Origin of the sequence: Alteromonas sp. V450 (genome assembly GCF_001885075.1) — a bacterium.
GTDB lineage: Bacteria > Pseudomonadota > Gammaproteobacteria > Enterobacterales > Alteromonadaceae > Alteromonas.
The window spans coordinates 1-115343 of sequence record NZ_MODU01000004.1; the positions used below are offsets into that span (position 1 = coordinate 1).

Below are 115343 nucleotides of genomic sequence, written 5' to 3' on the forward strand. Positions count from 1 at the left end.
GGTGTTACGCTCCAGTTACCCACATCGTCTGCGGTGGTGGTTAAATCTGGGGTGCCGTCGCCATCAATATCAACCTCGACCACGGCATTGGCCTCAGCCGTACCGGTGATCACCGTGCCGTTGCCTGCATCGATTGTCGGCGCAGCAGGGGCAGTGGTGTCGATGACCACAGTGCCATTCGCGGTACTGCTATTTCCTTCAAGATCGGTGGCTGTCACTATGGTGCTATAACTGTCTTCCGCTAATGCATCCACGGTATCATCAGCCAGTGTCCAGGTACCGTTGCCTCAGCCGTACCGGTGATCACGGTGCCGTTGCCTGCATCAATAGTCGGTGCGTCAGGTGCAGTCAAGTCGATAACACCATTACTATCTTGTGCGCTCGCAGTATTGCCAGCATTGTCCGTTGCGCTAACAACGACCGTGAAAGGCCCCTCACTTAACTCGACCGGAACTGTCGTGTTAAAATCCCCGTTCTCGTCAACGTCGATATCGAAGTTTTGTGTGTTGTTTTGGCTATCCGTAACGGTAATAGATATGGTTGTTCCGGCAGCAAGATCGGTGGTTCCAGATATTTGTGGTGTGGGGTCGTTAGTTATTTCTTGTGGCTGGAGCGATATGACGGGCGGTGTAGTATCTACAATGCCGCCGTTGTCCACAACCGTTGCAGTATTTCCAGCCTCATCAGTAATTTCGACGGTAACCTGGTAGCTGCCTTCATTTAATGGCTCACCTACATCAACGCTGAAATTTCCGTTTTCATCGGCATTAGTAATAATCGTTTGTTGCTCACCTTGACTATCAATGATCGTGATAACGATATCATCGGTTGTCGATGCATCAGTTGTTCCCGATATAGTGGGGGTATTATCGTTCCCCTCGGCTTGAGGAGTAAGTGTCACTGTGGGCGGTGTGACATCAAGTTCTATTGTGGCGTCAGTTGTGGTGCTATTACCTGTGTCATCAGTAACGGTAACTTCAACATCGATGTCTCCCTCTTGAATACTATCCGGTATATCGACATTAAACTCACCGTTCTCGTCAGTGGTGTCGACTATTGTTACAGTGTTACCTTCATTATCAGTAATAACGACAACTATTTCTGCATTCGGTGCATCAGAGCTACCGCCAATACCTTCGCTTCCATTTGTCGGAGAGCCTGTCTCGATAACTATACTCGGGCCTGATGTGTCAATTACCGCGTTGATTGACGTGGTGCCAACATTTCCTGCTGCGTCCGTAACAGTAGCACTAACCGTAAAATCGCCTTCTGCGAGCGGTTCGGGCGTTTCAACACTAAACGTTCCGTCTTCTTGTACCAGTACATTAACCGACTGCACGACGCCATTACTGTCTGTAATTTCAAGCGTAACCGTGGTGTTAGGTAGGGCGTCGGTAGTACCTTCTATCAAAGGCGTATCATCATTGCTTGAGCCAATTGGTGATATTTCAATAACAGGAGAGGTTTGGTCGATTTCACCTGTCACGGTTACTGTTGCGCTTTCTCCCGTGGGGGTTGTTACTGACACAACGACTGAGAAGTCACCCTCATTGAGTTCGGTAGGCACTGTTTCGCTAAAGTTACCCGTTTCGTCCACAATAGTAGTAAATGTTTGTTCATTCCCTTCACTGTCTGTCACAGTGATAAGCACATTACTCCCTGCTGGCGCATCGGTTTCACCTGAAATCTCGGGTGTGGCATCGTTAGTTGGCGAGGTAACGTCAACGTTCAGTACAGGGCTACTCGGATCAAAAATGCCGTTTGCCTGTGTTTCTGCTGTATTACCTGCACTATCGGAAACCGATGCAAGAACGCTAAACTCGCCTTGTGTAACAGCATTTGGGACATCAATAGAAAACGTTCCGTCGGCTAATACTGTCGTTGTTATAGTTTGATCAGCGCCTGAACTATCTGTCACGATAATCGTTATCTCACTGCCAGGTGCAGCGTCTGTAGTACCAGAGATGTTAGGGGTTGAATCACCATTATTTCCAGGATCATTTATCGAAATAGTGGGGGCTTGTGTATCTACTTCACCCTGCGCCGTTGCAGTAGCAGTGTTGCCTATCTGATTTGTAACGCTAGCTAAAACGGTAAATTCACCATCAGACAACTCAACCTGTGTGTCTGCTGAATAGCTACCATCTACTTGCACAGTAGCTTCAATCACTTGGGTATTACCATTACTGTCCGTAATCGTAAGAGATACAACGCTTCCTGGCTCGGCATCAGTAGTGCCTGAGATGGTGGGCGTAGTGTCGTTACCCAATGCTATTGAATCGATTGTGATCGTAGGTGGCGTGACATTGATAATACCAGCGCTTTCAGCAGTAGCTGTATTGCCAACTTCGTCTGTTACGCTTGCATTGACGATAAAATCGCCTTCAACAAGTGATTCAGGTACAGTTGCTGAATAAGTACCATCATCTTGAACCGTCGTGGTGACAGTCTGTGTATTTCCTTCGCTGTCTGTAATGACAAGGGTAACTGTCGTACCAGCAGTGGCGTCCGTTGTGCCAGTGATTGTCGGCGTCGTGTCAGATAGTGTGCCTATCGTATCTATGGTAATCAACGGCGCCGTTGTGTCAATTTCACCTGTTGTTGAATTATCTGCAGTGTTACCTGTAGGCTCTGTCACAGTGACGTCAACGGTAAACGCCCCGTCGGAGAGGGCTTCTAGAACGTCGGCGCTGAATGTATTATCTGCGGTAACAGACGTGGTTAATGTTTGTACGTTGCCCTCGCTGTCGGTAATCGTTAAAGTTACCGTGCTTCCTGGAATTGCTGATGTAGTGCCGGTGACCGTCGGCGTTGGGTCGCTTGTGAGGCCTATGGGGTCTAACACAATGGTAATGTCTTGCGCTTGTTCACCTGTCCCGTTTACATTGTTGGGCTCAAGTTCATTATTGTCAGTTGCGTTTGGAGCGAATTGAAACCCAACGGGATTTACGTCTTCGTTAATACGGCCAACGCGGACAAAGTTGCTTCCGCCCTCTGTGCCTGCACCGCCATCAAGACCTGCCGCAGTAGCCTCTAACGATTCTAAAATATCCTCTTCACCTTCAAGAAGGTCAAGAAAATCGGTGTTGCTTTCTGATTGGTCTGGTTGTGTTTCAAGCGTGGCTGCGAGTGCTTCTAAGCTTTCGTCGAACACTGCAAATTCGTCGTCTGAATTACTGTCAGTGAAATCGAGTTGAAGCGGGAATGTCGTATTGGTGTTAGCAGGAAGAATTCGCAATTGACCGTCTACACTAACAGTGACCTGAGTACCCGTTTCGGTGCTGATTACATCGCCTTCGTAGACAACCACACCAACGGTTAACGCTATTGTTTCGCCCGACTCAAAACGCGTTAATGACGCTTGGCCTTCGATTGCTGTGATAATTACTTCTGCCATAAATCCTCGCAATACGCTAAAAAAATAAACTTCTCTTAAGAAGCGTAGCAAAGGATTCGGTATTCGTTACCGGACCATAGTACGGGGGCGCGTTAACCTTTGGTCTAAGCATTATTTTTCTGTCTAGGTGGTTACCCCTAAATTCTTAATATTTAGTCGAAATCTGCATCTGACAATTTGCACTACGCGTATAGTTGTCTACCCTTTTCATAAAACAGAGTTGTCAGAATTAAGCGCAACCTACAAAAGAGAACCGTGTATGAAGTCAATTACATCAGGCGTGTCTTGGCTCGCTATAGCAGCAGCCACAACAGCATTTACGCAGGGCAACGTGAACGCTGCTGAAGCGAATTTGGAAGACTATGTTCGCAAAGTCGTAAACGAGAACCCTGAAGTACAGGCAAGCTGGCATCAACTTCAGGTTGCGATGTCTGATGTGGACATTGCACGTGGCGGATTCAAACCACAGATAGACGTTGTAGCGTCTAGCGCTTATTCAGACAGGAACTATGGGCTAGACCGAGAATTCATGGGGCACACTGGCGAACTGCAGCTTACTCAAATGCTTTACGATGGCTTTTTGACAAGCAGCGAAGTCAAACGATTTAAGCAAGCGCAGGTTGTTCGATTTTTCGAATTGATGGGGGAAGTTGAGCAGAAATCTCTTGAAACGTCGCTTGCGTTCATGGATGTGAAAATGTTCAGAGAACTCTTGGCGTTGGCCGAAGAAAATCTGCTAACTCACGTCGACGTGTTCAAACAGATAGAAGAGAGCGTTGAAGCCGGTGTAGGGCGAAGAGCCGACCTTGAACAAATAAGTGGCCGTCTCTCTTTGGCTGAATCTAATGTATTGACCGAGCTATCTAATTTACACGATGTAACTGCACGATTTTTACGTTTAGTTGGTGAAAAGCCTGCTGAGTCTCTAGCGTCTGTCTCTATCAGTTCCGCTTTTGTCGATGCTACGGTGACAGATTTACAAACACTCATGACTAACGCTTATGGTTCTAACCCCCAGTTTAATGCCGCAATATATAATATTGACGCGCAGCGCTACGCAGTTGACAGCGCAAAGAGCCTATACCATCCGCGTGTCAACCTAACCGCAAGTTATGGTGCACAAACACGTGACCAAGCGGCACTCAATAACACTATTACTGAGGCGAGTGTGGGCGTAAATGTTACCTACAACCTCTACAATGGTGGCGCTGATCGTGCGGCAATACGCCAGGCACTCTCTCAAGTCGATTTAGCAAAAGATCTTAGAGACAAGGCGTGTATAGATATGCGTCAAACTGTCCAGATTGCCTACAACGATATTATTAACATCACGGCCCAATTACCTTCTTTGAATGCACATCGTTTATCTTCAGATCGCGTAAAATCCGCTTACATGGACCAGTTTACTATTGGAGAACGGTCGCTGTTAGACCTTCTCGACTCAGAAAATGAATACTATGAGTCGAGCCGCGCTTATTTAGAAGCACAGTACACGCTAGAAAAAGCACGAGTCAGACTATTAGCTGCTTCGGGAAATTTAGCACAAACACTTGGTATAACGAAGGACGGCGTGCCGGATATCCTAGATATGGCTGAAGAGCAAATATCGTTTGACCCTAACTATGTTTGCCCTGCAGTTAAAACTAATTTTGACGACGACGCGAACATACTAAAGCGTGATTCGGACAAAGACGGGGTAGTCGACATCTGGGACGACTGCGTAGATTCATCGCCCGGTGCTAACGTCGATGATTACGGCTGCGAAGCAAAGGAGCCAGAAGTTAGTGCAGCAGATTTTACTATTGATAATGCAGACATTGTCGAGTCGTTCACGGTAAATATTGAGTTTAGCAAGGGCTCGTCCCGCGTTATGCCTGAGTATAATGACGAACTGCAAAAGATTGTGGACGCACTACAAAAAAATAGCGAACTTGGTGTCATTATCCACGGCCATGCGTCGTTAGACGGTGACGAAGGATTTAATCAACGCCTGTCAGAACGAAGAGCAAAGTCTGTCGCTTCCAGACTTATCCAAATGTCAGACATTAAACCGCGTAGGATCACGGCAATAGGCTATGGTGAGAGCCGACCTTTGGTGAACGAAGAATCTGAGCAGGCCAATAAAAGAAATCGTCGAATAGAGGCCTCAATAATTAAACTAGATTCTGCTCCTTAAACCTAGGAAGGCCTCAATGACGGATAAGAAGGTCGTACAAGATGTTTCGTGTCTAGAGCAGAAAGGTGGTGTGTTGATGGATTGTTTGATGACAATTTGTCGCGCACACCACATGAATGTTTCTCGCGCAAATTTGATAAGTGGACTGCCGCTGGATAAGGGTAAACTGACACCCGCGGGCTTTGAACGTGCAGCGAAAAGGGCTGGGCTTACCAGCAGAACAGTTCGAAGAACATTGGAACAAATCAATACGGCGTTGCTGCCTGCTGTGCTTATTCTAGAGGATGAGCGCGCCTGTGTTGTTCACGCTATAACAGACTCAAGCGCGTCAGTGTCTTACCCTGAACTCGACAGTGCAGCTGTTACTGTTCCATTCGAAGAAATTGATAAAAGCTACACCGGCTACGTTATATTTGCGCGACCCGAAATGCACGCAAGCGATAATAAGTCAGGTATAGATAAATCATCAGTGGGACATTGGTTGTGGTCAACAATAAAAACCGCGAAAAGCCTTTACCGCGACGTAATTTTTGCGTCTGTTTTTATTAGTTTACTATCCATAGCACTTCCCCTTTTTGTCATGAATGTTTACGACAGAGTGGTGCCAAATGCTGCACTTGAAACGTTGTGGGCGCTAGCTATCGGCGTGTTATTAGTATTAACCGCAGACTTTTCACTTCGCATGCTAAGGCAGTATTTTGTTGAACTGGCGGCAAGCCGTTTAGACGTTACGTTGTCCGCGAAAATACTTGAAAAAGTGTTAGCCATTCGTTTAGAAAACAAACCCGCAAACAGTGGATCATTCATAAACAGTCTTCAGTCATTTGAAAGTATTCGGCAGTTTTTTGGTTCAGTAACGCTTGTTGCGCTTGTTGATTTGCCCTTTGGGCTAGTGTTCGTTTTCATCATTGCGATGATCGATATTTACCTTGCCATTCCTTTGCTTTTAGGTGCAACGGTTCTATTTTTATATGCGCTTAAAGCGCAGCGTGTTATGCGCCAATTGTCAGAAGAGTCTATGGTCATAGGCGCGCGTAAAAGCAGTCTCATCACTGAATGTATTACGTCGCTTGAGGATGTGAAAGCATTTGGTTATCAAAGTCAAAAGCAAGGAGAGTGGGAAAAACAAACCATTTTTTTGGCGAAGGTTAACGCTAAATTACGCATTGTATCAATGTCTGTTAGTAATGCTGCTTTATGGGTGCAGCAATCTGTTGGCGTAGTAATCATATTAACGGGAGTCTACCTCATTATTGAGGGTTTCATTACTCAAGGAGGCCTGATAGCCGCGTATCTTCTTTCAAGTCGAGCAATGGGACCGGTATCGCAGGCAGCATCATTGCTTGCTCAGTACCATCAAGCGGAAACGGCCAAGGATACGTTGGATGAAATCATGGCGCTACCCAGTGAACAGAGCGGAAATACGCAGTTTAACAGCTCGTCAATACTGAAAGGGGATATCGAAGCAAAACAACTGTGCTTTAGATACCCAGATGAAAACACATTAGCGCTTAAAGACCTTAATTTATCAATCAGGCAGGGCGAGCATGTCGCTATTTTAGGAAGAAATGGATGCGGTAAGTCGACATTGAATAAATTACTGCTCGGCTTCTATCGCCCAGAGTCTGGCCAGATAATGATTGACGGTATTGATTTACAACAATATGCCCCGGCAGTCTTACGTACCCATTTTGGGTATGTCCCTCAGGAGGTTAGCCTTTTTAATGGATCGTTGAGAGATAATATCTCAGCAAACGACAGCAGCGTTGATGATACTAGATTGTGGGAGGTTATTGTTCAGTGTGGCCTGGCAGATATTGTTAACGGAAACCCAAGCGGCGTTGAACAGAGTGTTGGTGAAAGAGGGTGTTTGTTATCGGGAGGGCAACGTCAAGCAGTGGCTCTTGCCAGAGCGATTTACCATGACCCTTCAATTTACTTGATGGATGAGCCTACATCGGCAATGGATTCTGCAAATGAGGCGAAGCTTAAGGAAACAATTAAGCGAGCGGTCGCTGGTAAAACCCTAATTCTAAACACGCATCGAACCACGCTACTTGACTTGGTAAAACGTGTGATTGTCATAGAAAACGGCCGCATTATTGCTGACGGTAGAAAAGAAGATGTACTTGTCCAATTTAAACAACCTGGTAACGCACTTAAGAGGGCACCATGAATCGCGTAGGTAATGGTGAAAAAAAAGATTGGTTACAGCGCCTGCTTAGAGGTTGGTTGGCTCCGCCTCCCGGTCAAGACTGGGTTGTCGAAGCGGAATGGGCGCGTATTATGCAAACACCTGCGAGAGCGAGAGTGTTGTTATATACCATTCTGATAGTGCTTTTTGTTTTGCTGGTGTGGTCCTATTTTGCAGAAATTGACGAAGTTGCCAAAGGTGATGGAAAAGTCATTCCGTCTCAGCAGCTACAAGTACTCCAGTCGTATGATGGCGGAATAGTGCAGGACATCTTAGTTAAGGAAGGTCAAGCGGTAAAGGCTGGACAAGTATTACTTAAAGTCGACCCTACCCGCTACCTGTCTAGTCTTGAAGAGAATACAACACAGTTTGCAGCCTTAGCCGCAAAAGTACAGCGCCTAACCGCGTTAACGCAAGGCAGTGCTCTGCGGTTTAATCGAGATCTTAAAAAGCAAGCGCCGACAATCATTGAAAACGAGCGGAAGCTTTATAACTCCAATCTTGCAGAACTGGATGAAATCGCCGCGGGATCTGACAGTCGAATTTTGCAGCGTAGACAAGATGTCGAAGAATTAAAAGCAAGTCTGGCTCAATATGAGGATGTGTTAGATTTGTCAAAAAAAGAGCTGGCTGTTACCAAGCCACTTCTCGCATCCGGTGCAGTCTCGGAAATAGAAATCCTCCGGCTTGAGCGTCAAATTGTTGAGTTAGCGGGAAATATTAAAAAAGCAAAGGTCGCCATACAGCGAGGGCTAAATGCCATCGAAGAAGAGGTAATAAAAAAGGAAGAAAACAGGCTGAAGCTCGTTAATAGATGGAACCAAGAACTTACCGAAGCGACAGGGGAAATGGCTACACTTCAACAGTCGCAAACAAGTCTAGAGGATGTGGTATCGCAAGCTGATCTCAAATCACCAATAAACGGAACAGTGCAACGCTTACTTATCAACACTGTCGGGGGCGTCATTACGCCAGGCAGTGCGGTTGTCGAATTAGTACCGCAAGACGACCAGTTGATTGTAGAAGCAAAAATTTCGCCCAAAGACATTGCATTTATTCGAGAAGGACAGCCGGCCATCCTTAAGTTTAGTGCTTATGACTTTACCATATATGGTGGTATGTCAGCCGCAGTGAAGCATATCAGCGCTGATGCTATTACCAATGATAAAGACGAAACCTATTATCTGGTTCGCCTTGAAACAAGAAAAACAATCGCTAATGAGGAGCTAGATATTCTTCCAGGAATGATTGTTCAAGTGGATATATTAACTGGAAAGAAAACGGTTCTAAACTATATTCTTTCGCCCTTGTTCAATGTCACTGCCTCTGCGCTAAGGGAACGCTAATGAACCATTTTATCACGGATATGGGAGCGGGCAATGCGCTAACACAGCTGTCATGGACATTGTGCAATAACATTGATGCAATTGACTGCGACAGTAACGACTGTATATGGATAGTGGCATCGGATGACCGTTGGAGGCAATATGTCACTGACGCGAAAAAGAAAACCGATAATATCATATTACTCACTTATAAGTACGATAGGAAAGAGATGCAAACGGCGCTAATGCTTGGCATAAGGGCTTATTGCCATGTGTTGGGTACGCCGGCTTTATTTTCCTCAGTTACACGCGTTATTCAGGCAGGTGGCATATGGCTACCAAATGAATTGCTTTCTGTAACAACTACAAATATTGCAGTAAAGCTCGGTACGAAGGACTTGGTACCGCAAATATCGTCTTTAACTAACCGTGAGAAAGATGTGTTATCGGGCATATTAAATGGTATGAGCAACAAAGAGATTGCCAGAAAGTACGGCATCACCGAGCGTACCGTTAAAGAGTATGTCGGCACGCTCCTGCAAAAATTCAAAGCCAAAGATCGTATAGGGTTGTTACTAGGTGTAGGTGAATTTAGTCACTTGAAGAATGTCCTATGACCTGCATGTTAGCGACAACGCCATCAATTCCAAGTTCGACAAACAACTCTTGATGATTTGACTGCTTTACACCATCTGCATAAACACTGATACCAAATGTGTGAGCAAGCGAACAGAAGCCACGAATAAAAGCGTGGTTTGCAGGGTTATAGTCTATGTCAGTCATAAATGCTGAGTCGATTTTCACGTAGTTTAACCCCATCTCTTGAACATTCAAAAGCTGAGAAAATGATTCGCCAACGCGTTTTAGTCCGATTTCACAGTGCTTTGCTTTTAACGTGGTGCAGAACAAGTTAAATTCTTGCGGGAAACGGGTAGCCGTCGATTCTCTTACCTCAAAACAGAGCTGCTTTGCTGCCTGTGGGTTAGTTCCTATTAAGTAATACAGCTGGGCTAAAACTTCCTGATTGAGAATAAACTGTTCAGAACACAAAAAAGCGTATTTAGCGTCTGTTTGTTCTCGTTCTAAATTTTCTATGAGATGACTTATGGTTGTAAGCTCTAATTGTGGCAGCAAACCTAAATATCGTGCCCAATGTGTATAATATCCGCTCTTGCGCAGCTCTCCATCAATGTTTACCGCTGCCCAACTTTGATAGTGAACGAGGGCGTTATTGATATCGAGAACGGGAAAGTTTAATGTTTCCACGTCTTGCTCGTCGATAATTCGCTGTAGCTCCTTCTCCCAACGTCGCTGTTCAACTAACGATATAAACTCACGTAGCGATGTTTCCATGAACGGCTCTTCCATGTTGTTCATCTCAGCTTCGTCAATCATCGCATCAGCGCGCATAAGTGTATCTGAAAATGAATCGGTTGAGCGCAGCTTAACAACAGACTGGTAAACGTTCGGATCACCCGGTGAGCTGAAAGCGCTTAAGCATGCTCCGTGAATAGCTTCAGAAATTGATATTGCGTCGTGGGTTTCAGTCAAAAGAATGGCAAATTCGTTTTTCTGCATTCGTGCGATACGGCTGTCAGTAAAATGGTGATGATGTAACGCGAGACATTCGTTAATTTCTCCGACAAAGTCACGAATGCGCTTTTTGCGAATAGCTGCAGGTGAGCGAAGGAATCCCTCACCTTCAGTAAATCTAACAAAGAAGAGACAGTTAACTCCCTCGGTATCTCTAAATGCAAGTTGCCCTTTTAATATTGATATAAAGTAGTCTCGATTAGCCACACCTGACTCGTCGTCAAACTGTGTTTTATAACGCATAAGGTCAAGGCGCGTGTTTTCTTCAAGCATTATCTTTTGGGACTGACGCGCTAAGAAGTTCATTGCTTTTACAACTCTTTTTAGCTCTAGCGTCCTGGGCTCGGGCAGTTGAACAAACTTCATTTCTCTGAATGATTCAGCTTGCCCAACAACGGCATCTAAGGGTGTTAAAATGAGACGAAGTGCCCATGCGCCGGTTAATCCAGCAAATATTCCAACTAGAGACAAACCAAATATAAGGCGATTGGTTGCTCGCCACATAGAGGCGACGGCGAAACTGGTGTCGGTCTCAACATAAACCGTACCATACAAACCCCATCCCTCACTTACCTGTGCAACCCCTTGTTCTACTGAAGGTGAAAAGTTATCTGCAAACCATTTTGGCGTATTTTCATCAAGCTGAACTTCATGCGAGTGCTCTGATATCGTTTCACCGTTGGCATCTTTTAAAACAATGGAAGCATAATGGCCTATATCAAACTGAGACATAATAAAAAGATCAAGCGAAACGGGGTCTTTTTCAAGGCCACTCAACGTCAGTGCAAGCATGCTCGCATTGTCGAGATTTTTTGAATAAAGCTGCTCTTCTACATATTGCTTTGTGGTAATACCGTGTATGGTCACGCTGCCTGCAATGGCAACAAGAACGACGACTACAATGGCTAGCCATAATTCTCTTGTTATAGACATAAACCTCTAAGACCTTCTGCTAATCCCCTCTTGCTTCATGCGCTCTATTACATCACGCCACCTTGATAACCTACTGGTTGAGCTAGACACTTGTGCCGTTTTACCGGGTTGCCAAATACCTGAGTCATTAAAACTAAACACCGGGATCAAGTCTGTTCTTTGTGAACCGGGCAACACGTTTGACACTAGGCTGTCTAACACAAGAGGATCCGATGAAGGGGAGTCATAGTATCCTAAAACCATGTGTGCTTGTGTGACACGACTCCTTCCAATTTTCGCCTTCACGTAGATTAGTCGAAGTTTAGCGCTATCAATACCTAAGTGTAGCAGAGAGACGTATTTTGCAATGGCATAATCTTCACAATCTCCGCGTGAATTGCCAATTAATTCTGACGGCGTTGCCCAGTAATCTTTCTCTTTGAATACAACATCGTCTGTCGCATATTGGATATGTTCTGCGAAAAATGCATTAACCCCCAAAAGTTGGTCTTTAACACTTTTGTTTTTTAGTTCGAGCAGTGTCGTCTCCAAGGCCGCTACGTGGGAAGCTCTTTGTGCACCGTAATGTTTTTCCACCTCTTGTTCGAGCAGCGGGAATTCAATGGAAAGGTGTTCTTTAATTTGTTGTCCTGCAAATAAAAGTGCAGCAAGGGCAAAGCACTGTGAAACAAACAGTGAGAACGTCATGATTTGATTATTATTTTTAAACAAAATTGACTTTCAGGCTACAACGATTAACACAATTGAAGAGTATTAGATGTAATACATACATATAAAAAGAACATGGCATGATAACGGATCCAACCTAGCTTGTCTTAGGAAGACCATGTGATAGCGACACTAGATGAATCGCAGTGCTACTTCTTCACTACGAAATCATTTTCTTGAATGTTGGCAATGACGGCAGTATTCGTATTAATAACAGTCGATGACTTGCCATATGCTTCAGCTACAACAAAAGTACCTGGGTAAAGTGTGTATTGTAAATACGAAATACCTTTGCTATCGACGATCTCTTTTGCTTGGTAAAGATATAGCTCATCTTTTTCTGATATGCCATTGTCTTTACCTAAAGAAATTGAAATAGTGTTTTGTGCAACTTGAAGCACTCTGCCAGTGACCGGTTGACAGTCGATAATTTCTTTTATGTCTTCAATGGCTGAAAGCATGACACCGTCAGCGGCTTGCCCAAATGATGAACGCCAAAAGTGCGATGAAAATTCGTCAACATTGTCAAATTTGCTATAAGGCCACTCCGCCATAGCATCATAGTGTTTAGATAGTAATAATCCCCCATTGATCCCATCGTAAACATCAATACTTAATCCAAAGGCGCGATAAGCTTCATCGTTTTTCCATGGGGTAAAAAGTGACTTTTCTTTTCTTTCAATGCTCAGGTCGTTTATCGCACCTAAAAGAACAAACTGTGTGTTACTGCGCTCAGAGAGGCTTCGAATATTTTGCGCCTTCGCAATATCGTTAAAGTGCGCGGTGTGCGGGGTAACGTAGGTTATTCGTAAATTATCCGAGGCTCCGTTTAACAGTTTTGAGAAACGTTCTGTTACCGCTTCATCTAATCGTGGGATATTGCCTTCAGTGAGCTGTCGTCTGTTTCGAATAATAAATCGAGTCGTGGAAAAGTGTTTTTCATCACCTTGCGCAGCGCAGACTTGTCCTTTGGGAAAGATGTCCGCACGAACAGTCACGGTGATTATCTCTCCATTATACACTTCATCAACGAGTTCTAATTGTTTAACCTCTCCGGTCGCTCTTATTGTTATTTCCTCGTTTTTAAGCAAACCATTGGTAAGCTGTTGAACGCTGTTAACGGAAGCTCCAGCAAAAAGCATTGCTTGTTTCAGCGCTTCTTGCGTTGCCTTTCGTTTAGCTGAGCCCTTATCTCCATCTTTCACTACTGCCTGCCCTTTAGCTTCATACCAATCAGCATTGGCCTGTTCAACTAAAATGAACGGAAGACAAATTAAGAGCGTTATCAACGTGGATAGTTTGGATAGAACCAATTGGCAAAATGTGTTCACAATAAACCTCAAACTGAAATGCTAAAGTTCAAAAATAGTAATCCGTCAAAAAAACGTTAAATTGTTAACTAGACACAGGTCTCATAGTGCCGAGTAGGCTATCAGGCTAAAGTTATGCTAAAACGATGCCAATCTTAAGCCTCCAATTTTAAGCCTACAGCGCAGTAACTATACTTGGCACTATGTTGCGTTACTATAAATGCGTGTAATTCACGCTTGTGAAATAATAGAAAGGTGGCATGCTTTTCGCTTCGATGCAGATATAAGAAAAGCAGTGTCAAGAATCATACATCATCGCGAGATGACTAGGCTTGCACTATCGACAAATAGCAACCTCTTTTGCGGAGAACGATACGATGTCGTGGATTACAATTTTAAAGCCAAAATCGATTTTTGCAGCTTGTCTACTAGGAGGCGGGCTCGTCTTGCCAGGATGTGGGATTGTTGATAAACACGTAGAGTGGGAAACTGTTGAACCAGAAACCTATCCTGTATTAAAAGCCATTGGCTATGCGCCCATCAATGCGCAAACGGGTGATACTGAAAGTATGAAGCTTATTATGGCGATGAAAGCATCCAAGTTAGATGCGTATCGTGAATTAACCGAACAGGTCTATGGTCAGCAGATAGCAGGGAGCCAGTCGGTATCGAACCTTGTAATGAATAGTGAGACTATGAAATCATCAGTGGAAGGTGTTATCAGGGGAGCAAAAGTCGTTAAAACCTATCCCGTTGGTGATGACACTTACGTTACCGAGCTTACGCTTGACATGAAGAAGGTTCATGACATCTATCTGACAACGGTTAAGCCTAGAAAAGTGAAGTCAGTTAAATACTATTAGTAAAAAGGGCGAGAGGAATAGTGTGTGCGGCGTGCGCAAAAATATGACGTTAAGCGCTAACGCCAGAGCCAAGCTTACCGCCTTTTGGTTTACCCTTTTTATCGTAGGTCAGCGATTCTTTTGCACGTACTTCCATCATTAAATTGCGAAGATGCGAAAGACGCAGTTGCCCCTGTTCTACCGCTTTTTGATTCACCTGTGTTCTGTATTTACAATCATCCAAAAGCTGTTTCGCTTTGTTGACAAGGTTCTCTTCTTCGGGTGGGAGAACACCACTGCCTACCATTTTATTTTCGATTGCCGTGTCCAACGCCTGAATAGACTCGAGTAGTGATTTTTTTTCATCTAACAATTGCATAAGCGCTTCAGCATTACGAGAACTAATAAGCTGTAACTCTTTTTCTAACACAGTGTTCAAAGCGCTAAGCAGTTCAACCTGCTTGTTGAGTTGAACGGCCAGACTGTCAGATTCATATTCAGACACGATGTAACCTTACATGGTTGCTATGATTTACTACCAAAAACCTCAGCTTCAAGCTTGGCAATTTTGTTTGCAAGCACTTCTGGGTTGACCTTATATTCACCACTTTGAATGGCTTTTTTAATACGGTCAACTTTTTCCTGATTAACAGGCGCTTCAGACCCTTTTTTCTGAACCTGGTTAAGCTGCTGTGCAGATTGCGTTAATGAAACAGAGTCCTGACGCGCAGGCGTCGCGACTTGGGACGCTTGTAAAGTTGCAGACTGTTGTTGGGATTGTTGTGACTGGTTTTGTTGCGCCACTTTCCCCGTGTCTATAGGGTTTTTAGGTAACCCATTGTTTACATTATTAATTGCCATGTTTATTCCTCACTACCTTTTTGCCTCTATTTAGTTATCGGCCTTTTCACTAATTTCTTTAGTAAGATTAGTATAAAAGAGGTAGATTTTTTAGACCGCCTTTACAAGTGTATCACGACTTCTTCGGGACTGGCGACTCTTGCGATAATTGCTTTCTGACTGCTGGCGTTTAACACCTTTACATTGTCGCCAATTACACCGTCTTGCTGTGCGATCCCAGCCGTTTTTACCTCCATTCCAGAGACTTCCGCTGTAATGGTTATTCTATCGCCTTTACATACAAAACATAGCATGTTTGCTTGAATTGCTTGCCCGTTGGCTACCCGTCTTTTAATTCTTGCTCCGATCAGATCGTCTACCTCAGAGTAGGCAGTATGACGAAGACGGCGAATATCAACATTTGCAACAGTCAAGTTTGAAGCGGTGAGAACCGTACCTGGACTAAGTGCTCCATGAGTAATAACGATTTCTTTCGTTTTCGTCACCTGGCCGCTTGTAAAAAGATACCAGTCATTGTTACCGCAACTTACTCTCACAGATACATAAGACTGGCGCAAAGATTCTTCTGAGGCATGATATTCATACCCACTAGGACACCGTGGGATTTTTATCCTATCGTCTATCTTCACAATTTCAACGTCAATGCTAGTATCCGCATCGACATTTAAAAGCACATTCTTTAAATATTGCTCTGCCCCTTTCTCTATCTGTTCATGAAGAGTTGGCCCGGCAATAGAGGTTAAAGAAATCAAGCTAAGACAAATGAGCGTTAAGTATTTGATACTTTTTAGACCTATGTGTGTGTATTTACGTTTCATCATGACTTTTCGTATCCAGTTTACAAGTTCTTGACTATGCTTGTTGATGCAATTAGCGATAAATGGCTGTGTTCGCTTTAGATTTAAAGCACAAGTGTCATTTTTCTGTCGTTTGACCTGCAAAAATTTAGTGATATTGTCTATGGTTATTCATAGAGGCAATGTTCATGCCCAGTATTTTTTAGAGGTGACTTATGTCGGGTATTTTAGATTCAGTTAATCAGCGAACGCAGCTTGTGGGGCAAAATCGCCTGGAGCTATTGCTTTTCAGACTGAATGGCCGTCAACGTTTCGGTATTAACGTTTTTAAGGTAAGAGAAGTACTCCAGTGTCCCCCTCTCACCGCGATGCCAAAATTAAACCCGCTGGTGCGCGGCGTAGCACATATTCGAGGCCAGACAATTTCTGTTATTGACCTGAGTATGGCAACACGCGGTCGAAAAATCGAAGACCTTTCCAACGCCTTTATTGTTATCGCTGAATATAATCGTTCAGTGCAAGGTTTCTTAGTGGGCGCCGTCGAACGTATAATTAACACTAATTGGGATGCAATAATGCCTCCGCCTCAAGGTACTGGCCGAGCCAGTTACCTGACTGCGGTTACCGAAGTTGAAAATGAACTGATTGAGATCCTTGATGTTGAGAAAATCTTGAACGAAATTTCCCCTCTTAATGCAGAGGTGAGTTCCGATGTAGCCGAGAGCCTTACCACCGAAGGGCAGGAAAACAAGATTATTTTTATCGCCGACGACTCTGCTGTGGCGCGTAATCAAGTTAAAAAAGCATTGACCTCTTTAGGGCTTGAAATTGAACTTGCCAAAAATGGTCTTGAGGCCCTGAATCGCTTAAAGGCTATTGCTGAAGAGTACGGTGGTGACGTAACCAATAGAGTAGGGGTGTTAGTTTCGGACATTGAAATGCCAGAAATGGATGGTTATACCCTAACCGCCGAAATCAAAAATAGTCCCGAACTTCAGAAGCTTCATGTGGTGTTGCATACGTCGCTTAGCGGTGTTTTCAACCAAGCAATGGTTCAGAAAGTAGGGGCCGATGATTTCATCGCAAAATTTCATCCCGATGAACTCGCGACTGCCGTACAAAAATGGCTGATGACAGATTGTGAATAACGGAGAATAACAGGAGTGACTAACAAAGATGTTTCGTCAGAGAGTTATCTGCTATTTAGAACGTTTCTTGAAAAACAATGTGGAATCGTTTTAGGTGAAAACAAGCAGTACCTAGTGCGTAGTAGGCTCGCGTCGCTTCTTTATAAGCACAAATATGGCTCTGCCGATGAACTCATTAGTGTTGTCGTAAAAGGAATTGATAGGAACCTTCTTCAAGATGTTATCGATGCAATGACAACGAACGAAACGTTGTGGTTTAGAGATAATTATCCCTTCGATTTATTAATCAAAGATTTATTGCCCAAACTGGCGAATACAAATCAAAAGATCCGTATATGGAGTGCTGCCTGCTCATCAGGACAGGAACCGTACTCTATTGCCATGTCTGTTTTAGAGTTTCAACGACAGCGGCCCGGCGCGTTAAAAGCCGGAGTGGAAATTATTGCTACAGACTTGTCGTCTGAAATGTTGTCAAAGTGTGAGCAAGGCGTCTACGATGAGCTTTCGCTGTCGAGAGGGTTGTCTGTTCAACGGCGGCAAACCTTCTTCGAAGTTCATGAGAGTGGGCAAATGCAGGTACGATCAGAGGTTCGCCGAATGGTATCTTTTAGAAGTTTGAATTTGCTAGGCAGCTATGGCGGGCTCGGGCGTTTTGACATCGTGTTTTGTCGAAACGTTTTAATTTACTTCTCTGCTGACGTTAAACAAAGAATACTGCAACAAATTGCCGGGCAGCTACTGCCACAGGGCGTGCTCTTTCTTGGCGCTTCCGAATCCATTAGTGCTGCAAGTGACACATATACGATGGTTAAATGTCACCCGGGTTTGTACTATCAAAAAAAATAGCTAAATTAGTCGCTTGAATTTATTGGTTTTTTAAGCGATTCCCCTTTTTTCTTTCCTTCCTCTATGCCGTCAAAAATACATTGTGGCATCTGCTTTGCAAACCAATTCGTCAACTGCCTTAACCCGGCAAATTTACACTCAACAGTGAACCTGTCAGGTTAGTTTAGGGCAAACGAAAAAATGTAAGCGGGAGTTATGTTATGGCTATCAATTTAGACAAATTAGTAGGCTTTCACGAATCAGCACTGAAGATACGTACTGAGCGTATGGAGGTGATTGCGGGCAACTTAGCGAATGCAAATACTCCCGGTTACAAAGCAAAGGACATTGATTTTAATCGAGCAATGCAGTCAGCAATGCAAGCGTCGTCTGGTTCAGCATCTCACCAAGCATCAAATGGTTTGGTCAGGACCAGTGAACGCCACATGAGCGGCAATATTAGTTCAGTGGCGGCAAATTTTGACATGCAGTATCGCGTACCTACGCAACCCGATACGGGAGATGGCAACACCGTAGAGGTACAGTCGGAAAGAAATCGTTTTCTAGACAATGGTTTGCGGTATCAAGCGAGCTTGGAATTTCTCAATGGCAAAATTAAAGGTATGAAAAAAGCACTTAGCTCAGGAGGCCAGTAGTCATGAGTTTATTTAACGTGATGCAAATTTCGAGCACAGGTATGGAGGCGGAAAATGTTCGCCTAAACACAACAGCGAGTAACATTGCAAACGCCAATTCTGTAAGCAGTAGTTATGATGAAACGTATCGAGCTCGCCATCCTGTATTTGCCACAGCGTTACAGCAAGCAATGCATGACCAGTCTAAAGGCACTGGGGTTGAAGTGAAAGGTATTGTCGAAAGTGATGCTCCGCTACAAGTAGAGTATTCGCCCAATAATCCATTGGCCGATGAAAACGGCTACATTTACAAACCTAACGTCAATATTGTTGAAGAGATGGCGAATATGATGTCGGCGTCAAAGGCCTACGAGACCAACGTACAAGTTGCGGATACGACTAAGCGCATCTTCCGTCGTGTACTTCAACTTGGTCAAGGTCAGTAACCTAAAGCAAGGTTAATGTGAGGATAAAACAGTGAACACAGTTAACAATACCGGCTTGACTAACGATATGTACTGGCAGGAAGAAAAAGTCAAAGTTGCGGATGGAACAGAACAGCAGCTTAGCCAAGAAGATTTCTTTGCCATGTTGACAGAACAGTTAGCTAATCAAGACCCGACAGCCCCGGTTGATAACGACCAAATGGTAGCGCAGATGACATCGTTCACGATGGCCGATGGTATATCTCAACTAAATGAGAAGTTTGAATCGTTCGCGGCTTCGATGACGTCAAATCAAGCGCTGCAGGCGTCTAGCCTTATAGGGCAAGATGTTCTTGTGCAAGGAAACGTCGCGTATATGGCGAATGAGGGAGACGGCATTTCAGGTGTTGTTATAAACGAAGAAACTGTACAGAACATGACGATCACCATACAAAACGAACTGGGTGAAGTGGTTAAAACCATTGATGCAGGCACGCAAGCGCCTGGCAATATACAGTTTGAATGGGACGGCCTGGACAAAAATGGCGACCCAATTAGCGCGGGCAACTTTGTCGTTACCGCCACGGGAGATGTTGGTGGTGAAGGATTTCAAATGACGACGGCTGTACACAGGCACATTGGTAGTGTCAGTTTATCAAGCAGCAATCAAGGTATTATTTTAAATTTAGATGGTAATGTCAGCATTAGTCTAGATGACGTTATACAAATAGGTAGCTAGTAGGAGAGAACATATGTCTTTTAACATTGCTTTGAGTGGCGTAGCGGCAGCGCAGAAAGATCTAGACGTAACCGCAAACAACATAGCTAACGTAAACACTGTAGGTTTCAAAGAGTCAAGAGCTGAATTTGGCGATGTATATGCTGCTTCGCTGTTAGCTGGAAGTCGAACAAAAGTTGGGGACGGTGTACTAACGCAGGAAGTTGCACAGCAGTTTTCTCAGGGTAGTCTTCAATTTACTAACAGTTCCCTTGACTTGGCTATTACAGGAACTGGTTATTTTGCGTTGTCATCAGATTTGTCCTCGAATGACTTTACCTACACTAGAGCGGGTCAGTTTAAACTAAACGATGATAATTTCATTGTGAACAGCAGTGGCGATAACTTAATGGGTTTTCCCGTTAATGACGATGGCACCAGTTCTTCAACCGCTTTAAGTACAACAATACCTACGCGTGTACCTGATTCGTCAGGCTCGCCTAAAAGCACAGAGACCGTTGATATCAAAATGAACCTCCCTGCCGGCGGTGAATATAAGACGGTAGCGAATTTTGACCCCACTGACCAGGACACTTATAATGCAGCAACATCGGTCACCATCTACGACTCGTTAGGCGAAAGCCATGTTATGACTTATTATTTCGTACGCGATGATGCCGACATTACCAATAACCCAAATGATTGGCGTTTATTTACAGCAGTTGACGATACCCTTGTTGATATCACCGGCGGTGGCTCACCTGCTGGACCGGCTACATCGGGTGGCCCTGTATCAAGTGCCCTTCTGCAGTTTGATTCATCTGGTGACTTTATAAACCAAGATCCTCCTACTATTACCACCGAACAACTTGGCGTGGCAGGTGCGAATGCGTTGAATAACGGTTCTGACGGTACGCAGACAATCACAATCGATTTTAACCTTAACCCAGCGCTACAGACGTTAAATGAGCCGACGCAATATGCCTCTGGTTTTGAGGTAACGTCGCTTGAACAGGATGGACTAGCAGTAGGCCGTCTTACTGGTATCGACATTGACAGCGATGGCCTTATCAGAGCAAGTTTCTCTAACGGTACTTCTGAGCCAATTTCAAGGGTAGCGTTAGTAAGGTTTGCCAATGATCAAGGCTTAACGCAAGTGAGCAATACAAAGTGGAAAGAGAGTATTGCTTCAGGTGAAGCACTGGCGGGCGAAGCAACCACAGGGACTTATGGTGAAATAAACTCATCGGCCTTAGAGCAAGCGAACGTGAATTTGACTACAGAGCTTATCGATATGATCATCGCTCAGCGTAATTTCCAGGCTAACTCGCGGGCGTTGGAAGTGAATAACTCGCTAAACCAGACCATCTTGAACATCCGATAATAGTTAATCTTGCTAAGGCGGCAAAAATTAGTCGCCTAGCAACATATAGTGCTTTATCTTCGTTAAAGGTCACCGCTCGGTGGCCTTTTAATTTTATAAAATTCAGCGTGTTAACCCTTCAATTAAAACATTCCTCATAATTTCCAAAGATTGGCATCACCTTTGCAAAAATCTGTTTAAGGTTTAAACAGAGTCAAAAGTCAGTCATGGATAAACTTCTCTACATTGCCGCAAGTGGTGCCTCGCAGGATCTATTAGGAACGGGCATACGTGCAAATAATTTAGCGAATGCTCAAACAACCGGATTCAGAGCCCAACTAGAGCAAGCGCGCTCTATGCCTGCATATGGAGAAGGTCTACCAACGCGCGTATTTTCAATGACTGAAAGTCCATCTAATAACTACGAGTCTGGCCCGTTAATTAAAACTGATAGAGATCTAGACGTTGCCATTCAGGGTGATGGTTGGTTCGCTGTTTTGGATGAAAATGGTCAGGAAGCGTACTCAAGAGATGGAAATTTTAAGCTTGGAGACGACGGTATTTTGACAGACATCCACGACCGTGTAGTGCTTGGTGATAACGGCCCCATCTTTTTGCCTGTTCCGCTGGATAACCTGAATATTGCGGCAGATGGCACGTTATCGATGCGACAGCTAGGAGCACCAGCAAACGTAATAGATGATGTAGGTCGGCTAAAACTTGTCAGTCCAAATTACGCGGATATGGAAAGAGGTAATGATGGTTTATTTCGCATGGAAGATGGAAGTATTGCCCCAGCAAACGCCAATGTGAAAGTGATGTCTGGAATGCTTGAAGGGTCCAACGTAAATGCGGTTGAAGAAATGGTGGACATGATCAGTTTGCAACGACACTACGAACTTCAGGTAAAAGTCATGAAACAAGCGGAAGAATTAGACTCTCGCGGCAATATGTTGCTGCGTATTTTGTAATCGTAATTTTGTTCTCGTTGCGAGAAGCGCAACGTCGGAGGTTAACATGCATCCTGCACTGTGGATAAGTAAAACTGGACTTGATGCCGCTCAAACTGATGTGGCAGTTGTTTCAAACAATTTGGCAAATGCGTCAACGGTCGGATTTAAAAAAGATCGTGCTGTATTTGAAGATCTTTTGTACCAAAATATCAACCAGCCCGGTGGACGTTCGTCGGCGGATACTGAATTGCCGTCGGGGCTTATGTTGGGATCAGGCTCTAAGGTGGTGGCAACCCAGAAAGCACATACCCAAGGTAACCTTCTGGCTACTGACAATGCGTTAGATATGAGTATCCAAGGGCGAGGGTATTTTGAAATATTGCAGCCTGACGGCACTATTGCGTATACGCGAAATGGGCAATTTTCTCTCAATGATCAAGGCCAAATTGTTACATCTGGCGCAGGGTTTCTGCTGCAACCAGAAGTAGCAATTCCGGAAGATGCTCAACAGATCACGATTTCTCAAGATGGCGAAATAAGTGTGAGTATTCGAGGTCAAGCAGAGCCTCAGGTTTTGGGGCAATTAAACATATCTGACTTCGTCAACCCAACTGGGCTGCAGCCCACGGGGCAAAACTTGTTCGTTGAGACGGCATCAAGTGGTGCCCCCATACAAGGTGTTCCAGGCTTACAAGGCTTGGGATACATTTCTCAGGGAACGCTTGAAACCTCTAATGTGAACGTGACAGAAGAGCTGGTTAATTTGATTGAAAGCCAGCGTCTTTATGAGATGAACTCTAAAGTCATTTCATCTGTTGATCAGATGCTTGGTCAGGTAATACAGCAGCTTTAATAGGTAACACTATGCGTATCTTATCTCTATTAGCAGCCTTCACTATTGCGGGATGTGCAAGTACTCAGGAACCTCCCGTACAGGCAAATGATCCTTCGTTTGCGCCGGTCGTGCCTGACTATCCTAGAGAAAGTGTAGTTGAAGATGGCTCACTCTTTCGTCCTTACATGGCCAATAGCCTTTATTCGGACGTTACGGCACGTCGTGTGGGTGACATTATTACGGTGACTTTGAGTGAAAATACGCAGGCAAGTAAATCTGCCGATACCAGTACCGCCAAAGACACCAACGTGAACCTTAATCCCATCACAGGTTTAGCAGGTCAAGCCATTAACATCGGCGGTGAATCTGTCCAGCTTGGACTAAGTGCTTCACGTGATTTTAGCGGCGATGCAGCGGCAAATCAGAGCAATAGCTTAATAGGCGCAATCTCTGTCACCGTCGTCGATGTATTACCAAACAATAATCTAGTCATACGCGGCGAAAAGTGGCTTACGCTGAACCAAGGCGATGAATACATCCGTCTAACGGGTATTATTCGCCCCGCGGACATTAGCCCTGAGAACGAAATTGTTTCTACGAAGGTTGCCAACGCTCGAATTCAATACTCAGGCACCGGAACGTTTGCCAGGGCTCAAGAAAAAGGCTGGCTAACTAAGTTTTTCGATTCCTCATGGTGGCCTCTTTAGATGTTGGTAGGAGAATAGATATGCGGTTAGCTTCAGTTGTTTTTATAGCATTTTGCGTTGTTTTTGCGCCGTCTGGTTTTGCGCAACGAATAAAAGATGTAGCAAGTATCCAGGGTGTTAGAAGCAATCAATTGGTGGGATATGGCTTGGTAGTAGGTCTTCCCGGCACGGGAGAGCAAAGCCCTTTCACAGAGCAAAGCTTTAGAACAATGCTCACCAACTTCGGTATAAGCCTGGATGCAAATACAAAACCTAAAATTAAAAACGTGGCAGCAGTTGCCGTTCACGCCGAGTTACCGGCTTTTGCAAAACCTGGGCAGACAATTGATATCACGGTGTCTTCTGTAGGTGAGGCGTCAAGCTTACAAGGCGGCACACTGTTACAAACCTTTTTACGTGGCGTTGATGGCAAAGTGTATGCCGTAGCCCAGGGTAGTTTGGTGGTAAGCGGCTTTGGCGCACAAGGCGGCGATGGATCGCGAATTGTCGTTAACACGCCCACCGTGGGCAGAATTCCAAATGGCGCTATGGTAGAACAATCGGTACCAAGTGGCTTCGCAAATGGTGACGCTTTGACACTGAATTTGCACTACCCTGATTTTTCTACAGCGAAAGCCCTTGCCGACACGATAAACGAACGCTTGGGGGCGCAGCCGGAAAACGGTTACGTCATTGCAAAGCCAATCGACGCAGCATCGGTTCGTGTATCCGCGCCACGAGACGTAGGTCAGCGGGTAGGTTTCCTTGCTACACTGGAAAATTTTGAATTTACACCTGCTGACGCGCCTGCTCGTGTGGTCATAAATAGTCGCACCGGCACAATCGTCATAGGGAGTGATGTGCGTTTATTACCAGCTGCTATTACACATGGCGGTTTAACGGTAACAATCTCAGAAAACCAACAAGTTTCTCAGCCAAATGCGTTTGGTGAAGGGCAAACTGCGGTGACAACGCAGTCTATCGTAGATGTGGATTTAGCCGACAGTCGCATGTTTAAGTTTGAGCCCGGCGTTACGCTTGATCAATTGGTCAGAGCGGTTAACGAAGTTGGCGCGGCGCCAGGTGATTTAATGGCGATATTAGAAGCATTGCGTCAGGCCGGAGCCTTACGCGGTGAGCTAGTGATTATCTAATGGACCATATCTTATGGAATCGCTAAGCACTAAAAATCAACTCGACATGGCCCGCAATGTTCATGATATGGGCAGTATAAATAAAATGCGTGAAGCTATTGCTTCGGGTGACGAATCTGTATTGGAGGAAGCAGCCCAGCAATTTGAAGCAATTTTTGTACAAATGATGTTGAAATCAATGCGCAAGGCGCAAGACGCTCTTGCAGATGAGAATAGCCCATTTAATTCCCAACAAGTCAAATTCTATCGAGATATGCATGACCAACAGCTAGCGACAGATTTGACTGCGAAAGGCGGACTCGGATTAGCAGATATTATCGTCAAGCAATTAGGCCAAACGGAAAATAGCTACACGCCGGCTTCGGTTATTAGAAGTGACGGCAATCTCTCGTCACTTAACCGCAGCAGAGTTGAAAACGTAACAGACATTCAAAACAAAATGCTTTCATCACAATCGATGGGAAGCCAAAGCGCCCACAAAGATTCCATGTTTGAAAGTCCGGAACAATTTATAGATACCCTGTTTCCGATTGCTGAAAAAGTTGCGGCAAAGTATGGGATGGATCCGAAGGCTATTGTTTCCCAAGCTGCCGTTGAAACGGGATGGGGAAAATTTGTTATCCATTCGTCTGATGGCAACAGCTCACATAACCTATTCGGTATCAAGGCAAACAAAGGGTGGGAAGGGAAGCAGGCGATTGTCGATACACTAGAATTCAACAACGATATTCCTCAAAAACAGAAAGCTGCGTTTCGTGTTTATGAGTCGTTAGAAGATGCTATGGATGATTATGGGAAGTTTATCACTTCGCAACCTCGATATGCCCGAGCTGTTGCGCATGCAGCAGACGCTAATAGATACACACAAGCGTTACAGGAAGCTGGTTACGCAACCGATCCCGCCTACGCCAAAAAAATAATGTCTGTTTACCACAGCGACCGCTTAAATGCGTTGACGCCATAGTTCTGGAGATGCACTGATGACCGTTGATTTATTTTCCTTAGCCACGGGTGGTGTTAATGCAAGCAGTAAGTTACTGCAAACAACGAGTAACAACATTGCTAATGTAAATACGCCTGGTTATGTTCGTGAGCGCACAGAATTGATGGACTCTGCGCAATTCGGTGTAAAAATTGGAGACACAGACCGAATCTTGAGCGTTTTCGCCCAAAACCAGTTAAGAAGAGATGTGACGAAAGTAGGTGAGCTCGAGGCATTTTCATCGAAAACGCTCGTCATTGATAATTTATTAGCGAGTGAAGCAAACTCAATCTCAAAAAGCCTCAGTGAATACTTTTCTGCAATACAGACGGCTACAGACGACCCGACAAATCTGGCATCGCGGGAACAGGTATTGGGTAAGGCCAATACTCTGCTTACGCGGGTGCGTAGTATTTCTGATTTCATGATTGAAAAAGAAGATGAACTTAACCTCGAGTTTACCAGTCTTGCTAATAAAGCAAACTCGTTAATTTCAAGTATTGGTGAATTGAATGAAAACATTGTTTCAGTCAACGGAAGCGGTGGAAGGGAAGTACCCACTAGCCTTTTAAATGAGCGGGACAGAGCGATAGAAGAACTCGCCGAAATAATGGATATTAACGTTACTGAAATAGACAGTAAAAATGGTGCGGTGAGGGTTAATCTGGTTTCTGGTCAGTCTCTGGTGTTAGAAAACGGAGACTTTAATCTTGTCGACGTTAGTTCTAACCCTGACACGCAAGCAAAGAGTCTTACGCTTGATACTAATTTTAATAGCAGTATTAAGGGAGATGCCAGTATACCCGTTTCTGAGGGAGAATTAGGTGGGGCATTGGGCGGACTGTTCAGGTATCGAAATGAAGTTTTAGGTCCTACAATGCGCGATGTAGGGCAAATTATGGTCGCATTTGCTGATGCGGTTAACTCACAAAATAAGCTGGGCATGGATTTAGACGGTCAGCTAGGTGGAAACTTGTTTGATATCCCTAGTTTTCAAGGAATAGCGTTTGAAGGCACGACAGGTGACTATCGGGTTACTGCACAGTTAACCGAAGGGAAAGGTAAAGAACTGACGGATGCTGATTACAAAATCGAAGTGACAGCGGTTACCGCAGGTGTACCTAGTCAAGTTGAAGTTACCCTGTTAAATGCAGATGGCTCGCCCCAAAAAGATGGTTCTGGAAACGACTTGGTGTTTTCGGGTATTGCAGTGACAGGTGGCTTCAATGAGCTACCTGGCGGAATAGAGATTGAATTTTCTGGTACCGATCCTTACACAGTAGGTAATGAGTTTTTAGTTCAGCCTACTAAAACAGTCGCGTCTGAAATCTCATTTAATACTAATCGCCCTGAGGACCTAGCCTTTGCAAACCCCGTGCGTGCTGGCGCAAACAATACAAACTTAGGAAGTGCTAACGTTATTGATGTAACCGTAAGTAACACTACCGTAGGGGCAGGCGCTGATCGGTCTGCATTCGATGGTGCCGGTGGAATTGATAACGCAGCGCCGGCGCAAATTGTTTTTACCTCTGCAGATACCTATGAAGTACTGGATGGTACGGGCACAACAATTGCGACGGTAACGGGAACAACGAATTTAAACAATTTAATAGATCAAGCAAAATCAAGCGGAACGTGGCCAGCGGCGTTTGCTGGGCTTTCAGATTATCCCGGCTTTGATTTGAGTTTGGATGGTGTGCCAAGAGCAGGAGATAGCTTTTCTATAGGCTATAATACAGATGGATTTAACGATAACAGTAATGCGTTAAACTTAGCGGGCTTACAAAGTGAAAATCTTGTACAAGTGAGCAGCCAAGCAAGTAATGCACCGAGAACATTACAAGATGCCTACGCATCGATGGTCGGGCGTATTGGTGAGGATGCATCGATGGCCAATATTTCTCTAGCGTCTGCTGAGGCGATGAAGGTTCAATCGCAAACATGGTTTGAGTCGGTATCGGGTGTCAGTCTGGATGAAGAAGCGGCAAATCTTATTAAGTATCAACAAAGCTATGCGGCTGCGGCAAGGATCCTCTCAACCGCTCAAGAGCTTTTTAATACAATATTACAGTCTGCAAGATAGGTGAATAATGCGTATTTCAACGAATCAAATTTATGATCAAAATTTACGCTCTATTATGCAAAATCAGAGCAGTTTGGCGAAAACGCAAGAGCAGCTTTCAACGGGAAAGCGTCTGACTTCGCCGAGTGATGATCCGGTTGGAGCCGCAAAGGTATTGCGTATTACAGAAGAGCTTGACGCTCTGACGCAGTTTCAAAGAAACAATGATTTGGTTACGGGTGGACTAGAGCAACAAGAGGCAGTTCTTACTAACATTACGGATTCTATTAACCGAGCGAGAACCCTAGTGGTGCAATCAGGTAATGGTATCATGTCTGACCCAGATAAACGTGCAATTGGCGCCGAACTCGAGCAAATTAAGCTTGAAATTTTTGACCTTATGAATACGCAGGATGCCGACGGTAATTATCTTTACGCCGGTTATCAATCTGGTAATCAAGCATTTGAATATAACCCTGCGTCGTCGGGCAACGCAATTACGTTTGCCGGTGATCCTGGTGTGAATTTTATACAGCTTTCAAATAGCGCAAAAATTCAATCTACCAGCAATGGTTATGAAGTATTTGAGAATGTTCTTTCAAGATTTAAGTTTTCGATTGATGCAGTGACTGGCGCAAATATAGAAAGTGCTTTGGTAGAGCAGCAAGGCACGTTTGATAATTTCTATAGGCAAAATTACGATACAGCAAACGCGTTAAATAATAACTTTAGCATTAATTTTTTAGCTTCTGGTCAGGCGGAGTTAGTTAACCAAAACAGTGGGGCGGTGATAGACACAGTAGAATATAGTTCAGGTCAACCGTTTACTATTAAAGGCATGGAATTTAACGTGTCTGCTGTGCCTGGTGACAGTATAGATTTGTCACTAAATGCACCAGAGAAAAAAAGCATGGCGCAGGCGATCCATGAAATTCAAACGCTCTTGATGAGTGATACTATCAGTGATGGGGCATTGGAAGAGTCTATTGCGGATACGCTGGTTAGCTTAGATAATGGCCTAGAAAAAATCTCCCTCGAGCGTGCTTCTATTGGTAGTAGGCTAAACATCGCTGAAAGTACTTATGAAAGTAACCTCGATATCGAGATAGCCGCAAAAACTGCTCGCTCGGCAATTCAAGATGTGGACTATGCTGAAGCGTCAACTGAATTCGCCAAGCAAGAGACCGCGCTTAGTGCTGCTCTCGCGACGTTTCCTCAAGTGTCTAATTTAACGCTATTTAATTTCATATAAGTAGGAAAGCCCGCAAACTATCCACCTACTTTCACTTTAGCCAAATAGACCCTTGATTGATTGTCTATGTGGCTAGAGTAATACGAGATGTAAAGTGTCTTATCGATAACCACCATGCCAGGGTAGCTTGTATCACCCCCGCTAGGTAGCGTGAGGCAGTGTGTAAGTGAACGTGTGTCGCTGTTAAATGTCCAAATTGCAGTGGAAAATGTTCTACGCTGCCAGTCAACGTCTCTACCGGCAACGAAATAAATAGTGTTTCGATAGTGAACGGCAGCAGGACCACCAATATAAAGACCTAGGTCACACCATTCCCACTTCGTATATGGGGGACGAGAGAAGCCGTATTGCGCGCTAAACGAGTCAGCGTCGCGTCGTAAAAAAACGTGCGCTCGATCGCAGTCGTCAAATAAAATCGCACTTTCGTTAGGGTAACCTTTGCCCGATTTTTCAAGACTAAACACGTTTCGCTTAGCGCAGTGCATAGCGCGAGAAGGGTGCCCGCTATACAGATTCACCGCATTAGCGGCTCTGCTGTAGGCAAGCCCATAAGCTTTTGATTTGCTGAACGCTATGTTCCACAGCCACCATCCATGTTGTCCAAACTTATTGCCACTTGACCATGACATCCCGGTTGTTGTGAAAAAGCTCAGCATGGTTGTAGTGATAGCGCTATTTTTATCTTTGTGTTTTGCATAGCACGTTAATATTAAGCGCGTTCCGTCAAAACTCAACTTCGGATCTCTCAAATCGGTGTTGGCCAACTTAAAGTGATGTTTGCTGACAACCTTGAATGAATCAATTTGAATGGCTAACACAGTAATTTGTCCATCATGGCTATGATGATTTTGTGCATTTCGATAACAACAAAGTACCGTATTACCACTTTCGTCGAATGGGTTGATGTGTAAATCCGTAAACGCTGCATGGGGAGAAGGCGGTGAAATGCGGGCTACTTTAATCAAATCAAATTCATTCGACATGAACAATTCCTTCTTAAAAATCTGTTGTTTAGCACGTGCATAGCGCCCTTTCAGCGGCAATATATTACCGCTGAACGGCAAAATTAGTAAATTTTTCTAAAGGGTTTTCACATCTAGTCGATAAAGAATCTGAGAGAGCCAGTTCATCAATTACCCCTCAGGAGTTGATGGCTATTAAAACAAAATGCCGGAAAGCCCGGCAGCCAGCGCACGCTGGACTGAGAGTGTAGGAGAGACTTTATGTCTATGTTCGTTAATACCAATGTATCCTCATTGAATGCCCAGCGTCAGCTTTTTGATGTTAGTAGTTCATTGAGCACGTCTTTCGAGCGTTTGTCGTCAGGCTTCCGTATCAACAGCGCAGCTGATGATGCAGCAGGTTTGCAGATCACCGACCGTATGACGTCACAAATTCAAGGCCTTAACCAAGCGGTTCGTAACGCAAATGATGCGATCTCACTATCGCAGACGGCGGAAGGGGCATTATCAGAAACAACAACAGCGCTTCAACGTATTCGTACCCTTGCAGTACAATCACAAAATGGCATTAACAGCGATGCTGACCGTGTTGCACTGCAAAAAGAAGTGTCTGCGTTACGCACAGAAATATCACGTATTTCTACAACTACCCAGTTTGCTGGTGTTGATATCTTGTCAGGTTCGTTTTCTGCGAAGTTCTTGGTAGGTGCTAATGCCGGACAGACCATATCAGTGAACCTTTCTTCTCCAGCGCTTACAAGGGCGGGCGTTAACGGCTTCAGTGCTACAGGTCTTAACATCACAGGTACTGACGTTGACGTGCTTACCAGTGAAAACGCTTCAGGCTTATTGGCGAAAGTTGACAGCGCTATTTCAGCAATCGGTGGTCTTCGTGCAGATTTAGGTGCGCTTCAGAACCGCTTCCAGTCGACTATCCGTAACCTTAGTAATATCTCGGAAAATGTGTCTGCGGCACGTTCTCAAATCAAAGACACTGACTTTGCGACAGAGACGGCAAACTTGACGCGTAACCAGATTATCCAGCAGGCAAGCACCACAGTGTTGTCTCAGGCCAATCAGCGTCCGCAGGCTGCCCTGCAGCTTCTAGGGTAAGCGATAAATAACGTTGGGGGCCAGGAGGTAGTGCTCGTTCCCTTCATAAACTAATAAAGCCGATGCACACATGCATCGGCTTTTTTATTCTCATTTCTTATGGTTCAACACACTCCTGCTTTGGCAAGCTGCTCACCACAAGCTATCCAGCCTTTATAAAAGTCTCATTTTTCAATTAGTTTTAAGCACAACAAAATTAGTTGAAAAAAAACTAAAGTATTTTTCGAGTTGTGACGATAACTATTACAAAGGGGATGCATAGTTAAATAAATCTCTTTAACCCTTAAAAGATACGTTTTAATGATACTTTTGAGCTGGTTTGTTGAGACTTATTTGTTTTCATTCTTTTTAATTGTCGTTCTATATCAATGCTTTGATGTTTTTAAAGATGATTTAAAAAAACTTCTAAAGTATTTGTTGAATAGGGACGATAAATAGATAGTTAAGTTTGTGAAAGGGCTGCTGACCGGCGAGACTGAAGCCAGGAGGTAGTGAGAGGTTTGAGGTCTGGAACATCAAACCCACCGACCAGCAAAGAGAAGATACTTCTCTTCGTAACAAGCTTTATCGGTAGTGTGCCGATAAAGCGTCGGAAAAACCGACGTTTTATCCAAAGCACAGGCTATGCCAAAAATTTAAAAACTACAGCGTAAATAACAAAAATAATAGCGCTTTACTCGAAACTGTTAGGAGAGACCCATGAGTCTATTTGTAAATACCAATGTGTCATCGCTGAATGCACAACGTCAATTGTTCAACACTGGCAACAACCTGAGCACTGCGTTCGAAAGACTGTCGTCAGGCTTTCGAATCAACAGCGCGGCTGATGATGCTGCAGGTCTTCAGATTACCGACCGTATGACTTCTCAGATTCAAGGGTTGAATCAAGCGGTACGTAACGCGAATGACGGCATTTCGTTAGCGCAAACCGCTGAAGGTGCAATGGCAGAGACCACAACTGCATTGCAGCGAATCAGAACACTGGCGATTCAATCCCAAAATGGTATAAATACCGAATCAGACAGAGCCGCGCTGCAAAAAGAAGTGTCTGCGCTTCGTACAGAGATTTCACGGATTTCTACCACGTCACAGTTTGGTGGTGTTGATATTCTCACAGGTGATTTCTCGGCAAAGTTTTTGGTTGGTGCAAACGCGGGACAGACTATCTCAGTAAACTTGTCGTCTCAGGCGCTGGCGCGAGCAGGTGTTGATGGATTTAGCGCGACGGGCTTAGGCATCATTTCCGATGACGTGCTAACTGAAGCGGGCGCATCAAGACTACTAACTGCAGTGGACAGTGCAATTTCGGCAATTGGTGGGCTACGCGCTGACCTGGGGGCACTACAAAACCGCTTCCAATCTACAATTCGTAATTTGAGTAATATTTCCGAAAACGTATCTGCGGCAAGATCACGCATCAAAGATGCCGACTTTGCCACTGAAACGGCAGAATTAAGCCGAAACCAGATTCTGCAGCAGGCAAGTACGACCGTGTTAGCACAGGCTAACCAGCGTCCACAGGCTGCATTATCACTATTAGGTTAACGTTTGAATTAGGTAAGACGCTTTATTGGGAAGGAGTTGAGAGGCCATCCCCACCTAAGTGAAGGCGGCCATTAAAGGCCGCCTCACGAAGAAAGCGTCGACTAACAGGACTGAGAGTGTAGAAGTGTTGGTTGAGAGGCCAGTTTATCCTACTAAACCCTGCCAGCCGACAGAAACTGAATTTGCTCAATCTCCTAACATGAGCAAATTGGCCGAGAACTTATTGTCTCGGCCTTTTTTTTATATTTACCGAAACATCCCGCCAATTTCAAACGATGGTGAGCAACGCCATTGTTCGATAATTCTTAAGCACTTGCCGTGCCAATTCTGTTCTACGTACAGATTGACAATCTATATTCGTAATTCCTTTTACTGTGTCGCCTAGCTATTTCTTTGGCAAAGTTTACTCCGTCTGCGCGTTCGTTTTCAGTATCAATTGAAATTTTATCAAAAATTACATTTTTTAAATTTCATATATATCAATAGCTTGCAATTTTTTTGAAAGTTTTTTTAAAAAAATGACAAAAAAAACTAAAGAACCTAAAGACTTTGCCGATACCTATTGTTGAGGGGTAATTTAATTTACTTTTACATGAGGTGTCGGCAGGAGTAGTGACCCAGCTGATATGAACTGGAAGGATTTAATGATAGCAGAATAGCCATTGAATCCCTAGGAGGTAATCTATGTCTTTATTTGTAAATACTAACGTGTCGTCGATCAGTGCACAGCGTCAACTCTTTGACGTAAATGATCGTCTGAATACATCGTTTGAAAGGCTTTCATCGGGGTTCCGCATCAACAGTGCTTCGGACGACGCTGCAGGTCTTCAAATTTCTGATCGATTAACGTCTCAGGTCCAAGGCTTAAACCAGGCCGTTCGTAATGCTAATGATGCAATTTCTCTTGCGCAGACCGCTGAAGGGGCACTTGGAGAAGTGACCACAAGCTTACAGCGTATTCGTCAGTTAGCGGTACAATCTCAAAATGGCATCAACTCTACATCGGATAGAAATGCGTTACAAAAAGAAGTGTCGGCGCTGCGCACCGAAATTTCTCGAATTGCCACTACTACGCAGTTTGGTAATGTAAATATTCTTGACGGCAAATTTTCTGCGAGCTTTCTTGTTGGCGCAAACGCAGGCCAAACGATATCTGTAAATTTATCATCTACAAACCTAGGCTCAATAAATGGTTTTAGTGCCACTGGCCTTAATATTACTGATAACAGTGTTGCTACTGCTTCTGGCGCCTCTGCGCTATTAACAGACGTAGATGCGGCGATATCAGGTATAGGCGCTGTTCGTGCTGACCTTGGTGCACTTCAAAATCGTTTTCAGTCGACAATTCGAAACCTAAGTAACATCAGTGAGAACTTGTCTGCAGCGCGCTCTCAAATTCGAGATACTGATTTTGCTGCTGAGACTGCCGAGCTTACGAGAAACCAGATTCTTCAGCAAGCATCTGTATCTGTTCTTAGTCAGGCAAATCAGCGTCCTCAAACAGCATTATCTTTGCTTGGATAGGCTATACTAGTAATAGTAGGCTTGAATGTAATGGATCGGGCGCTTACTTTTTGGTGAGGCCCGTTTTGTTGTTTCAGCGGGGAGGTATTAAGTGGATATTCAAGATACCAAAGTTGGCCAGGCATTTGCTTCACCAATCACAATTTCTACTAGCGTACAGAATCAAGTAAAATTAGATAGTTCTGTCAAAACCAATGACTCTGGAAGCCAGGCTGAGAGTAACGCTAGACAGGCAAACACAGCGTTATCGAGTGATAGCGCAGAAAAAGCTAGGCAAGATAAGTTAAATATATCTCAAGGTTCTGTCGATAACGCCGATAAGAATGCTGAAGAGAGGAAAGGCATTGCATTGGATGATGCAGTGGCGAAAGTTGATTCATTCTTGAAAGCTCAGAATCGCGATTTGGCCTTCACTATTGATGAAAATACAAATCGCTCTGTAGTCACTGTGAAAGACGCGACGTCTGGCGACGTTATTCGGCAAATACCTTCCGAAGAGGTGCTGAAACTTGCCGAGCGGATTCAGGAACTCCAACAGGATGTAGGAGACAGTGTAGGAGTGTTTATCAACAATCAGGTTTAGAGTGAGGTGAGAGTATGACAATTCAGTCTTTAGGTGTTGGATCAGGCTTAGCCCTTGATGATCTTGTTCAGCAGTTGCTTTCGGCTGAACGTCAACCAAAAGAAAACCGTCTCAATGAAAAGGAAGAACGCATTGAGGCTGAAATTTCAGGACTGGGTCAAATAAAGTCAAAGCTTTCTAATTTTAAGGACGCTGTTGATAAGTTGCGTAGTGACAATGATATCAATGGCCGAGAGCCCACGATTAAAAACCCCTCTGAAGATAACGACGTACTTTCGGCGGACGCATCGAATTCGGCGCTTCGCGGAAGTTATGAGGTTGTTGTAGAACAGCTCTCTAAAGGCAGTAGGATAACCACCGATGAAGGTGCGTTTACGGCCAGCAGTGATGCGGTGCTAACCAGCGGAACTGGCTCCCTTAGCTTTGATGTTGGAACGGGAGAAAGTTTCACCGTAAACATTACCGCCGGCACTACGTTAACGCAACTGAGAGAAGCGATAAACAATGCTGAAGACAACTTCGGTGTAACCGCTAATATTATCGATACAGGCACAGGGGCAGGTCCTCGACTGGTCTTTTTATCCAGCGAAACAGGGGATGGGAACGACCTAGTCATTACAAATGACTCGGGAACGCCAGAGCTAGACCGTTTGGCAACCACAGGTGGTACAAATAACATCAGCGCGGCAAACATTGAAAGTGCGCAAGATGCTGTTGCCTACATCGATGGCATTAAAGTTCAAAGCGCAACGAATGAGTTTGAAAACACCATTCAAAACGTTAGTTTTGAAGTAAATGAAGTTTCTCCGAAAGATTCCGCAGGCGATTTTCTTGCCACAAAGCTTAATATCGGTTTTGACAAAGACGGGTTAGATAAGAAAATTCGAGATTTTGTTGATAATTACAACTCGTTAATTGACGAGATAAAGCAGCTAACTCGATACGGTGAATCTGAGCTAGAAGACGATGGCGCGCTGGCCGGCGACTCTATGCTTCGAGGGATCCAAAATGGTCTTGCCTCTATTGTTGGTAGCAATGTAAATAGTTCTGCTCTAGGTGGCCTATTCCAAATTGGTATTGAAGTGGATAGTGACGGAAAACTGGAGATTGGCACCACCGATTTTGGTTTAGGAACAGGGGAAGATCGTCTCGAAGATGCACTTGAAGATAACTTCGATGAAATAGCCAAACTTTTTACCGATGAAGAGCAAGGCATCGCTACGCGTTTATACGACTTCTCAAAGGAATACACGTCGTTTTCTGGGCTGATAAGTTTACGTGAGCGTGCAGCCAAAGATAACAGAGATGAACTGTTTGATGAACGCGAAACGTTGGAACTTCGAATGCTTAATTATGAGCAAATACTGCGTGACAAATATCTGAATTTAGACCAGACAGTTGCACAGCTTAATCAAACAGGTTCGGCGCTACTCGCGTCTTTATAAGCAACATAGAGTTGGAGTATTTATGTCACTTAAAGGTATTAATGCATATCGCAAGGGTAATTTAAAGCAAGACGTAGCGAATGCAGATCCTCACAAATTAACCTTGATGCTTTTGCAGGGGGCTTTGGACAGGATTGCCTACGCAAAGGGTGCGATGGAAAGAAAAGAATTTGATGTTAAAGCCGACTTCATTTCAAAAGCGAGTGCGATAATTATGCACTTGCGTGACACATTAGACATCGACGTTGGTGGTGAAGTTGCTGAAAATATGTTTGCGTTATACAACTATATGATTGAACGTTTGAGCGATGCGCATATTAATAATAACTTGAATATACTGGATGAAGTGTCTAGCCTGTTAACACCAATTCGAGATGCTTGGGTTCAAATTCCTGAAGACGCCAAACAGGAAGCCTTTGAAGCTAAACGTCAAAAACGACAAGCTGTGTGACTGATATCGACCTAAACCACCCTTACACTCCAACTGCGCTGCGCGAACTCAACGACAAAATTGCGTCGCAGTTGGATGAATCATCTTCCTCTGATTTCTCACAATTACTCGAATTGGTTAACGAACGAGATAGCCTGATAAATTCCCATTTAGCTTCACTGAATGATGAAGATAAACAAGCGTTTGCAAAACATGAGATAGGCGTCAATAATAAGTTAAAGGAGCTGGCGCAAAGTTTGCTTGGGTCTTCAAAGGATGAAGTTACGCGGCTTGTTCGTGGCAAAGCTGCGGTTAAAAAATACAAGTAAGCTTGTTGGGCATAATTAAGCGGTGTGCTCTATTCAGCTATCCAACCGGTAGATAGGGATACGCGCTAACTGCCGTGTGATAAAAACTAGAACTTAGTGAGAGCCTCTAACATGGCAGATTTCAATGAAAAGTCTATTCTAATTACTGGAGGGACTGGCTCCTTCGGTAATCAATTTGTTCGCTATCTACTCGATAATTACTCCCCAAGAAAAATCATCATTTACTCTCGGGACGAGTTGAAGCAATTTGAGATGCAGCAGCGGTTTTCACAGTCTTGTATGCGTTTTTTTATAGGGGACGTAAGAGACAAAGAAAGGCTTAAAACCGCAATGAAAGACGTAGATTACGTAGTTCATGCCGCCGCCCTTAAGCAGGTTCCTGCTGCTGAATATAATCCAAATGAATGCATAAAGACTAATATCAACGGTGCGCAAAATGTTATTGATGCGGCTATTTTTAACAATGTGTCGAGTATCATAGCGCTTTCTACAGACAAAGCGGCCAACCCGGTTAATTTATACGGTGCGACAAAGCTCGCGTCGGATAAGCTTTTTGTAGCAGCAAACAACATATCGGGCGCTACTGGCCCTAGGTTTTCAGTCGTGCGATATGGCAATGTTGTCGGTTCTAGAGGGTCAGTTGTCCCCTTCTATCGCAAATTACTCGCTGAGGGAGAAAAATCACTACCCGTGACTCACCCTGAAATGACCCGGTTTTGGATTACGCTAGACGAAGGCGTGAGGTTTGTAGTTAAGAGTTTTTCACGTATGCAGGGTGGTGAAATATTTGTGCCTAAAATTCCCTCGGTACGAATCGTTGATTTAGTCGAAGCAATGAGCGGAAGAAAAGACTTCCATATTATAGGCATTCGCCCGGGAGAAAAGCTGCACGAAATTATGGTGCCAGAAGAAATGTCTCATCACACGGTGGAGTTTTCTGATCACTTTGTCATTGCTCCGGCGATCACTTTCTTTGACAAAAATTTGGATTACTTTAAAAACAAACTCAATGAATCGGGGACGCCTTCAAAGGAAAAATTTGAATATCACTCTGGCACCAACTCTCATTTTTTATCGGTCGATGAATTAAAGGAATTAGATAAGGTAACGCTATGATTCCGTATGGTAGACACACTCTTTATCCTGAAGATATCGAGTCTGTCACTCGCGTTCTCAACGAAGGATTTTTGACGCAAGGAGAGCAAGTTCCTTTATTCGAGGAATCAGTGTGCACCTACACAGGTGCGCGTTATGGCATTGCTTGCAACAGCGGAACATCAGGTCTACACATCGCCTGCTTGGCTGCTGGAGTTGAAAAAGGCGATTTAGTCTGGACGGTTCCTAACTCTTTTGCAGCTTCAGCGAACTGTGCGCGCTATTGTGGTGCTGATATAGACTTTGTTGATATTGATCCAGCGACCCGCAATCTAAGCTTATCAGCACTTGAACACAAACTAAGCGTGGCTAAATCGGAAGGTCGGCTGCCGAAAGTTATCATTGTTGTTCATTTTGCAGGTAGCAGTTGCGATATGTCTGCAATAGCCGCATTAACGTCTGAGTTCGGAATTATTTTAATAGAAGACGCAGCTCATGCTCTAGGTGGAACAGATGTAAATGGTCATAAAGTGGGGCGATGTGAATACTCGTCGATGAGCGTTTTAAGCTTTCACCCGGTTAAATCTATCACCAGTGCAGAAGGCGGAATGGTGGTCACCAATGATGAGAAAATCGCGTCATTACTTCGCCTTTATAGAAGTCATGGTATTTCTCGCGATGCAGAGCGATATTTAGACCTACCGTCTGACGAACCGTGGTTCTATGCGCAATATGAACTTGGCTATAATTACAGGTTGAGCGATATCCACGCGGCGCTGGGACGAGCGCAACTAAAGCATATTGAAAAGTTCGTGGACGCAAGATACGCCCTTGCCGAGCGTTACGACTCGATGTTGGCAACGCTTCCTCTTAAACGTCCAGTTTTAGATAGAAATAGTGCATGGCACCTCTACATGGTTGAACTTGAACGCCATGACAGAAAAACGGTATTCAATGAGCTACGTGCCCGAGGCGTAGGCGTAAATGTGCACTACATTCCAATACACCTTCATCCGTATTACAAAAAACTGGGTTTTACCAAAGGAATGTTTCCGAATTCGGAGCGTTATTATGACGGCGCGTTAACACTGCCTCTTTTTCCTAGCCTAACGCTTGATGAGCAAGATTATGTTATTTCACAGCTCAATGAGATACTAAAATGAACGTTGCTGTTATCCCTGCTCGTGGTGGGAGCAAACGCATCAAACAAAAAAATATAAGAGCATTTGCAGGACAGCCCTTAATAGCTTATTCACTTGACGCGGCTAAACGCGCTTCTTTGTTCGACGATATTATTGTATCCACAGACTCAGAAGAGATTGCACGTGTGTCTCTCACGCATGGTGCCACCCACATTATACAGCGTGCACCTGAGTTATCTGATGACTACACCGGCACGACCCCTGTTGTCCAAGATGCTATTAAGCGCTACGAATTAGCAACAGGTAAAAAAACTACGCGAGTCTGTTGTATTTATGCAACCGCCCCGTTTCTTACTGCTAGTGCGTTAAAAAAGGGACACGATAAACTTGTTAGCAACGCAAATGCTAATTTTGCTTTTTCTGTTACCTCTTTCGCATTTCCGATCCAGCGCGCTATAAAAGTTGCCGGCTCTGGGGTTGAGCCTGTCTTTCCTGAGCACATGGGGAAGCGTTCTCAAGATTTAGAAGAATGTTATCACGATGCAGGGCAGTTCTATTGGGGGCTCAGAGAGGCATGGCTAGACAACGCGGGTATGTTTAAGTCTCACAGCTGCCCCGTGGTCCTTCCTCGTCATTTGGTTCAGGATATCGACACCTACGAAGATTGGCATCGCGCTGAGCTTATGTATTATGCATATGTAAAAAGACAAGATGATGAATAACTGGCAAAACGTATCAATAAATATCGGCGGCAGACTTGTAGGCGCCAATCATCCCCCTTTTATTATTGCTGAATTAAGCGGTAATCATAGTCAATCACTCGAAACTGCCTATGAAATGATAAAAGCGGCGAGTGAATGCGGCGCTGACGCTATAAAACTGCAGACGTATACCGCCGATAGCATGACACTTAATGTGCACACACCTGACTTTGTAATTAAAGAGCAAGATAGCCTATGGCATGGCGAAAACTTATACGGCCTGTATCAAAAAGCCGCAACGCCATACTCTTGGCACAAAGAGCTTTTCGACTACGCAAAGCAGTTGGGCATGTTAGCATTTAGCTCTCCTTTCGACGAAGCCGCGGTTGATTTTCTCGACGCATTGCATGTCCCCTGTTACAAAATTGCATCGTTTGAACTTACGGATGTACCGCTTGTGAGAAAAGCGGCAAGTAAAGGAAAACCGCTTATCATGTCTACAGGCATGGCAAGTCTTAGTGACATAGAGCTTGCTGTAAATACTGCAAGAAGCGCAGGGTGCAGCGACATCATATTACTTAAGTGTACGAGCACTTATCCCGCAGAGCCTATAAATACGAACCTTCTTACTATTCCCCATATGTCCGATGCATTTAAGTGCCCGGTGGGTTTAAGCGATCATACTGCAGGCCTTGGTGTGGCGGTTGCCGCCGTCGGCTTTGGCGTCCCTGTGATTGAAAAGCACTTCGTTTTAGACCGTTCAGCAGGAGGTGTTGACGCCGAGTTTTCGCTGGAACCCAACGAGCTTAGCGCCCTAGTGACCGAGACAAAACGTGCATGGCAATCCTTAGGGGAGGTGACGTACGGCGGTAGTCAAGCAGAAGAAAAAGCTAAGCAATATCGGCGCTCAGTCTATGTTAGCGAAGATATAGCGGCTGGCGAAACATTTGGCGCGCATAACTTAAAAATTGTTCGCCCTGCTTTTGGATTAGCGCCAAAGCATTGGGACAGCGTCATTGGCAAAAAGGCAACGGTAGCATTGGCAAAAGGGACCGCTTTGGCGTGGGAGCATGTGTCTTCATGAGCGAACTTTTGTTCGTCGTTGAAGTATCGTCAGAGTCAGGAATAGGGCATCTAATGCGTTGCTTAGCGTTGGCTCAAGCGGCGCAAGAACGTGGAATTAATAGCGTATTCTTTGTGCCTGCCTTTGCGCAACGCATTTGTAAGTCGAGGCATGATTGGTGCGGTACGATTGTCGTTGCTGAGCAAAACTCATCGACAAGCCTTTCGTTAATTGAACAGCGCCTTCAGAAAAAGCGATCGCTGGGGATCGTTGTAGACGGTTATCATTTTGATCAAGCGTTTATAGAAAGGGTAAGTCAGCTTGGCTTCCCACTTTTAGTACTTGATGATGTGAAAAGTCCGATATGCCAATATGCCAATCTTATAACTAATCCCGCGGGTGTAGATTGGAAATCCGACTACCAGAGTATAAACCCTCATGCCACATTGTGTTTGGGGCCGCGCTATCGATTGTTACGTCGTTCGTTTCGCCAGCCTCCCGCACTGCCGCTCTCACGTCGACATTGCCTTACAATTAGCTTCGGTGGAAGCGATCCTAAGCACTTTACCTTGCCTGTGCTCAGTGCAGTTGTAAAATATCTCCAAGATGTTCCAATTCGTGTTGTGACCGGCCCAGGCTTTACACAGCAAGCCGAGTTAGGTGAATTTTTGACATATTGCGATGCACCCGTTCAACATATTCATAACGGTCAAGATATGGCAGATATTTGGGTAAACTCTCGGCTAACAATCGCAGCTGCTGGTGGTTCTCAGTTTGAGCTCGTAGCGTGCTCAAGTCCTTCAGTTTTGGTTGTTGTTGCCGATAATCAAGTTAGTGCGACAACCCAGGCGGTAGAGCAGGGTTGGTGTGAATGGTGGGATGCTCGACAGGCGCTCAACGTTGATTTGTTGGCGCAGAAAATAAGCAACTTGTGGAATGATGAAAAACAATTGTCACAGATGTACGCTCGTTCAGAGCATGCTTCTTATCTTGCAGGCACCGATAATTTGCTTGATGCATTAATCTGCTATGAAGCTTAACGTAAAGGATGTGACAGTGAATAAGCAAACATTTACTGCTTATCAAGTAACGCTGACGCCGATAGCGCGTGAACATCAACATGTTCTTAGGCACTGGAGAAATGATCCAGAAATTCAGCAACAAATGTTCTCGGCAAACTATATTACAGAAGAACAACAACTTGCGTGGTTTGACCGAATCAATGACTGTAATACCCAGTGGCATTGGATCGTGTCATACAAAGGAGAGTTTATTGGCTCAACAAACATTAAAGCCATTCAAAAAGGGCAAAGCGTAGTTGAATCGCAAACGCTTGAGGCAGGCTTATATATTGGCGACGCTAGGTACAAAGGAAATGTTTTGGCTTTCGCGCCTACGCTGGCGATGTATGATTTTTGTTTTGAAAACTTAGCCACCAAAGAGTTCAAAGCGTTGGTTAAAACCACAAACAGCGCTGCCATTAATTACAACCAGAAGTTGGGGTATAAGATAAAAGCGCAAAGCCCTGACACCGACGTGTGTGAGATGATACTAACGGAACAAGACTATCGGTTGAACACGACGGTGTTAAAACAACTACTTTCAAGAGCAAAGAAGCAATAAAAGAGGAAAGTGTGAATAACAACGAGAAACTTATCAATGCGTTTACAACAGCACTTGGCATAGAAGCAGAAAATGTCACCGATGACCTGACTTACAACGCAATACCTCAATGGGACTCTACCGCTCATATGGTACTCATCGCTGAAATTGAAAACGTGTTCGACGTTATGTTAGATACCGATGACATTATTGATTTAAGCTCGGTTGCACAAGCGAAAATAATTTTACAAAAATATGACGTCAATACTTAATCAGTCTTCGCTAGCCGAGACAACGGTCATAGTTACAGGTGCGACGGGCGGCATTGGTCAGGCTATTGCGTCTAACGCCATTGCCAATGGTGCGTTTGTCATTGCATGCGGCAGAGACAGCGACAAACTGGAACGTTTGCGCGAAGAACATACGGACCACGTACATACGCTTTGCTACGATGTAACAGATTCAAACGCTACCGTTGATGCGTTTAAAAACATACAAAAAGGCGTGTCTGGTGAGAAATGGCCAGCATTGTATGGGTTAGTGAATGGTGCGGGCGTCATGGCCGAATCTGTTTTGGCAATGACAAGCAACGCCGTGTTGCATCAACAAATGGCCGTAAATTTCTTTGCTGCTTATCATCATATGCAGCTTGCTAGTCGTCTTATGGCGAGACAAAAAACAGGCAGCATAGTTAACATTGTGTCTCAAGTCGGTGAATTAGGAAGTGCTGGAATGAGCGCCTATTCTGCAAGTAAAGCGGCGCTATCAGGGGCGACGAAATCGCTTGCCAAAGAACTGATGTCTACGGGCGTTCGCGTAAATGCCGTCGCGCCGGGTTTTATCAATACTGAGCTTACTGCCCATTATGACGAACAGGCAAAACAACGTGTGCATGAGCGTTGTGTAATGAAGAGGTCGGGAGAGGCGCACGAGGTAGCAGAAGCTGTCGCATTTCTTCTTTCCAAGCAGGCCAGTTATACAACAGGCCATATTCTGCCGGTAGATGGATTCTTTTACCCGTGAAGTCAAATTCAGTCAACAGTGCAAAAGGGCAAACCCAGAATGCTTTAACTATTCCCTTTATTTCGTCACACTCTGACAGCAGTGCTGTTGCAATAAAAGATGACAACGCCTGTTTAACGTATCGTGAACTAACGCATCTCGTTGCGCACCAAGCCAGCTTATGGCAAAAAAATATCGTTTCTAATGAAGCCGTTTTTTTAACAGCGCGTGGTGCTTCTGCGCGACCAATAGTGATGCTGTTTATCGACAACACAATTCAAAGTGTTATCGATTATTTAGCGGCACTTTCTTTAAATTTTGTTGTGTTGCTACTCAATCCAAAGTGTTCAGCAAAAACAAAAGCACAGTATAAAAAGATGCTGCGGCCCAACGCTGAAATTCGACAAGGGGTGTTGTCGTTGTTTCACAGCGAACCGATAAACGTCGATCCGCGGCTATGTTTATTGTTATCTACCTCTGGTAGCACGGGAGCGAGTAAATGTGTCGCACTCTCGCTGCGAAATATCACAGCAAATTGCAATTCAATTTTGTCTTATCTGCCTATTTTTAGTGACGATAAGACGCTATTGACATTGCCGCTAAGCTACTCTTATGGACTGTCCGTTTTACACTCACATTTAAAAGCAGGCGCCACAGTATGTTTTACTTCATATAGTCCCTTTGACAAAGCATTTTGGCATGTCATAAAACAGCAGGGCATTAATTCATTGTCGGGTGTGCCGTCGTTTTATGAAATGTTATCACGACTTAGGTTTACGACTATGCGCCTTCCTGAACTGAGGTACTTTACACAAGCGGGCGGAAAGTTAGCCGAATCATATGTAAAGCAATTCGCGAATTACGCCCATGAATCCGGCAAAGCATTTTACGTGATGTACGGACAGACAGAAGCCACTGCACGAATGGCTTATTTGTCGCCGGAAAAGGTCTTGTTTAAGCCTCAGTCAATAGGTCAAGCTATTGCGGGAGGAGAGTTCAAACTGGTAGGTGGCGGCGCTACTGAAGGTAAAGGCGAGCTTTACTATCGCGGTGAGAACGTCATGTTGGGCTATGTATCCGAGGTATCAGATTTAAACCATTTAACCCAAGAAGAGTGGCTTGCAACGGGCGATTTAGCGCAAGTAGATGACGATGGTGACTATACCATTACCGGACGCATAAAAAGGATGATTAAAATTGCGGGTGAACGAGCGAGTTTAGACTTGGCTGAGCAGTCACTGGCTGAGATTACAGCGCAACAAGCGCTTGATTTAACTACCTGTGTTATTGGCAAAGATGACAGGCTTGTTGCTGTATTTGCAGGGGAGTTGACGTCAGCGCAGTATGATTCAATCGTCGACAGCCTTTCGACGTCGCTGGCCATACCAAAACGAAATATTGCTCTGCATAAAGTAACCGCCATTCCGTTATTGGGTAATGGTAAAGTCGATTATGCAAAATTGTCTGGTCAAATATTGGGAGAAAATTAACGTGTTTTCCTATCCTACAGGGGTGTTTGATTTACCTGTTTACGGCGTTGCTAAAAAACAAAAGCAAACCATGTTAAATCAGATTATCCCTTTGCTCAGTCAATATCATTATCAACATAGTGATACTTATAAGCGATTAATAGATAGTCGCTTTTTTGATGTTGTTAGAGCCCCGCACGACCAACAGCTCCCCGTGGCATCGCGATTGTTTAAAGATTTGACGCTTACGAGTATTGCGCCAAGCGATGTATTTCGGCAAATGCGCTCGTCCGGCACGACTGGTCACGCTTCCAAGATTACCCTTGATGGAGAGTCAGCAAAGCGCCAAAGTCGAGTGCTTGTGAAAATCCTGCAAAGTTGGGTAGGCAAACAACGGCGCCCTATGTTATTGATTGATGCGCCTTCCACAGTGAGAGCCGCCGGCGCAATGACCGCCAGAGCAGCAGGGCTTCAAGGCCTGTCTTTTTTTGGTCGAGATCACTGCTACGCACTTAACGAGAACATGGAATTGGACCTTGAAAAGGTGCAGGCGTTTTGCGCTAAATATGCTGATGAACCCGTCTTAATATTTGGTTTTACTTTTATTGTTTGGCAGCAGTTTATTCAGGCCTTGATTAACAACAATCTGAAATTAAACTTTTCTGATGCTATGCTGATCCACGGCGGCGGCTGGAAAAAAATGCAAGAACAAGCGGTGACGGACAGCGAGTTCAAAACTGTAATTCGGCGCACACTGGGTCATGTAACTGTACATGATTATTACGGCATGGTTGAACAGACTGGCACCATCTATGTTCAGTGCGAAAAAGGGTTTCTTCACACGCCAGTTTGGTCTGATGTACTGGTGCGTAGTCCGCAAGACCTACGCTTACTGGAGCATGGAGAGTCTGGTCTGATTCAGGTTAATTCAATACTACCCACAAGCTACCCTGGCCACTGCATATTGACCGAAGATCGCGGGACAATTGTCGGAGAAGATGACTGCGCGTGCGGAAGGTTAGGTAAATATTTCAAGGTTCACGGACGGTTGCCAAAGGCACAGGTTAAAGGCTGCAGTGATACATTTAGATAATAGGCATGTAGAGTGGTGTATTCCACTGTGTGAGGCTAGCCGTAAAGATAAAAAGCTTACTCAAGATAAGCTGGTTGCTTCTGTAGCCGGCTTTTCTGCGTTTCTGTTAGCGCAGCCAGGCGTCAAGCAGTTTCCTGAAATTGTTGCGCTTGCCTTTTGGTTTCGAAAAGCGCATTTGCAGCAATTGGAACAAAAACTATTTGCAGAGAAAGCCGATAACGAGGTGGATAAAGTCTTTCATATTGCGCCTGCGAACGTAGACACCGTGTTTATGTATACCTTGCTTCTATCGGTATTATGCGGCAATACAAATATCGTCAGAATTAGCCACAGAAGCGGTGATATTACTCGTCAATTAGTCGACTTTCTTCACGCTTACCTAAAAACACCGAATGGTGAAGTGTTAGCACCTTTTATCGGTGTTGTTCAGTATAATGCTGAACATGTCGATGTTACTGAACGCCTCAGTAAGTGGTGCGACCTCAGAGTGGTATGGGGCGGCGATGCTGCTATTGAATCGGTATCGAGGCTTGCCCCTGAGACTCGTCAAATAAGTTTTCCAGATCGTTATTCAGTCGCGGTGTTACAACTCAATAACGAAGACGATATAGAACGCTGTGCCAATAGTTTTGTCAGTGATGTAGCGCCGTTTACGCAACAGGCATGCTCTTCACCTAAGGCGTTGTATTGGCTTAATACAAACCAAGCGCTTCAAGAGCGCTTTTGGGAAAAGGTGGGATCGGCGATAGTCCTCAGTAAACACAACTTTGAGACAATCCACAAAGTTGAGCAGCATATCGCGCTACAGTATTTGAGCGGTTGTTTCGCAGTCGAGCTTCGGGACAATATTGGCAAAAAACTTGCTGAATTTGCGCAGGTAACCAATGTTGGACCGATTGCCAGATGTAAGGTCAAAACCTTGACGGCATCAATCTTAGAAGCACATGGCGGGAATGGTCTGGTGTTAGAAAGTGATATCGCGTCGCTTGAGGAAATTGCGTACTCTGCAAAACTACAAACGATAAGTTATGCATTACCTCATGGGTGGCAGGAAAGGTCAGGGCAATTTAAACGAGCAGTGCCTTTGGGAAAGGCTTTGGAATTCTCGCCAATATGGGATGGTGTAGATCTACTGCAATCCTTTAGTCAGTAATTTAAACAATAAGAGGAATAGTGATGTTAAAGGATATCCGCTTTCATTTAGCGGACGCAGAAGATGATCAAAAGGAAATGGAACAGGCGTTATCTCGGCATATAATTACAAATCATCGCCGAAGCGTGTTGGCTTTTTCACATCATGTTCCTTCGCTAGCCTCACAGGTTAAGGATGTAGCCACAAGCAATATCGCCTTGTTTGCAAACAAGTTTGGTAAGTTCAACATCGTCAATTATACGAGTGGGCGCACCCTATATGGTCTTGATCCTAAAAATGAGGTGCAAGAGCAGTACCGACTTTTCTCTCAACATGCATCCTATCTCTCTTTTAGCGACGTTACGGTGCAAGATGAAGCCTATGACCAAGAAAACATAAGAGACATCGCGAACGTATCTGAGTTGCCTTACTTCAGGCGCCAAAAAAAATACACTACATTGCCAGAATCAGTAAATGCACTGGTTGTAATGGGGCTAGGCCTCGGTTATCACATTGAAGAACTAATAAACAATCACACCATTCGACATTTGGTTATTTATGAGCCCGAGTTGCAATATTTTCAGTGCTCAGTCCTTGCATTAGACTGGCAAAGGCTGCTGCAAACTATGGCATCAAAGGGAGCGGCGGTATATTTACTCATTGGTAATGATGGTAGCGGTATTGTAGATAATATCTCCGAGCTTCGCCAAGCTTATGATATTGATGGTTTTTATTTTTACAAACATTACAATAATGATGTTTTTGACAATATAGATGTTGGTTTGAAGCTCAATAGCTGGGCACAATATAAGACGCGCTCCGTGGCGCGTCTAAGTCAGAAAGGAGTGAACACTTTTTTGCCAACGTGGACTGACAGTGTTGATATAGATACGATCAAGTCGGTCGATAAATCAAATGGGTTGTTCAGACGGAATTTATCCGCATTTCAAAAGTACTTTCCTAAAATTTACCAAGAGTTTTCAGAATTTACGCCTGTAGATTGGTTACCAATTATAGATAACTGCGGCGAAGTGAACGTTGTTTTAAAGGAATCGCTACAATTATTCGGTGGACGACTGCCGAAACATAATGCCGTGGAGCATTTGAAGTTCTTCTACCAAAAGCCGCAAAAAGATAGCCTCGTGCTAGGCTATAAAGGCACCAAGCTTAAACATTACAAACACTATCAGTTTGTTGAAGAAACGGAACGCTTTTTACAGGATATATCTGAAGAAGTAGGTAATTTGCCTGATCATATAAAGTCTTTGATCATGTTTGGCGTTGGTCTTGGTTATCAAATTGAGGAACTGTATAAGCAGAAAACGGTTGATAAGTTGTTTCTGTGTGAACCCAATAAAGACTTTTTTTACGCATCGTTATTCGCGATTGATTGGCATGAAATACTCACTAAAGTAGACAAAGAAAAAAGCCGAATCTACATCAATATCGGCGACGACGGCTCTAACATATTCAACGATTTGCTCGGTCAGTTCTATTCAGTTGGGCCATACATTCTGGCCAGTACGTATTTCTACCAGTCTTATTACAATGCGAACTTAGTGAGCGCTCTTGCACGTCTTCGAGAACAGTTACAAATTGTCATATCAATGGGCGAATATTTTGACCATGCATTCTATGGAATTTCGCACACGGTTGAAGCAATAAATCGCGGCTATCCCTTATTAACTGTCAATGCCGAGAAAAAGCTTAATGCTGCACAGCGAGAAACTCCGGTTTTTATTGTAGGTAACGGACCCTCCCTTGACAGTTGTATAGAAGCAATAAAGGAGTTGCGTGAAAAAGCCATTATTGTGTCTTGCGGAACAGCGCTTATGCCACTTTATAAAAATGGTATCGTGCCTGACTTCCATGCAGAAATTGAACAAAATCGGTCCACGTTTGATTGGGTAAGCCGAATTGGTGACTTTGACTATCTCAAACAAATTAGCCTAATAAGTTGTAATGGCATCCATCCTGACACGTGCAATTTATTTAAAGACGTTTTTATTGCCTTTAAGACGGGAGAAAGTTCGACAGTTTCTTCGGTTAATCTAATTGGGCTTAAAAAGTTTGAAGAATTAGACTTCGCGTTTCCTACGGTTTCTAATTTTGCATTAAACCTATTTACAACCATGGGATTTAATCAAATATATCTGTTCGGTATTGATTTAGGGTTCACTGATAGGAAAAAACATCACTCTTCTCAGTCTGGTTATTACAGTAATGACGGAGAAGAAATTTACGATTACAGCAAAAAAAATGATACTTCTTTTGTCATAGAAGGGAATTTTCAAAAAACCGTTTTTACTAAGTATGAATTCAAAGTGTCTAAAGACATTTTAGAGCGCGCTTTGGCCAAAAAACCTGTGTATTGCTTCAACTGCAGCAATGGGGCGAAGATAAACGGGGCGTTACCGCTTCTTGTTGACGATGTGCTTCTTGTCAATTCCGAAGAGAGTGTTGCTTCGGTCGTTGATATTGTCAAACAGAATATATTTGAATCTATTCCTGAATATGGCAGTTATACCACGCGTTTTAAGGAAAAATATCGTCAGGATGTACTTCATGAGGAATTAGAAAGTTTACTGACGTTGGCACGTGAGCCTGTCCACTCTCTTGTCGATATAAATGCCTTAATTGAAAGGCAGAAAGATCTCCTTTTCGACTCCTACAGAAAAGGTTCATCATTACTTTTCTATTTACTGTTTGGCAGCATGAACTATTGCAACGTAATGCTTAGCAAATGTGAATATATTAAAAGTGAGGCATCTGCGTTAAGTTATGCCAACAAATTATTGCAGCGCTGGACTGACTTTTTAGCTGAAGCTAGAGATGAAGTAACACATATTGAGTCAAACTTTGATATTTCAGAATCTTTTGGAAGCATCAGACAAATCGCACATTTAAAGAGGCATAAAGCACATATTCTCTGCATTACTAATATTAATCAGAGCCACATGTTCAACCAGTTCAATGAACGCCTATTTAGCCCAAACGTTGTAGAGATTAAACAGTGTGGACCGGGTCTTACAGAAAGCTCGCAACTCAAATCTTCTGTCGACATACGATTTGCGCTGTGGGTACAAAAACAATCGCAAGTTGACGCGTTTATTCATACGCTAAACACAATGGAAGTGCCAAATGCAGAAGTTATCTGGTTTGGCACCCATGTTACGTCGCTTGACATGACTCAATTAAATATGCCTATGAGTAAAGTTGTGCATCCTGATTTTGTTTATGGAAACGCTGGGCTTGAAAATATTATCAAAGGTGCATCACCCTACTGGGTAGAGGAAAGAATGCCATTCGTAGCGCTGAAGCATAATTTTGGTTCTGTTTTCAATAAAGTCCTCGTTCCGAAAATAAAGGTAAAGCGAAGCGAATGTTTTGACGATATTCTGCAAGACTTGTTTAACGCGGTAGTGAAAAGCACGTTTGAATATGAGTACTACCTTGATTTTGGTGAATTCGTTGTTTTCGCAAACTTAAATGACTTGCGCTTGAATGCTGTCGATATGTGCGGTAACCGCGGGATATTATGCAAAAAAGACTTACTTAAACCTCAAGCGTTATTAGACGAAGAGATATGCGATGATGTAGAACACTCAATAGTACTTACCTTTAGCGCGGGAAAGGCGGGCGGTCGCTATCAGATGCAGTAGCTTTTATATCAATACGTAAAGGGTATTCATTAGCGTTTTACACTGCACATGTAGCTTTACTTCGGCGTTTAGCGCGAGAACTTTTACATTTGAGTTTTTCTAACCTAGGTCGATAACCCAAATAACGACGACGATTTTTACCACTAAAACCTGAAGCATAGCGGCTTTGGGGTTTTAGAATTAATGAGGCCGCTGAAGCTGAACTCGCGGAGAACCTTAGTTTGCTATCACTTTCAGACATTTCAAGTATTTGTGCTGCTTTTATTCTTTATTTTGTTTCTGCAAGCAGCCTTCTTGCTGTCAATAAGAAAATCCGTGCTCGACGTGGGGCGCTATCGAAGGTTGTTAACTTCAACGATATTAAGATCCTTTTTATTGCTTCGCTTTTTGTTTCCGTCTTTCTGGCTTATACACCATGGCTAGGCTTAAGCGTGATTGTCTGTGTTCTGTTTTTTTTGTATGGCGTTCTTGTATGGCTTGATGCCATTCTTTTCGTTCAGTACCGCATTGAGATAAACAGGCAAAGTTTTGCATGGTTTTTTACCGGATCCAAAGGGCTAGCTAAAGGCATACCTCACTTGTTGTTACTGGTAAAACAGATACCCTATATCCTGCTACTCCCGCTAGCGTGGGCGAGTGTGCAAGTTTGTGTGTTATATATTTTTGCACTGCCCAAAGGAATATTCTCTGCACCAGCTATGCTATGGCTCGTTGGCGTAACGCTAGGCATTATAGTGGTAATTTCAGCGCTCGCTATCTACCGCATAATAACGAATGCTTCAGCACAGTTTTATACAGCACCCAGCCTGTTAGCAAACATCATTATGAGCGACAAGTTTTCTTGCAATAAATCGATAGAAATAGATCCGCGTCACCAACCGTTCGTTAAACCAGAGGTCCGCGATAATACGCGGGGCGACTTATATGGTGCCTGTAAGGGCGCCAATATCATATTAATCACCATGGAATCCTTAGGTTACTATCTTGATAATGGAAATGGGGCTGGCGTTCGCTCAAAGCTGAAACAGCGATTTCAAGAAAATAGTTGGGAAGGTAAGAAGCATTACTGTTTGTGTCCAAACACCACAGTGGCTACCAACCAAATATATTCAGGAAATTATTCTAACAACCCGTATAACAAACAGGATAGTTTGTATCCTGGTAGCGAGCCATTACACCTACAAACGCTCAAAAAAAATGGCTATACAACAATGTTTTTGGACAGTGCGGATATTGCGCTCTATGACTATCACAAGCTACTTAACAGAATTGGCTTCGATTTTATATGGGGCACGCACCAATTGCCTAGTGATGGACTCAAGGCCGACTATAGGCTTTGGAACATGGTTGAACCTGTTGCGAATGCGGCGAAAAGTGGGCCTTTTTTTCTTCACATCATCAATGACCAGTCTCACATACCTTACGAGACAATAGACAAAAAAACGTTCAATCGTCACAAATCGCGTGATGCGAAGTCACAATACATGAATGCTGTGGAAGAGGCGGACTTCATTATTGACGAGTTCCTGAATAGACTTGCTGAGAAGATAGATTTATCAAATACAATATTAGTGTTTACCGGTGATCATGGTGAATCATTTGGTGAGTATGGCTATAGTTTTCACAGCAATTCTGTGATCCTCCCTCAAATGCATGTTCCCTTGTTTATGCGTCACCCGAAATTAAGTAAGAAGGTCATTGAACATTCATGCCATTTCGATTTATTTCCCACATTTTTTGATTTATTGGGCATCGGTGCTGATCACCCCCATCTTGGTGCATCCCTGTTAAATGATGATAGGGCTTTCGCCTACTTCTTTCACTCCGCAACACTGAAGGGAAATACACCCGCTAATTTTGGTTTCTTAAATGATGAAGAGTTGCTGTGGGTTGACCGATTGTTTAATCAAGTTAAACGCGTGCAGAAAGGGCAAAGTAAAACGGTAGTGCAAAAAGAAGAGCAAGAATACATATCATCGTTATTGCACCGAATGTTGATTGAGCGGTCATTAGCATTATGAGGGGAGCATTGAGTATTTTTGCAAGCTTCCCATGGACCACTGACTTAGCCTTGAAGGACGTTTTTGACGACTACTTCTTACCAGTGAACCTGCTAATTAATGAGAAACAATGATGGAAAAGATGCAACCTTTGAATTTAGTTTTCTGTATTGATGATAAATTTGCAGTTCACCTTGCAGCACTTATGCGAAGTATACTTTCAAATACTGATAGCCAAATAAGTTGGCATATCTTTTATGCAGCGCTTTCGAGCGCCAATCAGATGAAGCTTACACAAACTTCTGGCAATGGAAATCATATAAAATTCTATCAAATTGAAGACGAAACTTTCTCAAGTGCGCAGATTAGTAAAGACTTTTCCGACCGACTTTCAGTAGTAACGTATTTTAGGCTTCTTATCCCGCAAATATTAGCCTCTATCAACACCAAAGTGTTGTTTTTGGATGCAGATATGATTGTGAATGCCGATGTCAGCGACCTGTTCGCGATTGATCTAGAAGACAACGCCGCCGGAGTGGTAGTTGACTCCCTAGTCGCTAAAGGTTCTCACAGCCAAACGCTAGGATTGAAATCACACAGCTATTTCAATGCTGGAATGCTACTGATTGACCTGCCTATGTGGAGGAGTAAACAGATAACAGAAACCGCAATGCGTATGGTCGATAATGGTACCGATTATAAATTTAATGATCAGGATATTCTCAATATAACGCTAGACAGTAACGTGATGGTGTTAGACGGCGCATGGAATATCCAACAGTCTTGCCTTGAAGCGCTTAGCAAAGAAAGTGAAGTGAAGATTGTTCATTTCAACGGCGCAGAAAAACCTTGGCAGCACTCCTCAATTCATCCTTTTACACACCTTTATCGCAAATACAAAAGTGAAACTGTGTTTGCTGATGTTGAATTAGAACATTATCTCGACGAGCATGATCATGCGCTAATAAAGAAAGTCCAAGATAAGAATATCAGACACTTATATATATATGGCGCCGGGCAAAAAGGGCGCAGAGTTGCGCGGTATTTACAGCACTTTTTTTCTGACATTCACATCGAAGGCATGCTAGATAAGTCACCAAAGATAGATACGTTTTTTAAGATTCCAGTGCTGGCATCAGATATCAGTTTAAAAAATATACCGGTTATCGTGGCATCTGCTGCGTTTGAAAAAGAGATAGTCGCACTACTGGGCCAAAAGAAGGTCCCTGAATCAAATATTATTTCAATCACGGATCAGTAAAGAACAAAATTTTAGCCATGAATAATACACCTACCGTTTCTATTATTGTCCCATGCTACAACCATGCTCGTTTTTTACCCGAGAGGTTGCGCTCTATTAAGGAGCAAACCTTCACTGATTTTGAAGTGATCTTACTTGATGATGCAAGTTCTGATGATAGCCAAGCGATAATGAAAGCGTTTGCAAACCATGAAGCCAGGGTCACTGCTATTGATTTTAATGTCGAAAATGGTGGATGTGTTAACGATCAATGGATAAAAGGCGTAAATTTGGCAAAAGGAGAGTTTGTCTGGATTGCCGAAAGTGACGACATATCAAGTGTTACATTTTTAGAAACGCTGTTAGCGCAATTTAAACACCATCAAGACATAGCGATGGCGTATAGTGATTCATGGATCGTAAATGAACAAAGTAAGCCGCTCTATCGCCATGATTACACAGCCGACTTTTATAATACGCTTTGGAAGCGAGATTTTGTTATCGATGGTGCAACCCTCATTAAAGACTATTTGGTTTTCAAAAATGTAATTCCGAATGTGAGTGCTGTGCTTTTTAAAAAGCAACACCTAAAGGCTGCATTGAAGAAAAGTACCATGAAGTATTGTGGTGACTGGATGTGCTATATACGAATACTGGCTGACGCATCGGTTGCTTATGTCCATGAACCGCTTAACCTTTTCAGAGCACATTCCCAATCAACAAGGTGGCACAATGAGCAGAGCTACAAACGTGCATTGCTAGAAAAAAGAATGATCTTAAAAGAGATAAAAAAAATGGCGCTACCAGAGAGTGGGCCAAATATTCTCAAGTCATTGAAAACACTGTTTAACAATCGCCATAAATTTAAGCGCATTAGTAAACTTTATACGCGGGTAAAAAGGGAATTAACGCCTCAAGATAACGTTGCGCTATACGGATGCAACGATGTGAGTGAATATCTCGTTGTTGATCTCTCTTTATTCATAAATTTTTCGGTCATTTTTGATAGTGATGTGAAAAAGCAAGGGTCAACAAAAGGTGGCGTAGCGGTGACAAAATTAAATGGCAACTCGCTAAACAATGTTGATGCTGTAATTATTTGCTCATTTGCGTACGCAGATGAAATGAGAGCGTCGCTAGAAAAGTTAGCGTTTAAAGGAGCGATCATTACGCTTTGAGGCGCTGCGACAAGATTATTATTTTATTTTTCACCGCCCAATGATGTGGCTAAAAATCAAGGTTATTTGATGTCTAAAAATCAATTAGTGCTAGTACTAGGAATGCACAGATCGGGAACTAGCTTAGTCACCAGCATGGTAGAGTCTAATGGTTTCTTTTGTGGTAAGCACCCCATGCAACCCAGTCGAGACAATCCAAATGGCTATTGGGAGGATGACCACGTTGTCGACATCAATAATAGGCTGTTAGCCTCGTTGGGGTATTACTGGTTCTCACTGGTTTGGTTAGACTTACCTACCTTACAGCAAAGTACTGAGTATAAAAGCCTTAGGGACATGGCCGTTAATTACATTAATGAACTCCTCGAAGAGAGCAATAAATTGGTGCTCAAAGACCCAAGGTTTTGCATTTTACTCCCGTTCTGGTTCGATGTTTTATCTTCACTTGATTTGGATGTAAAAGTTGTTTTAGTTAAAAGGGACTTTATATCCACAGCGAGCTCTTTAGTTAAAAGAGACCATTTTGATTTTGAGTACGCCGCACAACTTATCTATTTACATTGGTCTGCGGTTGTCGCGTTTTTACCTGAAAGCATTGAGCGTATTCTCGTGACATATGAAGACATTAGCCACAATGAACTGGGCGTACGTCATAAGTTGAAAGACTTTTGCGGTGTAAAAACGCTTATTAACGATACGTTGTTTCAAAAGGAACTAGAGCATAACGTGGGCGTTCAAAAAATAGAGTGTGGGTTTTGTTGGCAGCAAGACATGTTGAGAAATTTTCCTGATAGCCGCCCAGATAAAGAAAAAATAGCATCACTTCATGCATATTATCATGCGCTGAATGTTGCTTATTTCCAGCCATTACATCGAACTTATATTATTAATGAAATAAAAAACATTGCCGATAGCTTAAAGGGCAAGCGGGTGATTTTATACGGTGCAAGTGAGCTAACTTCTATTTTAATAGGGCAGCTTTCAGAGACGATAGTATTGTCAGTTGATTATGCAGCATCTGATACGGTAAGTATCGACAAATATGGAACGAGATTTTGCTCGCCACAAGCAATTTCAGATGTCGAGCATGACATTATTTTTGTGGGAGTGCTTTCTAGAGAGGACGAAGTACGCGCCATTGTAAGTGAGTACTCTAATAAGCCGATTATTTTTGCTGAAGCATTGTTTCTACAACATCGCTAAGTACTGCGTCGTCCGTTTGATTTAATATACACCTACATCTTTACAGAGGTAAACAATGCAAAAAACCATTGAAGAAACAATGGAATCTTATCCTTATGAAAAAGGTGGTATTACGTTAATTGAAGCGAAAGCCCTGTCTAAGTACGCAGAGTGCGTCACGTCCGGTGTGATAGTTGAAATAGGTTCATACAAAGGAAAGTCGGCGCTTGCTATAGCCCATGGTGTTAACGCGCTTAAGCGTGACAATCCACCGCAGATTTTCTGTGTCGATCCGCATAAAGCATTCGTGGGTGAACTAGGTGGTATTTTTGGCCCAGAAGACAGAAAAGATTTTTTTAAGTTGATGCTAGATAGTGAAGCATATAAATATGTGAGCCTCATTAATGTAGAGTCAACGGTTCTGACCAAAGGGTGGAATAAACCAATTGGCTTGCTTTTCATAGATGGTGATCACAGGTACGGTGCGGTAAGAGATGATTATGAAAGCTGGTATCCTCACGTTATAGACGGTGGAATTATAGCGCTCGACGACAGTAAACCCTTACCTGGGCAGAAATTGGGTTCTGCTGAATTCGCTCAAGAGTTGATTAATTCGGGTTGTGAACCGGTTGAAACTGTCGGAAAGATCACATTTTTCAGAAAGCCATGTACCATCAATACGACAATTAAGAATGCAAGCATTAGAACCCTACTTATCTATGCCGAACAAAATATAGTTAGCGGCGGGTTGATTCGGTTTGCACGCCTAGGCCAACTGCTTAGAAGTAGAGGCATACAAGTCAGTTTCTGTTTCGAAAATCACCACGGTAAATGGCACCCTGAAGGTTTTGAAGTGCTCAGCCCAGAAGAAGCGTTGAAACGAAAATGGGGGGCAACACTGGTTCCCGGAGCGGGATTCTCCCAACGTTTTATCAGTGCATTGGAAACGAAAAGAGGTGAGCAATTTGGATTTCGCATACAGGCTGTTTTAAATGATAGGTCCTGTAAAGAAAAATTCATTGCAGTGAACAGAGCATTCAAGCCTACCTCAGTCTTTTTTAACAATACGGATTGGTTTGAAGGCAGCTACACCGATTTTTTAGCTAAAAAATTTCATGTTATCGAAGGGGCAGTTGATTCATCGCGGTTTTATCCTTGTATTGCGCCAAAATCTCGCTCTGAGTTTGTCATTGGGATCAGCACCAAATCGCTTGAAAGAATGTTACCTGTTATGCAAACCTTACGAGGCAATGAAGTATTGCACGTGATGGGAGAGATCCCTTCTTCAATTAGAGAAAACAGTATTTTTCAGCAGCTTAATGAGCACAAAAAAATAATAGAAGCCGGCCAACTGAACGAAGACGGATTGGTTGATTTTTATCACCAGTGTCACTGTGTAGTTCACGTTGAGTCATTTGCAGGTTGGGCAAATACGGCAGCTGAAGCGATGGCGTGTGGTGTTCCGCTTATTTGCACGCATGCAGGAACAAAAGGATTTGCTAGAAATCGAGATACGGCGCTCGTTCTAGATACTTACTCGACCGATGCATGCGTAAGTGCCATTGAAGAGGTTTCTACCTATTACGATAAGGCTCTGTTACGCGCTCAATGCGCTCGAAAAGCAATACAGACATTTAGCTGGGATAAATTCTGTGATGATTTCATGGCAATGCTTGTTGATGACGGCAGAGAACATTACTTACGTCTTCCTCAACTAAATATGCATGGAAAGTGGCCCGTAAGTACCCGTACTGAAGTCCTTCCGTTTCTGGAGAAGTTTATAAATGAGGCCACGGTATTCGATGCAGGCTGTGCCGAGGGATACATTGCGCATAGGCTTTTAAACGCGGGGTGTGCTAGGTTAGATGGTGTAGAGCTCGACGGTGGCAGAGTGCTTACCGCAAGGGCGCTAAGCGCGAACGATCCAAGAGCAAACTTTATGCATGGAAGCGTCGCTCCATGGTGCGAATTTCAAGATGAATTTGGTGAAAAGCTGTTGGCCAAATACGACATGGTATTGTATTTAGCTGTTCATCAGCATCTCCCAAAAGCAGAAAGAATAACAACCTTAACTGGCCTTTTAGATTTAGCTGCTACATGGTTTGTTATGCGTGTACCTGCGATCTTCTATGAGGATGATGAACTCGTTAAAACGATAAGCGATGCGGGTTTCAACATGTATTCAGAACACTTAACTGGTCATCACGGAGGTGCGGGGCCCATTCGACTTTATAAACGGGACAAATCGCTATGACCAGAAAACGCGTTATTTCTTTTCCGAAATCTGGTAGAAGTTGGCTTCGCTATGCGCTTGAACTTACTGAGCAAGCGCACGACATCATATTTTCACATGACGAATTTGAATACAATGATGGCACCAAGCCGCCGCTGAATTTCGATATTAACAGGCGCTATCAAAACTATAACATTGGAAGCGATAAGATCCTTTATATTGAGCGCGATGCGAGGGATACCATCGTTAGCTTATACAACCAAATTACCGGAAGGTTTGCTGACTTTTTCAATTATCAAGGTGATATCTCAACATTTATTCGTGATCCATATTTTGGTGTTGATAATTTACTCAAGTTCCAAAAGCTGTGGCGGCGCCTCGCAACAGAGAATAACTTACCAATTATTCGCTATGAAGACATGCACAGCGATTATCAAGCTGTACTGGTAAAAGTGTGCGATTTCTTTGATATCAGTGTCAGTTTGCATGACGTTGAACGAATATCTGAAATGGCCTCTTTCGACAATATGAAACAAGTTGAGTTGAGCGGTCAATCTCAGCGCCCATGGTTATCGCCAAGAAATAGTCATTGTAAGGTAAGAAAAGGCAAAGTGGGCGGGTATTCGCTTGAACTCAGTGATGAGGACATTGCGTACATTCAATCAAGAATGATGCATTTCGACGTGTAATGATAGCGCAACCTAGGCTTCGCTGTGTGCTGTGGTGACGGTGCGTCATTAATGGTCGTGTAATGCTGCAGGCGATGAAATGTGGTTATGGAATTTCATCGCTTCTTTTAATGGCGTATGAATGCACATACCTCAAATCGGTTAGAAGATGTACAGTGATATGCTATACTAAGTAGCCTATAGCGGAGGAATGTTTGTATGCAAGTTAACAATAGCAGCTCGTCGTCATTGATTAGCCAAATTCAAGAAAGGCAAGAGAGCCTTTTTGAGAAACTGGCGTCTGGAAAAAAGGTTAACAATGCATCTGACGGCGCAGCAGCCCAACAAATTATCGATAGGCTGACTTCCGAAGTAGAGGGTAACCGTCAATCGTTAAACAATGTGTATGATGGTATTTCACTCGCACAAGTTGCAGAGGGTGGATTGGGAAGCATAAATGACGATGTGAACCGAATTCGAGAGCTTACCCTTCAATCGGGAAGCGGCATACTAAGCGATGGAGACAGACGGGCGATACAAGCGGAAATTACGCAGCTTCAGGAAAACATAACGCAAACCGTTGAGCAGACCAATTTTGGGGGAAAGCCGCTACTCTCTGACAATAACACGCTAAATTTTCAATCAGGCGCAAGTGCAGGACAGTCCATCGCCATTGAGACGCAAGATATCGCTGCACAGCTAAGTGGTGTATTAACGATTGATGTGACGTCAGGTAGTAGCTTGAACGATGCTTTAACCGCTATTGATGATGCCATTGAAACTGTTGGCGGCGCGCGCGGTGAGTTGGGTGCGGTACAGAATCGTTTCGAAAGTGCAGCCCGTACATTAACGCAGTCGAACATAAATACAGCACAAGCGCGCTCTCGCATTGAAGATTTAGATTTTGCCCAAGCATCATCTCAGCGGGCCGCTAACGACGTGTTAGGACAAGCAGCGTTAACAGTGCAAGCGCAAGCAAACCAGCAGGAAGGCCAAGTTCTGGCGTTATTGAGCTAAGTGTTCTATAACTAAAATTGGTTAAGAAAAGCAGGGTAACCTGCTTTTTTTATTGATACTTTTCGATAAACACCTGTTGCGCTGTGATCTTTTACCGTTACAATTCACACATGCGCTAGTCTTTAAAAATAATAAGAGCGTCCTCGGGGAATCGATGAAGAACATTTTGCTGGTAAGTAATAACCAGGAACTTATTCAAAATTTAGAAACAATTGTCACTTTCATGGGAGAGTCGTGTCGGGCACGAGGGGTTGACGACTGTGAACGTTATCTAGCAGATGGCGGCGCTGATGCTGTACTCATTGAATACGAGTCACCGACCGTGGTCAAAGCAATCGTTGAAAAGTTTCCTCACATTCCTTTTGTTGCGCTAGTAGAAAGCAACAGTCAAGCTGTTGCTGGACAAAACCTTGTGAGTGTTATCGCTACACCGCTTACTTATCCCGTGTTAACGCAAGCCATTCATCGGTGCCAAGAGTATTCTCGTAGAAAACCGAGTTTATCGCGAAACAGCGGCAATAAAACGCGACTGTTTCGAAGCTTAATCGGTAAAAGTGAACAGATACAGATTGTTCGACGCTTGGTCGAGCAGGTGGCACCTACCGATGCCACCGTGCTTGTGCTTGGAGAGTCAGGCACGGGTAAAGAAGTAGTTGCGCGCAACGTTCACTTTTTATCTGAACGCAAAGATGGACCTTTTATTCCAGTAAACTGCGGAGCGATCCCTGGTGAGCTTTTAGAAAGCGAACTTTTCGGTCATGAAAAAGGCGCCTTTACCGGGGCAATTAGTGCGCGCAAAGGGCGATTTGAACTAGCTGAGGGTGGCACTCTCTTTTTAGACGAAATTGGAGACATGCCGCTTCAAATGCAGGTTAAGTTGTTGCGCGTATTGCAAGAGCGTACTTTTGAAAGAGTGGGCGGTAATAAGCCGCTACAGTGCAATGTTCGAATAATCGCTGCGACGCACAGAAATCTAGAAACGATGATAAGTGAAGAAAAGTTCAGAGAAGACTTATTTTATCGTTTAAATGTGTTCCCAATAGACAGTCCAGCACTTCGTCAGCGTAAAGATGATATCCCCCTTTTGCTACAAGAACTCAATAGTAGAATACAGGTTGAAGGTGCAGAGGGTGTTCGGTTTACTGAGCAAGCTATCGCATCGTTGATGGAACATGAGTGGCCAGGTAACGTTCGTGAGTTATCTAACTTGGTCGAGCGCTTAATGATTTTATACCCTGGTCAAATTGTGGATATATCCGATCTCCCCGAAAAGTATCAGTACGGTGATGTTCATGCTTATGAACCTGACTATCCCGAGGAAATTTTAGAGCGGGAAGCCTTTAATACGTTATTCGCCGAGTCTGCGGCCCTTGAAGAAGCTGAAGAGCAAACTCAGAGCGAAAATACATCAGAAAACATGGTGTCGTCTTCACTCCCTGAAGAGGGGGTAAACCTGAAAGAATATCTCTCCGAGCTTGAGGTTACCCTTATTAGACAGGCACTCGACAATCAAGACTGGGTCGTTGCAAGGGCGGCTGATAAGCTTGGAATGCGACGCACTACGCTGGTCGAAAAAATGCGTAAGTACGATATTCAGCGTACTGAAGAGGCTTAACGTCAGGGAATTGACGTTGCATTTAACACCCTTTAATTGCCTTTAAGTCTTTGTAAAATAAGCCAATGTTGAATTGGCACACCTTCTGCTTTATCCAAGTCATATTTATTAACGTCTGCAAATTGACGAGGGCAATATGGCTTTGGATAGTACTTCAACTACAAGTGAGTTCACACCGACCGATTTTGTTTTTGACGGAGTGAGTGAAAGCACTTCATCTCGCGTAGACACTTCTTTATGTAACGATGAACTTGCATCTTTGCGCTTACAAGCGAGTAGACTCGAACACTTGCTGCAAGTCATGCCCGCGGGCGTAATCGTGATTGATGGGAAAGGCATCGTTCGTCAAGCCAACGAGCAAGCAAAGGCGTTGTTAGGCGAGCCACTTGAAGAAGAAGTTTGGAGACGTATTATCTCGCGCTCATTTAAACCTCGTGCTGACGATGGGCATGAGGTGTCTTTGGTCGACGGTAGGCGTGTAAAGTTATCAATCACTCCTCTTGAAAATGAACCTGGGCAATTGATAGTGATAACAGATCTAACGGAAACGCGACAGCTGCAGGCACGTGTGAGTCATATGCAGCGTTTATCGTCACTAGGTAAAATGGTCGCATCCCTGGCACATCAGATTCGTACACCTCTATCAGCAGCTATGCTTTACGCTTCTAATTTGACAAGAAAAGGCCTTCCTCATCAGGCACAAAGCGAGTTCGCGTGCAAGCTATCAGACCGGCTCAAAGAGCTTGAAAGCCAAGTAAATGACATGCTGCTATTTGCTAAGTCTGGTGAGGAGCAAGTTGTTTGTGACATCACATTGCAGGAACTCTTTAATGCAATTGAAAGCAGCGCGGTATCTATGGTTTCACAAGCATCACAACACTTATCGTTCAGCGGGTTTGATAAAGCGGCAGTGATAACCGGGAATTTAACGGCGCTACAAGGCGCATTGTTAAACCTTGTTCACAACGCCAGTCAAGCAACGCCTAAAGGATGTACCGTTGAAGTTAATGCGAGTTTAATCCAAGAAAAACTCATTGTTTCAGTAGTCGACAAAGGCAAGGGCGTGCCTGATGCGTTGAAAAACAAAGTTTTTGAGCCGTTTTTTACTACAAAAACTCATGGTACGGGGTTGGGTCTAGCAGTCGTTAAGTCTGTGGTTGCTGCTCACAACGGTCAATTAAACGTGTGTGATACGTCACAAGGGGGCGCGTGTTTCAGTGTCGCGCTACCTCTGAGAGAAGTGCAGGGTATCATCGGTAGCAAAGTGGCTTAATTCCGAGGGGAATATGATGTTAAAAACAACTATTTTAATTGTTGAAGACGATGCAGGGCTTCGCGAAGCGCTTTTTGATACGTTACTACTCGGTGGTTATCACGTTGTTAGTGCAGAATGTGCAGAAAGTGCATTAATGATGCTGTCCGAACAACATGTCGACCTTGTAGTCAGTGATATTCAGATGGGGGAGATGAGTGGGCTAATGCTGTTGAAAAGCATTAAAGCTAAATACCCACATTTACCCGTTCTCTTGATGACCGCCTATGCAACCATTGATGATGCCGTGCAGGCTATGCGTGACGGTGCTACCGACTACCTATCAAAACCATTCGCCCCTGAGGTGTTATTAAATCTCGTTGGGCGATATGCACCGGCGCAAAAGATTGAATCGAGAACGCCAATTGTCGCTGACCCGTCTAGCTTAAAGTTACTTGAACTCTCAAGAAAAGTCGCCAAGTCAGAGGCAACGGTAATGGTATTAGGGCCAAGCGGCTCGGGCAAAGAGGTTTTATCTCGCTATATACACGATCAATCCAGTAGATGTGAAGCGCCGTTTGTCGCTATAAACTGCGCTGCTATTCCTGAAAATATGCTTGAGGCAACCCTTTTTGGTTATGAGAAAGGCGCATTTACAGGGGCAGTCCAAGCATGCCCTGGTAAGTTTGAACAAGCGCAGGACGGTACGCTTCTTCTTGATGAGATTACCGAGATGGACTTGGCACTGCAGGCTAAGCTTCTTAGAGTATTGCAAGAGCGAGAGGTAGAGCGTTTAGGAGGGCGTAAAACAGTTAAACTAAACGTGCGTGTTATTGCGACGAGTAACCGAGATTTGCGCAAAGCGGTAGATGCCGGTGAGTTCAGAGAAGACCTATATTATCGACTAAATGTGTTCCCAATTGAATGGCGACCTTTGGCGCAAAGACCAGGTGATATCGTGCCGTTAGCAGAACACTTGGTTCAGCGCCATGCAAATGTTCAGGGTATGTCAAACGTTAGGTTAAGTGCTACAGCGCGCAATAAGCTGAGTCAATACAGCTGGCCAGGCAATGTCAGAGAGTTAGAAAACGTCGTTCAAAGAGCTTTGATATTGTGTGAAAACAACGAGATAGCTGCAACAGACCTGATGATTGATGAAGATATTAGTAGCGTCGTGGAAAAAGCAGCAGAAGTCGTAGAAGATAATAAACTAGGGTCTGAGTTACGCTATCAAGAGCATCAGATCATTTTGGACACGCTCGCCATGTGCAAAGGGAAGCGAAAGGACGTTGCAGAGAAACTTGGCATAAGTCCAAGAACGTTGCGATATAAACTCGCTCGAATGCGAGAAGATGGAATTGAAGTTCCTGCGTAAAATATAAATGTTTAATGCGGGCCAATACGCATTTCATAGCCGACCGCCGCCGAGCACTATTTAAGGCGGCGGTTTTTTGTTGTTTCTTATCTGTATTACGTCATAAAATTGTCTATCACCCACATATTCTCTTTAACTCATTGAAATATAGAGTTAATTAAAGTTGGCAAGCCCTTTGCTAAATCCTTTCTATAAGTCAGTTTTACGTTCGCCAAAAAGGGCAACGTGTTTACATGCTAGGAGTGGTTATGGACGTTAAAGCCAATAGTTTGTATCAAGAAATGCAGAGCATGATTGGTCAATCTCGTCTTCAAGTTAATGAACCTCAGCAAATGAGGGAAATCAATTCCTCTGCAAGTGATTTTGCGACCATGCTTAAGCACGCCGTCGATGGTGTGAATAATATGCAGCTCGAATCGAAAGATGCACAGCAGCGTTTTGAAATGGGCGATCCAAACCTTAGCTTGGCAGAGGTGATGTTGACTAAAGAGAAGTCGGGCATCGCTTTTGAAGCCACAGTTCAAGTGCGTAATAAAGTGCTTGAAGCATACAAAACCATCATGAATATGCCGGTATAATTGGAGTAGGGTATGGCTGACGCAACAGGTACTAATTTAACCGTTCCAGACCAGCATCAAACGTTGGACAGCGAGCCTGAAAACAAATCAGGGTTTATGGACACGTTGGGAAGCGCCGACATGATGCGCCAGATGGCACTGGTAGTTGTGCTTGTCATCTGTGTTGCGATAGCAATTTTTATTCTGTTGTGGTCGCAGGAGCCCGATTATCGTCCATTGGCTAAAATGGAAACTCAAGAACTGATTGAAACGCTGGATTACTTGGATGCTAATCTTATTGACTACAAGTTAGAGGGCAATACCGTCTACGTACGAAGCGATGAGTTTCAAAATATACGCCTCGGTATGACCCGTCAAGGATTGACACAAACGTCAGATGCTGGCGCTGACATTATCATGCAAGACATGGGATTTGGTGTCAGTCAGCGTGTGGAAATGGAAAGACTTAAGCACGCTCGAGAACAACAAATTGCAGCAACGATTGAAGATATCGCAAGTATACAAAAAGCACGTGTACTTCTTGCAATGCCGAAAGAGAATGTGTTTGCTCGAAGAGAAAAGAAAGCGTCAGCAACCGTTGTCTTAACGGCTAAACGCGGTGCAGTTATTGCGGGCGAGGAAGTGGATGCTGTCGTAGATATCGTTGCCTCTGCCGTACAAAACATGGAGCCATCAAAGGTAACGGTTACCGATAGCAATGGACGTTTGTTAAATTCAGGGTCCCAGGACTCAATGAGCGCTCGTGCACGCAAAGAGTATGAAATTGAGCGTCAAAGAGAGCAGGAATATCTTGAAAAAATTGACGCAATTCTTATCCCGGTTTTAGGTATTGGAAATTACACCGCTCAGGCTGACGTTTCCATGGACTTTACTGCCATGGAGCAAACACAGCGCAGCTATAATCCAGATTTGCCTGCAGTGCGCAGTGAGATGATCATGGAAGAGAACAGTGTTGGAGGTGGTGTCGGTGGCATCCCAGGCGCGCTCTCTAATCAGCCTCCACTCGATTCAAATATTCCAGAAAATGCAGGTGGCGCCGCACAACAGACTATGCCAGGCAGAACTGCGAAAGAGTCGACGCGTAATTATGAGTTAGACACGACTATCAGTCACACGAAAAAGCAGACGGGTGTTATTCGTCGGTTGAGTGTTTCTGTGGCCGTCGACTATGCCCAAGTCACAGCGGAAGATGGCACGGTGACAGCCTCGCCTCGTAAGCAAGAAGAGATGTTGAATATTCGTCGACTCTTGCAGGGTGGTATAGGCTTTGATGTAACCCGTGGTGATAGTTTAGAAGTGGTAAGCGTGCCATTTACCCGAGTAGATGCTGGAGAAGTAGAAGACCTGCCGCTTTGGGAACAGCCCGGGTTTTTACCTATACTTAAACTTGTTGTTGGCGGACTGGTAATAATTGTACTAATTATTTTTGTGATTCGCCCAATGTTACGCCGATTGATTAACCCTGACGAGTCGAATGAAACCGAAGACTTTGATGCTGATGAAGGTCTTGATCTTGGTGACGATACCATTAGCATGCTGAGTACCGATTTTGACGAAGGACAGGTAGGTTTTGCACCCGATGGCTCGCTGATGCTTCCTGACCTTCATAAAGACGAAGATGTATTAAAAGCAGTAAGAGCACTAGTGGCAAATGAACCTGAATTGTCAGCCCAAGTTGTCAAGGGCTGGTTAATGCAAGATGAGTAGTAGGAACAGAACATGGCTGAAGAACTTGCAAATGTGGAAGAGCCGTCATACGACGTCAGTAAACTAGAAGGTGTCGAAAAAGCAGCAATACTACTGTTAAGCCTTTCTGAAGAAGATGCTGCGCAAATACTAAAACACTTGGAACCCAAGCAAGTACAAAAGCTTGGTACTGAAATGGCCAAAGTGGATGACATGACGCAGACCAAAATTACGGCTGTGCATAAGCATTTTATTGAAGAGATACAAAACTACAGTACGATTGGGTTCCAGAGCCAAGACTTTGTTAAACGAGCGCTTACAGCAGCACTTGGTGAAGATAAAGCCGCTAACCTTATTGATCAAATTCTCATGGGGAGTGGCGCTAAAGGGCTGGATTCACTTAAGTGGATGGACTCGAAACAAGTCGCAAGCATTATTCGCAACGAACACCCACAGATTCAAACAATCGTTCTATCCTATTTAGAACCAGAACAAAGCGCAGAAATTTTGGCACAGTTCCCAGAAAAAGTGCGTCTAGATCTTCTTATGCGTATTGCTAATTTAGAAGAAGTTCAGCCTGCAGCGCTACAAGAGCTTAACGAAATCATGGAGAAACAGTTTGCAGGTCAGGCAGGTACGCAAGCAGCTAAAATGGGCGGCCTGAAATCTGCGGCCAACATTATGAACTACTTAGACACTGCAATTGAAGGTCAATTGATGGACGCTATTCGTGAACAAGACGAAGAAATGAGCCAGCAAATTCAAGACCTTATGTTTGTATTTGACAACCTTGTTGATGTTGATGACAAGGGGATCCAAGCTATTTTGCGGGAAGTTCAGCAGGACGCATTGCTTAAAGCCATCAAAGGTGCTGACGACGAGCTTAAAGATAAAATAATGCGCAACATGTCGAAGCGAGCCGCTGAAATGCTTAACGATGACCTTGAAGCACTCGGACCTGTGCGCATCAGTGAAGTTGAAACGGCACAAAAGGAAATTCTGTCCGTTGCGCGTCGTCTGTCTGACTCAGGAGAAATCATGCTTGGTGGCGGCGGTGGTGAAGAGTTCTTGTAACGCTCACCGTTTTCCCCGTTAATCAACCACATTGGACGAGACTATGTCTGCAAATAAGCCATTTAGCGATACCGAAGTAAGTGAAGCAAAAAAATGGGATTTACCATTTGTAGATGATCCGAAAGCGTCGTCAAAAGATCAGCCGACTAATGCGTTAAATAAGCGCTCAGATTGGAAATACGAACCGCCTGAAGAAGAGGAAGAAGTACTTCCTCCCACCGCACAAGAAATCGAGGCTATACGACAAGCCGCCTTTGATGAAGGGTATCAAGAAGGAAAAAAAAGCGGATTCGAGGAAGGAAAAGCAGAAGGGCTTGAGCGAGGTTTAGAAGAGGGAAAAGAGCAAGGTCTCGCTGAAGGGCTCGAACAAGGCCTTCAAGACGGACAGCAGCAGATTGCTGCTCAGGTTGAAGTATGGCAGTTGTTAGTGGAAAAACTGCATGATCCACTTTCTCAGGCGAATGATGTCACCCGCGACCAGTTAGTTAAGTTAGCAGTTACACTTGCTAAAGCGGTGATAAAAACAGAAATAACACATAATCATCAGGTCATAATTCAAGCATTGAATGAAGGCATAAAGGCATTGCCTATTAATCAAACTGAATATCAAATTCACATGCACCCCGAAGATATATCAATTGTTAATGCGCAGTTTGGGGAAGAAGAAGTCGCAAAGAAAGGATGGAAATTTGTCGAGTCACCTGCGATGGAGCGCGGAGGATGTGATATCACAACACAGCACAATGCTGTTGATGTTTCAATCGAGCGCCGCTGTCGTGATGTTATTGAGACGTTTTTATTAAACCAAGGGTTATCCGATGACTAGCCCATGGCACAATCACTTTGAATCACTTGCCAAGCAAGTAACTTCACCGCCTATTGTTGCAGCTGGAAAGCTGGTACGAGGCATTGGGCTTACCCTTGAAGCTGTGGGTTGCCAGCTGCCGGTAGGTAGTCAATGTTTAGTACAAACCATTGAGGGTGAAATTGAAGCTGAAGTAGTAGGTTTTGGTGACGACATTACGTATCTCATGCCGACAGAAGCAGTAAGAGGCATTGTGCCAGGTAGCCGGGTCATGCCGCTTAATAGGCAAAGTGGGCTGCCTGTTGGTATGGGGTTACTCGGTAGAGTGGTTGATGGAAATGGTCAACCGTTAGATGGCTTAGGTGCAATAGAAGCAGAGTCACGAGCCCCTACCAGTCGTCCACCGATGAATCCACTTCTTCGCAGGCCTATTAATACACCTATGGACGTTGGGGTGCGTGCGATTAACGCATTAAACACAGTGGGTGTAGGGCAGCGAATGGGGCTTTTTGCCGGAAGTGGCGTGGGAAAGAGCGTGCTGCTAGGTATGATGACAAGAGGCTGCGAAGCTGATGTTGTTGTTGTCGGTTTGGTCGGGGAGCGAGGACGTGAAGTAAAAGAATTTATTCATGAGATCCTGACCGAAAAAGAACGACAACGTGCAGTGGTTGTAGCGGCGCCGGCAGATACATCGCCGCTTATGCGTCTTAAGGGTTGTGAAACCGCGGTTACCATAGCAGAATATTTTCGTGATAAGGGAATGAATGTATTGTTACTTATCGACTCACTAACACGCTATGCAATGGCGCAACGTGAGATAGCACTTGCTGTTGGAGAGCCGCCCGCAACTAAAGGCTATCCCCCGTCCGTTTTTGCGCGTTTACCTGCTCTGGTTGAAAGGGCAGGGAACGGAAATGAACGTCAAGGCTCAATCACGGCTTTTTACACGGTACTCACTGAGGGAGACGATCTGCAGGATCCAATCGCTGATGCCGCGCGAGCTATTCTAGATGGTCACGTCGTTTTATCGAGAGCACTTGCTGACAGTGGACATTACCCTGCTATCGATATCGAAGCGTCTATAAGCCGTGTGATGCCGATGGTGGTGAGTGAAGAACATCAGCTCATGGCGCGAAGAATTCGCCAAGTCTATTCTCAATTTAAACAAAACCAAGATCTTATCTCGATTGGCGCTTATGCAAAAGGTTCAGACCCACGTATCGACTTGGCGATAAGAGCAGAGCCTGCAATCAATGCGTTTTTACAGCAGGGAATGAAACAAACCTTACCTTACGATGAATGTTTAGAAGGTATGGCAGCGTTAGCGAAAGGGCTTGGGCAGGGCTAGTATGATGTATTTATGTGGTCAAACTAAAGCCGCCGGTCGTTTTGAAAAGGAAGCGCTTTTATGACTAAGCAACTAGAGCGTTTGGCGGAGTTTGAGCGAGAAAAAGAGCGCAGAGAGGCGCAGCAATATCAACAAGCACAGCTTAATGTTGTACAACAGCAGCAAAAACTCACCAGCCTGGAACAATACCGCATTGAGTATATTCAGGGTATTCAAAAAACCGGTCAATCGGGCGTGTCTGCGTCTTTCTACCAGCAACACTTGTCATTTGTGGGTAAACTAGATAAAGCCTGTGAACAGCAGTCTCAAGTTATAACGCGCACGAAAATGGCGGCAGAGCAACGTAAACAATTGTGGCTTAAACAGCAGCAAAAAGTGAAAGCAGTATCGCTATTACTTGAAAAAAGACAACTGCAACAGCAAAAAAAAGAAGCGAAAGCGGAGCAAGCTATGATGGATGAGTTTGCGAACCAACGATTTCTTCGAGCCAAACACTCTTCATTTTAACTTTATGCCTAGCAGTAGAGCGCTGCAGATTAGTGTGATGCCCCACTTTAGAAACTTTTGGCATACAGTTTGTATTACTTTGATTGTCCAATGTCATAAACACTGAACAACGTGACTAACGCCAGCAATTACACGCGCTTGAGCCCTGTTATTTTGCTTTGGTATAACGAATAAACTGTAGGACGGTAGAATATTATGCAACAAATTGCCGCACAAATCACAGACGTTGCCGCTTTACCATTTGCTGACTCGAAGAGCAGTGTTAAAGGAGGAGCGGGCGATTTACAACATGATGGTGACAATAGCCGATTGTTCACGGGGTTTTTTCAACAAGCGAAGGCAAATGACCAAGGACCGGAAAAAGCAATACAACGAGTTGAGAAGCAGGGGCGTACTACTGAAGAGCAAGCGTCTGTAGAAATTAAACGTGAGTCGGAACCTGAGCACTTGCGCGCAGAAGTGCTGGAAACAGAGGCTGGTGAAACACCGCTTACAGCTGAAGATAAAAAAGTCTCAACGCCTGCACAGCTTAAACAAAATGACGCAGAAAAAAACCAATTCGCCGACGGTGAAAATGTTGAGCGCGTAACAGGGAAGGTCACATCTGAGAACGGTTTTTGGCGTCTTGATATGCCACTTGAAGACGCTGGTAGTAAATCACTAACGAGTGGAAAACGCAGTACTTGGGAAAGCGATTTAGATTTACAGTTAGAGAACAAGACTGAGAGCATTGCTACTGAAGAAATAACGCTAACCCAACAGACAGAGACCAACTGGATTGAGTTTGTCGAAAACGTCTCAAAAATGATGTCCGCAAATAGCGCTGAAAAGAGCGCGGAAAATAGCGTTGAAGAAGGCGCAGCAAAGGACATTGGGACACTTTTATCACCCCAAGCGATACAAACAGATGTTGACGTAAGTGATGTTGGTGAAACGGTGTCTAAAGATACCAACGTCTCCTCAGCTGAAACAGACGTAGTACTACAGCGCCTTTTTATTAATACCAATGAAAACGGTGTAAATCGAGAATCTGTGGTGAAAAACAAGCCTGTTTTTCAAGTGGACAATGGGGTTGACGTGCTCGCTAATTTAAATATGAGCGAGCAAGATAACGCCAGTCTAGATTTGAAAGAGCGAAACACGCCTTTTCTCAGTTTAGAGGGCGACGTTAGCGCCGAAACGGAACAGTCTCTCATTGCTGAATTAACCGCGCTTTTAGCAAAGCTTGAAGACGGTACAAACAGTATTTCTGATATTTCAAAAGTAAACGACGCCGTTGAGCTGAAAAAAATATCTCACGACCTTTTATCCCTTGTTGATGAGCTTAGTGTTAAAAGTGGTTCTGCTGATGAGCCATTAAATGTGCAATCCTTGAATGAGCTAGTAAAGAGTATTCTCGGCGAGAATGTCAATACAGCTCCGGTAACATCCGACATTGACCAACCGGTGACTCTTAACAATGATTCACCGGCAGACGCTTCATTGGTGGTAAGTCTGTTTTCTGACGCGCTAAAGTCGTCAGCTTTTGAGCAGAATTTTGAAGGCGCTAACGATGTGTTGAAGGCGCCATCTGTAGATGTTCTGGAAAATGACATGTCGATATTGCCTGAAGATACCGATAGCGTAGAACAAGAAGCGCTATTGAATATTCAAGCTAGCGTTAGAAATGGTCAACCTGCGCCCGTATTGAACAGTGGGGCTCCTACTGCGAAAACTGAAAGTATTGGTGAGCGTACTGACAACAAAATTGCTAACGAGACACAACGTTTAGATGCGCAAACCGATTTAATGGAGATGATTACAAATCTTCCGCAAGAGAGCGCACAAAAAGCGACAGAAGCGTTTGCAGATCGAATGGTGGCAATATTACCAAATGCTCAGCAGCAGGCAGTGAAAGCAAACATCATTGCCGGTATCAATGAGTTTCAACAACAGATCAAGCAAGGTCATGAGCCAGGAATAGATTTATCAGCAATAGTAACAGAAGCGACGAAAGACACCTTGGTCAATAACGAGGCAGTCGCTGCCATGGTGGCAAAAGCCGATGTACAAGCAAACCAACTAGTAAGTTTGATAAATCAAACGCAAAATACTGCGTCTCAAATGTTTCAAAGTCAGTATGCTCAAGTAGATACCGTGATGAGTGAAAACAGTCAGCTTCGCGCCGAAGCCACTAAGTCACAGCAGCAGTTTGAAGGATTTGATAAAGCAGTAAATATTCATAAGCCGGAAGGCCAACAACAGCTAAATGAGAAAATTCGCTGGATGGTGAATGCGCGAAACACAATGGCAGAAATCAGACTGGATCCCCCTGAGCTTGGTAGTATGCAGGTTAGGGTGAATGTATCGGGAGATGCTGCCAGTGTAAGCTTTATTGTGCAGTCGCAGCACGCCAAAGAAGCACTAGCTGATGCGATGCCGAAGTTACGAGATATGCTTTCAGAGCAAGGCATTGAATTAGGTGATGCACAGGTTCGCAAAGATAATTCATCTGAAAACGGGCAAAACCAACAATTTGCTGGTGATAGAAATGGCCACGTTGGTAATGGTACAGGAGTAAATGGTGACGTTGGCGATGAGTTCGGCGACGCTACGGTGATAGAGCAGTCTGTTTCACGGCAAATGAAAGGCGGTATCGATTTTTACGCTTGATCGGTATTATCAGCTGAAAATCATGTAATTAAACAATTGGTAGCATGGTGAGAACACGGTGTTACTGCTATGTTTTGGATTGAGGGTATGGCTTTACATGTGCAATATAAGATTGCCATTTTGAAATGAAGCCTGATAATACGTTTTTTCTTGAATGAGTTAAGAGTTATACATGGCTGAAGAAGAATTACAGGTAGAAGAAGGCGGAAAGAAAAAAGGCAAAATGATGTTGATCATCATTATTGCAGTCGTGCTCTTAGGTGGTGGCGCTGGTGCGTATTTCTTTTTGTTTGCTGGTGGGGATGAAGAGGCTACAGAACAGGTTGAAGAATCTGAGGCTGCACCGGAGGAGGGCGCAGCACCGGCGTCAAGCGGTGGCCAAGCGGAAATGGGAACCGCTCTTTATGTAGCGATGCCGCGTCCCTTTGTATTTAATGTACCTGGTGCTGGACGAGACAGGCTCGTACAAATAAAAGTACAGCTTTTAGTGCGGGGCTCAGATAATGAAGATTTGGCAAAAATGCACATTCCTTTAATTGAAGGAACGCTTTTACAGGCGTTTAGTAATTCAAATGCAGATGATCTCGTTACTGAAGCCGGAAAAATAGAGCTTCGTGAACAAGCGGTAAATGAAGTTCAAAAAGCGCTCAAAGAAATTACGGGGAACGACGTGGTAGAACGTGTCCTCTTTACTGGCTTTGTGATGCAGTAATTCGATGGTTAATTAAGGTAGAAGACGGTGAGTGATTTATTATCTCAAGATGAAATCGACGCCCTATTGCATGGGGTGGACGATGTAGAGGAAGAAGAGGTCGGTGGCGGCGACTCTGATGCTTCTACGCTAGAGTACGACTTCTCCTCGCAAGACCGTATTGTGCGTGGCCGCATGCCAACGCTTGAAATTGTTAATGAACGGTTTGCGCGTCACATGCGCGTGAGCCTATTCAATATGATGAGGCGATCAGCTGAAGTGTCAATAAACGGCATTCAGATGATTAAGTTTGGCGAATATATTCACACGCTTTTTGTTCCTACCAGCTTAAATATGGTGCGTTTTCGTCCTCTTAAAGGTACCGGTCTCATCACAATGGAGGCGCGTCTAGTCTTCATTTTGGTTGATAACTTTTTTGGTGGCGACGGACGTTATCACGCAAAGATAGAGGGGCGAGAGTTTACGCCCACAGAGCGTCGCATTATTCAAATGCTGCTTAAAATCATTTTTGAAGATTACAAAGAAGCATGGGCTCCAGTCATGGACGTGTCATTTGAATACCTTGACTCCGAAGTTAACCCAGCGATGGCTAATATCGTAAGCCCTACCGAAGTTGTGGTCATAAGTTCGTTCCATATCGAGCTTGACGGCGGCGGCGGCGATTTTCACGTGTCTTTGCCCTATTCAATGTTAGAGCCTATACGTGAACTGTTAGATGCCGGTGTGCAAAGCGATAAAGAAGATACCGACTTACGATGGAGTAAGGCACTGCGCGATGAAATTATGGACGTCAAGGTTGCACTGACTACACACATGTTAGACGTTGATGTTCCATTACGCGATGTAATGGAATTTAAGCCTGGCGATATTATTCCGGTTGAAATGCCAGAATCAATCACAGTATTAATAGAAGACTTGCCAACGTTTAGAGCTAAACTAGGCCGTAGCAGAGACAATTTGGCATTAAAAATCGTTGAGAAAATTGCAAGACCGACTTCAGTGAAGTCTGAGCTACAGTTATTAACCCGCGGTGGCCGAATCATTGATAATGATGCGGAGCTGCAAGTACTCGAAGAAGACCTGTAAGGTATAAGGGGAGTTCCCATGAGTGAAGACGGTATGGATGATTGGGCTGCGGCAATGGCCGAGCAAGCCGAATCTGAGGCAGATCAAGAATCTGGTGACAATGAAGACGTACAAGTTGCAGAACTTGACGAGTTGACCGATGATGCGCCGATAACACAGGAAGAGAAAAAGAAGCTCGATACAATTCTTGATATTCCAGTGACCATTTCAATGGAAGTGGGTCGTAGTCAAATAAGTATTCGAAATCTGCTACAGTTGAACCAAGGGTCTGTGGTGGAACTGGATCGTGTAGCCGGTGAGCCATTAGATGTTTTGGTAAATGGCACGTTGATTGCTCATGGAGAAGTAGTAGTAGTCAACGATAAATTTGGTATTCGATTAACTGATGTTATTAGTCAAATTGAGAGAATCAAGAAGCTCAGATAAATCTTCTTATTTTATAAGGGGTTGCTTTATGTTGCCCCTTCTTTTAACCAACCGCGTTAGCGCTCAAACTACCCAGTCTATTACTAATCCCACGTCTGTACTGTCAATATTTCTTTCTTTACTTCTGGTTGTCGGCGTTATTTTTGCGCTTGCTTATGTAATGCGTCGATTTAATGTCACTGCTATGGGCAGTCACCAAATGAAGGTAGCAGCCAGTATGGTGGTTGGCGCAAAAGAAAAAGTTATTGTTATCCAGGTGGGGGAAGAACAGCATTTAATTGGCGTTACGAGCCATAACATATCGCACCTAAGTAAATTAGACATTCCCTTAGAAATTCCAAGTAAAGGAAAAACGTCGCCGGGTAACACTGGTGATGCGTTTAAGCAAAACTTGATTGAGGCGATGGCAGGAAAACTCAACCCCAACTTAGATAAGAAAACAGCAAAGGAAGCGTCTAAAAATGCGTAAGCTAGCGATATTTTGCCTTACTCTAATACTTTGTTTATCGTTTGTTGAGCCCGTTAACGCGCAGCAAGGGATTTCGGCGGTCACCGTAACAACTAACCAAGATGGATCGCAAGATTATACCATGACGCTTCAAGCGCTGTTTATTATGACAGCGCTCAGCTTAATTCCCGCGTTTATTATGATGATGACATCGTTCACTCGCATTATTGTGGTGCTATCAATATTGCGACAAGCTATTGGGCTTCAACAGTCACCGTCAAATCAAATTCTCATTGGGGTGAGCTTATTTTTATCTATGTTCATCATGGCCCCGGTGTTCGAAGAAGTGAACGAGCGCGCGCTGCAGCCTTATCTCAACGAAGAATTAACCAGTATTGATGCCTTAGAGCAAGCGAAAGGACCGATGCGCGCTTTTATGCTGTCGCAAACGCGGGTTAAAGATCTTGAAACATTTGTGAGAATTGCGGGAGACGAGGGTAAATACGCAGATACAGAAGACGTTCCGCTTACCATCTTAATTCCAGCTTTTGTTACCAGTGAGCTAAAGACTGCGTTTCAAATTGGTTTTATGCTATTTATTCCCTTTCTCATCATTGACTTGGTGGTAGCGTCTATATTGATGGCTATGGGTATGATGATGCTTTCACCTATGATTGTATCCTTGCCATTTAAACTCATGCTGTTCGTGCTAGTTGATGGTTGGAACCTGATTTTCGGTACGTTGGCGACCAGTTTCGGAATGGGCGTCTAGGAGTCCTTATGTCACCAGAAGTCTTTGTCGAAATACTGCGTGAAGCCATGTTTATGGTAATTGTGCTTGTTTCTGCTGTTATTGTGCCGAGCTTGATAGTCGGCCTTGTGGTTGCTGTTTTTCAGGCGGCAACAAGTATCAATGAGCAAACCATGAGCTTTTTACCTCGTTTACTAGTGACTCTTTTGGCGCTGAGTTGGGGAGGAAACTGGTTGGTTCAACAGGTGATGGATTTTACGTTTCGTATGGTCGAGATGATTCCACAGGTCGTAGGGTAGAGGACAACGCTGTGGAAGTAGAATTAGCGACTGTTAATCAGTTTCTAGCAGATATGCTGCTGCCTTTTATGCGTATAAGCGGGTTGTTTATTGCTATGATTGGGCTAAGCGCTAAGTCTATCCCTCCGCAAGTTCGCGCGTTACTAGGCATCATGCTGACACTTATTATTATGCCGGTAGTACCGCCATCTCCCATAGAAAACCTGGTTGATGTGGGGACTTTTTTTATTGTGATACAACAGTTGCTCATTGGCGTTGCGATAGGCTTTATTTCTATGATGGTGCTCAATACCTTTGTATTGGCAGGCCAAATTATTGCCATGCAGACAGGCCTTGGCTTTGCGTCAATTGTTGATCCCGTCAACGGAATCAATGTCCCGGCTGTAGGGCAGTTCTATCTTATTTTGGCAACCCTATTGTTTTGGACATTGGATGGGCATTTGTCCATGATCCAGATGATAGTAATGAGCTTTGATGCGTTTCCTATAGGTGAAGCGTGGTGGACAGGTGAACAATTCCGCGATATTGCCCATTGGGCTGGCTGGATGTTTATATCGGCGGTAACCCTGTCACTTGCACCTATCGTGTCGCTTCTTATCGTCAATTTGGCGTTTGGCGTAATGACCAAAGCTGCACCGCAGCTGAACATTTTTAGTATTGGTTTTTCAATTGCTCAAGTAATGGGATTACTCATTATTTGGATAACGCTAGATAACTTTACTGCGCACTTTGAAACGCAATGGTTTAGAGCCGAACAGTTTATGTGTGAACTGTTAAATATTTGTCCTTAGGCAAACAATACTAGTCGTTGGTAGAATACGGTATGTCCGTGATTTGGTCAGTGAGTAAACTAGGCGAGAGGCGTTGCACGGCTAACAAGCCTCTCTCGCAACAAAGACGAGCATAATTGAGCATGGCAGATTCAAGCGAAAAAACAGAAGACCCCACGGGGAAAAAACTCGAAGATGCGCGAAAGAAAGGGCAGATTGCGCGTTCCCGAGAACTTTCTACAACGCTTGTTCTTATTATTAGTGCCTGTATGTTTTTGGTCGTGGGTAGTTGGATAGCTGAGTCTGTTTTCAAACTTACTCAACGCATGTTTATTTTATCCCGTGATGAAACGTATGACGTTACGCATATGTTTGGCGCATGGGGAGAGGCATTTTCTGCTGTAGGGCCAGCGGTATTGTTGTATATGTTTGTCGCTATGCTAGCAGGTATTTACGGTTCCATTGCTCTTGGAGGATACAACTTCACTTGGGAAGGCGCAAAGCCAAAAGGGTCAAAAATGAACCCTTTACAAGGGATTAAACGAATGTTTGGCACGAACGGGCTTGTTGAACTGTTAAAGTCCATCGCCAAGGTTGTGGTTGTTATTGGTATGGCTATCGGCGCTTTACTGTTTTTCGAAGATGAAGCTCTTCATCTCGATATGGAGCTGTATCCTGGCAATATTTTTCATGCGCTTGATATGTTGAAATGGGCGTTTCTGATTTTAGTTTGCAGTATGATCCCAATTGCAGCAATTGACGTGCCTTATCAAATGTATAAGCACAATGAAGAAATGAAAATGACCAAACAAGAGGTTAAAGACGAGCGAAAAAATGCGGAAGGCGACCCTATGGTGAAAGGGCGTATTAGAAGACTACAATACCAAGCCGCGACTAAACGGATGATGCAAGAAGTGCCGCAAGCTGATGTTGTCGTTACTAACCCAACCCACTTTTCGGTGGCGATAAAATATGATGAAAACGGCGTCAGGGCCCCCGTAGTTGTAGCAAAGGGGGCCGATGAACTAGCGATGCACATTCGAAAAATAGCAACTGCTAACGATGTACCACTCATCCCGTCCCCAATGCTAGCGCGTGCCATTTTTTACTCTACAGAGGTTGACGAAGAAGTTCCAAATGCCCTTTTCATGGCCGTTGCACAAATACTTGCACATGTATACCAGCTAAAAGCATATAGGGCAGGCAAAGGAAAAAAACCGAAACCGCTCAAAAGAGACCTGCCTATACCGCCGGAATATCGTCGCTAGACCCTTCTCAATAAGCAGAGGTTCGGTTTGCCTAGTTCATTGCTGCTTTGCACGAAGTACATTACCAAAAATTGGCATACTCCTGCGTGAATACGAGTACGAAGACTTCATTTTTGGTATGACATGTCTTTATCACTGCCACCGTTTAGACAATAAAGCTGGCACGTTAGTTGTAATCTACTAATCAGAGCAACATAAAGCGTCAATTTTCTGATAGTGAGATATAAGCAATGCAGTTATCCGGTTATCTTCAGCGTTTCGATAAAAATCAGCTGCAAAAATTTACCAGCGGTTTGGGTGCGCCTATAGTACTACTGGCTATTATGGGTATGGTTATTTTACCCATGCCGCCTTTCCTTCTTGATGTGCTGTTTAGTTTTAATATTGCGCTTTCACTAGTCATCATTCTCGTTGCCGTACTCACACAGCGTCCTGTTGACTTTGGCATTTTTCCCTTGGTTTTGTTAATCGCAACTGTACTGCGCCTTGCGTTAAACGTGGCTTCTACGCGAGTCGTATTGTTATATGGTCACGAAGGTGGTGACGCAGCAGGTAAAGTGATTGAGGCCTTCGGTGCAGTGGTTATCGGAGGCAACTACGCTGTAGGTATCGTAGTCTTTGCTATTTTGCTTATTATTAACTTTAAAGTAGTCACCGCTGGTGCTGGTAGAATATCTGAAGTGAGTGCTCGCTTTACGTTGGATGCCATGCCAGGAAAGCAAATGGCAATCGATGCAGATTTGAACGCAGGTTACATTGATCAGGAGCAAGCGCGACAAAGGAGAGAGGAGATAACGGCAGAGGCAGACTTCTATGGCTCGATGGATGGTGCGTCCAAATTTGTAAAAGGAGACGCTGTAGCAGGCCTATTTATCATGCTTATCAATATTGTTGGTGGGTTGTTCATAGGTATCATTCAGCATGATTTATCGTTCAGTAGCGCAATTGAAATCTACACCATATTAACCATTGGTGATGGACTGGTAGCGCAAATCCCGTCTTTATTACTTTCTGTGGCCACCGCGATAATCGTAACACGTGAAAATGAAACCCAAGAGATGGGCAAGGAAATACGCGGCCAGTTGGGCAATAATCAAGCGCTATATATATCGGCTGGTATTTTGTTCGTCATGGGGATTATCCCTGGTATGCCAAGCGTCGCGTTTTTGAGCTTCTCTTTCTTAATTGCGGGTTTAGCCTATTGGCAATCGACCGAAGCGAAAAAGAAGGCGGCCGAGCCTACAGCGTCAGATACAGTGGTGCAAAGTGAAGCGGCAGCGCCCGAAATTAAAGAGCTTGGTTGGGATGATGTGCAGCAAGTCGATACCATAGGATTGGAAGTTGGGTATCGTTTAATCCCCCTTGTAGACAAGTCGCAAGGTGGCGAGTTATTGACACGGATTAAAGGCGTTCGGAAAAAATTGTCACAGGAACTGGGTTTTCTTATCCCACCTGTTCATATACGCGATAACCTTGATTTAGAGCCAAATACCTACACCATTGCCATGCTAGGGGTAACCATAGGTGATTCTCTTATTAGCCACGATGAAGAGTTGGCAATAAACCCTGGCCAAGTGTTTGGCAAATTGGAAGGAAGAGCAACCAAAGATCCCGCTTTTGGTTTGGATGCAGTTTGGATAAAACCTAACAAGCGCGAGCACGCACAGACATTAGGTTATACCGTTGTTGACGCTGCAACCGTGGTGGCGACTCATCTAAGCCAGTTGCTTACAAACAATGCTTATCAACTGCTTGGGCATGAAGAGGCGCAGCAGCTACTCGATATGTTAGCTAAACAACACCCTAAGTTGGTTGAAGGCCTAGTGCCAGATATTCTGCCTCTCAGTACCGTAGTGAAGGTGCTTCAAACACTTCTTTTCGAAGGCGTACCTATTCGTGACATGCGAACAATAGTACAGACATTGAGCGAGTATGGAACGCGTAGTCAAGACCCTGATGTATTGGTATCAGCTGTGCGTATTTCACTGAAGCGGCTTATCGTGCAAGAAATTACACAAGGCGCGAAAGAAATACCTGTCATAACCTTGGCGCCAGAGTTGGAACAGATGTTGCACCAGTCTCTTCAAGCAGGTGGTGAAGATGGTGCTGGTATAGAACCTGGGTTGGCTGACAAGCTGCAAAAATCGTTACAGCAAGCAAGTCAACAACAAGAGTTAGAGGGTGAACCATCGGTTCTTCTCACGTCGGGCATGCTACGACCAGTACTATCGCGCTTCTTAAAATATTCGGTTGTTGGGCTTCATGTGCTGTCTTATCAAGAAGTGCCTGACGACAAACAAATAAAAATAGTCAGTTCGGTTGGTCAATAATCTGACGAAAGGGTAATCGGAGAGTTTGCAATGAAAATAAGACGTTTCTTTGGCAAAGATATGCGTGAAGCTTTAAGCCAAGTTAAAGCAGAACTTGGTAGCGATGCGGTCATTATGTCAAATCGCAAAGTAGCAGACGGCATAGAGTTGGTTGCGGCGTACGATAAAGAGCCAGAAGCTAAACTCTCTGTACCTAAAAAGGCAGTGCAAAACTTGGGACAAAAGTCGGTGCCGAGTTTGAGCGAAATTATTGGTGATGATGGTCCAGATAGCTTAAAAGCATTGCTTGAAAAGCAGCACAGCAGCGCGCCGTCATCTACCAGCCAACCATCTAATGGTAACGCTAAGCAAGCGAATGATATTGCTGCTCACCTTGATTTCTCCGATGCATTTTTAGAGGAAATGGAAAGTCACAAAGAACGTGGTGCAGACCACACTAATGCTACATTCCCTGAGCACCAAGCGTCGAGCATTGTAGAAGCTCCAGAGCAGCAGTCAGCTGAGCTCACGCAGATTAAAGAAGAGTTGGCATCGTTGAGAAACGTGCTTCAGTACCAGGTTGCGGACTTGATGGAAGCAAAGAATAAGCGTCAAAAGCCCGTGCATCAGTATTTAATCGCACGCTTAACAGATATGGGCTTAAGCCAGGCACTAGCAACTCAATTGATTAACTATACACCAGCACATTACAATGAGAGAGACGCGTGGGTATATCTTCTTAACCTATTGGCTAATCGCATAAATGTGACGGGCAACGATATACTTAGTGCACAAGGTGCAGTAGCGTTAGTTGGGCCGACTGGAACAGGAAAAACAACAACAGTAGCCAAGCTCGCAGCGCGTTATGCACAAAAATATGGCGCAGAGTCGGTGGCGATGATCACTATCGATACGTACAGAATTGCGGCGTTTGAACAGCTTGCAACATACGGAAAAATAATCGGTTGTACTGTTAAAAAAGCGCAGACCAGTGAAGAACTTGCAGATTTATTATTCCAACTTCGCCATAAGCGTCTAATATTGATTGACACGGCTGGTTTTAGTCAACGAGATAGCCGATTAATTAAACAAATAAAACAATTTGACAATGGTCAAATGCCAAATGTGAAAAAATATTTAGTTGCTCAGGCCAATACGCAATATCCTGCTTTACAGAGAATCATTCAAGCGTATGATGACGTTGAACTAAGTGGTTGTATTTTCACAAAGTTAGATGAGTGCTACTCTTTAGGAGAGGTACTAAGTGCGGCGGTTGAATACCAACTTCCGGTCAGTTATGTCACCGATGGTCAAAAAGTACCTGAAGATATAAAGATTGCCGAAGCGAAATCTCTCGTTTCTGCTGCAGCAAAGCTTTATAAAAAGTACAGTTTGAATCATACTAACGTTAACAGCGCAATTAAAACAGCATAGGCAGTATGGTTGACGATCAAGCGAGTAGCTTAAGAAAAATGAAGCAATCACGGTTAATCAAAGTTATCGCCGTCACTGGAGGAAAAGGTGGCGTCGGTAAAACAAATATTACGCTAAATACCGCAATCGCTATGGCGAAGCAAGGTAAGCGCGTAATGGTACTTGATGCAGACTTGGGTCTTGCAAATGTCGACGTCATGCTTGGTTTACGTGTAGAGAAAAATCTCTCACACGTTTTATCGGGCGAATGTACTCTCGACGAGGTTTTGGTGACAGGGCCGCACGGCATCAAAATTGCCCCTGCAACGTCCGGCACGCAATCCATGGCTGAACTATCTCCAACGCAGCATGCGGGGCTTATTAGAGCATTCAGTGAGCTGCGTTCGCAAATTGACGTCCTTATCGTTGATACTGCGGCAGGTATTTCAGACATGGTGCTAAGCTTCTCTAAAGCATCGCAGGACATAATGGTTGTTGTGTGTGACGAACCGACATCCCTTACTGATGCTTACGCACTGATTAAAATTTTGAATCGAGAGCACGGTGTGTTTCGTTTCAAAGTCGTTGCTAATATGGTTCGCGATATAAGAGAAGGGCAAGAGCTGTTTAGTAAGTTAAGCAAAGTGACGGGGCGTTTTCTCGATGTTGCGCTAGAATTAGTTGCAACAGTGCCATTTGATGAAAATATTCGCAAGGCCGTTAGGAAACAAACGGCCATTGTTGACGCTTATCCCGGGTCTCCTGCTGCAGTCGCTATCACACAGTTGGCGACAAAAGCGCTTACTTGGCCAATTCCGGCCCAGCCCGGTGGGCACTTAGAATTTTTCATCGAGCAGTTAGTAGCAGATAAAGCAGTGGGAAATCAGCGTTGAATAGCAAAGCAGCCGCTTATCAACAACAGAATGACAAGTCGCAATTAGTCGAACGGCATGCACCGTTGGTTAAGCGAATTGCCCATCATTTAATGGCTCGTCTACCTGCAAGCGTGCTTGTGGATGACTTAATTCAGTCAGGAATGATTGGTCTTCTGGAAGCCGCAAGAAATTTTGACGGCTCGAAAGGTGCTAGTTTTGAAACCTTTGCCGGAATAAGAATTCGCGGCGCAATGCTTGATGAAATCCGCAAAGGTGATTGGACACCTCGGTCGGTCCATCGAAATGGCCGAGCGATAACTGAAGCCATCTCACAAGTCGAGAGTGAAACAGGGCGAGATGCCAGAGATTCTGATATTGCTGCTAAACTCAATGTAAGTTTGCAGGATTATCACCAAATGCTAAACGAAGTGAATGCTGGTAAGTTAGTCGGCATTGAGGATTTAGGTGTTTCCGAGGACGTTATTTCCACTGAACGAAACAAAGGAAGTGACGCGCCGCTTGAAGACCTTATGCAGGGGGCTTTTCAGAAAGCGTTGGCCCATGCAATAACGACTCTGCCAGAGCGAGAGGCAATAGTGCTCTCTCTTTACTACGATGAAGAGCTTAACCTGAGAGAAATAGGTGAAGTTCTCGATGTGAGTGAGTCGAGAGTTAGTCAAATTCATAGTCAGGCCATGTTAAAACTTAAATCACGAATGAAGTCGTGGCAAGCTGACGAAGAATAGATATTAATAACAATTAACCCCTCATTGGAGGCTATTTTGGATAAGAGCATGAAGATTCTCGTGGTTGACGATTTTTCAACTATGAGACGTATCATCAAAAACCTATTAAAAGATCTGGGTTTCTCCAACATCCAGGAAGCAGATGATGGCAGCACTGCGCTGCCTATGTTGCAACAAGGTGATTTTGATTTTGTTGTTACAGACTGGAACATGCCAGGAATGCAAGGTATCGATTTATTAAGAGCGATTCGCGCTGACGATAAGTTGAAGCACCTTCCCGTTTTAATGGTAACGGCTGAAGCTAAAAAAGAGCAAATCGTTGCGGCTGCTCAAGCAGGTGTTAACGGATATGTGGTGAAGCCTTTTACTGCCGCAACACTGAAAGAAAAGTTAGATAAAATTTTCGAACGTTTAGGTTGATCCAGACGCTCACCAGAGAAACGAGGTTTACTGGATGACTACGAATGTAAACGTTCCAATTTCCTTGGAAGAAGCAAAACAGCTCGTTGCCTATCTCGAAGAGGGCGACAACGCTTCTGCCAATGCGCTTCTTGAAGCCGCTTCAATGAAAGAAAACGTGGAGTTATTTGCTGAGGTAGGCAAGCTTACTCGTCAACTTCATGACGCGCTTAATAACTTCCAAATTGACGACCGTATTAAGAATCTAGCGAATGATGATATTCCAGATGCGCAGTCTCGTCTTACATATGTAATTGAAGAAACTGAAAAAGCTGCTAATACTACTATGGACGCTGTTGAAGCAAGCATGCCGATAGCTGAAACGCTTTCGACTCGGATTGAAAAAGTGATGCCTGAGTGGAAAAAGCTCATGAATCGTCAAATCGAGCTCGGCGAGTTTAAGGCTTTGTGTGCTGACTTAGACGAATTGTTGGAAGACGGATCTGTACAGTCGGCTAAACTTACACAGTTGCTCACAGAAGTATTAATGGCGCAAGGTTATCAGGATTTAACGGGGCAAGTAATTCGCCGCGTAATTGACTTGGTAAAAGAAGTCGAAGACAGCTTGGTAAATATGCTGACTATGTTTGGTGAGCGCGAGAGTTCAGATCAAGCTAAACCATCTAGCGTTAAGGCCGATAAGATTGATGGTGTTGAGGCAGAAGGCCCAATCATTGATGCGGATGAACGAGATGATGTTGTATCTGGCCAAGATGATGTTGATGACCTTTTGTCTAGCTTAGGTTTTTAGGGGAGCGGGCGCATGTCGTTTGATGTTGACGAGGATATATTACAGGACTTTCTGGTTGAGGCCGGAGAGATACTTGAACAATTACAAGAACAGCTCGTTGATCTTGAAAACAATCCTGAAGATGCGGATTTGCTTAACGCAATATTCCGTGGCTACCACACTGTAAAAGGTGGTGCAGGTTTTCTCTCACTGACAGAGCTAGTAGAAATCTGTCACGGGGCTGAGAACGTTTTCGACGTTATGAGGAATGGACAAAGAACACTCACACCTGAGTTGATGGACATTATCTTGCAAGCGACAGATGTCGTCGTTGAAATGTTTGAACGTGTTAAGGCTCGCGAACCTCTTGAGCCGGCTGATGCGCATCTCGTTGATATTCTTCATAAACTTAGCCGCCCTGAATCCCCCGATGAACATATTTTTGACGGTCAACAGAGCGAGGAACCCGAACCAACACCGGTTGAGGAAGAGTTAACCCTTGAAGAAGACGTATCAACGCCTGCGCCCTCTGAAGAGGCCAGCGGTGGTATTGACGAAATAACAGAAGACGAATTCGAAGCGTTATTAGATGAACTGCACGGTTCAGGTGCGCCTGGTCAGAAAGCTGAAGCGCCGGAGGCAACAAATGCAACGGTTGCGCCGCCTTCAACCAATGCATCAAGTGACAGTGATGATATCACCGATGAAGAGTTTGAAGCGCTACTAGACGACCTTCACGGAAAAGGTAAGTTCAGCAGCAATGAAGTGAGCTCATCTGAGTCGACGCCAGCACCTGCAACCACGCCGTCTAATACGGGTGACAGTGAAGAAATCACCGACGATGAATTTGAGGCGTTGCTAGACCAGCTTCATGGCTCCGGTAAAGGACCATCCAAGCAAACACCTACAGCGTCAACCGCGTCTGAACCGCCTGTCGATAAAGCAGCGACTGAGGCTGTTCAAAAAGCTAAGCAAGCAGCACCTAAAGCACCGCCATCTTCAGGAAATACCGCTGCGGCTAAAAGCAGTGGAGCCACAGCTAGTGCACCATCAAAACCAGGCTCTACCTCATCAGGGGCCGCTAAACCAGCAGCCAAAAAAGATGAAAAGAAAGCTGCACCAGCAGCACCACAAGCAGAAACAACAGTACGGGTGGACACGAAACGACTAGACCAAATCATGAACATGGTTGGTGAGCTTGTGTTGGTAAGAAACCGCTTGCTGAGTTTAGGTATCAATAGCAACGATGAAAGTATGTCAAAAGCTATAGCAAACCTAGACGTAGTAACAGGTGATCTTCAGGGTGCGGTGATGAAAACGCGCATGCAGCCAATCAAGAAAGTTTTTGGTCGCTTTCCTCGCGTTGTACGAGACCTGGCGAGAAGCCTGAAAAAAGAGATCACGCTTGAGCTTGTTGGTGAAGAAACAGATTTAGATAAAAACCTCGTTGAGGCACTGGCAGACCCTCTTGTGCACTTGGTCAGGAATTCAGTTGACCACGGTATTGAAATGCCTGATGACCGAGCGGCGGCCGGAAAACCGAGAATGGGTACTGTGCAGCTGTCGGCATCACAAGAAGGCGACCATATACTGCTTACTATCGAAGATGATGGTAAGGGGATGGACCCAGAAAAGTTAAAAGAAATCGCGATAAGTCGAGGGGTGTTAGATGCAGACGCAGCAGCACGTATGTCTGATGTAGAAGCGTTTAATCTTATTTTTGCACCTGGGTTTTCAACTAAGACTGAAATTAGCGATATTTCTGGCCGCGGCGTTGGTATGGATGTGGTGAAAACCAAAATCAACCAACTAAACGGTACGGTCAATATTGATTCTCAGCTTGGGAAAGGCACGCGGTTAGACATTAAAGTTCCACTCACGCTTGCTATCCTTCCGACCTTAATGATTGTTGTAGGTAAGCAAACCTTTGCGTTACCATTAGGCGCAGTGAACGAAATTATCAACATGGACATCAAGAAAACCAATACGGTTGATGGTCAGCTGACAATGATAGTTCGTTCTAAAGCAATCCCACTCTTTTTCCTTGGTGAGTGGTTGATACGCGGTCCAAAAAATATAAACAGAGAAAAGGGACACGTTGTCGTTGTGCAAATAGGCACGCAACAGGTAGGCTTTGTGGTGGACGCGTTAATAGGCCAAGAAGAAGTAGTAATAAAGCCGTTGGATGCTTTGCTCCAGGGTACGCCCGGAATGGCAGGCGCAACAATTACATCGGATGGCGGGATTGCACTTATTTTAGATATTCCAAGCCTTTTGAAACGGTATGCGCGTAAGCCTTAGCCGAGAGGCTTTGGCAACCCAATAGGAATAACAATCCATGGTCTTTAAAGTCCTGGTCGTGGACGATTCTACCTTTTATCGTCGCCGAGTGAGAGAGATTCTCGACGACGATAGAGAATTAGAAGTAGTAGGCGAGGCGCGCAACGGTCGTGATGCCCTCGATAAAATTGAATTACTAAAACCTGACGTGGTAACGATGGACGTTGAAATGCCGGTGATGGACGGTATTTCGGCGGTAAAAGCTATTATGGATAAGCGACCAACGCCTATCTTAATGTTTTCATCGTTAACGCATCACGGTGCACAGGCAACGTTAGATGCACTCGAGGCGGGTGCCTTAGATTTTTTGCCCAAAAAATTTGAAGATATTGCGCAAGATAGAAGAGACGCAAGCCGGCTATTGTGTACAAAGGTTCGCTTAATTGCCCGAAGAGGTGTTGGGCTGAAGCGTCCAGCATTCAGGCTGACAGAGACGCGAAAGCTTCCTGAAAATGCACCAAAACCGGCGTTTTTTAAAACGTCAGGGCTGCTTTCCGGCCACCTAGACGGCGCTAAGCAGCCAACAGTCTCCTCAGTCCGCGCTTCGGGCAAGTCGTATAAATGTCTCGCGATTGGTGCGTCTACTGGAGGACCTGTAGCGCTTCAGAAAGTATTGTCGCCATTGCCGTCGGAGTTTCCATATCCCATCATTCTTGTGCAACACATGCCAGGTACCTTTACTAGCGCATTCGCACAACGTTTGGACGCAAACTGTGATATACACGTTAAAGAAGCTGAAAACGGTGATATTTTAAAGCCTGGTCATGCCTATCTTGCGCCCGGTGGAAAGCAGATGATAGTCGAGGCGGTCGGGGTCCAACATCGAGTAGTCATTACTGATGCAAACCCAAGCGATAAAGTGAGCTATAAACCCAGCGTTGACCTGACCTTTTCCTCATTAGCAAACGTATTTGGTGGCGATGTACTCGGCGTAATTTTGACTGGAATGGGAGCCGATGGACGGGAAGGGTGTCGTGCATTAAAAGAGAAGGGAGCGACGATTTGGGCGCAAGATCAAGATTCCTGTGTTGTTTATGGAATGCCTCAGGCTGTTGCTGTGGCAAATATATCGTCTAAAAGCATCAATATAGACGACATTGGCACATGCGTAAAAACTGAAATGCGACAGCGTTGATAGCGCTTACGGAATTTAAATATGAAAGTGTGGACAGTGGCGAATCAAAAAGGCGGCGTGGGTAAAACGACCACTACGGTGAGCCTTGGCGGATTGCTTGCCCAGCAGGGAAAGCGTGTATTAATGATTGATACCGATCCACATGCGTCGCTAAGTTACTATTTTGGCATTGATGCTGAAGCGACAAGCCATTCTGTTTACGATATTTTTATTAATTCAAATTCGTTGTCTGCCGATAAAGTACTAGATTGTTTGTGTCCGACAAAGCTTGATAGCTTGTTTGTATTGCCTGCCACGATGGCCCTTGCAACGTTAGACAGAACGATGGGAAGTGAACAAGGTATGGGTTTGGTTTTGAAAAAAGCCTTGGCTTTGATACACGACGAATTTGACGTAGCGATTATTGACTGCCCCCCTGTTTTAGGCGTTCTTATGGTTAATGCACTGGCAGCCTGTGATAAAGTGATCGTGCCTACACAAACAGAATACTTGGCACTTAAAGGTTTAGACAGAATGATACGAACAATGGAAATTATGGGCAGGTCTTTGTCTAAGACCTTCGACACCGTGATTATTCCAACTATGTTCGATAAGCGAACAAATGCGGCGCTTGCATCACGAGATAGGTTAATGAGTGATTACGGTAAACAGGTGTGGAAAGGTGTAATACCGGTTGATACCCATTTTCGTGATGCCAGTTTGGTGCAGCTACCAATATCAGCGGCGTATCCAAAAACGCGTGGTGTCGACGCCTATGCCGAATTATTAGAAGTGTTGGAGATGTAACGCATAATGAGCAAGCAATCGCCGTTCGCCCGCGAAGAAGTGATGGAGGCTTACCTTGATAGCCTGCTAAAAGAGCCTGAGGTTCCTCAAGACGTCACTGCGCGCACAGCGAAACTTCTCGAGCAGGCATCTCAGCAGATTGCAGATGAAGTGCCCAGTTCGCCTCTAAAAGAGAGCAGCAACGTCGAGCCAGACACGCTATCTTTAGTAGAAGAGGTGTCTCAGTTTATTGGGTCGGCGAAATCTAACCATGGAGTGCTCAGCGAAAGCGATAGTCATATTGAAGAAGAGTCTCAAGAATTAAGGCGCATTGAAGAAACTACGACTAAGCTTCCACTAAAGGATACACTCGGTTTTCGTTTCCAAGCGCTATTCTTTGAAGTTGCGGGGTTAACGTTAGCTGTGCCGCTTACTTCATTGGGTGGTATACATCAAATAGAAAAAATAGGACCGCTCTTTGGTAAGCCCGATTGGTTTATGGGAGTTATGCTACACAGAGAGTCCAAGCTGAGTGTTGTAGATACAGCTAAGTGGGTAATGCCTGAAAAGTACGATGAAAGTCTCGCGCAATCGATTGAATATCGCTACCTCATTATGTTAGGTGAGAGTGCGTGGGGGTTGGCTAGTGAAAAACTGGTCAACACGGTCAATTTGACCACGGATGACGTTAAATGGCGCGAAACAACCGGTAAGCGTCCCTGGCTAGCGGGGATGGTGAAGGAAAAAATGTGTGCATTAATTGACGTTGAAGAATTAATATCTATGCTTAACAAAGGTTTAGGCAGTAACGACCAGACGCCATAGTGTTGGGAGCCAGGTTCATGAGCGAAAAAAGTACAAATAACAATGCCACTGACAGTAATGATGAAGTCCTTCAATGGGTGACGTATCGCTTAGGTGAGGAAACGTACGGTATCAATGTAATGCAAGTCCAAGAAGTATTGCGTTATACCGAGATAGCGCCGGTTCCTGGTGCGCCTGATTACGTTCTAGGTATTATTAACCTTCGCGGCAACGTTGTTACCGTTATCGATACGCGAGCGCGTTTCGGTCTGCCGCCAACTGAAATAACTGACAACACGCGGATTGTTATTATCGAATCTGACGAGCAAGTTGTGGGTATTTTGGTCGATAGTGTGGCTGAAGTGGTTTACCTCAAGTCCTCTGAGATTGATAGCGCGCCTAATGTTGGTACAGAAGAAAGTGCTAAGTTCATTCAAGGCGTTAGTAATCGCGACGGCGAACTGCTTATTCTTGTTGATCTTAATAAGCTATTAAGTGATGAAGAGTGGGATGAACTCAGTAATATTTAAAGCTTAATAGGTTGCAGCAAAGCAGCTTGGCAATGCTGCTTTGCTTTGTTCTTTTTGAGGTAGTCGCATATGGACTTGCAGTTTACTGCACCCACGCTGGTTGAGCTCTTCTTGGTAGTAATTTCATCCCTACTAGCCCTGAGCGTTTTTGTGCTTTTTGCTAAGCTTCGCGCTATGGCTAACCAACTCAATGCGGTAAAAGCGAGTGCGGAAGAAAAAATAGCACATATCGAGATTACAGCAAAAGATGCAGTCAACCGACACGATGAAAGTCAAGCGCGAAGTTTGGTCATCACTCGACACCTCCAATCACTCGATGAAAAACATGTAGAGCTAGAAAACCAAGTCCGAGATTTGAAGTTTCAGGACCCCTCGTTACGCCTTTATCAACGTGCTGCAGACTTAGTTAAGCAAGGTGCCAGCATTGAAGAAATCATCGAGGCCTGTGACATTCCTCGCGCTGAAGCTGAGATGTTAATGATGGTGCATAAGCAAAATAACTAATATTTTTTCCACCAGACAATAAAACGTTTAGACGTCTAGACGTAAAGATGTTGACATATCGCCAGTTATAGACACAATACAGATATTGTAATTTATCACTGGAGTCCTCTATGCCAATTCGTATTCCTGAGCAGTTACCCGCGCAGAATGTACTACTAGGTGAAAACATTTTTACCATGGACATGGACAGGGCTGCCAATCAGGATATTCGTCCTCTTGAAGTCGGCATTCTTAATTTGATGCCGAATAAGATAGAAACAGAAGTACAGTTACTTCGCCTGCTGTCGAATACGCCGCTACAAATAAATGTAGACTTGATTAGAATTGATAATCAAGCACCCAAAAATACTCCACAGTCACACATGGATGCCTTCTATCACGACTTTTCAGCGGTCGCGAACAAAAAATACGATGGGCTTATAGTAACCGGTGCGCCTCTTGCGCTTATCGATTATGAAGAGGTGAAGTACTGGGACACTATGACGACAATATTGGAGTGGGCGCAGCGACACGTTAACTCTACTCTGTATTTATGTTGGGCTGCCCATGCGGCCATGTATCACTTTTATGGTATAACCCGACAGATCAGAGATGAAAAGTTTTCCGGTGTTTTCAAGCATAAAGTGAACGATCCTCACAATGAACTATTGAGAGGTTTTGACCCCACGTTTTACGCTCCACATTCTCGATATGGGCACATCAATACCTCGCTATATAACAGCGTTGATGGGTTAAGTGTTGTGGCAGAATCTGACGATGTGGGTGCGTATATTGTGGCGTCAGAAGACAAGCGAATGGTGTTTGTAACGGGCCATCCAGAATATGATCCAGATACGCTCAAAGACGAATATTTACGTGATATTGCGGCAGGACAAACGCCCGCAATACCAAAAAACTATTTTGAAGGGGATGATCCAGCCAGTTCGCCAATTGTACAGTGGCGCTCGCACGGCAGTTTATTGTTTACGAACTGGCTGAATTATTATGTCTATCAGACCACGCCTTACGATTTAAGTCAGCTTGCTGAAAAGTCACAGCCAAAGAGGTAGAACGTGAGCCAAAGACCAATTTCTAGCGCGCAGGCATCGCTTACAGAAGCCGCTCAAAAACGCATTCTTATTTTAGACGGTGCCATGGGCACCATGATCCAGCGCCATAAGTTAGAAGAAGAAGATTATCGTGGAACACAGTTTGCCGACTGGCACTGCGATGTTAAGGGTAACAATGATTTGTTGGTTATTACCCAGCCCAGCATTATTTACCAAATTCACTGTGATTACTTTGAAGCTGGTGCGGACATTATTGAAACGAATACGTTTAATGCTACGACTATCGCTATGGCCGATTATGATATGCAGGCCCAATCACGTGATATCAATTTAGCTGCGGCTAAATTGGCGCGTAAAGCAGCAGACGAATTCACAGCGAAAACACCTGATAAACCCCGTTTTGTTGCCGGCGTATTAGGGCCAACAAACCGCACGGCGTCTATTTCACCTGATGTTAATGACCCAGGTAAGCGCAATGTCACGTTTGACGAATTAGTAGAGGCCTATAGTGAGTCTACCGAAGCCCTCATTGAAGGCGGCGTTGACCTAATCATGCTTGAAACTATTTTCGATACGTTAAATGCCAAGGCAGCAGCGTTTGCTGTAGAGTCGGTATTCGAAAAACTCGGTAAGTCTTTGCCCGTGATGGTATCAGGCACTATCACCGACGCTTCAGGGCGTACGCTTTCGGGGCAAACCGCGGAAGCATTTTACTACTCAATGCGACATATTAATCCGTTTTCCTTCGGCTTAAACTGCGCACTTGGGCCGGACCTCTTGCGCCAATACGTCGATGAAGTAGCCAATGTGAGTGAGTGCTTCATATCCGCACACCCTAACGCTGGCTTACCCAACGAATTTGGTGAATACGATATGGAAGGGCCGGAAATGGCCGAGCACATCAAAGAATGGGCGCAGTCAGGGCTAGTGAACATTGTAGGGGGCTGTTGTGGTAGTACCCCAGAGCACATTCGCGATATTGCTAACGCGGTTAAAGGTATCGCGCCACGCCAGCTTCCCGAATTTGAACCTAAAATGCGTTTGTCAGGCCTAGAGCCGTTTGTACACTAGGAGGGCATAATGAGCGCAGAATTTTCTACATTTATTAATATCGGTGAGCGCACCAACGTTACAGGCTCTGCTCGCTTTAAACGTCTTATTCTTGAAGGTGATTATGAAACCGCACTTGATGTCGCAAGACAGCAGGTAGAAAACGGTGCTCAAATCATTGATATCAATATGGACGAGGCCATGCTTGATTCAAAGCAGGCCATGATCACCTTTTTAAACCTGATTGCCTCTGAGCCAGATATTAGCCGAGTTCCCATTATGATCGACTCGTCTAAATGGGAGATCATCGAAGCTGGGCTTAAGTGTGTGCAGGGCAAAGCGATTGTTAACTCTATTAGCTTAAAAGAAGGGGAAGAGATCTTCTTAAACCAAGCCAAGCTAATAAAGCGCTATGGTGCTGCAACCGTAGTTATGGCGTTTGACGAGACCGGCCAGGCCGATACACAAGAGCGCAAGGTTGAGATTTGTCAGCGTAGCTACAAGTTGCTGACAGAAGAAGTCGGCTTTCCTCCTGAAGATATTATCTTTGACCCCAATATTTTTGCTGTAGCGACAGGTATTGAAGAGCACGATAACTACGCGGTTGATTTTATTGAAGCGACCCGCGAGATACGTAAAACCTGTCCGTACTCACATATTTCCGGCGGTCTTTCTAATATTTCGTTCTCGTTCAGAGGGAACAATCCGGTTCGCGAAGCTATGCACTCGGTATTCCTATATCACGCTATTCGCGCCGGTATGGATATGGCTATTGTGAATGCAGGCCAGCTAGAAGTATACGATGAAATACCCGCTGAATTGCGCGATGCGGTTGAAGATGTGATTTTAAACCGCAGAAGTGATGCTACTGAACGCTTACTTGATATTGCACCGAACTATCAAGGCGACGGTAAAGCGGCCGCGAAGGAAGATTTATCCTGGCGCGAGCAAGAAGTGAATAAGCGCTTAGAGCATGCGCTTGTTAAAGGCATTACCGATTACATCATTGAAGATACCGAAGAAGCGCGTCAGCAAGCTGAGCGTCCGTTACACGTTATCGAAGGGCCATTAATGGATGGCATGAACGTAGTAGGGGATTTATTCGGTGAAGGTAAGATGTTCCTTCCGCAGGTGGTAAAGTCGGCCCGCGTAATGAAAAAAGCGGTAGCCCATTTACAGCCTTTTATTGAACAAGAAAAATCAGACGATGCAAAGAGCAACGGCAAAATTCTTCTCGCTACGGTAAAAGGCGATGTTCACGATATTGGTAAGAATATTGTGGGCGTGGTGCTTCAGTGTAATAACTTTGAAGTGATTGACCTTGGCGTGATGGTGCCAGCGGCAACAATCTTACAAACCGCCAAAGATGAAAACGTCGATATGATTGGTTTGTCGGGTCTAATTACACCATCACTTGATGAGATGGTTCACGTAGCTAAAGAAATGGAGCGTCAGGGCTTTGATATTCCGCTTCTTATTGGCGGGGCGACGACGTCTAAAGCGCACACTGCGGTAAAGATTGAACAAAATTATCATGCACCTGTCGCTTATGTTCCAAACGCAAGTAGAGCAGTAGGCGTCTGCCAGCGTCTTTTAAACAGAGCGTCTCGTGATATTTACGCGCAGGAACTGGCAAAAGAATACGATACGGTACGCGAACAGCACGCCCGTAAAAAGCCGCGCAGCAAGCCGGTGACGTTAGCTCAGGCCAGAGAAAACGCTTTTAAGCCAGATTTTACGACTTTGCCAGTAAAACCTGCGAGCCTGGGTGTAACACCGGTAACCGCCGATTTAGCTACCCTGCGTAACTACATTGACTGGACACCTTTCTTCTTAACCTGGTCGTTAGCAGGGAAGTACCCCCGTATACTTGAAGATGAGGTGGTGGGAGAGCAGGCACAGTCACTGTTTAAAGACGCCAACGCTATGCTGGATAAAGTTATTGAAGAGAACAGCCTTCAGGCAAAAGGCGTTATCGGTTTGTTTCCTGCTAACCGCGTTAATGACGATGTTGAAATTTATACAGATGAGTCGCGAAAACAGGTTCAAGGTGTTGCCCATCATTTACGTCAGCAAACGCTAAAAGACAAATTTGCTAATTATTGTTTAGCAGACTTTGTGGCTGAAAAGTCGAGCGGCATAAACGATTATGTGGGCGCTTTTGCCGTTACCGGTGGTATAGGAGAAGACGAGCTTGCTGATACCTATATTCAAGCAGGCGATGACTACAACGGTATTATGGTAAAAGCAGTGGCAGACAGACTTGCCGAAGCGTTTGCGGAATACCTGCACGAGCAGGTGCGTAAGCAGTACTGGGGCTACGCCGCTGAAGAATCACTAAGTAACGAAGAACTTATTCGCGAAAAATATCAGGGCATTCGACCGGCACCAGGCTACGCTGCGTGTCCAGAACACACCGAAAAGCAGCTTATTTGGGATTTATTGTCAGCAGAGCAGCACACAGGTATGAAGCTCACGGAAAGTTACGCCATGTGGCCGGGCGCGTCGGTATCGGGTTGGTATTTTGCACACCCTGATGCCAAATACTTTGCGGTTGCCAAAATTCAAGCCGACCAAGTAGAAGATTACGCCACACGAAAAGGCTGGACCTTAGAAGAAGCTGAAAAGTGGTTGGGTCCTAACCTAAGTGATTAATGCTGGTAAGGCAGGGAAGGTATATGCAAATCGAAAAGCCTTTTAGTCAGGCCTGTGAGAACAACAAGCGCGCTATTTTGAGTGTGCTTGAACGTACATTTGCTAACTGCCGACAAGTATTGGAAATAGGAAGCGGAACAGGTCAGCACGCCGTATTTTTGGCTGAACACTTGCCCCATCTTATTTGGCACACAAGCGACCAACCACACTATCACGAAGGCATTGCCGCGTGGTTGAGTGATTCAAATGCGGAGAATATAAAACCTCCCATAGCATTTACCGTTGGGCAAGATGACTTTCCCAGTCTTGACGTAGACAGCATTTTTACGGCAAACACCGCACATATCATGCAGAAAGAAGAGGCGAAGCTACTAATGGAATCAGTAGCGTTGCACTTACCCCAAGGTGGCATATTCTGTCAGTATGGCCCTTTTACACACAGCGGTAAGTTTACTTCTGAAAGTAATCAAGCCTTCCATACATCGCTTTTAGCGCGCGGCTATGGTGGCTACCGAGATATCAATGAGCTTACTGCTTGGGCAGGCGAGTTAAGCTTACAAGACATTATCGACATGCCCGCCAACAACCATATGCTTATTTGGCAAAAACGCTAGAAAAGCATCTTTTGCATCAATGAAAGGAGTAGCTATGAGCTTTAAAGTAAATCATTATTTCGACAATAAAGTGAGCTCGATTGGGTTTGAATCTGCAAACGGCCCCTGCACCTCGGGCGTGATGTCGCCGGGTGAATATACATTTTCTACATCACAAAAAGAGCTGATGAAAGTGGTTGAAGGTGAGCTAGTGGTGAAGCTGCTGGGAAGTGACGAATGGCAATCTTTCGCAACAGGTACCAGTTTTAATGTGCCTGCCGATGCATCTTTTGACGTTAAAGTGTCTACGCCTACCGCTTATCTTTGCTTTTACAGCTAATTCTTCAAAGCGTTCAACTGGCCTGCATTTAAACTTTCGTATAATTGACTTTCAGAGGTTGTAAAATTTCTCTGTATATCTCAAAGTATTAGACACACAAGTGGGTGTACCTCACTTGTGCTTTATACTAATAAAACTAAACCTGTAGTGTGTGCGAATTATCAGGGCCTGTTGACCTTTGATGTACGAATTTTGGTCTAAATGGAAGCCTTTTAATCGCGAAACAGTCCTACAAGCCTAGTGGGCTAAGTTAAAGGGCTGTGACAAAGAGTAAAAGGCTTCCATAACGATCCCTTCGGGCAGCGCCTTTGTGCCATCTATACTGCGTTGAATGTTTTCGACTTAGAACCACTAAACCGTCAAACATCCGCCTTGTCTAGATGGCACAAAGACGGCTGCAAAAATGTACAACAAAGGTCAACAGGCCCTAGTGCTGGAATACACTTTTCACATGTTGTGGCGTTTAGTAAACAATGAGAAGTACAAATGAAATCCATATCACTCCAAAAAAAGTTCATGCTTATCGTTGGCGGTAGCATAGCTTTGATGTTACTCATTACGGCGTTTTTCTTAGTCAATACCGTTGCAGATAACACCCGCAGTCGCGTAGAAAAAGAGCTTAAATCCTTAGTTGCACGTGAGGCTAATGACGTTGAAGGTTTCTTCGCAACTTATGGGGGCGTCGCTAGCGCATTTTTGAGCAGTCCTTTTTTGCAAGATTTTTTCGCGGGCCATAACAAACGAGGAGCCCCCGAGAGCCAATTGGCTCAATCTAAAGATATTTATGCCACTTTTGAGAACATCAGCAGCCAAGATCCCATTATTAAATCGGCGTTCTTTGGTTCCGCCAAAACAGGTGAGTATTTTTATGAGGAAGGGCGAGTCGGCGTCGACACCTCGGGCCCTGATGCTGGCAATCCTAACGCCGGTTACTTTGCAACTAAGCGTCCGTGGTTCACTACTGCCGTTGAAAAAGGAAAGCTATATGTAACGCCTCCTGCTGTCGATTCCCAAGATGGAAGCGTATCTGCAGTAGTACAAACCCCGATATACAAAAATGGAGCATTACTAGGCGTTGGCGGTGTCGATATTCTTATTAGCACGGTGGGTAAGGTCATAGATGCCATTCGTTATGAAGAACAAGGTACGGCATTTTTACTCGATGAAAACCAAAACATTGTTTACTTTCCGAAGCAGAGCAAGGCGTTACCACTAAGCTCCTCTATTGGTAACTTCGACAGCGTGTTTGATAGCACTGAAGGGTTTGGCAAGTTGGCGGGTAATATCGCGACTAACGAATCTGGTATTGTGCACGTCACCTGGAAGGGGGAAGGCTATGTTGCGGTTTTTGAGCACGCTCAGTTAGCTAACCCACAAATGAATTGGTCGCTGGGCATTCTTATCCCTGCAAGCATCATTGACAGCCCGATAAATAATGCAATTACTACAGCAATTATCGTCGCCATTATTATTATTGGGTTAATAGCGCTCATTACTTATTTTGCGAGTGCTAAAGTCACTCAGCCTTTGGTAGAAATGCGTAACGCAATGGCGGAAATAGCGCATGGCGACGGCGACTTAACCAAACGTCTGGAAGTTAAAAGTAACGACGAAATTGGGGCGCTTGCCATAGAGTTCAATACTTTTACCGATAAACTAAGATCGCTACTTAAAGATACTGCCGCTAACACCAAGGCTGTTTCTGATGCGGCAGACCACCTTCGCGATGTGAGTCACGCGACTAGCAAGGAAATTAACCAAGAGCGTAGTCAGGTGGACAATGTGTCTACGGCAGTCACGCAAATGGCCGCCACCGTTGTTGAAATTTCAAAAAATGCGGCGCAGTCCAGTGACGCTGCGACTAAAGCTGATGAGCTAGTACAAGCCGGTAGTGAACAAGTGCAAGACGCTATGAGGGAAATTCGCGCGCTAGCCGACGCCATCAGTCAGGGTGTTGAAGTTGTAGGCGGATTGAGTAAAGAATCTGACAGCATCGGTGCTGTAGTTGATGTAATTAACAGCATCGCTGAACAAACTAATTTACTGGCATTAAACGCAGCTATTGAAGCGGCGAGAGCCGGTGAACAGGGACGCGGCTTTGCCGTTGTTGCAGATGAAGTTCGCTCGTTAGCAAGTCGTACACAAGAATCGACGACTGATATACGAAAAATGGTAGAGCGATTGCAGGCGATGTCTGAGCAGACCAACAGTGTTATGCAGGAAGGACAAGCCCGCTCTCAATCTGGCGTTGAAAAAACAGAAAAAGTGGTCGAGACACTTAAAGATATTACTCAGTCTATAGGTTTGGTTCACGAGCAAAGTACGCACATCGCACTTGCTACCGAACAGCAAACAGAAGTCGCCCAAGACATTAATAAGTCGCTCGTAGCTATCACAAGCCTAAGTGATAAAACCAGTCAGCATGCAGAAGAGCTAGCGGTAGAAGCGACGCAGCTAAGTGCCGTCTCTGGTGACCTAAAAGAATTGGTGGGGCAATTTAAAATTTAGCTTTAATAACAGTGTAAACACAAAACGAAATGTGGCTTATGGGCTAAATAAAACAGACTAACTATCGAAAATCGCTTACCTGTTTTTCGGCAAGCGAATGATGTTTTTCCCAGGCATGAGATAACCTGTACACTACATTTCGAAACAACTATGGCGTGTGGACTTTCGAAAGGGCAATGAAATCATCTACAAAACCGAGCACGTCTTGCGCTTTTCTGTGGCCTAAGTAAAGCGTTTTCGATACACCTTTTTCTCCAAGTGAGCGACACGCTAGAAGCTCACTTTCCTTTGCTTCTTCAACTAGCCACTTTGGTAAAGCGGTAATACCGCGACCGGCAGCTACCATTTGTAAGATGATCTCCGTGGTTTCAATCGTTTTATGTTGCTTTACTGTGCAATTGGCAGGTGTAAGGAAATGCGTAAAAACGTCCAGTCGACTGAGTTCTACGGGGTAGGTGATAAGGGTCTCATTACTTAAATCTTGTGGTGCAATATATGGTTTCTCTGTCAAAGGATGATGTTTATCCATTACCAACACTTGTTCATATTCGAACACTGGCGTGTAGGTAATGGTATCAAGTGAAAGTGGATCTGGCGTGAGCAAAATATCAATATCGTAGCCGTGAAGCGCCTGCAATCCGCCGAAAGAAAAAGCACGGCGAACATCTACATCAACATCTGGAAAGGCTTTTAAAAAAGGCGCTACCACTTTTAACAACCACTCAAAGCAGGGGTAGCACTCCATGCCAATACGTAATATGCCCTGTTTACCATCGGCAAATCTGCGTAATTGAGCTTCAGTATGCTCAAACTGGGGTAGAACTCGATGGGCTAAGCCCAATACACTCTGACCTGCCTGAGTCAGAGTAAGTCTTCTGCCGTCTTTTTTCCAAAGCGGTACGTCAAAATGGGCTTCCAGTTTTTTCATTGCGTGGCTCAACGCTGACTGGGTAAGAAAAAGTGATTTGGCTGCCTCGGTCATAGTACCTTCGGCATCAATTGCTCTTACTATTTTTAAATGTTGTCTATCAATCATAACAAATTACAACCGGTTTAACGTTTCTGGATGGGGCTGGAAGCAGCACTGACAATGCTTACGGCGTTCGACAGTCGAGTTTCAATTATCTCTTTAATGATGATTGATATTTCCCTAAAGGTCTTTCGTCCAGGCGCTGTGTTTCTCCACGCTAACGAGTGCTGACGCTCAATAGGCATATCGGCAATTTCACACACATGTAGCGCTTCTGGTTTGTGTAGCTCAGAATGGATATAAAGCCCAGGCAGAAAGGCCACGCCCATGCCCATTACTACCATTTGGCGTAAGGTATCCAGACTCGTGCCTTCGTAATCACGTTGTAGATCTGCACCAATTTCATCACAAATACGCTGCACTTGATGGTGAAAGTGATGTCGGTCTTCTAGTGTTAACACCTTTTCGCCGCTTATTTCCTCTGGCTTAACGTAGGCTTTTCCGGACAATTTGTGATCAGAAGGCGTGACGAACTTTAAGGGCTCTTTGAACAGCGGTTGCGTGATCAATTGAGAGTTTTCCCCTGAAAGTGGAGAAAGAATTAGATCATATTCGCCGCGCAATAAGCCATGTTGCAGTGCATTAGGCGCGCCTTCGCGTACGTAAAAACGCAAGCCGGGCTTACGCTTGTGCAAATCTGGTAAAACAAAAGGGAGGAGATAAGGCCCAAGTGTAGGGGGAATACCCAGTCGGAATGTAACTGTTTCACCCTCAGATAAGTCGCGAGCTATCTCGCCGAATCTTTGTGACGCCTGAAGAACTTCCTCAGCCGCATCTAGTAGCGCTTTTCCTTGAGGGGATAATAGTGTGCCCGTACGTGAGCGCTCAAATAGTGTCAAACCTAACAAATTTTCCAGAGCACTAATTTGACTGGTCAGAGTTGGTTGGCTAATGCCCAAAATTCCCGCAGCCTGTCTGAAACTAAGGTACTTCGCCACGGCCACAAAATAGCGGATTTGGTTAATTGACGGGGCCTTTCCGGTAAATTGCATGGTGAAAGCTGCCTTCTGTTACTAAACTTATCATTGGTAGTGCCTAACACGTGATAGTATTTAGCTATCGCGAGTTACTATATTAAACTATTAATCTATCAGGTGAAACTGGCGTAATTACATAATCATTACAATTATTAAAATATTGGGAGTAATATATGGACCACGTCATCTCTGGTGTTGCTAAATTTCAAAAAGAAGTTTACCCGAACAAGAAAGCTACGTTTCAAAAGCTGGCTAACGGACAAAATCCAGAAGTGCTTTTCATTACGTGTTCAGACTCGCGTATCGACCCTAACTTAGTAACTCAAACCGATCCCGGTGAGCTTTTCATCTGTCGTAATGCCGGCAACATTGTTCCTCCTCACAGCAACCAAACAGGTGGTATGACAGCATCTATTGAGTTTGCTGTTGCTGCATTAGGCGTTTCTCACATCGTGATTTGTGGCCACACCGATTGTGGTGCAATGAAAGGCGCCATTAACCCGGAAGGCTTAAGCGCGTTGCCACATGTAAAAGAATGGTTAGGCCATTGTCGAGTAGCCACAGAAGTGGTTAAAGAGCGTTGTGGACACGCTGACTTGTCTATAGAAGATTTGGAAGCCGTTACGAAAGAAAACGTTGTTCAACAAATTCAACACCTTCGCACTCACCCGTCTGTTGCTGCAAAAATCGCTACGGGCCAGGTTAAGCTGCATGGCTGGGTTTATAACATCGGTGAAGGTGATGTACTTTGCTACAACGCCGAAAGCGGTGAATTTGAAGCCATGGACCAAAGCGCGGCTGAAGCCCAGCTTACGCGTGGCGAATAAGGTCTATCATTATGGTAAAAATTAATCTTTCAAATTTACGAGGCGATTTTACCGGCGGTTTAACAGCCGGTATTGTTGCTTTACCACTGGCGCTTGCACTGGGTGTAGCGTCAGGCTTAGGCCCAATGGCGGGTCTTTACGGTGCTATCGCGGTAGGCTTCTTTGCCGCACTTTTCGGTGGAACGCCGGCTCAGATTTCGGGGCCAACAGGTCCAATGGTTGTTGTACTTGCGGGTTTGTTTGCGAGCCTTTCAGGCGACGCCAGCCTCATCTTCACTGCCGTAATATTGGCCGGTATTTTCCAGATTGTTTTTGGCTTTTTAGGTGTAGGCCAATACATCCGCTTGGTGCCTTACCCGGTTATATCGGGCTTTATGTCAGGCATCGGTGCAATTATCATTATTCTTCAAATCGGCCGCTTGCTGGGGCACGAGCCTCCAGGTGGAACTATCGGCGCATTGACATATTTGCCAACCGCGCTTGCCGATATTGATTTCGCAACCTTGGCGCTGGGCCTTGGTACTTTGGTTATTGCCTACAAGTGGCCACCGCAACTAGGTAAGTATGTACCTGGTGCTCTGGCTGCACTAATTATCGGAACACTAGTAAGCCTTGCGCTATCAGTACCTGTTCTTGGTGACATTCCTACAGGCCTACCAAGTCTGCACCTACCAGTATTTGAACAAAGTAAAGCTCTGCTAATTCTTGAGGCAGCATTTATCTTGGCGGTATTGGGGGCTATTGATAGCTTATTGACATCACTGGTTGCTGATAACATGACGCGTACCCGTCATGACAGTAATAAAGAACTAATTGGTCAAGGTATCGGTAATACATTCGCTGGCCTTATCGGCGGTATTGCGGGCGCGGGTGCTACCATGCGTACTGTTGTAAACATCCGTAGCGGTGGTAAATATAATATTTCAGGTATGGTTCATGCGCTAGTGCTTCTAGCCATCGTGTTGGGGCTTAGTCCGCTAGCGGCGCAAATTCCTCACGCGGTACTTGCAGGTATTTTGGTTAAAGTTGGTTTAGATATCATTGACTGGAGCTACCTGAAGCGTGCACACAAAGGCCCGCGCTGGGACTTTGGCCTCATGATCATGGTGCTAGCGCTAACAGTATTTGTAGACCTGATCACGGCAGTGGGTGTAGGTGTAGTGTTTGCAGCGTTAGCGTACGTTAAGCAGATCGCACAGCTGCAAATTGAAGAGCTTAAGAAGATCCCTGAGTCGTTAAACGACCCTAAAGAAAATGAGTTACTAGAATCACTTAAAGATAAAGTATCTATATTTAGTTTTGGCGGCCCGCTAAGCTTTGGCGCAGCGGCTGATTTGGGTCACCACGTTCGCGAGCGAGTGAAACCGGGCTCTAAGGTAACCATTCTAGATTTCTCTCGTGTTCCACTGATGGATGTATCGGCGGCTATGGCTGTTGATACGGTAACTTCAGATGCACTAGCAGCAGGTCGTCAGTTAGTTATCTGTGGTGCTAACGCCGAGGTCAATAAGGTGCTTGAGGGCGTAAACGAAGCGCACCCAGGTATACCTAACTTTGAAACATTGCACGACGCCTTGCTTTATGCAGAAAAGCAAGTAGCCGGGACTGAAAGCACAAACACCCGTTTTCAAGCCGCAACGCAGTCGTAATAGTTAAATAAAGACACAAAACCTTTCCCTTTTTAGCCCTCATTTTGAGGGCTTTTTTATGTCTTAAAATCAACATTTTAAATGACACAATTGGCCTCATATTTTTGACCGAGACGACACTGTATCTTTTTAATTGAATGTTCAATTAAATTTAACGTAAGTGTAACAATAAGCTCCTACAGTAGTGCGCAAACAATACATAACTACTTTGGGAATAACATGAAATCACACAATAAACTCTCGATAGCAGTACTCACTGCACTATCATCTATGTCGGCGCTTACCTCGGCTTCACTCGCATACGCTGATGAAGCAGAACGTGTAGATGAAGAGCGTATAGAAGAAATTACCGTAGTGGGGCGAAGCGTTTCTTATGCAAACAACGCTACTAGCGACGATATGTTTAAGCAGCAAGCTAACCTGAGCAGTGTTTTAGCCGCCGTTGATAACCTGCCGGGGGTGCTAATTAACGAAGGCGATACCTTTGGTGCCGACGATTGGTCCACATCTATTGTTATTCGTGGTTTCCAGGTAAATCTTAACGAGCAGCAGATTGGTATGACGGTAGACGGCATCGCTAACGGTAATTCAAACTACGGCGGTGGTGCAAAAGCGAATCGTTATATCGACACTGAAAACGTAAGGGGCGTTGAAGTTTCTCAAGGCACAGCTGATATCGCATCTCGATCACATGAAGCTTTAGGCGGTACGCTTAACTTCACCACCATAGACCCTTCTATGGAACAAGGTTTGGTGACCAGCGTAACGGCTGGCTCATTTGATGCGTCAAAATATTATGTGCGTTATGAAACGGGCGAAATTTTTAAAGATACCTACGCGTGGATAAGTCTTTCAAGCCAAGAAAGCTCTGACTTTATGCAGCAAGCAGCAGAGAACACCCGAGACCACTTAGCCATGAAGTTTATTTCTACGGTTAACGACGTGTCGCTAACTGGCTATCTGTCTTACGACGATACTCACGAAGACAACTACCAGCGCATATACGGGTTGGCGCAATATGAGCAAAACCCAGATTGGGACCAGTTAACCGACGAATGGACAGGTGTACCCTATCAAGATCAGGCATACCGTCGAGGATGGTCTACTCTTCGTGAAAACCTTTTTGCCTATTTACAAGCCGAGTTCACCATTGGCCAAGTTGATTTTATGACCAATGTGTATTACCACGATAATGAAGGCCGCGGCGAATGGGTTCCCCCTTATATTGTTGATATTACTGATGACGGTACGCAAGGTCATTCAGAACTAGTAGTCGGAAATACGGTTTTTGGCGGACAAGAGCTCGGACAAATTTACTTTGTTGACAGACAAGGCAACCAGTTAAGCTCTATTGAAGGTTGCCAAAGTTCACTAACTTTCCCTTACGGTGGAGCAGGTGCAGAATATGACCCCGGTTGTTATGAGCAAGGTGCTATTCCAGTAGGCTCGTATCGTCACACCCATTATGATAAAGAGCGCTTTGGTATTAATGCCGATGCAGTCTGGTATACCAAAATTAGTGATTTTGATAATACAGTGCGATTCGGTATTTGGTGGGAAGATTATGAGCGTGGCGAGTCTCGTGATTGGCATAAAATCACCAACTCTTCTATTAGCGTAGATTATGACAACGTGCCTTACTGGGTGCAGTACGACAGGACCTTTCCTGTTGATACTTTAATGTATTATGTAGAAGATGAGCTTGATCTTGGATTTGCTCGTGTTCGCGCTGGTGCAAAGAAATTTAACGTAGATATTGAAAAAAATGATAATTTTGATGCAGCCAACGATTTGGCAGTGAATACTGATTCTGACACATTGTTTTCAGCGGGTGTTGTAGCCCCTTTACCTATCGACGGGCTAGAGGTGTTTGCGGGTTACGGAGAAAACTTTGCGGCAATTAAAGATGCACAGCTTGAGCGCAACGAAACAGACCTGCGTTTCATAAAGCCTGAAACAGCTGACAATATTGATATAGGTTTCCGTTTTGCATCACCGGGTTTCAATGCGAGCGTGACTTATTATAACATTGAGTTTAACGACCGTATCCAGTTTACCAGCAATGAAACCTCAGAAGGGATTGACTTTCTTGAAGCTGCTGCAGGGGGTTACAAAAACGTGGGCGGTATTGAGTCTAGCGGTGTTGAAATATCAGCAGACGTCATGCTAACTGACGAATTATCTCTATTCACCTCTATTACATTAAGTGAATCAGAGTATGTAGCGACGGTAGGAAGTTCAGGCACGGAATATGACACCCTTGCAGATGCTCAAGCAGCCATCGCCGATCCTAATAATCCAGAAATGTCGCTAGTGGCCATCGAAGGTAATACGGTTATCGGTACCCCTGACACTATGGCCGTATTGAGCCTTGATTGGTCGCGTGACAACTACTTTGCAGGTTTATCTACAAAGTACGTTGATAGCCGCTATCTTGATATCGACAACGCTGCACAAGTTGATGATTACATTGTGAGCGACTTTTACATTGGTGGCTTCATTGAAAACATCGGTCAAGGCGTGGAAGAGCTTGAAGTGCGTCTCACTGTGAATAACTTGTTTGATGAAAAGTATGCTTCTACCATTGCCCCAGGAGCTTTTTGGATAGGTGCGCCGCGCGCTGTTGCAGTGAATGCACGTTTAACCTTTTAATCGTGATATCATGCCTGTGGCGGCGAAGCGCTGCCGCAGGTTTATTTAATATTAACGGTTTGGAGTCGTAGCATGCCCAAGGTGGGAATGGAGCCAGTTCGCAAAAAACAACTAATCGAAGCAACCTTGGATGTCATGGCTGAAGTAGGCTATCACGGCACAACAATCAGCCTCATTAGTAAAAAAGCAGGACTTTCTTCGGGGATCATAAGCCACTATTTTGGTGATAAGCAGGGCCTAATTGAGGCCACTATGCGCCATCTTTTAGACGCGCTTAAAATTACACAGCGTATTGATGATCCGCTTGCGCGTATTGATTTCATTATTGAAAATAACTTTTCACAAACGCAAGGGGCAAGCTCAGCAACCAATACATGGTTTAATTTTTGGGCGTTGTCGTTACATAATGAAAATCTTCACAGATTGCAGTGTATTAACCACAAGCGTTTAGAACGCAATTTAGCATTTAGTTATCGCCAGCTGGTACAACCGGAACACGTCAGTCGCGCGGCGTCGTCGACTGCGGCCATAATAGATGGTTATTGGCTGCGCTATTCGATGGGTAGTGTGGGGAACGGTGATTTTTCACAAGCCGTTTCACGTTGCAAAGAGCATGTTCGTAACTATATCACTTTATACCCCAAAAAAGACTGATTGCGTTTGCAGTTATAACTAACCAATAAAAAAGGCAGAACGAAAATCGTCCTGCCTTTTGCGTTAGAAACTCCTCACGATTACCAAATTTTCACACGCTCTTCTGGTGGTAAATAAAGCGCGTCACCCGGCTTAACATCAAACGCCTCATACCAAGCATCGTGGTTACGCGGCGCTTGAGCACGGTATCGTCCTGGGGCGTGAGTGCCAGCGCGTAGCTGGTTCAACATGCTTTCTTCTGTGCGCTTTTCTTTCCAAACTTGTGCCCAAGCTAGGAAGAAACGCTGATCGCCAGTAAGGCCATCGATAACTGGCGCTTCTTTGCCGTTTAGGCTTAGTTTGTAGGCGTGATATGCCATAGAAAGGCCACCAACGTCTCCAATGTTTTCACCGAGGCTATTTCGACCGTTAACAAAATTACCTTCAATCGGCTCATATTGGTTGTATTGTTCGGCTAGCATGTCTGCTTTCGCTTCAAATGCTGCTCGGTCTTCATCAGTCCACCAATTTCTTTGAATTCCATTAGCGTCGGATTTTGAGCCTTGATCATCAAAACCATGACCCATTTCGTGGCCAATAACTGCACCAATGGCGCCGTAGTTCACGGCCGGATCCGCATTTGGATCGAAAAATGGTGGCTGTAAAATAGCGGCTGGGAAAACAATTTCATTGAATGAGCTGTTGTAATATGCGTTGACGCGCTGAGGTGTCATTCCCCAACGATTTCGGTCAGTTTTTTGAAGTTCCCTTTCAACAGACTGGGCGTGAAAGAATTTTCTCAAGTTCATCACATTGCCCATCAAATCCTTTTCGCTGATAGCCAATCCGTCAAAAGATTGCCATTCGTCTGGGTATCCGATTTTAGGGTTGAATGCCATTAACTTTTCTTTAGCATTAACTTTGGTTTCTTCGCTCATCCAATCAAGGTTGTCAATGCGTTGACCCAAAGCGGTACGAAGATTTTCTACCAGCTCTGACATTTGTGCTTTAGAGCTTTCAGGAAAATACTCATTCACGTAAATCTTACCGATGGCAAAGCCTAACGATGTGGTACCTGACATTTGACTTACAGCACGCTTCCATCTTGGTCTTGGCTCCTGCTGTCCTCGCAAAGTTCTACCGTAAAAGTCAAAGTTTGCTAAATATATTTCTTCAGAAAGCAATTCAGCATTGTTAGAAATAGTGTGGTACTTCAGATAATTTTTCCACACCTCTATATCATTATTGTTGATAATTGAGATTACATCTTTGATGGGCTGAGGCTGAGACATATTGAGTTCAGGTACTTTGTAACCTACTTGTTCAAAGTACGTGTCCCAATCAAACCCTGGATAAGCTTCATTTAACGCTTCACGTTTGATTTGGTTAAGCGTTAAGTCGCGATTGCGTCGTTTTTCCCGTGGCCATTGCGCGTTAGCAATTTCTGTTTCTAGCGCCAAGATTTCTGAAGCTTTTTCAGTAGGGTTGTCGACATTGGCAAAACTAAGCATCTGTGCAATATGTTTTGTATAAGCGTCTCTGATTTTAACGAAACGTTCGTTGTCACTAAGGTAATAGTCACGGTCAGGTAGACCTAAGCCGCCAACGCCCACACTCATTTGGTATTCGTTTGGGTCTAATCGGTTGTACCACATGCCCCCACCAATCGGAGCAGATGAGCCCACTAGCCAGCTGTTTCCAAACGCTCTTGTTAAATCGGTGGTATTTTCAATGTTGTCAAATGAGGCAAGCACGTCACTAAGTGGGCCTATTCCTTTCTCGTTAATGGTTTCCGTATCCATGTATGACTGGAAAAAGTCGTGCACAAGCTTTTCTTCTTCAGTCAATGACGTTTTTTCAGATAACCCGTCAATAATATTCTTTACCTGTTCTTCACTTCTATCTGCAAGTGCTGTAAATGCGCCGTAGCGTGTCTTGTCTGCTGGAAGTTCATAGTTGTCATACCAACCACCGCTGGCATACATAAAGAAATCATCACCCGGCTTTACTGCTTCATTACGCGCAGAAAGGTCAACACCAAATGATCCTAACTCTGCTTGACCTTGTGAATGTTGATCGTCAGTAACAACCGTCTGCTCTTTAGTTTGTTCTGGCTGACTGCAGCCAGCTAAACCGAGTGATACCGCGACAGCAGCGGCAAGAATTTTATATTTCATGTTATTTCTCGTTGTGATTATTAGTGTCGTCGTTATGTGCAGTGACACTTGTTGTTAATTTAGGCGTAAAAGCTTCATTAAACGGTAAAGCATTCTTTGCCTGATTAAAATAGTGGGAGAGTTCTTCCGTTTCACGGTGTAAAAATTGCGCTACAGCGTGGTGGAAATTAGGTTCAAATAAACGATGATGGCTGTTACAAAAAATTGGCTCAAAACCGCGCAAAAGCTTGTGTTCACCCTGCGTTCCGGGATTGAAAAGGGGCAATGCGTTATTGATGGCAAACTCAATCCCTTCAAAGTAGCAACACGAAAAATGTAACCCATCAATCTTTTTCAATGCCCCCCAATATCTACCGTAAAGCCCTGTCTTATCGTATAGAAACAACGCGCTTGCGACAGGGGTATGATGTTCATACGCAGTAACGATTAGCATCTCATCACGCATTTTTTCGGCCAGCAAATAAAAGAAATCAGGTGACAAGTAACCCGAATGTCCACTCCGCTTGAGGTACGTTGATTCGTAGCATTTTGAAAAGAATGCTATCGTCGATGAATCGATATCCTCTCCTGTTCTATGAGAGTAAGTGATACCGATGTCTTTGTGTTTATTGCGCAACTTCTTAATGTCTTTGCGTTTTCTTGATGTTAATGCACTTAAGAAGTCTTCAAAGACGGTATATTGATAGTTGTGCCATTGAAATTGTACAGCATGTCTTTCGAGATAACTGGGGCTTTGCTTGAAAAAGTGGTGACATTGCTTTGTGGTAAACAGCCAATGTAAGGAGGACAGGCTTTCACCATATTGGCGGTCAACATAGTGCTGCAATGCACGCTCAATGTCCGTCAATAATTCGCTATTTGGTTCAACGCTGTTTAATAGCAGCATGCGGCGGCCCGTCACTGGCGTAAACGGTATGGCTGATATCCATTTAGGATAATATTCAAGGCCGTATCGGTGATATGCATCAGCCCAGCTATGGTCGAATACGTATTCACCGTAACTGTGCGTTTTTAGATAACCTGGCACAAGGCCAACAACTGAGTTTTCTTGTTCAATAATGATATGACACGCTTGCCAACCCGTTTCATTAGAGCAGCACCCGCTGGTTTCTAGGGTATGTAGAAACTCGTAACGTAGAAACGGACCCGCGCCCTTTGCTAAGGCGTTCCATTGGTCTTGAGGAATTTGATTTAAACTATCAATTATTTTTATTTTGTAATTCATTGGCTGTTGCAGCTTGCTGAAGTAAACGCGCTATTTTTTTGAAGCTGCGCTCTCTCAGATATTTGTTTAAAATGATGCACTCAATACGACGAGGTGGCCAAGTAAGGTTTAAAATGTCAGAGTTTGATCGAAAAATCATTACCGACGCGATTACTCGCATGCTGGCACGACGAGAGCATAGCTTTAACGAGGTAATGCGAAAGTTACAGCAGAAGGGAATAGCGAGTGATGTTTTTATGCCTATTCTCGAGGAATTTAGATACGCTGATATCCAAAGCGATGCTCGATTTGCAGAGAGTCGCGCCCGAGCGCTTTATTTAAAAGGGAAGGGACCTCGCGCAATAAAACTAGACTTACAACAATACGGTGTAGATGAGAGTACCGCTGAACAAGCAATGAGAGAGATTGATGCAGACTGGTTTGAAAGTGCTAGAAAAGTAAAAGAGAAAAAGTTTGGTGACTTTTATGTATCGGAATTTTCATTAAGACAAAAGCAAAAACAATTTCTTCAATATAGAGGCTTTTACCACGAGCATATTGAGTATGCAGTAAGCGCAAATGAGTAGCGCTAGTTTTCGGTTTGCTTGCAACATAAGTACAGAAACCCATACGCGCTAACGCACTCGAACGTGTGGATGAGTAGGAGTGCCTCGGTATCTACATCAGCACCATTTCTCCTTACATCGGCAATGTTTTTTGGAACGTTGGCTATTTTTATCGATTTATAGTGAAAATACACCCCATCTCCTTCCCGCGACACTTAACAAAATTGCGCTATCCATGGTATTGTTGCGCAAAATTGTGTGCATATTTAATATCCAGAGAATTATAGAGAGGGTTTGCGTGTTGCGTAATCGCAAATCGCCCCGATTATAGAGCTCACTAGAACAGGCAAATCGCACGTTTCAGAATTAATTAAAGGAAGTTAGGTTTTCAATGACATTATCAACTGCTGACTTACGTAACAAGTTTCTCGATTATTTTAAAAGCCATGGCCACCAAACGGTGGCGAGCTCGTCACTGGTACCAGCAGATGATCCCACACTTCTTTTTACCAATGCGGGCATGAATCAGTTTAAAGACTGTTTTTTAGGTGCAGAAAAACGCAGCTATACCCGTGCGGTATCGTCACAGCGCTGTGTGCGGGCAGGTGGTAAGCATAATGACCTGGAAAATGTGGGTTACACCGCGCGTCACCATACTTTTTTTGAAATGCTGGGCAATTTCAGTTTTGGCGACTATTTCAAGAAAGAAGCGATAGAATTTGCATGGAATTTCCTTACCAAGGAAATTGGTTTGCCAAAAGAAAAGCTGCTAGTTACCGTTTATTCTGAAGATGACGAAGCTTTCGACATCTGGGAAAACCATATTGGTGTTCCAAAAGAAAAGATTATTCGCATTAGCACGTCAGATAACTTCTGGTCTATGGGTGACACAGGTCCATGTGGACCTTGTTCTGAAATTTTCTATGATCACGGTGCGCACATTTGGGGTGGTCCTCCGGGAACACCTGAAGAAGACGGCGATCGTTTTATCGAAATTTGGAACCTGGTATTCATGCAGTTTAACAAACAAGCTGACGGTACCATGGAGCCACTTCCTAAGCCTTCAATCGATACCGGTATGGGCCTAGAGCGTATTTCCGCTATCTTACAGAACGTGCACAGCAACTACGAGATTGATCTTTTCCAAAATTTAATTAAGTCAGCAGCATCCATTGTTGGAAGCGAAGATTTAGAAAATAAATCGCTACGGGTTATCGCCGATCACATTCGTTCATGCAGCTTCTTAATTTGCGATGGCGTTATGCCATCAAATGAAGGGCGCGGATACGTATTACGTCGCATTATTCGTCGCGCTGTTCGCCACGGCTATCAGCTTGGCGCAAACGATATTTTCTTCTACAAGCTTGTAGCATCACTTGCCAAAGAAATGGGTGAAGCGTATCCAGAACTTGTAGATCAGCTACCGGTAATTGAAAAAGTTCTGCGTGTTGAAGAAGAGCAGTTTAGCAAAACGCTAGCCCGTGGTATGGCTATTCTAAACGATACACTAGAAACCCTAGAAGGCGATACAGTGCCGGGTGACGTAGTGTTCAAGCTTTACGACACCTACGGTTTCCCTACTGACTTAACAAATGACGTAGCGCGTGAGCACGACCTTAAGATTGACGAAGAAGGTTTTGAAGCTGCTATGCAGGCACAGCGAGCTCGTGCACAGCAGGCTAGCAACTTTGGTGCAGACTACAACAGTAAACTTGCCATTGACCACACAACCTCATTTACCGGGTACACCGATGTGGAAGGCCAAGCGAATGTTGTAGAACTTATCGCTGATAATGCGTTTGTTGAGAAGCTTGAAGACGGTCAAGAAGGCGTTGTGGTATTAGACAGTACGCCGTTCTATGCTGAAAGCGGTGGTCAGGCCGGTGATAAAGGTGTGCTTCGCGTACCAAACGGTGAATTCATAGTTACCGACACTCAAAAAATGGGTAATGCCTTTGCGCACAAGGGGGTTGCTAAAGGTTCGGTATCTAAAGGTGATACGGCAACCGCAGCAATTGATGCGGCGAACCGTGAAGCCATTAAAAAGAATCATAGTGCAACACATTTACTCCACGCAGCCCTGCGTGAAATTCTAGGTGAGCATGTAACCCAGAAAGGTTCATTGGTTGAAGCGCCGCGCATGCGTTTTGACTTCTCGCATTTTGAGGCAGTAACGTCTGAGCAGCTTGCTGTGATTGAAAGACGAGTTAACCAAGAAATACGTGCAAATCACACGTTAGCAACTGAACTAATGGATTTGGATGAAGCCAAAGCATCAGGCGCTATGGCGCTATTTGGTGAAAAGTACGACGAAAAAGTTCGCGTGGTAACCATGGGGCCATTCTCTGTTGAGCTATGTGGTGGTACTCACGTTACGCGTACTGGTGACATTGGTTTGTTTAAAATTACCAGTGAAGCAGGTATTGCATCGGGCGTTCGACGTATCGAAGCGGTTACTGGTGAGCATGCACTTGAGGTCGTGCAGGGGCAGCAAGCAACACTGTCTTCATTGTCTGCATTATTGAAAACAGACAACCAAAATGTACTTGATCGTGTAGTTTCTCTACAAAATCAGACTAAAGAACTAGAAAAAGCACTTAATTCTGCGAAACAAAAACTGGCGAGTCAGCAAGGTGCTGATATGCTTAATAGTGCAAAAGAGATAAATGGCGTAAAAGTCTTAATTGCGAATTTGGAAGGTGTTGAAGCAAAGTCATTGCGTTCAATGATGGACGACATTAAAAACCGAATTGGCGAAGGGATCGTAGTATTAGGCGTGGCTAATGACGCTAAAGTTAATCTTATTGCTGGCGTCACTAAAAACCTTACAGGTAAAGTTAAGGCAGGCGAGCTTGTTAACTTTGTTGCATCACAAGTAGGCGGCAAAGGGGGCGGCCGTCCTGATATGGCACAGGCAGGGGGTGACAAGCCTGAAAACTTGGGGCAAGCATTAGAATCGGTTAACGCTTGGTTGCAAGATAAGCTATAATTATTTACGTGTATAACGGTGAGTTTTTGCAAGTGACACAAAAACATGGAATCGCCGATGCTTTCTCCGGGTCGTGCCGGTGATTAGCGAAACCTTTAAAGGATATGTTCAGAAATAAGGAACAGGAGCAAGAGAATGCTTATTTTGACTCGTCGAGTTGGTGAAACGCTTATGGTTGGTGATGATGTAACCGTTACTGTTTTAGGCGTGAAAGGTAATCAGGTACGTATTGGCGTTAACGCACCAAAAGAAGTGTCTGTGCACCGAGAAGAGATTTACATGCGTATTCAAGCAGAGAAAGGCGGCCAGCCTGGAACCGCGGAATAAAAAGTGACTAATCTTCATAAAAAAGGTCAGCATTGCTGACCTTTTTTGTTTTTCACGTTCCTATCGTCACACACCAAAGAAAAGGAATGACGTTAAACCATGTTCAATTGTTCATCTTTATTTTGATATGAACTCGAAAACCAATCTGGGTGCAAGCGTCATTTAATTGGTTGTATTGCGAACAAATTAACGCTTTTTTATTCGAATCGTTTAAAATGACATCGAGTAATCAATTTCTTTATAAAAAAGGTTTGACTCAAGCCAATGAATC

Annotated in this window: 99 protein-coding genes and 1 pseudogene; 87 read left to right on the forward strand and 13 right to left on the reverse strand. The window is 44.4% G+C overall.

The features are described from left to right. Together BK026_RS00020 and BK026_RS00025 are read right to left on the reverse strand one after the other, a co-directional pair. Nucleotides 1-254, reverse strand: a pseudogene (locus BK026_RS00020) (Ig-like domain-containing protein); the annotation flags it as partial. Continuing rightward, a complete protein-coding gene (locus BK026_RS00025) occupies nucleotides 242-3397 on the reverse strand; it encodes a retention module-containing protein (protein ID WP_071813956.1) in 3156 nt (1051 codons plus the stop codon). The gene BK026_RS00025 and the pseudogene BK026_RS00020, both read right to left, overlap by 13 nt. A 259-nt stretch (nucleotides 3398-3656) precedes the next feature. Between BK026_RS00025 and BK026_RS00030 the strand changes: the two genes are divergently transcribed. From BK026_RS00030 to BK026_RS00045, 4 genes are read left to right on the forward strand one after another with little or no spacing between them, the layout of a single operon-like run. Continuing rightward, nucleotides 3657-5573 carry a TolC family outer membrane protein gene (locus BK026_RS00030; RefSeq protein WP_071813957.1) on the forward strand — a complete coding sequence of 639 codons (1917 nt, stop codon included), beginning with the start codon at nucleotides 3657-3659 and terminating at the stop codon, nucleotides 5571-5573. A 16-nt stretch (nucleotides 5574-5589) separates the two neighbouring features. Next, nucleotides 5590-7749, forward strand: a complete 2160-nt coding sequence (locus tag BK026_RS00035) for a type I secretion system permease/ATPase (RefSeq protein WP_071813958.1) — start codon at nucleotides 5590-5592, stop codon at nucleotides 7747-7749. Beyond that, the gene (locus tag BK026_RS00040) at nucleotides 7746-9113 is read left to right on the forward strand and encodes an HlyD family type I secretion periplasmic adaptor subunit (protein ID WP_071813959.1); all 1368 of its coding nucleotides are present in this window, start codon (nucleotides 7746-7748) and stop codon (nucleotides 9111-9113) included. The genes BK026_RS00035 and BK026_RS00040 overlap by 4 nt, the downstream gene beginning before the upstream one ends. After that, a complete protein-coding gene (locus BK026_RS00045) occupies nucleotides 9113-9709 on the forward strand; it encodes a response regulator transcription factor (protein WP_071813960.1) in 597 nt (198 codons plus the stop codon). Before BK026_RS00040 ends, BK026_RS00045 begins: the two co-directional genes overlap by 1 nt. Here BK026_RS00045 and BK026_RS00050 read toward each other — a convergent pair. The 3 genes from BK026_RS00050 to BK026_RS00060 all read right to left on the reverse strand — a co-directional run bounded on the left by BK026_RS00050 (nucleotide 9684) and on the right by BK026_RS00060 (nucleotide 13657). Next, nucleotides 9684-11618 carry a LapD/MoxY N-terminal periplasmic domain-containing protein gene (locus BK026_RS00050; RefSeq protein ID WP_071813961.1) on the reverse strand — a complete coding sequence of 645 codons (1935 nt, stop codon included), beginning with the start codon at nucleotides 11616-11618 and terminating at the stop codon, nucleotides 9684-9686. The two genes, BK026_RS00045 and BK026_RS00050, sit on opposite strands and share 26 nt — an antisense overlap. A gap of 6 nt (nucleotides 11619-11624) precedes the next feature. Beyond that, nucleotides 11625-12305 carry a transglutaminase-like cysteine peptidase gene (locus tag BK026_RS00055; RefSeq protein WP_071813962.1) on the reverse strand — a complete coding sequence of 227 codons (681 nt, stop codon included), beginning with the start codon at nucleotides 12303-12305 and terminating at the stop codon, nucleotides 11625-11627. 170 nt (nucleotides 12306-12475) lie between these two features. Beyond that, complete coding sequence (locus BK026_RS00060) at nucleotides 12476-13657, reverse strand: flagellar assembly protein T N-terminal domain-containing protein (protein WP_071813963.1); 1182 nt, start codon at nucleotides 13655-13657, stop codon at nucleotides 12476-12478. A gap of 356 nt (nucleotides 13658-14013) precedes the next feature. Between BK026_RS00060 and BK026_RS00065 the strand changes: the two genes are divergently transcribed. Next, complete coding sequence (locus tag BK026_RS00065) at nucleotides 14014-14499, forward strand: LPP20 family lipoprotein (RefSeq protein ID WP_071813964.1); 486 nt, start codon at nucleotides 14014-14016, stop codon at nucleotides 14497-14499. A 49-nt stretch (nucleotides 14500-14548) separates the two neighbouring features. On the opposite strand, the gene flgN is transcribed toward BK026_RS00065, so the two are convergent. The 3 genes from flgN to flgA form a co-directional block, all read right to left on the reverse strand. Further along, on the reverse strand, nucleotides 14549-14983 hold the full coding sequence (gene flgN / locus BK026_RS00070) for a flagellar export chaperone FlgN (RefSeq protein WP_177247863.1): 435 nt from the start codon (nucleotides 14981-14983) through the stop codon (nucleotides 14549-14551). A gap of 20 nt (nucleotides 14984-15003) precedes the next feature. After that, the gene (gene flgM, locus BK026_RS00075) at nucleotides 15004-15339 is read right to left on the reverse strand and encodes a flagellar biosynthesis anti-sigma factor FlgM (RefSeq protein ID WP_071813965.1); all 336 of its coding nucleotides are present in this window, start codon (nucleotides 15337-15339) and stop codon (nucleotides 15004-15006) included. 101 nt (nucleotides 15340-15440) lie between these two features. Continuing rightward, the gene (gene flgA, locus BK026_RS00080) at nucleotides 15441-16160 is read right to left on the reverse strand and encodes a flagellar basal body P-ring formation chaperone FlgA (RefSeq protein WP_143142064.1); all 720 of its coding nucleotides are present in this window, start codon (nucleotides 16158-16160) and stop codon (nucleotides 15441-15443) included. Nucleotides 16161-16351: 191 nt separating this feature from the next. Here flgA and BK026_RS00085 point away from each other — a divergent pair, with 191 nt between their 5' ends. The 13 genes from BK026_RS00085 to flgL all read left to right on the forward strand — a co-directional run bounded on the left by BK026_RS00085 (nucleotide 16352) and on the right by flgL (nucleotide 29174). Then, entirely contained in the window at nucleotides 16352-17284 is a 933-nt protein-coding gene (locus tag BK026_RS00085) for a chemotaxis protein CheV (protein ID WP_071813966.1), read from the forward strand. A 15-nt stretch (nucleotides 17285-17299) separates the two neighbouring features. After that, nucleotides 17300-18130: a protein-glutamate O-methyltransferase CheR gene (locus tag BK026_RS00090; protein WP_071813967.1), complete on the forward strand. Its 831-nt coding sequence runs from the start codon at nucleotides 17300-17302 to the stop codon at nucleotides 18128-18130. Nucleotides 18131-18330: 200 nt separating this feature from the next. After that, a complete protein-coding gene (gene flgB, locus BK026_RS00095) occupies nucleotides 18331-18765 on the forward strand; it encodes a flagellar basal body rod protein FlgB (protein WP_071813968.1) in 435 nt (144 codons plus the stop codon). A 2-nt stretch (nucleotides 18766-18767) separates the two neighbouring features. Next, the gene (gene flgC / locus BK026_RS00100; RefSeq protein WP_071813969.1) at nucleotides 18768-19190 is read left to right on the forward strand and encodes a flagellar basal body rod protein FlgC; all 423 of its coding nucleotides are present in this window, start codon (nucleotides 18768-18770) and stop codon (nucleotides 19188-19190) included. A 31-nt stretch (nucleotides 19191-19221) separates the two neighbouring features. Continuing rightward, entirely contained in the window at nucleotides 19222-19908 is a 687-nt protein-coding gene (locus BK026_RS00105; protein ID WP_071813970.1) for a flagellar hook assembly protein FlgD, read from the forward strand. A 13-nt stretch (nucleotides 19909-19921) separates the two neighbouring features. Beyond that, entirely contained in the window at nucleotides 19922-21271 is a 1350-nt protein-coding gene (gene flgE, locus BK026_RS00110; protein WP_071813971.1) for a flagellar hook protein FlgE, read from the forward strand. 206 nt (nucleotides 21272-21477) lie between these two features. Further along, a complete protein-coding gene (locus BK026_RS00115) occupies nucleotides 21478-22221 on the forward strand; it encodes a flagellar basal body rod protein FlgF (RefSeq protein WP_071813972.1) in 744 nt (247 codons plus the stop codon). A gap of 46 nt (nucleotides 22222-22267) precedes the next feature. Beyond that, nucleotides 22268-23056, forward strand: coding sequence for a flagellar basal-body rod protein FlgG (gene flgG, locus BK026_RS00120; protein ID WP_071813973.1), 789 nt, complete (start codon nucleotides 22268-22270; stop codon nucleotides 23054-23056). Between the two features lie 11 nt (nucleotides 23057-23067). After that, on the forward strand, nucleotides 23068-23745 hold the full coding sequence (gene flgH, locus BK026_RS00125) for a flagellar basal body L-ring protein FlgH (RefSeq protein ID WP_071813974.1): 678 nt from the start codon (nucleotides 23068-23070) through the stop codon (nucleotides 23743-23745). 20 nt (nucleotides 23746-23765) lie between these two features. Continuing rightward, the gene (locus BK026_RS00130; protein ID WP_071817405.1) at nucleotides 23766-24878 is read left to right on the forward strand and encodes a flagellar basal body P-ring protein FlgI; all 1113 of its coding nucleotides are present in this window, start codon (nucleotides 23766-23768) and stop codon (nucleotides 24876-24878) included. 13 nt (nucleotides 24879-24891) lie between these two features. Then, nucleotides 24892-25842, forward strand: coding sequence for a flagellar assembly peptidoglycan hydrolase FlgJ (gene flgJ, locus BK026_RS00135; protein WP_071813975.1), 951 nt, complete (start codon nucleotides 24892-24894; stop codon nucleotides 25840-25842). Between the two features lie 13 nt (nucleotides 25843-25855). Then, nucleotides 25856-27943, forward strand: coding sequence for a flagellar hook-associated protein FlgK (gene flgK, locus BK026_RS00140; RefSeq protein ID WP_083574946.1), 2088 nt, complete (start codon nucleotides 25856-25858; stop codon nucleotides 27941-27943). A gap of 7 nt (nucleotides 27944-27950) precedes the next feature. Next, the gene (gene flgL, locus BK026_RS00145; RefSeq protein ID WP_071813977.1) at nucleotides 27951-29174 is read left to right on the forward strand and encodes a flagellar hook-associated protein FlgL; all 1224 of its coding nucleotides are present in this window, start codon (nucleotides 27951-27953) and stop codon (nucleotides 29172-29174) included. 17 nt (nucleotides 29175-29191) lie between these two features. Here flgL and BK026_RS00150 read toward each other — a convergent pair whose 3' ends face one another. Continuing rightward, nucleotides 29192-30157 carry a hypothetical protein gene (locus BK026_RS00150; RefSeq protein WP_071817406.1) on the reverse strand — a complete coding sequence of 322 codons (966 nt, stop codon included), beginning with the start codon at nucleotides 30155-30157 and terminating at the stop codon, nucleotides 29192-29194. Nucleotides 30158-30397: 240 nt separating this feature from the next. Here BK026_RS00150 and BK026_RS00155 point away from each other — a divergent pair, with 240 nt between their 5' ends. The 62 genes from BK026_RS00155 (at nucleotide 30398) to BK026_RS00460 (ending at nucleotide 100041) form a co-directional block, all read left to right on the forward strand. Beyond that, nucleotides 30398-31249 (forward strand): flagellin, encoded by an 852-nt coding sequence (locus tag BK026_RS00155; RefSeq protein ID WP_071813978.1) that lies wholly within the window; start codon nucleotides 30398-30400, stop codon nucleotides 31247-31249. A gap of 699 nt (nucleotides 31250-31948) precedes the next feature. Beyond that, the gene (locus BK026_RS00160; RefSeq protein WP_071813979.1) at nucleotides 31949-32794 is read left to right on the forward strand and encodes a flagellin; all 846 of its coding nucleotides are present in this window, start codon (nucleotides 31949-31951) and stop codon (nucleotides 32792-32794) included. Nucleotides 32795-33478: 684 nt separating this feature from the next. Further along, nucleotides 33479-34318, forward strand: a complete 840-nt coding sequence (locus BK026_RS00165) for a flagellin (RefSeq protein WP_071813980.1) — start codon at nucleotides 33479-33481, stop codon at nucleotides 34316-34318. A 91-nt stretch (nucleotides 34319-34409) separates the two neighbouring features. Continuing rightward, complete coding sequence (locus tag BK026_RS00170; RefSeq protein WP_071813981.1) at nucleotides 34410-34901, forward strand: flagellar protein FlaG; 492 nt, start codon at nucleotides 34410-34412, stop codon at nucleotides 34899-34901. A 14-nt stretch (nucleotides 34902-34915) separates the two neighbouring features. After that, on the forward strand, nucleotides 34916-36346 hold the full coding sequence (gene fliD / locus BK026_RS00175) for a flagellar filament capping protein FliD (protein ID WP_071813982.1): 1431 nt from the start codon (nucleotides 34916-34918) through the stop codon (nucleotides 36344-36346). Between the two features lie 22 nt (nucleotides 36347-36368). After that, on the forward strand, nucleotides 36369-36797 hold the full coding sequence (gene fliS, locus BK026_RS00180; RefSeq protein WP_071813983.1) for a flagellar export chaperone FliS: 429 nt from the start codon (nucleotides 36369-36371) through the stop codon (nucleotides 36795-36797). Further along, a complete protein-coding gene (locus BK026_RS00185; protein ID WP_071813984.1) occupies nucleotides 36794-37105 on the forward strand; it encodes a hypothetical protein in 312 nt (103 codons plus the stop codon). The genes fliS and BK026_RS00185 overlap by 4 nt, the downstream gene beginning before the upstream one ends. 111 nt (nucleotides 37106-37216) lie before the next feature. Next, the gene (gene pseB, locus BK026_RS00190; protein ID WP_071813985.1) at nucleotides 37217-38221 is read left to right on the forward strand and encodes a UDP-N-acetylglucosamine 4,6-dehydratase (inverting); all 1005 of its coding nucleotides are present in this window, start codon (nucleotides 37217-37219) and stop codon (nucleotides 38219-38221) included. Next, nucleotides 38218-39363 carry a UDP-4-amino-4,6-dideoxy-N-acetyl-beta-L-altrosamine transaminase gene (gene pseC, locus BK026_RS00195; RefSeq protein ID WP_071813986.1) on the forward strand — a complete coding sequence of 382 codons (1146 nt, stop codon included), beginning with the start codon at nucleotides 38218-38220 and terminating at the stop codon, nucleotides 39361-39363. The genes pseB and pseC overlap by 4 nt, the downstream gene beginning before the upstream one ends. Next, nucleotides 39360-40064, forward strand: a complete 705-nt coding sequence (gene pseF, locus BK026_RS00200) for a pseudaminic acid cytidylyltransferase (protein ID WP_071813987.1) — start codon at nucleotides 39360-39362, stop codon at nucleotides 40062-40064. The genes pseC and pseF overlap by 4 nt, the downstream gene beginning before the upstream one ends. Beyond that, nucleotides 40057-41127: a pseudaminic acid synthase gene (pseI, locus tag BK026_RS00205; protein ID WP_071813988.1), complete on the forward strand. Its 1071-nt coding sequence runs from the start codon at nucleotides 40057-40059 to the stop codon at nucleotides 41125-41127. The genes pseF and pseI overlap by 8 nt, the downstream gene beginning before the upstream one ends. After that, nucleotides 41124-42146: a UDP-2,4-diacetamido-2,4,6-trideoxy-beta-L-altropyranose hydrolase gene (gene pseG, locus BK026_RS00210; RefSeq protein ID WP_071813989.1), complete on the forward strand. Its 1023-nt coding sequence runs from the start codon at nucleotides 41124-41126 to the stop codon at nucleotides 42144-42146. The genes pseI and pseG overlap by 4 nt, the downstream gene beginning before the upstream one ends. A gap of 16 nt (nucleotides 42147-42162) precedes the next feature. Then, nucleotides 42163-42729 (forward strand): GNAT family N-acetyltransferase, encoded by a 567-nt coding sequence (locus tag BK026_RS00215; RefSeq protein WP_071813990.1) that lies wholly within the window; start codon nucleotides 42163-42165, stop codon nucleotides 42727-42729. Nucleotides 42730-42740: 11 nt separating this feature from the next. Next, nucleotides 42741-42980 carry an acyl carrier protein gene (locus BK026_RS00220; protein WP_071813991.1) on the forward strand — a complete coding sequence of 80 codons (240 nt, stop codon included), beginning with the start codon at nucleotides 42741-42743 and terminating at the stop codon, nucleotides 42978-42980. Beyond that, entirely contained in the window at nucleotides 42964-43731 is a 768-nt protein-coding gene (locus tag BK026_RS00225; RefSeq protein ID WP_071813992.1) for an SDR family NAD(P)-dependent oxidoreductase, read from the forward strand. The genes BK026_RS00220 and BK026_RS00225 overlap by 17 nt, the downstream gene beginning before the upstream one ends. Next, on the forward strand, nucleotides 43728-45200 hold the full coding sequence (locus tag BK026_RS00230; protein WP_071813993.1) for an AMP-binding protein: 1473 nt from the start codon (nucleotides 43728-43730) through the stop codon (nucleotides 45198-45200). Before BK026_RS00225 ends, BK026_RS00230 begins: the two co-directional genes overlap by 4 nt. Before the next feature lies 1 nt (nucleotide 45201). Continuing rightward, nucleotides 45202-46272: an acyl-protein synthetase gene (locus BK026_RS00235; RefSeq protein ID WP_256253534.1), complete on the forward strand. Its 1071-nt coding sequence runs from the start codon at nucleotides 45202-45204 to the stop codon at nucleotides 46270-46272. After that, nucleotides 46256-47425, forward strand: coding sequence for an acyl-CoA reductase (locus BK026_RS00240; protein ID WP_071813995.1), 1170 nt, complete (start codon nucleotides 46256-46258; stop codon nucleotides 47423-47425). The genes BK026_RS00235 and BK026_RS00240 overlap by 17 nt, the downstream gene beginning before the upstream one ends. A gap of 23 nt (nucleotides 47426-47448) precedes the next feature. Beyond that, entirely contained in the window at nucleotides 47449-51066 is a 3618-nt protein-coding gene (locus BK026_RS00245; protein WP_071813996.1) for a 6-hydroxymethylpterin diphosphokinase MptE-like protein, read from the forward strand. Nucleotides 51067-51287: 221 nt separating this feature from the next. Beyond that, nucleotides 51288-53087, forward strand: coding sequence for an LTA synthase family protein (locus BK026_RS00250; RefSeq protein WP_071813997.1), 1800 nt, complete (start codon nucleotides 51288-51290; stop codon nucleotides 53085-53087). 109 nt (nucleotides 53088-53196) lie between these two features. Next, nucleotides 53197-54327 (forward strand): glycosyltransferase family 8 protein, encoded by a 1131-nt coding sequence (locus BK026_RS00255; RefSeq protein WP_083574949.1) that lies wholly within the window; start codon nucleotides 53197-53199, stop codon nucleotides 54325-54327. A 17-nt stretch (nucleotides 54328-54344) separates the two neighbouring features. Continuing rightward, nucleotides 54345-55484 (forward strand): glycosyltransferase, encoded by a 1140-nt coding sequence (locus BK026_RS00260; protein ID WP_071813999.1) that lies wholly within the window; start codon nucleotides 54345-54347, stop codon nucleotides 55482-55484. Between the two features lie 69 nt (nucleotides 55485-55553). After that, on the forward strand, nucleotides 55554-56687 hold the full coding sequence (locus tag BK026_RS00265) for a sulfotransferase family protein (protein WP_071814000.1): 1134 nt from the start codon (nucleotides 55554-55556) through the stop codon (nucleotides 56685-56687). Between the two features lie 55 nt (nucleotides 56688-56742). After that, on the forward strand, nucleotides 56743-58920 hold the full coding sequence (locus tag BK026_RS00270; RefSeq protein ID WP_071814001.1) for a class I SAM-dependent methyltransferase: 2178 nt from the start codon (nucleotides 56743-56745) through the stop codon (nucleotides 58918-58920). Next, nucleotides 58917-59588 carry a sulfotransferase domain-containing protein gene (locus BK026_RS00275; RefSeq protein ID WP_071814002.1) on the forward strand — a complete coding sequence of 224 codons (672 nt, stop codon included), beginning with the start codon at nucleotides 58917-58919 and terminating at the stop codon, nucleotides 59586-59588. The genes BK026_RS00270 and BK026_RS00275 overlap by 4 nt, the downstream gene beginning before the upstream one ends. A gap of 198 nt (nucleotides 59589-59786) precedes the next feature. Next, a complete protein-coding gene (locus BK026_RS00280; RefSeq protein WP_071814003.1) occupies nucleotides 59787-60584 on the forward strand; it encodes a flagellin in 798 nt (265 codons plus the stop codon). A gap of 154 nt (nucleotides 60585-60738) precedes the next feature. Continuing rightward, nucleotides 60739-62199 carry a sigma-54 dependent transcriptional regulator gene (locus tag BK026_RS00285; protein ID WP_071814004.1) on the forward strand — a complete coding sequence of 487 codons (1461 nt, stop codon included), beginning with the start codon at nucleotides 60739-60741 and terminating at the stop codon, nucleotides 62197-62199. Nucleotides 62200-62335: 136 nt separating this feature from the next. After that, on the forward strand, nucleotides 62336-63472 hold the full coding sequence (locus BK026_RS00290) for a PAS domain-containing sensor histidine kinase (RefSeq protein ID WP_071814005.1): 1137 nt from the start codon (nucleotides 62336-62338) through the stop codon (nucleotides 63470-63472). Between the two features lie 16 nt (nucleotides 63473-63488). Further along, on the forward strand, nucleotides 63489-64826 hold the full coding sequence (locus tag BK026_RS00295) for a sigma-54 dependent transcriptional regulator (protein ID WP_071814006.1): 1338 nt from the start codon (nucleotides 63489-63491) through the stop codon (nucleotides 64824-64826). A gap of 248 nt (nucleotides 64827-65074) precedes the next feature. Then, a complete protein-coding gene (fliE, locus tag BK026_RS00300; RefSeq protein WP_071817407.1) occupies nucleotides 65075-65404 on the forward strand; it encodes a flagellar hook-basal body complex protein FliE in 330 nt (109 codons plus the stop codon). Between the two features lie 12 nt (nucleotides 65405-65416). Continuing rightward, nucleotides 65417-67111 (forward strand): flagellar basal-body MS-ring/collar protein FliF, encoded by a 1695-nt coding sequence (gene fliF / locus BK026_RS00305; protein ID WP_071814007.1) that lies wholly within the window; start codon nucleotides 65417-65419, stop codon nucleotides 67109-67111. A 12-nt stretch (nucleotides 67112-67123) separates the two neighbouring features. After that, the gene (gene fliG, locus BK026_RS00310) at nucleotides 67124-68164 is read left to right on the forward strand and encodes a flagellar motor switch protein FliG (RefSeq protein ID WP_071814008.1); all 1041 of its coding nucleotides are present in this window, start codon (nucleotides 67124-67126) and stop codon (nucleotides 68162-68164) included. Nucleotides 68165-68207: 43 nt separating this feature from the next. Next, complete coding sequence (fliH, locus tag BK026_RS00315; protein ID WP_071814009.1) at nucleotides 68208-68990, forward strand: flagellar assembly protein FliH; 783 nt, start codon at nucleotides 68208-68210, stop codon at nucleotides 68988-68990. Then, a complete protein-coding gene (gene fliI / locus BK026_RS00320) occupies nucleotides 68983-70317 on the forward strand; it encodes a flagellar protein export ATPase FliI (RefSeq protein WP_071814010.1) in 1335 nt (444 codons plus the stop codon). The genes fliH and fliI overlap by 8 nt, the downstream gene beginning before the upstream one ends. A gap of 60 nt (nucleotides 70318-70377) precedes the next feature. Further along, nucleotides 70378-70824 (forward strand): flagellar export protein FliJ, encoded by a 447-nt coding sequence (fliJ, locus tag BK026_RS00325; RefSeq protein WP_071814011.1) that lies wholly within the window; start codon nucleotides 70378-70380, stop codon nucleotides 70822-70824. Nucleotides 70825-71019: 195 nt separating this feature from the next. Continuing rightward, a complete protein-coding gene (locus BK026_RS00330) occupies nucleotides 71020-73476 on the forward strand; it encodes a flagellar hook-length control protein FliK (protein ID WP_071814012.1) in 2457 nt (818 codons plus the stop codon). 172 nt (nucleotides 73477-73648) lie between these two features. Continuing rightward, on the forward strand, nucleotides 73649-74188 hold the full coding sequence (gene fliL, locus BK026_RS00335; RefSeq protein ID WP_071814013.1) for a flagellar basal body-associated protein FliL: 540 nt from the start codon (nucleotides 73649-73651) through the stop codon (nucleotides 74186-74188). A gap of 27 nt (nucleotides 74189-74215) precedes the next feature. Then, nucleotides 74216-75274 (forward strand): flagellar motor switch protein FliM, encoded by a 1059-nt coding sequence (gene fliM / locus BK026_RS00340; protein WP_071814014.1) that lies wholly within the window; start codon nucleotides 74216-74218, stop codon nucleotides 75272-75274. Between the two features lie 18 nt (nucleotides 75275-75292). After that, nucleotides 75293-75700 carry a flagellar motor switch protein FliN gene (fliN, locus tag BK026_RS00345; protein ID WP_071814015.1) on the forward strand — a complete coding sequence of 136 codons (408 nt, stop codon included), beginning with the start codon at nucleotides 75293-75295 and terminating at the stop codon, nucleotides 75698-75700. Nucleotides 75701-75728: 28 nt separating this feature from the next. Further along, a complete protein-coding gene (gene fliO / locus BK026_RS00350) occupies nucleotides 75729-76169 on the forward strand; it encodes a flagellar biosynthetic protein FliO (RefSeq protein ID WP_071814016.1) in 441 nt (146 codons plus the stop codon). Further along, the gene (gene fliP, locus BK026_RS00355) at nucleotides 76162-76920 is read left to right on the forward strand and encodes a flagellar type III secretion system pore protein FliP (protein ID WP_071814017.1); all 759 of its coding nucleotides are present in this window, start codon (nucleotides 76162-76164) and stop codon (nucleotides 76918-76920) included. The genes fliO and fliP overlap by 8 nt, the downstream gene beginning before the upstream one ends. Before the next feature lie 8 nt (nucleotides 76921-76928). Beyond that, complete coding sequence (gene fliQ / locus BK026_RS00360; protein ID WP_071814018.1) at nucleotides 76929-77198, forward strand: flagellar biosynthesis protein FliQ; 270 nt, start codon at nucleotides 76929-76931, stop codon at nucleotides 77196-77198. An 11-nt stretch (nucleotides 77199-77209) separates the two neighbouring features. After that, nucleotides 77210-77989 (forward strand): flagellar biosynthetic protein FliR, encoded by a 780-nt coding sequence (fliR, locus tag BK026_RS00365; protein ID WP_071814019.1) that lies wholly within the window; start codon nucleotides 77210-77212, stop codon nucleotides 77987-77989. Between the two features lie 122 nt (nucleotides 77990-78111). Beyond that, on the forward strand, nucleotides 78112-79236 hold the full coding sequence (flhB, locus tag BK026_RS00370) for a flagellar biosynthesis protein FlhB (protein ID WP_071814020.1): 1125 nt from the start codon (nucleotides 78112-78114) through the stop codon (nucleotides 79234-79236). Between the two features lie 230 nt (nucleotides 79237-79466). Continuing rightward, on the forward strand, nucleotides 79467-81566 hold the full coding sequence (gene flhA / locus BK026_RS00375) for a flagellar biosynthesis protein FlhA (protein ID WP_071814021.1): 2100 nt from the start codon (nucleotides 79467-79469) through the stop codon (nucleotides 81564-81566). A 30-nt stretch (nucleotides 81567-81596) separates the two neighbouring features. Then, nucleotides 81597-82979, forward strand: a complete 1383-nt coding sequence (gene flhF, locus BK026_RS00380) for a flagellar biosynthesis protein FlhF (protein ID WP_071814022.1) — start codon at nucleotides 81597-81599, stop codon at nucleotides 82977-82979. A 5-nt stretch (nucleotides 82980-82984) separates the two neighbouring features. Beyond that, a complete protein-coding gene (locus tag BK026_RS00385; RefSeq protein ID WP_071814023.1) occupies nucleotides 82985-83851 on the forward strand; it encodes a MinD/ParA family protein in 867 nt (288 codons plus the stop codon). Continuing rightward, nucleotides 83848-84579: an RNA polymerase sigma factor FliA gene (locus BK026_RS00390; protein WP_071814024.1), complete on the forward strand. Its 732-nt coding sequence runs from the start codon at nucleotides 83848-83850 to the stop codon at nucleotides 84577-84579. Before BK026_RS00385 ends, BK026_RS00390 begins: the two co-directional genes overlap by 4 nt. 36 nt (nucleotides 84580-84615) lie before the next feature. Continuing rightward, nucleotides 84616-84999 (forward strand): chemotaxis response regulator CheY, encoded by a 384-nt coding sequence (cheY, locus tag BK026_RS00395; RefSeq protein WP_012517682.1) that lies wholly within the window; start codon nucleotides 84616-84618, stop codon nucleotides 84997-84999. A gap of 34 nt (nucleotides 85000-85033) precedes the next feature. Next, a complete protein-coding gene (locus tag BK026_RS00400) occupies nucleotides 85034-85789 on the forward strand; it encodes a protein phosphatase CheZ (RefSeq protein WP_071814025.1) in 756 nt (251 codons plus the stop codon). Nucleotides 85790-85801: 12 nt separating this feature from the next. Beyond that, entirely contained in the window at nucleotides 85802-88069 is a 2268-nt protein-coding gene (locus tag BK026_RS00405) for a chemotaxis protein CheA (protein WP_071814026.1), read from the forward strand. Between the two features lie 37 nt (nucleotides 88070-88106). Beyond that, nucleotides 88107-89243, forward strand: coding sequence for a chemotaxis response regulator protein-glutamate methylesterase (locus BK026_RS00410; protein ID WP_071814027.1), 1137 nt, complete (start codon nucleotides 88107-88109; stop codon nucleotides 89241-89243). A gap of 21 nt (nucleotides 89244-89264) precedes the next feature. After that, nucleotides 89265-90029, forward strand: coding sequence for a ParA family protein (locus BK026_RS00415; RefSeq protein ID WP_071814028.1), 765 nt, complete (start codon nucleotides 89265-89267; stop codon nucleotides 90027-90029). A 6-nt stretch (nucleotides 90030-90035) separates the two neighbouring features. Next, entirely contained in the window at nucleotides 90036-90833 is a 798-nt protein-coding gene (locus tag BK026_RS00420; protein WP_071814029.1) for a chemotaxis protein CheW, read from the forward strand. A 17-nt stretch (nucleotides 90834-90850) separates the two neighbouring features. Further along, a complete protein-coding gene (locus BK026_RS00425) occupies nucleotides 90851-91342 on the forward strand; it encodes a chemotaxis protein CheW (RefSeq protein WP_071814030.1) in 492 nt (163 codons plus the stop codon). Nucleotides 91343-91411: 69 nt separating this feature from the next. Continuing rightward, complete coding sequence (locus BK026_RS00430) at nucleotides 91412-91846, forward strand: DUF2802 domain-containing protein (protein ID WP_071814031.1); 435 nt, start codon at nucleotides 91412-91414, stop codon at nucleotides 91844-91846. 110 nt (nucleotides 91847-91956) lie between these two features. After that, a complete protein-coding gene (gene metA / locus BK026_RS00435) occupies nucleotides 91957-92895 on the forward strand; it encodes a homoserine O-succinyltransferase (protein ID WP_071814032.1) in 939 nt (312 codons plus the stop codon). Between the two features lie 3 nt (nucleotides 92896-92898). Beyond that, nucleotides 92899-93966 carry a homocysteine S-methyltransferase family protein gene (locus BK026_RS00440; protein WP_071814033.1) on the forward strand — a complete coding sequence of 356 codons (1068 nt, stop codon included), beginning with the start codon at nucleotides 92899-92901 and terminating at the stop codon, nucleotides 93964-93966. Between the two features lie 9 nt (nucleotides 93967-93975). Then, a complete protein-coding gene (metH, locus tag BK026_RS00445; RefSeq protein ID WP_071814034.1) occupies nucleotides 93976-96600 on the forward strand; it encodes a methionine synthase in 2625 nt (874 codons plus the stop codon). A 23-nt stretch (nucleotides 96601-96623) separates the two neighbouring features. After that, the gene (locus tag BK026_RS00450) at nucleotides 96624-97214 is read left to right on the forward strand and encodes a DUF938 domain-containing protein (RefSeq protein WP_071814035.1); all 591 of its coding nucleotides are present in this window, start codon (nucleotides 96624-96626) and stop codon (nucleotides 97212-97214) included. A gap of 34 nt (nucleotides 97215-97248) precedes the next feature. After that, nucleotides 97249-97533, forward strand: a complete 285-nt coding sequence (locus tag BK026_RS00455) for a pyrimidine/purine nucleoside phosphorylase (RefSeq protein WP_071817408.1) — start codon at nucleotides 97249-97251, stop codon at nucleotides 97531-97533. A gap of 486 nt (nucleotides 97534-98019) precedes the next feature. Continuing rightward, nucleotides 98020-100041 (forward strand): methyl-accepting chemotaxis protein, encoded by a 2022-nt coding sequence (locus BK026_RS00460; protein WP_071814036.1) that lies wholly within the window; start codon nucleotides 98020-98022, stop codon nucleotides 100039-100041. 148 nt (nucleotides 100042-100189) lie between these two features. Here BK026_RS00460 and BK026_RS00465 read toward each other — a convergent pair whose 3' ends face one another. Further along, complete coding sequence (locus tag BK026_RS00465) at nucleotides 100190-101077, reverse strand: LysR family transcriptional regulator (protein WP_071814037.1); 888 nt, start codon at nucleotides 101075-101077, stop codon at nucleotides 100190-100192. 17 nt (nucleotides 101078-101094) lie between these two features. Next, nucleotides 101095-102063: a hydrogen peroxide-inducible genes activator gene (locus BK026_RS00470; protein WP_071814038.1), complete on the reverse strand. Its 969-nt coding sequence runs from the start codon at nucleotides 102061-102063 to the stop codon at nucleotides 101095-101097. Between the two features lie 158 nt (nucleotides 102064-102221). Here BK026_RS00470 and BK026_RS00475 point away from each other — a divergent pair, with 158 nt between their 5' ends. From BK026_RS00475 to betI, 4 genes are all read left to right on the forward strand, one after another. Further along, the gene (locus tag BK026_RS00475; RefSeq protein ID WP_071814039.1) at nucleotides 102222-102875 is read left to right on the forward strand and encodes a carbonic anhydrase; all 654 of its coding nucleotides are present in this window, start codon (nucleotides 102222-102224) and stop codon (nucleotides 102873-102875) included. A gap of 11 nt (nucleotides 102876-102886) precedes the next feature. After that, entirely contained in the window at nucleotides 102887-104524 is a 1638-nt protein-coding gene (locus BK026_RS00480; RefSeq protein WP_071814040.1) for a SulP family inorganic anion transporter, read from the forward strand. 219 nt (nucleotides 104525-104743) lie between these two features. Then, on the forward strand, nucleotides 104744-107176 hold the full coding sequence (locus BK026_RS00485; RefSeq protein WP_071814041.1) for a TonB-dependent receptor domain-containing protein: 2433 nt from the start codon (nucleotides 104744-104746) through the stop codon (nucleotides 107174-107176). 72 nt (nucleotides 107177-107248) lie between these two features. After that, complete coding sequence (betI, locus tag BK026_RS00490; RefSeq protein ID WP_071814042.1) at nucleotides 107249-107830, forward strand: transcriptional regulator BetI; 582 nt, start codon at nucleotides 107249-107251, stop codon at nucleotides 107828-107830. Nucleotides 107831-107910: 80 nt separating this feature from the next. Here the strand turns inward: betI and BK026_RS00495 are convergent, their stop codons facing one another. Next, nucleotides 107911-109986, reverse strand: coding sequence for a M13 family metallopeptidase (locus tag BK026_RS00495; protein ID WP_071814043.1), 2076 nt, complete (start codon nucleotides 109984-109986; stop codon nucleotides 107911-107913). 1 nt (nucleotide 109987) lies between these two features. Continuing rightward, entirely contained in the window at nucleotides 109988-111211 is a 1224-nt protein-coding gene (locus BK026_RS00500; protein WP_071814044.1) for a GNAT family N-acetyltransferase, read from the reverse strand. A gap of 113 nt (nucleotides 111212-111324) precedes the next feature. On the opposite strand from BK026_RS00500, the gene BK026_RS00505 reads away from it, so the two are divergent. The 3 genes from BK026_RS00505 (at nucleotide 111325) to csrA (ending at nucleotide 115072) form a co-directional block, all read left to right on the forward strand. Further along, complete coding sequence (locus tag BK026_RS00505; RefSeq protein ID WP_071814045.1) at nucleotides 111325-111777, forward strand: regulatory protein RecX; 453 nt, start codon at nucleotides 111325-111327, stop codon at nucleotides 111775-111777. A 370-nt stretch (nucleotides 111778-112147) separates the two neighbouring features. Then, nucleotides 112148-114745 carry an alanine--tRNA ligase gene (alaS, locus tag BK026_RS00515; RefSeq protein WP_071814047.1) on the forward strand — a complete coding sequence of 866 codons (2598 nt, stop codon included), beginning with the start codon at nucleotides 112148-112150 and terminating at the stop codon, nucleotides 114743-114745. Between the two features lie 135 nt (nucleotides 114746-114880). Further along, nucleotides 114881-115072 carry a carbon storage regulator CsrA gene (gene csrA / locus BK026_RS00520; RefSeq protein ID WP_013785064.1) on the forward strand — a complete coding sequence of 64 codons (192 nt, stop codon included), beginning with the start codon at nucleotides 114881-114883 and terminating at the stop codon, nucleotides 115070-115072. Nucleotides 115073-115343: the final 271 nt, after the last annotated feature.

What these genes read in the sequence shown, in the direction of transcription:
- csrA (WP_013785064.1), top strand. Translation starts at nt 114,881, where the DNA reads ATGCTTATTTTGACTCGTCGAGTTGGTGAAACGCTTATGGTTGGTGAT.
- fliH (WP_071814009.1), top strand. Translation starts at nt 68,208, where the DNA reads ATGTCTGCAAATAAGCCATTTAGCGATACCGAAGTAAGTGAAGCAAAA.
- fliE (WP_071817407.1), top strand. Translation starts at nt 65,075, where the DNA reads ATGGACGTTAAAGCCAATAGTTTGTATCAAGAAATGCAGAGCATGATT.
- fliQ (WP_071814018.1), top strand. Translation starts at nt 76,929, where the DNA reads ATGTCACCAGAAGTCTTTGTCGAAATACTGCGTGAAGCCATGTTTATG.
- BK026_RS00260 (WP_071813999.1), top strand. Translation starts at nt 54,345, where the DNA reads ATGAATAATACACCTACCGTTTCTATTATTGTCCCATGCTACAACCAT.
- BK026_RS00500 (WP_071814044.1), bottom strand. Translation starts at nt 111,211, where the DNA reads ATGAATTACAAAATAAAAATAATTGATAGTTTAAATCAAATTCCTCAA.
- BK026_RS00410 (WP_071814027.1), top strand. Translation starts at nt 88,107, where the DNA reads ATGGTCTTTAAAGTCCTGGTCGTGGACGATTCTACCTTTTATCGTCGC.
- BK026_RS00465 (WP_071814037.1), bottom strand. Translation starts at nt 101,077, where the DNA reads ATGATTGATAGACAACATTTAAAAATAGTAAGAGCAATTGATGCCGAA.
- BK026_RS00450 (WP_071814035.1), top strand. Translation starts at nt 96,624, where the DNA reads ATGCAAATCGAAAAGCCTTTTAGTCAGGCCTGTGAGAACAACAAGCGC.
- flgA (WP_143142064.1), bottom strand. Translation starts at nt 16,160, where the DNA reads ATGATGAAACGTAAATACACACACATAGGTCTAAAAAGTATCAAATAC.
- BK026_RS00255 (WP_083574949.1), top strand. Translation starts at nt 53,197, where the DNA reads ATGATGGAAAAGATGCAACCTTTGAATTTAGTTTTCTGTATTGATGAT.
- pseF (WP_071813987.1), top strand. Translation starts at nt 39,360, where the DNA reads ATGAACGTTGCTGTTATCCCTGCTCGTGGTGGGAGCAAACGCATCAAA.
- BK026_RS00150 (WP_071817406.1), bottom strand. Translation starts at nt 30,157, where the DNA reads ATGTCGAATGAATTTGATTTGATTAAAGTAGCCCGCATTTCACCGCCT.
- pseC (WP_071813986.1), top strand. Translation starts at nt 38,218, where the DNA reads ATGATTCCGTATGGTAGACACACTCTTTATCCTGAAGATATCGAGTCT.
- BK026_RS00480 (WP_071814040.1), top strand. Translation starts at nt 102,887, where the DNA reads ATGGTAAAAATTAATCTTTCAAATTTACGAGGCGATTTTACCGGCGGT.
- BK026_RS00330 (WP_071814012.1), top strand. Translation starts at nt 71,020, where the DNA reads ATGCAACAAATTGCCGCACAAATCACAGACGTTGCCGCTTTACCATTT.
- BK026_RS00025 (WP_071813956.1), bottom strand. Translation starts at nt 3,397, where the DNA reads ATGGCAGAAGTAATTATCACAGCAATCGAAGGCCAAGCGTCATTAACG.
- BK026_RS00130 (WP_071817405.1), top strand. Translation starts at nt 23,766, where the DNA reads ATGCGGTTAGCTTCAGTTGTTTTTATAGCATTTTGCGTTGTTTTTGCG.
- BK026_RS00495 (WP_071814043.1), bottom strand. Translation starts at nt 109,986, where the DNA reads ATGAAATATAAAATTCTTGCCGCTGCTGTCGCGGTATCACTCGGTTTA.
- flgG (WP_071813973.1), top strand. Translation starts at nt 22,268, where the DNA reads ATGCATCCTGCACTGTGGATAAGTAAAACTGGACTTGATGCCGCTCAA.
- BK026_RS00415 (WP_071814028.1), top strand. Translation starts at nt 89,265, where the DNA reads ATGAAAGTGTGGACAGTGGCGAATCAAAAAGGCGGCGTGGGTAAAACG.
- flgL (WP_071813977.1), top strand. Translation starts at nt 27,951, where the DNA reads ATGCGTATTTCAACGAATCAAATTTATGATCAAAATTTACGCTCTATT.
- BK026_RS00385 (WP_071814023.1), top strand. Translation starts at nt 82,985, where the DNA reads ATGGTTGACGATCAAGCGAGTAGCTTAAGAAAAATGAAGCAATCACGG.
- BK026_RS00455 (WP_071817408.1), top strand. Translation starts at nt 97,249, where the DNA reads ATGAGCTTTAAAGTAAATCATTATTTCGACAATAAAGTGAGCTCGATT.
- BK026_RS00290 (WP_071814005.1), top strand. Translation starts at nt 62,336, where the DNA reads ATGGCTTTGGATAGTACTTCAACTACAAGTGAGTTCACACCGACCGAT.
- BK026_RS00245 (WP_071813996.1), top strand. Translation starts at nt 47,449, where the DNA reads ATGTTAAAGGATATCCGCTTTCATTTAGCGGACGCAGAAGATGATCAA.
- flgH (WP_071813974.1), top strand. Translation starts at nt 23,068, where the DNA reads ATGCGTATCTTATCTCTATTAGCAGCCTTCACTATTGCGGGATGTGCA.
- flgJ (WP_071813975.1), top strand. Translation starts at nt 24,892, where the DNA reads ATGGAATCGCTAAGCACTAAAAATCAACTCGACATGGCCCGCAATGTT.
- BK026_RS00085 (WP_071813966.1), top strand. Translation starts at nt 16,352, where the DNA reads ATGTCGGGTATTTTAGATTCAGTTAATCAGCGAACGCAGCTTGTGGGG.
- BK026_RS00505 (WP_071814045.1), top strand. Translation starts at nt 111,325, where the DNA reads ATGTCAGAGTTTGATCGAAAAATCATTACCGACGCGATTACTCGCATG.
- BK026_RS00065 (WP_071813964.1), top strand. Translation starts at nt 14,014, where the DNA reads ATGTCGTGGATTACAATTTTAAAGCCAAAATCGATTTTTGCAGCTTGT.
- fliS (WP_071813983.1), top strand. Translation starts at nt 36,369, where the DNA reads ATGTCACTTAAAGGTATTAATGCATATCGCAAGGGTAATTTAAAGCAA.
- BK026_RS00400 (WP_071814025.1), top strand. Translation starts at nt 85,034, where the DNA reads ATGACTACGAATGTAAACGTTCCAATTTCCTTGGAAGAAGCAAAACAG.
- BK026_RS00160 (WP_071813979.1), top strand. Translation starts at nt 31,949, where the DNA reads ATGAGTCTATTTGTAAATACCAATGTGTCATCGCTGAATGCACAACGT.
- BK026_RS00040 (WP_071813959.1), top strand. Translation starts at nt 7,746, where the DNA reads ATGAATCGCGTAGGTAATGGTGAAAAAAAAGATTGGTTACAGCGCCTG.
- flhB (WP_071814020.1), top strand. Translation starts at nt 78,112, where the DNA reads ATGGCAGATTCAAGCGAAAAAACAGAAGACCCCACGGGGAAAAAACTC.
- BK026_RS00470 (WP_071814038.1), bottom strand. Translation starts at nt 102,063, where the DNA reads ATGCAATTTACCGGAAAGGCCCCGTCAATTAACCAAATCCGCTATTTT.
- BK026_RS00045 (WP_071813960.1), top strand. Translation starts at nt 9,113, where the DNA reads ATGAACCATTTTATCACGGATATGGGAGCGGGCAATGCGCTAACACAG.
- flgC (WP_071813969.1), top strand. Translation starts at nt 18,768, where the DNA reads ATGAGTTTATTTAACGTGATGCAAATTTCGAGCACAGGTATGGAGGCG.
- flgE (WP_071813971.1), top strand. Translation starts at nt 19,922, where the DNA reads ATGTCTTTTAACATTGCTTTGAGTGGCGTAGCGGCAGCGCAGAAAGAT.
- BK026_RS00225 (WP_071813992.1), top strand. Translation starts at nt 42,964, where the DNA reads ATGACGTCAATACTTAATCAGTCTTCGCTAGCCGAGACAACGGTCATA.
- BK026_RS00280 (WP_071814003.1), top strand. Translation starts at nt 59,787, where the DNA reads ATGCAAGTTAACAATAGCAGCTCGTCGTCATTGATTAGCCAAATTCAA.
- BK026_RS00430 (WP_071814031.1), top strand. Translation starts at nt 91,412, where the DNA reads ATGGACTTGCAGTTTACTGCACCCACGCTGGTTGAGCTCTTCTTGGTA.
- BK026_RS00055 (WP_071813962.1), bottom strand. Translation starts at nt 12,305, where the DNA reads ATGACGTTCTCACTGTTTGTTTCACAGTGCTTTGCCCTTGCTGCACTT.
- flgB (WP_071813968.1), top strand. Translation starts at nt 18,331, where the DNA reads ATGGCTATCAATTTAGACAAATTAGTAGGCTTTCACGAATCAGCACTG.
- BK026_RS00155 (WP_071813978.1), top strand. Translation starts at nt 30,398, where the DNA reads ATGTCTATGTTCGTTAATACCAATGTATCCTCATTGAATGCCCAGCGT.
- metA (WP_071814032.1), top strand. Translation starts at nt 91,957, where the DNA reads ATGCCAATTCGTATTCCTGAGCAGTTACCCGCGCAGAATGTACTACTA.
- pseI (WP_071813988.1), top strand. Translation starts at nt 40,057, where the DNA reads ATGAATAACTGGCAAAACGTATCAATAAATATCGGCGGCAGACTTGTA.
- BK026_RS00050 (WP_071813961.1), bottom strand. Translation starts at nt 11,618, where the DNA reads ATGTCTATAACAAGAGAATTATGGCTAGCCATTGTAGTCGTCGTTCTT.
- BK026_RS00485 (WP_071814041.1), top strand. Translation starts at nt 104,744, where the DNA reads ATGAAATCACACAATAAACTCTCGATAGCAGTACTCACTGCACTATCA.
- fliI (WP_071814010.1), top strand. Translation starts at nt 68,983, where the DNA reads ATGACTAGCCCATGGCACAATCACTTTGAATCACTTGCCAAGCAAGTA.
- fliL (WP_071814013.1), top strand. Translation starts at nt 73,649, where the DNA reads ATGGCTGAAGAAGAATTACAGGTAGAAGAAGGCGGAAAGAAAAAAGGC.
- BK026_RS00035 (WP_071813958.1), top strand. Translation starts at nt 5,590, where the DNA reads ATGACGGATAAGAAGGTCGTACAAGATGTTTCGTGTCTAGAGCAGAAA.
- BK026_RS00420 (WP_071814029.1), top strand. Translation starts at nt 90,036, where the DNA reads ATGAGCAAGCAATCGCCGTTCGCCCGCGAAGAAGTGATGGAGGCTTAC.
- BK026_RS00295 (WP_071814006.1), top strand. Translation starts at nt 63,489, where the DNA reads ATGTTAAAAACAACTATTTTAATTGTTGAAGACGATGCAGGGCTTCGC.
- fliN (WP_071814015.1), top strand. Translation starts at nt 75,293, where the DNA reads ATGAGTGAAGACGGTATGGATGATTGGGCTGCGGCAATGGCCGAGCAA.
- fliO (WP_071814016.1), top strand. Translation starts at nt 75,729, where the DNA reads ATGTTGCCCCTTCTTTTAACCAACCGCGTTAGCGCTCAAACTACCCAG.
- flhF (WP_071814022.1), top strand. Translation starts at nt 81,597, where the DNA reads ATGAAAATAAGACGTTTCTTTGGCAAAGATATGCGTGAAGCTTTAAGC.
- BK026_RS00165 (WP_071813980.1), top strand. Translation starts at nt 33,479, where the DNA reads ATGTCTTTATTTGTAAATACTAACGTGTCGTCGATCAGTGCACAGCGT.
- BK026_RS00405 (WP_071814026.1), top strand. Translation starts at nt 85,802, where the DNA reads ATGTCGTTTGATGTTGACGAGGATATATTACAGGACTTTCTGGTTGAG.
- flgM (WP_071813965.1), bottom strand. Translation starts at nt 15,339, where the DNA reads ATGGCAATTAATAATGTAAACAATGGGTTACCTAAAAACCCTATAGAC.
- flhA (WP_071814021.1), top strand. Translation starts at nt 79,467, where the DNA reads ATGCAGTTATCCGGTTATCTTCAGCGTTTCGATAAAAATCAGCTGCAA.
- BK026_RS00115 (WP_071813972.1), top strand. Translation starts at nt 21,478, where the DNA reads ATGGATAAACTTCTCTACATTGCCGCAAGTGGTGCCTCGCAGGATCTA.
- fliJ (WP_071814011.1), top strand. Translation starts at nt 70,378, where the DNA reads ATGACTAAGCAACTAGAGCGTTTGGCGGAGTTTGAGCGAGAAAAAGAG.
- fliG (WP_071814008.1), top strand. Translation starts at nt 67,124, where the DNA reads ATGGCTGAAGAACTTGCAAATGTGGAAGAGCCGTCATACGACGTCAGT.
- metH (WP_071814034.1), top strand. Translation starts at nt 93,976, where the DNA reads ATGAGCGCAGAATTTTCTACATTTATTAATATCGGTGAGCGCACCAAC.
- BK026_RS00285 (WP_071814004.1), top strand. Translation starts at nt 60,739, where the DNA reads ATGAAGAACATTTTGCTGGTAAGTAATAACCAGGAACTTATTCAAAAT.
- pseB (WP_071813985.1), top strand. Translation starts at nt 37,217, where the DNA reads ATGGCAGATTTCAATGAAAAGTCTATTCTAATTACTGGAGGGACTGGC.
- fliF (WP_071814007.1), top strand. Translation starts at nt 65,417, where the DNA reads ATGGCTGACGCAACAGGTACTAATTTAACCGTTCCAGACCAGCATCAA.
- BK026_RS00275 (WP_071814002.1), top strand. Translation starts at nt 58,917, where the DNA reads ATGACCAGAAAACGCGTTATTTCTTTTCCGAAATCTGGTAGAAGTTGG.
- betI (WP_071814042.1), top strand. Translation starts at nt 107,249, where the DNA reads ATGCCCAAGGTGGGAATGGAGCCAGTTCGCAAAAAACAACTAATCGAA.
- BK026_RS00265 (WP_071814000.1), top strand. Translation starts at nt 55,554, where the DNA reads ATGTCTAAAAATCAATTAGTGCTAGTACTAGGAATGCACAGATCGGGA.
- pseG (WP_071813989.1), top strand. Translation starts at nt 41,124, where the DNA reads ATGAGCGAACTTTTGTTCGTCGTTGAAGTATCGTCAGAGTCAGGAATA.
- BK026_RS00270 (WP_071814001.1), top strand. Translation starts at nt 56,743, where the DNA reads ATGCAAAAAACCATTGAAGAAACAATGGAATCTTATCCTTATGAAAAA.
- BK026_RS00030 (WP_071813957.1), top strand. Translation starts at nt 3,657, where the DNA reads ATGAAGTCAATTACATCAGGCGTGTCTTGGCTCGCTATAGCAGCAGCC.
- alaS (WP_071814047.1), top strand. Translation starts at nt 112,148, where the DNA reads ATGACATTATCAACTGCTGACTTACGTAACAAGTTTCTCGATTATTTT.
- BK026_RS00425 (WP_071814030.1), top strand. Translation starts at nt 90,851, where the DNA reads ATGAGCGAAAAAAGTACAAATAACAATGCCACTGACAGTAATGATGAA.
- BK026_RS00475 (WP_071814039.1), top strand. Translation starts at nt 102,222, where the DNA reads ATGGACCACGTCATCTCTGGTGTTGCTAAATTTCAAAAAGAAGTTTAC.
- fliP (WP_071814017.1), top strand. Translation starts at nt 76,162, where the DNA reads ATGCGTAAGCTAGCGATATTTTGCCTTACTCTAATACTTTGTTTATCG.
- fliD (WP_071813982.1), top strand. Translation starts at nt 34,916, where the DNA reads ATGACAATTCAGTCTTTAGGTGTTGGATCAGGCTTAGCCCTTGATGAT.
- BK026_RS00460 (WP_071814036.1), top strand. Translation starts at nt 98,020, where the DNA reads ATGAAATCCATATCACTCCAAAAAAAGTTCATGCTTATCGTTGGCGGT.